This window comes from Bradyrhizobium sp. AUGA SZCCT0177 (genome assembly GCF_018130125.1).
Classification (GTDB): domain Bacteria; phylum Pseudomonadota; class Alphaproteobacteria; order Rhizobiales; family Xanthobacteraceae; genus Bradyrhizobium.
Map to the genome: position 1 here is coordinate 57498 of NZ_JAFCMA010000011.1, position 115343 is coordinate 172840.

The window sequence follows — 115343 nt, forward strand, 5'->3', positions numbered from 1 at the left end:
CGCGTCTTCAAACAGTTCATTCTCGCCAGTCCGACGAATTTTGCAGGGCGCAGGCTGCTGCATCCGCTTTCGGAGATCGAATACGCAGCTTTGCTGGGAAAGGATATGCCGCCGCGCGAGCAGCCCTATTCTGAAAGCGAAGTTGCCGACGCGATTTTGTCGCTTCACCCCGGGCTCGAGCTTGCCGAATGCCGTTTCGTGCACGACGCGTCGTTCCCGCCCCTGACGGCCATTCTGGCCGATGGCAGCGGATCAGGCTTCATCATCTACGGGGAGCCAATCGCAGATTGGCGCAGCAAGGACATCGCCGGGCAGGAAGCCGTGCTGTGGGTGAACGGCGTCGTGAAACGCCGTGGGCGCGCGGCGGACGCCATCGACCATCCGCTGGTGCCACTCACATGGCTCGCCAACGAACTCTCGCGTACCGGTATCGGCCTCAAAGCCGGAGCGATGGTCAGCACCGGCACGTTGACCGGCATGGCACTGGCGCGGCCAGGCGATGAGCATGTGGCCGATTATGGTCCTCTCGGCGAGGTTCGCATTAAATTTTCCGCCTAGGGCAGTTTGAGATGCACCGGGCGAACCAGGGCAGGAATGCTTTGCGCGGAGACGATCTGCGTCGCCATTTTGGTGAGTGGTCACAAGCCCGGCGCTGAAATTTTCAACCACCCGGGACGCCGGCGTGCAGCTCCTCGACCAGCACGCGCATGTTCTCGCTGTAGTCGACGGGCACCACGACGAGATGCACGCCGCCTGCACTGAAAGCGGCCTCCAGCATCGTCGAGAGTTCCGAGACCTTGCCGACGCGCGCGCCCTTGGCGCCATATGATTTGGCATAAGCGACGAAATCAGGGTTGCCGAACTCCAGGCCGAAGTCGGGAAACTCGTCGACTTCCTGTTTCCAGCGGATCATGCCGTAGGCGCGATCCTCCAGTATCAGCACGACGAGATTCAGCTTGAGCCGCACCGCCGTTTCCAGCTCCTGCGAATTCATCATGAAGCCGCCGTCGCCGCAGACCGCGAGCACGCGCCGCTTGGGATGGAGCAGCGCCGCTGCGATCGCCGAAGGCAGCCCCGCCCCCATGGTCGCCAGCGCGTTGTCGAGCAGCAGCGTGTTGGCGACGCTGGTGCGATAGTTGCGGGCGAACCAGATCTTGTACATGCCGTTGTCGAGGGCCACGATGCCGTCAGGCGGGATGACGGCGCGGACGTCGTGCACGATGCGCTGCGGCGTCAGCGGAAACCGGTCCTCGGTCGAGCGCTCGGCGAGATGGGCGAGAATGCCTTCGCGCAGGCCCAGCAATGCCTGACCGTTGGGGAGCTTGCCTTCGAGGCGATCGGCGAGCGCGGCAAGGCCCGCGCCGACGTCGCCGACGATCTCGGCCTGCGGGAAGTAGACCTGCTCCACCGTCGCCGGCGTGACGCCGACATGGATCACCTGCGGGCCGTCATGGCCCATCAGGAACGGCGGCTTCTCGACGGTGTCATGGCCGATCGAAATGATCAGGTCGGCCTGGTCGATGGCCTCGTGCACCCAATCCCGTTCCGACAACGCGGCGGTGCCCATATAGAGATTGGAGCCGGCATTGACGGCGCCCTTGCCCATCTGGGTGTTGAAGAACGGAATCTTGCATCGCCGCACGAATGCCGACAGCGGCTCGGCGAGTTGCGGGCGGCTCGCCGCGGCGCCCAGCATCACGAGTGGCTTTTTGGCGGCCATGATCATGGCAGCGGCGCGATCGATCGCCGCCGATGGCGCCACCGGCAGCTCGACGGTGTGCGGCGGAATCATATCGGCGGTGGCTTCATCGGCCGCGATGTCCTCGGGAAGTTCGAGATGCACCGGACCCGGCCGCTCCTGCTGCGCCACGCGGAAGGCGTCGCGAACCAGGGTCGGAATACTCTGCGCCGACACGATCTGCGTCGCCATCTTGGTCAGCGGCCGCATGGTCGCGACGATGTCGACGATCTGGAAGCGCGCCTGACGGCTGCTCCGGATCGCCTTCTGTCCTGTGATCATCACCATCGGCATCGCGCCGAGATGCGCGTAGGCCGCTGATGTCGTCAGGTTGAGCGCGCCGGGACCGAGCGTCGTCAGACAGACGCCCGCCCGTCCGGTGAGCCGGCCATAGGTGGCCGCCATGAAACCGGCAGCCTGCTCGTGCCGCGTCAGCACCAGCTTGATCTTCGAGCGCCGCAGCGAGTCCAGCACGTCGAGATTCTCCTCGCCGGGAATGGCGAAGATGTATTCGACGCCCTCGTTTTCGAGGGCGGCCACCAGCAGATCGGAGGCCTTGGTCACGCGGCTCCCCTCACCCCCGGCTCCGCTTTCTCCGCCCGGTGCGGCAGCGTCCAGTCCGGCCGGATGAAGTGGCAGGTGTACCCATCAGGATATTTCTCCAGATAATCCTGATGCTCGGGCTCCGCCTCCCAGAACGGCCCGACGGGCGCCACCTCGGTAACGACCTTGCCGGGCCACAATCCGGATGCATCGACATCGGCGATGGTGTCTTCCGCGACCCGCTTCTGCTCGTCATTGGTATAGAAGATGGCCGACCGGTAGCTCGGGCCCAGATCGTTGCCCTGGCGATTCATGGTCGAGGGATCGTGGATCTGGAAAAAGAACTCCAGCAGCTTGCGATAGCTGATCACTTTCGGATCGAAGATGATCTCGATGCCTTCCGCGTGATTGCCGTGGTTGCGGTAGGTCGCATTCGGCACCTCGCCGCCGGTATAGCCCACCCGCGTTGAAATCACCCCGGGATAGCGGCGCAGCAAATCCTGCACACCCCAGAAGCAGCCACCGGCAAGGACTGCGCGTTCCGTCGAAACCGTCATGTCGGTCCTCCCTTCGCTTCGCTGCGGGCGTCATTCCCCGCAAGCCATCAAGCGCGCATAATGCGGCCGAACGATGCCAAATTGCAAACAGCAACAAGCAGCTGCCTTGCGCCGGAAACGGCCGTTCGCTCGAGTTGCATTAGCGATCCGGCAGCCCACGCTCGGCTGACGAAGCAGCAGCGGGCACGCCTATTGCCCACGACCCTGCTGGCTCCGTCATGTCGGCGGCAGCGCAGATCCCAGAATTTGGCATTCAAGCCTCGCCGATCTCACGGCCCGAATCGATCCCTACTCCGTAGTAATCAGCACGGCCCGCCGATCTGAATTTCAGAGTAAGCTCGCCTGCCCGCTGGAAGGCCTTTGCCGTATCACTCGCCGTGAGCGCCACGGTAGTGGTTATGTCTGAAAGGCTTCCACCCGCCGCGGCTGCAAGCACCGCTGAAATCATCGTGGGTTCATCCGGCGCTTCCGCTATGATTAGCCAATCGTAGGGTCCCAAAGTCAGATACCAACTGATCAGTCGAGCACCGGCGGCGGCGAACAACTCCGCGACCGCCTCGGAACGGTCCTCCGGCTTCGCCGTCATCCCCTTGATGGCCGCTGCGGTGTAACGACCTTGAGAAATGTAAATCGTCATGCTGGCCTCCTCTGCATTCGCTAGTGGTCCATTCTCCGAAGTAACGTCGTGTCGCGGTAATGTTCGCATTAGCATTGCAATCGAATGTCCGAAATGGGGGGTGGGCTCAATTGGTCAGCGCAACACTCTAATCTTTTAGCAAAGATGGAGTGTGGACATGAAGCAGCGACGTCGCATTTACTACTCGGCGGCCCAGCGATCCGAGATCTGGGATCGCTGGCAGGCCGGCGGCATTCGTCCTCCGGATCGGCACCGTGCCAAACAGGCGCTCAGCCTTTCTGAACGAGAGGAGATCTCTCGATGGCTCAGCATGCGCTGCTCGTTGCGGTCGCTTGCGCGTCAAAAAACCGGACGTTCCCTGAAAATCAGGTATCGGACCCAATCCCGATGCCTGGCCGCATTCTGACCCCGATTGGCTGATTCCCCCTCGCCTCTTCGCCGCAAAGTGCTAGAATTTAGATATGTCCTGAATGACCGAATGACACTGCGCGAGCTCATCGCTTTCGTCGGCGCCTCGGCTTCAGTTCGCCGGAACGAGAAAAGAGCGCAGCTCTGCCATCGGCACAAGGGAGGACATCATGCTCGACAAGGCCCCGGACGGTAAAATGTCTGATCTGCTCAACGCGCTCGACAAAGCGCTGTCCGCTGGCGAGGTGGAACGCGCCGTCGATCTCTTTCAGGCTGACTGCTACTGGCGCGACCTCGTTACCTTCACCTGGAACATCAAGACAATGGAGGGCAAGGAACAGGTTCACGACATGCTCAAGGCGCGGCTCGCCGATACGAAGCCGTCGAACTGGAAAATTGCGGACGGAGAGGACGCTTCCGAAACAGACGGAATAATAGAGAGCTGGATACAATTCGAAACGGAGGTCGCGCGTGGCTTTGGCCACATCCGCCTGAAAGACGGCCGGATCTGGACGTTGCTGACGACCATGAGCGAACTCAAGGGACACGAAGAGGCCGTGGGCTTCGACCGTCCGATGGGGGCAAAACACGGCGCCGAACGCAATCGAAAAACGTGGAAGGAAGAACGCGAGGCGGAAGCGGCCGAACTCGGCTACACGCGCCAACCCTATTGTGTCATTGTTGGTGGCGGTCAGGGCGGCATCGCACTCGGAGCCCGGCTGCGCCAGCTCAATGTGCCGACAATCATCATCGAAAAGAACGAACGCCCCGGCGACAGCTGGCGCAAACGCTACAAGTCACTCTGCCTGCATGATCCTGTTTGGTATGATCATCTGCCCTATCTGCCGTTTCCCCGGAACTGGCCGGTCTTCTCACCGAAGGACAAGATCGGGGACTGGCTCGAAATGTATACAAAGGTGATGGAGCTCAATTACTGGGGCTCAACCGAATGCAAGAAGGCATCCTACGACGAGAAGAGCCGCGAGTGGACCGTCATCGTGCAGCGCGACGGCAAGGAAATCGTCCTCAAGCCAAAACAGCTCGTACTAGCGACGGGAATGTCAGCCAAGCCCAACACGCCGAAATTCGAAGGCATGGAGATTTTCAAGGGCGATCACCACCATTCGTCGCAGCATCCGGGGCCGGACAAATACAAGAACAAGAAAGCCGTGGTGATCGGCTCGAACAATTCCGCCCACGATATTTGTGCCGCGCTTTGGGAAGCCGGAGCGGACGTTACCATGATTCAGCGCTCGACGACCCACGTTGTGAAGTCGGACTCGCTGATGGAGCTCGGATTGGCCTCGCTTTACTCCGAACAGGCGGTCCAGTCTGGAATGACAACGGCCAAGGCCGACCTGATCTTTGCGTCACTGCCTTACAAGATTCTGCACGAGTTCCAGATCCCGGTTTATAACGCGATCAGGGAACGCGATGCCGATTACTACAAACGCCTCGAGAAGGCAGGCTTCCTGCTCGATTATGGTGACGACGATTCCGGTTTGTTCATGAAATACCTGCGGCGTGGATCCGGATACTACATCGACGTCGGCGCTTCGGAATTGGTAGCCAATGGCAGCATCAAGCTGAAGAGCGGCGTCGATGTCAAAAAGCTCACGGAACATTTCGTCATCTTGACCGACGGGACCGAGCTGCCGGCTGATCTCGTCGTTTACGCCACCGGCTACGGTTCGATGAACGGCTTCGCCGCGGACCTGATCTCCAGGGAAGTTGCCGACAAGGTCGGTAAGGTCTGGGGACTGGGCTCGAATACGACCAAAGACCCCGGCCCATGGGAAGGCGAACAGCGAAATATGTGGAAGCCGACGCAGCAGGAGGGGCTTTGGTTCCATGGCGGTAACCTGCACCAGTCACGTCACTACTCCCAGTTTCTGTCCCTCCAGTTGAAGGCACGAATGGAAGGCATTCCAACATCGGTTTACGGCCTCCAGAAGGCCCACCATCTGAGCTGATTGCCTGTTCGATTGGGCCGGCCCGGCTGGTCTGCTGATGTCCGACCAGCATAGGAGCATTCTCTCCATCATGCGGCCATTCTTTGAACAAGACTGAACGCAGTGTCGACGGCTGGTCGACCCGACGAATAGTCGACCTCAACCTTGGGATGACGTTGGACGGAAAAGGGAAGCGCCAATGAACTCCACACCCACTTCGAAGGCAAATGCCTCCCCCGATGCCCCGGTCCCGCGCACCGATGAACGACTCGCGCACGCCTACGGACAGATCACACGCGCGAGTGAAGAGCTTGCGCGCGTGAGTGAACAGGTTGCAAAAATGGAGCACGATGCCGAGCGCCCACCTTCGGCCGGACCTCCTTCGGCCGGACCTCGCCCGCAATCACCGCCTGGAAAGCCGGCGCGCCGGGCGCTCGTCGGCCTGGTGCTGGCGGCGTGCATCGTTGTCGCTGCCCTGGTTTTGCAGTCCTCCTATGGAGCCGGGGCCAAGCTGGTTGTCGCCCGTTGGGCCCCCCAGCTGGTTTCAACATTGCCGTCGGAAAATCCGCCGGTACCCGCCCTGCAGGCGCCATCTACCGTTCAAGTGGCCGCGGCGGAGCCAACACCACCGCAAGCATCGCCCTTGCCTCAGACCGCACCGCAAGACGCCGCGCCGACAACCACTGCAGCGCTTCCTGATCACACAGAGTTGCTGCAAACGATGGCGCGCGATCTGGCGTCTCTCGAGCGAAACATCGAACAGCTCAAGGCGAACCAGCAACAAATAGTCCGCGACAGTTCGAAGGCCATTGAGGAGCTCAAGGCGAACCAGGAAGAGATGAAACGCGTACTGGCGAGAGTTTCCGAGCAGAACCCGCCCAAGACGTCACCGCCTCCGGCGCAGCCGACTCCGACCTTGCGCAAACCCGAGCGCACGCTTCCGTCGCCGCACGTAAGGGCGCGGCCTCGAATCCAAAGAGAGTGGATCTATGACGAGGACTGGTAACCTTCGATGCAACGTCCATCAAAGTCTTGTGCTGAAACAGCGCTTTGATCCGATACAGCGCGCTATGCGTCGCGCGATGTCGTCGTCGTTTGTAGCCACCGATCGATTCGCGTTTGATGTAAGGCACTGACATCCGCATTTGGCCGAATGACCGCTTCGCGCCAGAAGCGGCCGTTTGCGCCCGATGGTCCGTTGCACTTTGCTATCAGGCTACCAACTCCATTTCGCGCGACAAACATTCGTGCCGAGCCGCCAAAGTTCCACTGATCGTTCATTTTGCATGCTCTTGTGATCTCGTTCACACGAGCGTCTTCAGGGCTCTGCTAATCGTTCCAAGCCACTAGCCGCTGGATGCCGGACCTGCTGCATTTGGGGATCTTTATGGACGACGCGTTTTATAAAGACCGAGCCCGGCATATCAGGCAACTTGCCAACGAAGCCGACCCCTTCATCAAGAAACGACTGTTGCGTCTTGCGAGTAACTACGACGCCATGACGACGCCCTTCGCGAGGGGGCCTGCTCCGTCCAACGTGACCGAAGGCCCCGAAGATAACCTAGCAGAAACCGGAAGAGGTCACGAGGAGTGAAGTCCACCACCTCATAGTGCTTCAATCCCTTTCCGCCCCTTACAGCACCAGATCCCGGATCAGACAGTCGCGCCTGATGCTCATTGGAGCCAATCGGCAATATTTGAAGTACGCCATCGCGCGATTTCGTCAAATCTTGAGAGAGGCGTTTCAAACCCTGCGCATCGATGCATCGGCATGCACAACATTGGTCCTGTTCATTCGCAATCAGTCACGAGCTCAAATGCATTTGTTTGCGCATTAACGTCTCCTTTGCGGCCAGTAGCGGCCGTTCGAAAGAGGGCGGCGGCTATTTCCGGTAAGTAACGGTGAGTTGCCCGCCATGGCCGCACGCGCTCGAACAAGACGACAGAATGCACATGGGCATGGACGAGCCTTTCATCTTCGCCTTGCGCAATCGCGCGAGCGGCCTCATTCTCGTCGCAGGCTATGCTGGCCATACCCGGGGGGCGATCCACGCCGTGACGACAATATGCGCCGCGCCGCCTCCCCCTACGCGCTTTGGATGGAGTACGAGATGTTTCGGCGTTGCCTTTTCCTCACCCTTTTCCTTGCTCCGGCGCTCCTGCCCCTGCTCGCGTCGCCGGCCCGCGCGGCGGACAAAGCGTGGGAGGATTGCGGTCAAATCGCCGATCAGGAACGCAAGATCGCCGGATGCACGGAGGTGTTGGGACGCGGCGCGGCCGAGAGCGAGACAAGCCGCGCCAACGCCTACGTCAATCGCGGCTATGCCTACGGCACCGTCGATAACGACCGCGCCATCAAGGACTACGACGAGGCGATCCGCCTCGATCCGAAAGTTGAACGTGCCTATAACGCCCGCGGTCGAGCCTACTTCTTGAAAGGCGATTACGACCGCGCCATCAAGGATTACGACGAGGCGATCCGCCTCAATCCGAAATATGCGCTTGCTTATACCGGTCGCGGCAAGGCCTACCACAGCAAGGGCGATAACGACCGTGCCATCAGGGATCACGACGAGGCGATCCGCCTGGATCCGAAATTGGCGGATGCCTATAGCAATCGCGGCAATGCCTACTCCGGCAAGGGCGACAACGACCGCGCCATCAGGGATCACGACGAGGCGATCCGCCTAGATCCGAATTTTGCGGAGGCCTATTTCAATCGCGGGCTTGCCTACACCAGCAAGCGCGATCACGACCGCGCCATCAAGGATTACAGCGAGGCGATCCGCCTCAATCCGAAAGATGCGAGCGCCTATTTGCATCGTGGCGGCGCCTACTTCTTCAAAGGCGATTATATCAGCGCCATCAAGGAGTACGACGAGGCGATCCGCCTCGATCCGAAATATGCGCTTGCCTATGAGATCCGCGGGCGGGCCCATGAAAACAAGGGAGACGCCGCCCGGGCCAGGAAGGATTTCGACGAGGCGGCGCGGCTGCGGCCGAGAGCGGGACAAACGGCGTTGGTCCCAAAGAATGCCGACGACTATAATGATCGCGGACACGCCTACTCCGAAAAGGGCGATCACGACCGCGCCATCAAGGATTTCGCCGAGGCGATCCGCCTCGATCCGAAAAATGCGACGTCCTACAGCAATCGGGGCGGCGCCTACTCCAACAAGGGCGACAACGAACGTGCCATCAAGGATCTCAACGAGGCGATCCGCCTCGATCCGAAATTTGTGGTTGCCTATTTCAATCGCGGCAGCGCCTACAGGGACAAGGGCGATCACGACCTCGCCATCAAGGACTACAACGAGGCGATCCGCCTCGACCCGAAATATGCGGCGGCCTATTTCAATCGCGGGGTGGTTTACGTCACCAAGGGCGATTACGACAGCGCCATCAAGGAATATGACGAGGCGATCAGTCTCGATCCGAAAGATGCGAAGGCCTATTACAATCGCGGCGTCGTCTACACCAACAAGCGCGATAACGATCGCGCCATCAAGGATTTCGACGAGGCCATCCGCCTCGATCCGAAATATGTGATTGCCTATTACAATCGCGGCAATCTCCACAGGGAGAAAGGCGATAACGACCGCGCCATCGCTGACTACAGCGAGGCGATCCGCCTCGACCCGACATATGTGTCCGCCTATTTCAATCGCGCGGCTGTTTTCGTCGCCAAGGGCGATTCTGACCGCGCCATCAAGGAGTACGACGAGGCGATCCGCCTCAGGCCGAAAGATACGGCGGCCTATGCCAATCGCGGCAGCGTCTACGCCAGCAAGAGCGACAACGACCGCGCCATCAAGGATTTCAGCGAGGCGATCCGCCTCGATCCGAAAAATCTGCGGGCATATAGCGGTCGCGGCGATGCCTGGCGCGGCAAGAGCGATTTCGATCGCGCCGCCAGGGATTACGGCAAGGTGATCGAACTGGCCGGCAAGCCGGAGAAGGCGCACTGGACCTACTGGCTTTACCGCGGCGTGAGCTTTGAGCGGCTCGGCAAATGGCCGCAGGCCGAAGCGGATTTTCTCAAGGCGATGGAGCTCGACCCCGATCAACCCGACGTGCTCAATCAACTCGGCTATAACTGGGTCGAGCGGAAGCTCAAGCTCAGGGAAGGCCTGGCGCTGCTCGAGAAGGCCGTCAAGCTCAGGCCGGACGACGGCAATATGCTCGACAGCCTCGGCTGGGCGCACTACCGCCTCGGCGACTACCCGGAGGCGATCAAGGTCCTGGAGCGCGCGGCCGCTCTCGAACCAACGTATAGCGAAATAAGAGACCATCTCGGCGATGTGCACTGGCGGGCGGGACGCCAGGACGAGGCACGCAAATCCTGGGAACAGGCGTTGTCGCTCAAGCCCGATCCAGCCGAAGCGAAGAAGATCAAGGGCAAGATCGCCCGAGGGCTGGAAAAATGAGGCGCCCGGCGGCGCAAGCGGCGACACGACCGTCCGTGTCCGCGCCTGCACTGCTTTGAAGCAGTGCCTTCGGGAACCTAAAAAGAAAGATAAAACGGAGCGAAATCCAAAACGGTTCGCAACCTATTTAAATTGAGTGTTCCTCAACTTCGCGGGCTGATGCTGGGTGCAATCGATGGGGCGCATCAGGAGCCGATCATGCCGACCAAAGCTCGAGCAACCGCATCCGCCGGCCCCGCGCAAACGCGCGAAGATATCATCAGCGCGCAAGCCCTCAGTACTCTGAGCGCGGGTGCGGTAAGTGCGATGAGCGCCGTTGGGGCCGCAGTCCTCAAGAGGCATAAGCATGCGATGGCTAAAAAGCCGGAATGGTTTTGGCACATATTCGCGAAGTGCGAGGCGAAGGCCGCTCGCATCGCCGAGCAGGCCGCCCGCGCCCCTCAAGCGTGCGGCGATGCGGCATTCATTGAGTCCTATGCCAGGAGCCTGCCGAAGCTGATGGCTGCCGCGCTAAAAGCTCACGAGAAAGCTCTAAGAGACTGAGCCCGAGGGCATCAGAGACTGAGCCCGAGGCATCAGAGACTGAGCCCGAGGCATCAGAGACTGAGCCTGAGGGCATCGCTTGGAGCGGCCTACGCAGGCCGACCTCTCGTTGTGGGTTCGACCAGCACGCTGCGAAGTTCGTCGATCCGTTGCGCAAGATCTATCGCATTTGCCTTCAACACGTTCATCGCATGACCGCGGTGGCCTTCATCTTCCAATTCTGCGATCCGGTCGTTGAAGGCATTCAGTTCTCCTTCCAATTTCTGAATTTCATGTTGGATCGGAAATTGCCGGGCAGGATATTTATCGACGGTCGCTCGCTTCGCTGGACCCGCACCCTGCAAGCCTCGCCGGCGCTGTGTTGACATGGCTCCTCCGAATCGCGAGCACGTGGCTGCTTCAATCTAGCGAGTTTTTTCGTCGGAAGCAGCACCATGTTGTTTGCTGCGGTGCATGGTTTGCTTGGGCATCATGGATTACCTCGCCCGGATGGCAGATCGTCTCAGGCAGGTTGTCATGCCTTGAACCGCTCGGACGGGACCCGCATACTCTATCCTGGGGTGCCGTTTTCCAGAGCACCCGCTCTTGGGAGGAATTGGGATGAAAGCATTCACTTTGGGTGCGGCGATCACGCTTGCGTTTTCCGCCGCCGCCTATGCGCAAGCGCCAAGCTGGACCGTTCCGGCGGAAAGCCAGCGCTGCCCCTCGAAATGGGGCGCCGCCGACGAGCGCGGTTCGGCCAATCACCAGAAACCAGCGGCCGTGATGAACGCCGCGAAGCTGATCAAGAGCGGCGAGGTCATCGAGCTCGCATACGTGCTCGGTCCCAGCATGCCGTTTTTCGGGACACGGCGCTTCGACGTACACACCAAGCGCACCTTCATGAACCAGTTCTCCAACATGCGCGGTTCGAACGAAGAGCTCGTCGTCACCGAACTCGGCCAGGTCGGCACGCAGTTCGACGGCTTTGCACACCAGACCCATCTCAACAGCTGGTACAATTGCCAGAAGGTCGACGAGAACGCCGAGCGCAACGGCTTCAAGAAGTTCGGCATCCACAATGTCGGCACGCTGTTCACGCGCGGCGTCCTGATCGACGTCGCGGGCTTCAAGGGCGTCGAGATGCTGGGCGACAATTACGAAATCACCGTGGAGGATCTCGAAGGCGCGCTGAAGAAGCAAAACCTGACGCTGCAGCCCGGCGACGCGGTGCTCATCCACACCGGCTGGGGCAAGATCTACGGCAAGGACAATCCGCGCTACGTGAAATCCTGCCCGGGCATCGGCGTGCCGGCCGCGCTCTGGCTCGCCACGAAAGACCCGATGCTGCTCGGCGCCGACAACTGGCCAGTCGAAGTCTCGCCCAACCCCGACAAGCAATTGTCGCTGCCGGTGCACCAGATCGCGCTGGTGGTGAACGGCATCCACCTGCTGGAGAACCTCAAGCTTGACGAACTCGCGCAAAAGGGCGTCGGAGAATTCGCCTTCGTGATGCAGCCGCTCAAGATTCAGGGCGGCTCCGGCTCGACCGTGTCACCGATCGCGGTGAGGTAGCGGCGGTTCTCGATATCCGAGAGCCTCGGTGCTTCGACGATCGTAAACCATGATCACGTCCAAGTGCCGTGCGATGTCTGCTCTGGAAGTGGAGCGGACGTCGCACGACCGGACCTCAAGGATTCCACCCGCCGCTGCCATACGGGCGGGTGATAAGTTCAAGCAGGTGGCCGTTCGGGTCCTGGAAATAGACACCGCGTCCGCCGTCGTGACGATTGATCTCCCCTGATTGGCTCCGCCCGGGATCGGCCCAGTAGGACAGCTTTCGATCCGTAATCCGGCCGAGAATCTCGTCGAATTCGGCTTCGCTAACCAGGAAGGCGTAGTGCTGCGGCGTGATTTCGCCGTCGGTGTCCATGTAATCGAGATTGGCTCCGTTTTCGGTGGCGACCATCTGAAATGGCCCCCACCGCGTCGGGGCCGGAAGATTCAGCATCTCGGCCAGGAAATTAGCCGAGGCCTTGCTGTCGCGGGTCGACAAGATCGTGTGGTTGAAATGGATGGCCATCTCGCTCCTCCTGAAAGCAGCCGGGGCTTTTTGCCGCTCCGTTGCAAGCATCGGGTGCCAATCGCCGACCGTGCTGCATCTCCAAGATGCTCGTGATCTCATAAACAGCTGATATGGCCGATCGTTCCCGCAACGCCGACCGCTATCCCAACTCAAAGGTCGTAACGCCGAATACCCGCTCCAGCCGCAACGGCGGAATTGCCAGCATCGCGGCGTCAGGACCACACGACTTCCCGGTCCGCTTCAGCCACGCTCGTCAGTCGCAACATCAGCGGCCACCGCATCCCACCGCACGTGCGATTGCCAAAGTATTGCCCGCGCTAGCCCGCATTTGCGTTGTTGGTCTGCACACGTCAGTTGCGGCCACCCGTAAACGGAACTGCTCAATCTGGAGCAATTCTAGTAACCACCCATCGCGCTGCGAAGGTGCCTGCGTTAGAGCGAGGCCTCAAAAAATCGTACCGGCCAAGCCGGCAGGCTTCAGGATACACGCAGCGTGAGACCAAAAGAGTTCCACTCGCCTTCCGCCACTCGACTTCAGCTGACACGGATGATCTGCCTCGGGGCAGTCAGCGGATTTGCCCTCGTCCTGCCGACGGGCGCCGCGCTGGCGCAGTCGTCACTCCCGCCAATCACAGTGGAATCGCCGCAGCAGCGGGCGCGCCCGGCCACGGCCCAACCATCCCGCCGCGCGGCAACCACGCGCGGCGCACGCGCCAATCGCACCGCCCGCGCGCCGCAAGCGGCGCCGGCTGCGATCCCATCGGGTCCCGGCGCCGGCGAGCGCGCCAATGGTCCGGTGCAGGGCTTCGTCGCGACCCGCTCCGGCACCGCGACCAAGACCGACACGGCGCTCATCGAAACGCCACAGTCGATTTCCGTCGTCACCACCGACCAGGTCAGAAACCAGGGTGCGGTGTCGATCGGTGAGGCGTTGCGCTACACCGCCGGCGTCAGCGGCGATGTCAACGGCGGTTCAGACACGCGCTTCGGTGGCCTGCAGATCCGCGGCTTCGACATGACCATGCCGGGACTCTACATCGACGGCCTGCGGGTGCCATCCAGCAACTACGTACATTTCAACGGTCTCGATCCATACGGTGCCGAGCGCCTGGAGGTCCTCAAGGGGCCGTCGTCGGCGATGTATGGCGGTAGCGGCACCGGCGGCATCCTCAATTACGTTACCAAGCTGCCGACCGCGCAACAGTTCGGTGAAGTCTCGATCTCGGGCGGCAGCTTCAACCGCTATCAGGGCCAGTTCGACATGGGCGGTCCGGCCAACAAGGAAGGCACCGTGCTGTGGCGGCTGACCGGCGTCGTTCGCGATGGCGAGACCCAGGTCGACTTCACCAAGGATAACCGCGTCTTCATCGCGCCGGCCGTCACCTTCAAGCCGAACGAGGATACGACCATCACCTTCCTGGCCAACTATCAGAGGGACAGGGCAGGATGGGGGCTGCAGTTCCTGCCGGCTTCGGGCACGGTGTGGCCCAATAACGGCCGCACCATCCCGGTCTCGTTTTTCGCGGGCGTGCCCAGTTTCGACGCTTTCAACACCGAGATCGCGACCGCCGGCTACCAGCTCTCGCACGACTTCAGCGACGCCGTCACCTTCCGGCAGAATCTGCGCTACGCCTACCAGCACAACGTAGAAAAAGTGTTCTATGGCGGCGGCTACACCAACGAGGCTGCGGGTCTGCTTGCGCGCTACGGCAGCACCAGCAACTCGTACATCAATTCCTTCGCGGTCGACAATCAGCTGCAGGGCAAGTTCACCACCGGCTTCCTCAGCCACACGACGCTGGTGGGCATAGACTACCGCAACACCTCATTCCGCGACACCGCGTATAGCGTGACGACCTCGGCCCCCGAGATCAACGTGTTCACCCCGGTCTACAGCTACGACTGGACCATTGGGGCCATGAGCGACAACACCGGCATCAAGCAATCGCAGGTCGGGCTCTACGCGCAGGACCAGATCAAGCTCGGCCGACTCTCGTTCCAGCTCGGCGGCCGCCAGGATTTCGTCACCACGAAGGTCGACAGCGGTCTCTTCAACACCTCGGCCACGACCGACGCCTCGGCGTTCACCGGCCGCGCAGCGGTCATGTACAATTTCGACAATGGAATCGCGCCATATTTCAGCTATTCCGAATCTTTCCTGCCGGTGCTGGCGACCAACGCGGCGGGCCAGTTGCTCAACCCGGAGACCGGCGTTCAGTATGAGGTAGGCGTCAAGTACCAGCCGGTCGGCCTGAACGCCCTGTTCACGTTCGCGGCGTTCGACCTGACGCGCTCCAACGTCGTTACATACCCGCCACCGCTCTATACCGCTGAACAGACCGGCCAGGTGAAGTCCCGCGGCATCGAGCTCGAAGGCACGGTGTCGCTGGCCGACGGCTGGAACCTGCGCGCGGCCTACGCCTATGTCGACGCCGTGATCACGCAGGACCCGGTAAATGTCGGCAAGGCGCCCCCCACGGTGCCGCTCAACCGCACCTCGCTGTGGAGCGACTACACGCTGCGGAGCGGGCCGCTTGCCGGGGTCCAGTTCGGCGGCGGCATCCGCTATGTCGGCGCGACCTGGGGCGATAACGAAAACACCTTCAAGGTCGAAGCGGCCACCGTGCTGGATGCGCTGCTCGCCTACAACAAGGACAATTGGCGCCTGTCGCTGAACGTCACCAATCTCGCCGACACGCGCTATGTCGCTGCCTGCTACAGCCTCTCGGGATGCTTCTACGCGGAGGGGCGCAAGGCGATCGGCAAGGTAACCTATCGATGGTGAGGCAACCCCAACAGAACGGGCGAACGCCATGAGATCGATCTTCGGGCGACTACATCGCTGGGCCGGCCTTCTCACGGCCGGCTTTCTGTTTTTTTCGGGCATTACCGGCGCGATCATCTCGTGGGATCACGAGATCGACGACGCGCTCAACAAGCAGCTGTTCGACGTGACCAGCAGCGGTCCGGCGATTCCCTCCATCGATCTCGTCAACCTGATCGAGCAGCGCGATCCCCGCGCGCGCGTCATCCACATGTTCATGACGCCGGAAAAGGACCACTCGCTGTGGTTCTTTGTGCTGCCGCGGATCGATCCCGCCACCGGCAAGCGATTCAGCCTCGATTACAACCAGATATTCCTCGATCCCAACACCGGCGCAGAGCTCGGCCGGCGCTACTGGGGCGCGGTGTGGCCGGTGACGCGCGAGAACTTCGTCTCGTTCCTCTACAAGCTGCACTACACCATGCACATTCCGGAGTTCTGGGGCAGTGACCGCTGGGGCATGCGCGTGCTCGGCGTCATTGCCATCATATGGACCATCGATTGCTTCGTCGGTTTCTATCTGACGCTGCCGTCGCGTCGCCGCGCCCGGGCGGGCCGCGCACCTGCCGTCGAGCGCGAGCTCGGCCGTGGCTTTTGGGTGCGCTGGGCGCCGGCCTGGAAGATCAAAACCTCGGGCAGCACCTACCGGATCAATTTCGACATCCACCGCGCCTTCAGCCTGTGGACCTGGGCGCTGCTGTTCGTGATCGCCTTCACGGCGTTCTCGCTCAATTTGTATTTCGAGGTGTTCTCGCCGTTGATGAAGACGGTGTCGGATTATACCCCGACGCCCTATGAGCAGCGTCCGTACCGGCATCTCGACGATCCGATCGAACCCAAGGTCAGCTTTGCCGACATCGCCGCACGTGCGGCGGCCGACGGCAAGAGCCGCGGCTGGACCACGCCGGTCGGCTCGATCAATTACGGTCCGGCGCACGGCGTGTATGCCGCGGGCTTCTTCCACCCCGGCGACGATCACGGCAGCGGCGGCGTCGGACCGGCGCAGCTTTACTACGACAGCGAGGACGGGCGTCCGATAGGCGCGCGGCTGCCGTGGGTCGGCACCGCCGCCGACATCTTCGTGCAGGCGCAGTTCCCCCTGCATTCCGGCCGTATCGTCGGGCTGCCCGGCCGCATCCTGATCTCGATCATGGGGCTGGTGGTTGCGGCGCTGTCGGTGACCGGCGTCGTGATCTGGTGGCGCAAGCGCCGTGCCCGGGTCCGGGTGCGCGAGACCGCGGCGACACGACCTGGCGGACAGCTCGCGCCCGCAGAATAGCGCCGCTACCCGAGCTCAAACGTCGTAACGCCGAACACCCGTTCCAGCCGCAACGGCGGGATCGTGCCGGTATACATCCGCGCCGTTTCGAACACCGGCGTGAGCCCCAGATCCTGCGCCAACGCGACGGCGTCGCGGTTGATGCCGGGAACGTCGAGGAATATCTCGCCGCCGCCCACGCTGGCCAGCAAAGCCGATAGAACGACCTCGGCCGTGGCGCGATCGTCGGCCACCAGCGGGCCGATCTTGTGGCCCTTCCGGCATGCGCGGATCACGCCCCATCCGGCAAGCGCGCCATCGCGCACGAGGGCGCGACCGCTATGCCCGGGCGCGTTGATCCAGGCGCGCAGGAACGCGGTGCGCGGCGCCGGAAACACGGTCGCGTCGTAGGCCGCCACGGCCGCCAATGGAAGTTCGGTCAGCGCGACGACGCCAGATGGCACGGCCGGGGCCGCGACGGTGCCGCCATAACGGATGTTGGCATAAGCCAGTTCGAATCCGGACCGCCGATAGTTTTGCTGCTGCGCGACCACGCCGTCGAGCCCGATCACGCGCGGGCCCGCATGCGCGATGGCCGCGTTCCATATCCCCAACCCGTAGCCGCGGCCGCGCAGATCCGCGCGCACGATATAGAAACCGAGGAAGGAAAAATGATCGCTGTAATTGACGCAGGAGACCGTCGCCGCCGGAGCGCCATCGAGCTCGCCGATGAAAAAGCCCTGGGGATCAACGGTTGCGAAACAGGCGGCGTCGGCGAAGCCCGGGTTCCAGCCTTCGGCCGCCGCCCAGTCGACGGCTATCGAGATGTCGTCCGGCCGCATCGGCCGGATGCGCAAATCATTCATGGCGGCGATCGCACAGTTGGAATTATCAACCGATATCACAAATTATCATGAGAAAACGCGATGTCCGCAATAACCGGCAGATGGTCTGAACAACTCCTCGCCTCGTGATCGGTCCACGCCTTCACAATCGTCCCGCTCGGGGTGGCGTAGACGCGGTCGAGGCGCAGGACGGGGAATCGCGACGGGAACGTCCGCAGGCGCGTTCGAACCGGACATCGCGCTGCCAGGGCCCGGCGCACGGACTTGAACCAGAACCAGTCGTTGAAGTCACCGAGGACGATGGTCCATGGCGCATTCACCAGCGCGGCGAGCGCCTGCGCCTGCGCGTAACGTTCGTGCATGCTCAGACCAAGATGGGTCGCCACCACATTCACCTCGCCGATCGGCGCGAGGATGCGCGCGGAAATCGCCCGGCGCGGTTCCCTCTCCTGATAGGAGACGTCGGTCACTGTGGGTTCGCAGGCGAAGGGCCATCGGCTCAGCAGGACCTGGCCATAGTGACCATCCTGCGTGACGATCGAGTGGGCTTCCACGCGGTGCTCGCCTACGGCGTCCGCCAGCCGTCCGAACACATCGTCGAGGCGTCCGCGCGAGTCGACTTCCTGCAGGGCCACGACGTCAGGCGACCATTTCTCAATGACCGAACAGACACCTTCAAGGTCGAAGTCGGGATTGAGATTGAACGTGCCGTGCACGTTCCATGTCATCACGCGCAGCGTACCCGTCACGTTCGCCGACCGCTCAGCCAGGTCACCAGGAACTGGACCGCGAGACAAACGGCGATCCACAGCACGATGGTCAGGCCGAGCGGCACGATGTTCGACCATGAGGCATTCCTGGCGAAGTCCGCGATCTGCGCGCCCAGCGCGGCCATCGTGATGATGCCCGGCGCCATTCCAAGCAGGGTTCCGATCAGAAAGTCGCTCAGTCGGAGCTGGCTCGCGCCAGCCAGAAGGTTGACCAGCGTAAAGGGAGCGATCGGGACCATCCGGATCATCGCCACCGCGACAACGCCGCGGCCGGTGATGCGGTTCTGAACGCGCAAGGCGCGGGCGCCGAGTACCGCCTGAAGGCGTTTGTGACCCATGAGACGGCCGATCATGAACAGCAGCAGCGAGCTCAAGAGGACCCCAACCGTGGCGCTCAGGGCGCCGATCCAGGGCCCCAGCGCCGCCGCCGTCGCGGCAATCAGGACGATCACCGGAAATACCACCAGCCCGCCCAGCACGAACAGCGCAACCGCATACAGCGGCGCGAATGCCGATTGCGCGTGCTGCGAAATCAGCGAGGCTACGTATCCGAGATCGGTGTAGTTGCTCAGCGGCGTATAGCGCCAGGCAAGGGCCAGTCCCGCCAGCGCGGCCGCGGTGCCGGCCGCCGCCATCACGGTACGCCCGTTCCACATCCGCCGCGCGGCGCGCTGGAGGTTGAGCGGATGCCTTGGATCCGCGAGCGGCTGGACGATGCCGATCAGCGCCGGCGCATGTTCGAAATCGATCGGCACCAGCGCCCTGCCCGCGCCACTCGCCGCATGGCGGTCGATAAATCCAAACAAATCGTCCTCATTGTCCGCGATGACAGCTTCGTCAAGCCCGCAAAAATGCCCGATCAAGCGGCGCCGCTGGCTGCGGATGAAATCACGGTGACGTTCGGACGTCGCCTCGAACGCCAGGTCGCATTCGGTATCCGCCCCCATGGAGCGGTTGTTGATATTGGCGGAGCCGACGCGGAGAAAGCCGTCGTCGACGATCATGACTTTGCTGTGCACCATCACCGCTGCGGATGATTTCTCATCGGCGACCGACGGATAAAGGATACGAAGGCGATCGGTAACCCCGGCGGCAACGAACGGATCGAGGAAGCCTTCCCGGCCGCCCTGCATCGCCTGGGATTCGAACCATGACGAATGCCCCTTCGGGGTCACGATGAGAACACGCAGCGCGGGAACGTCCAGCATCCGCCGCGCCAGCGAGCGCGCGATCTCGTTGGCGCTGGTGAACTGGTTCTCGATATAGATGAAGCGGTTCGCCGCGTTGATCGAGGCCTCGAACAACCGGGCGACCTCATCTATTTCCTCGCAGGTCTCGGTTTTCGGTTCGGTTCTCGCGATGCCGGCCGTAATCGCTTGCGCCTGCGCCGGTACGGATGCCGGCCAATGATCGCCTGCGACGGGCAGCAAAGGTTCGCTGGTGCAGCCGGCCGCCGTCCACCTCGCCATTGCGATTTCGCCGAGCGCGGCTGCCGCCGGGCCCTCGACCATGCACTGGACATCATGGAATGGCGGGTAAGGCTTGCCGTCGGGATCGCGGCGCAACGGATGGTCGAGACGGTGCTCGCTGGTGTCCCACCTGCGGATCGTGAGGTCGAGGCCACCGACGAAGGCGATCGCATTGTCGGCCACGACGATCTTCTGATGCTGGGCGGAGCCCAGGGGCAGACAGGCATCCAGGCAGAAGCAAAGTCGTCCGTCACAGCCCGCGGTGAATTTTGCAGCGGAATTCCATTCGCGCTCCGCGGCATACAGCGCCGCGAAATCCCAGGTCAGGATGTTGATGCGCAGCGCCGGCTTGCTCTGCAGCAAGGCCTTCAGGAAGGCGCCGAGCTTGACCGGCAATCCATCTTCGGCACGGCCTGACGGCCCCACCAGGTCGGTCTCGCTGTGAATATCCCAGCCGACGATATAGACCTGCCGCTCCGCGCGGAGCAGCACGTCCCGCAGGGCCGCGAAATATTCGGCCGCGTCGTTCAGCACAGCCACCCGGCTTGCTTCGCCCTTTTTCCAGATGGTCTGGCCAGGGACGAGAATGGATGCACGTTGAAGCAGTTATCACCTCTGCTGAATGAGAACGCATATCCCATTCAAACGCCCTGGAACTTGCTGAGTTCCCTGCCCGGCAGTGGCGCGGGATCATTGCGAACAAAGCGAGAATCAGTGACCGTTGATTCGCTCCTGGGGACGAACCATTCGTGTCAATTGCCGCTGCCTATCTCGACAATCTCAATCCGGAACAGCGCCGCGCGGTCGAGCATGGCGCGATCGGACCGGGCCCTGTTGCGCCGCTCCTGGTGATTGCCGGAGCTGGATCCGGCAAGACCAACACGCTTGCGCATCGCGTGGCCCACCTGATCGTCAGCGGTGCCGACCCCCGCCGCATTCTTCTCATGACGTTTTCACGCCGTGCTGCATCCGAAATGACCAGGCGCGTTGAGCGGATCGCGCGGAAGGTGATGGGTGACAATGCCGGCGTGATGACCGATGCGCTGGCCTGGGCAGGCACCTTCCACGGTATCGGCGCGCGTCTGCTTCGCGAATACTCCGACCAGATCGGCCTCAACCCCGCCTTCACGATCCACGACCGCGAGGACTCAGCCGACCTCATGAATCTGGTCCGGCATGATCTCGGCTACTCCAAAACCGAAAACCGTTTCCCGACCAAGGGTACGTGTCTTTCGATCTACTCGCGATGCGTCAACGCCGAGGCGCCGATCGAGCAGGTTTTGGGGGCTTCATTCCCCTGGTGCGCCGGATGGGCAGCCGAATTGAAAGAATTGTTCGCCGGCTATGTCGAGGCCAAGCAGCGCCAGAACGTGCTCGATTATGACGACCTGCTGCTCTACTGGGCGCAGACCATGAAAGATGCTGAAATCGCCGACGATATCGGCGGCCGCTTCGACCATGTCCTGGTCGATGAATACCAGGACACCAACCGCCTGCAGTCGTCCATTCTGCTGGCACTCAAGCCCGGCGGCCACGGCCTCACCGTCGTCGGCGACGATGCGCAGGCGATCTATTCATTCCGCGCTGCGACGGTGCGCAACATCCTCGACTTCCCGACACAATTCTCGCCACCGGCCAGCATCATCACGCTTGATCGAAACTATCGGTCGACACAGGCCATTCTGGCCGCGGCCAATGGCGTGATCGATCTGGCCCGCGAGCGCTTCACCAAGAATCTCTGGACCGACCGGAATTCGGGGACAAAACCCCAGCTTGTCACGGTGCGCGACGAAGCCGACCAGGCGCGCTGCATCGTGGAACGCGTTCTGGAGAACCGGGAGTCCGGCGCGCGGCTGAAGGAGCAGGCCGTTCTGTTCCGGACATCCAGCCATAGCGGTTCGCTGGAAGTCGAGTTGACCCGGCGCAACATCCCCTTCGTCAAGTTTGGCGGCCTCAAGTTTCTCGACGCTGCCCACGTCAAGGACATGCTGGCGTTGCTGCGCTTCGTCGAGAACCCGCGAGATCGTGTGGCCGGCTTTCGGCTGATGCACCTGATCCCGGGCGTCGGCCCCGCCTCGGCGCAGCGCGTGCTTGATCACATGGCCAACGATCCCGATCCGATTGCAGCGCTTGCCCGGGCGCCAATCCCGCCGCGCGCCGGCGAGGACTGGAAAACATTCACCGCCGTCATTGCGGACCTGCGCCGTTCAACCTGGCCTGCCGATCTCGAACGCGCGCGTTTGTGGTACGAACCGCATCTGGATCGAATTCACGAGGATGCCGAAACCCGCCGGGCCGATCTTGTCCAGCTTGAACAGATCGCGAGCGGATATGCTTCCCGTGAACGCTTCCTCACCGAACTGACGCTCGATCCGCCCGACGCCACCAGCGACCAGGCCGGGGTTCCCCTGCTCGACGAGGACTATTTGATCCTGTCGACGATTCACTCTGCCAAGGGCCAGGAGTGGAAGTCGGTGTTCGTGCTCAATGTGGTCGACGGCTGCATGCCCTCGGACCTCGGTACCGGAACGACGGCCGAGATCGAAGAAGAACGACGGCTGCTCTACGTCGCCATGACCAGGGCCAAGGATGATCTGCATCTTCTCGTCCCACAGCGTTTCTTCACGCACGGGCAGCACGCGAAGGGCGACCGCCACGTCTATGCGTCGAGAACCCGTTTCATTCCCGATCGCCTGCTCGCCTTGTTCGACAAGACGACCTGGCCGCTCGCGGTGACGGGAGCCGCTTCCCGGCCCGCAAGCAACGGTCCGCGCATTGACGTCGGTGCTCGCATGCGCGGGATGTGGCGGTAGAGCGTTTTCCAGCCAAGTGGACACCGGGTCGCGTCAAGAAAACGCGTCAAAGCAGAATCTAGAGCCCCGTTCCGATTCCATCGGAACGGAAAAGGCTCTAGTCCGCTGAACAACACTCAGGCATCTGCCAATGAGATGGGCAGTTCGCAGAGCTGTGCTGGTTCCAATTGTCTTATGTTTGCAACAGGTGCGGCGAAAATTTCCGGCGACACAATCGCGCCGCACGAAAATCCAAATTGAAAACGCAACTGGTCTCCGATCGACGCAAATCAGGGGACACTGAATGCGACAACAACGAAATCAGATGAATGGCGATGGGGAACCGGGTGGCTACAGTTTCTTCTTCCAGATCGCGAATGACGGTGAACGTCGGGCCTGCTGCGTCAAGGTCGACGCGCCAAGCATGCAGGAGGCATCGGTTCTGTTCCGCGAGAAATGGCCTGTCATCGAAGAGATGGCGCGCGACGGCATCAAGGGCGGCACCGTCGACGACGGTGTCATTACGCTCGTGATGCCGTAATCACAGACATCGTAGGGTGGGCAAAGGCGCCCTTGCGCCGTGCCCACCATCACCTGCACGAAGCGAAATGGTGGGCACGCTTGCGCTTTGCCCACCCTACGAAGCAACGCTACAGCACCTTCCGCTTGGCCAGGTTCCGCATCAGTTCGCCGATGCCGAACGTCCAGGGCTCGCATTCGTCGCTGGTGCGCATGCGGTTGACAAGCTTGCCAAGCTGCGGCGCCGAGATCGTGACGATGTCGTCGCGCTTGTGGGTAAAGCCCTCGCCCGGCGCATCGCGGTCTTTCACGGGCGCGAACATGGTGCCGAGGAACAGCGCAAAGCCGTCGGGATATTGATGCACCGGCCCGATGGTCTGGGCGACGAGGTCGGTGGGATCGCGGCTGATCTTGCTGATCGAGGAATGGCCGTCGAGGACAAAACCGTCCTGTCCCTTCACGGTCAGCCCGACATCCATTTTGCGCACGTCATCGAGCGAAAAACCATTGTCGAACAGCCGCAGCAGCGGGCCGACGGCGCAGGAGGCGTTGTTGTCCTTGGCTTTCGACAACAGCAGCGCCGAGCGCCCCTCGAAGTCGCGAAGATTGACGTCGTTGCCGAGCATCGCGCCGACGATCGCGCCGCGGCTCGACACGACCAGCACGACTTCCGGCTCCGGATTGTTCCAGGTCGATTTCGGATGCAGGCCGGCATCCATGCCCGTGCCGACGGAAGACATCGTCGGCGCCTTGGTGAACACTTCGGCGTCCGGACCGATGCCGACTTCCAGGTACTGGCTCCAGGCGTTCTGCTCGATCAGCACCGCCTTCAGCTTCATCGCTTCGCCCGAGCCAGGCTTGAGCTTTGAAAGGTCGTCGCCGACCAGCCGCACCACTTCCTTGCGGATCGCTTCCGCCGAGGCCGGATTGCCGCGCGCCCGCTCCTCGATCACGCGCTCCAGCATCGAGATCGCAAAGGTGACGCCGGCGGCTTTGAGGACCTGCAGGTCGAGCGGCGCCAGCAGCCAGGGCTTTGCCCTGTCGCGGCGATCGGGCGGCGTGTTGGCGACGATGCTTTCGAGATCGCCGACCCGCATCCCCGCGGTGTCGCGCAGCGCGTTCGCGGGGTTGGCCTCCTCGCACAGCGCACTGACCGTCGAAAAGCTCGTGCTGACGTCGAACACGCCGTCATTGCGAACTGCAACGACCGCGGGGCCCGCCACGTCGGGCAAAAACACCCGCCCAACCAGCGTGCCATTGGCGCCGTCTTGCGGTAGGACGTCCCTGGCGGTCAGCGTGATCATCGAAAGTCTCCCCTACCCTTGTTCTTGACCGGTGCGACAATACGCAATCGGGCAGACCTGACAACCCGGCTATGTGGCGCGGTCTCTCGCCAATCGTCGCATCAACCAGTCCGCGAAGGTGGACAGCGCCGGCTCGTCAACAAGGCGCGCTTCGTACTGCAGCACGAAGGAACGGCGGGTGGGACGCACGACCGGATGAGCGATTACGAGTTTGCGCCGCATGGGATCGTGCGGCAGCAGCGCCTCGATCGCGATCGCCGCACCCATTCCAGCAGCCGCCGCCTCGATCGCGAGCCCGATGCTCTCAAAGCTGCTGCCGCCCTGCGCCGGCACCGAACCGAAGCCGACATGGTCGAGCCAGCGGCGCCAGTCGTCTGGCCGCGGACGCGCATGCAATAGGGGCACCGCGGCAAAATCGAGCGGCCCGCGCTTGAGCCAGCGCGGCGCACAGACCGGAACGGTCGATATCGGGACCAGGGGATGGGTGATCAAGCCGGCGCGCGGCGCGGCGTCGGACACCGCGATGACGGCGTCATAGCGGCCGGGCAGCAGGTCGAGAGGATTCGGACTGGTGTGAAGATCGATCGCGAGTTCGGGATGCGCGGAGCGGAGTTCGGTCCACAGCGGCAGCAGCATGCGCGAGACGAAAAAGCCGTAGACGCCGATCGACAGACGCCGCAGCCGCTGCAGCCGGACGCCGCTGGCGCCGTCGGCGATGCGATCGAGGCCGTCGCGCGTCGCCAGCGCCAGCGCCTCGCCCGCCGACGTCGGCGTCAGGCCGGTGGCCCCGCGCAAGAACAGCGCCTTCTGCAGATGTTCTTCCAGCGCGCGCACGTGCCGGCTCACCGCCCCCGGCGTGACACCGAGTTCTTCAGCCGCGCGCGTCATCGAGCGATGGCGCGCGGCAGCTTCGAACGCGCGGATCGCATGCAGCGGGGGCAGACGGCGCCAAGACATCGAGCGACTATGGCATCTGTTGAGTTTAACTCAATACTACTGGCAAAATAATCGTTTGCTAGGAGCAAAACACAATCCTAAAGGCGGGTCACAGCGCCCCGGAATGCGGGGCCTCCTTCCTCGAGGTGATCCGATGGATGACGCCCGCCAGCATGAACTCGCCCGCCTTCTCGCCGCGCTTCGCCGCGACGGCCGCCAGCAGAGCGGATTGGCCACGAATCTCGTGCCGCCCGACAAGGCGACGGCCTATGCCGTGGCGCGGCTTGTCGAGCACTATATGGAACGGGAGGTCACGGGTTGGAAGATCGCCGCGCAGAAGCCGGCCTTGCAACGCGCGTTGCGCACGGACTCCCCGATCTACGGCCGCGTCTACGCACCGATCCTGACATCGCCGGCCAGCGTCGAGCATGCCAAATGCTGCAGCCCGATCCCCGAGGTCGAATATCAGGCTCGGCTCGGCGCCGACCTGCCGCCACGGGAAAAGCCCTACAGCGTCGAGGAAGTGACCGAGGCGGTGGCCTCGCTGCACACCGGGATTGAACTCGCCGAATGCCGCTTCGTCCATGACGCAGCGTTTCCGCCGCTGCCTGCAATCCTCGCTGACGGCTCCGGCGCCGGCACGATCATGTGCGGACCTGCGATACCAGACTGGAAAACGCGCGACGTCGCAGGTCAGTTGGTGACGCTGACCTGCAACGGCACGCTGCGGCGGCAGGGCATGGCGGCCGAAGCACTCGATCACCCGATGATCCCGCTGGCCTGGCTCGCCAACGAATTGTCGCGAACCGGCATCGGGATGAAGGCCGGACAGACCGTCAGCACCGGGACGCTGACTGGCATGCTGCGGCCAAAACCCGGCGAGACTTTTGTCGCGGATTTCGGTCCGTTCGGGACCGTGCAGGCGACCTACCGGTGAGGGTGGCACCTCACTCCTTTCGCAGCGCCGCCGCCAAAACCTGTTCCAGTTCCTGCCTGACATCATCGAGCGACTGTGCGTTGCGCGCCGCACGGCACATCGCCACCGTGCCCTCGACGGAGGCGACGATCAGCGTTGCCAACCGCCGCGCCCGCGCCGGGGTCACGCCCTCGCGCCGCAGGCCGGAGTCCATGATCTCCTGCCAGTCGGCAAAGATGCCGTTCGCCAGATCGAGCAACACCCGCTGCGACGCAGGATCCGGCGCGCCTTCGGCATCGTTGACATATTGCTCGACCGCGACCGCCAACACCGGGCATCCCGCCTGGAATTTGGTCTTCTCCAGCGTCTGCCGCCACAGCGCGATGAAAGCGCGCAGGCCGTCTTGCACGCCGCGGTTCTCGGTCAGATGCCGTAACGGTCCGCTGACCTGGCTGCCGGCAAAGGCGATGGCGTCCTCGACGAGTTGCAGCTTGCCGCGCGGAAAATGATGGCTGATCGAGCCGCGCGGCGTGCCGGTGTGGCGGACCACCTCGCGCATGCTGGTGGCGTTGACGCCGCGGCGGCTGATCAAGTCGGCGGCGCCAGCCACCATGTTGGCGCGGGTATTGGACGTCATGAGCCCTCTCCTGTTGCCGATCTTGTACACTATGACGCTTGACATAGCCAACGGCTTCGAACTATGTCATATGACATAGTCGATATTTAGGAGGAAGCGGATGACCTTCATTCATGTAATGGCCCCGCAAGGACGGCTGAATGTCGAGCAGCGTCGCAAGCTCGCCATAACGCTGACCGACGCGGTGCTGGTGCCGGAGGTCGGCAAGCTCTCGCCCGAGGCGCGCCGCGGCTACCAGGTCTGTTTCAGCGAGCGGCCGCTCGACATGATGGCACATGGCGGCGAATTGCTGTGCGACAAGGCCAGCGACGCCATGCTGATCGACGTCGCGGCCATGGATTGCTGCTGGACACGCGAGGACCGCGCCAGGGTGATCCGCAATTTGTTCGCGGCGCTAGCCGAGGCCTGCGGGCTGGAAAAGCCGTCGCCGGCCTGGTGGATCAATTTCCGCGTCATCGATGAAGGCAACTGGGGCTCGCGCGGCGGCGTGCTGTCGTTCCTCGACCTTCTGGATCAGGGGCCGTCCGCCTTCGCGCCGGAGCGCGCGGCCGAGTCAGAACCGCCCTCGCCGTCCGCTACGAACGATAATCGTCGCATCCGGCATTGATCGTATTGCGCAAGAGGAACATCGCCATGACAACCGAAGGCACGATCCGCACCGAAACGCACGGCCGCATCTTCCGAATCATCATCGACAATCCCGCCAAGAAGAACGCTTTCTCCCCCGCGATGATGGAGCAGCTGTCGGACGCGCTGACCGAACTGCACAACAACGACGCGCTGTGGGTCGGCGTCATCTCCGCCGAAGGTAACGACTTCACCGCGGGCCTGGACATGCCGAAATTCTTTGGGCCCAACGCCGAGAAGCGCAACCTCAAGGAAGGTAACGTCGACGTGTTCGGGCTGCAGAAGCGCTGTCGCAAACCGATCGTCACCGCCGTGCAAGGTATCGTGTTCACGATCGGCATCGAGCTGATGCTGGCGGGCGACGTTGTCGTTGCCGCAGACGACAGCCGGTTCTGCCAGATGGAATCCAAACGCGGGATTGCACCGTTTGGAGGTGCACATTTCCGTTTCCTGTCACGCATGGGCTGGGGCAACGCGATGTATCATTTAATGCTGTGCGACGAGTTCAGTGCGGCGCGGGCGCGCGAGATCGGCCTGGTGCAGGAGGTGGTGCCCGCCGGCCGGCAGATCGAGCGCGCACTTGAACTCGCAGCAATCATCGCCAAAAACGCGCCTCTCGGCATCCAGGTCACCAAGGAAGCAGCCGCCAAATATATCGAACACGGCGAAGCAGCCGCGATCGGTTACATTCCCGCGATCCGCGACCGGGTCCTGCACAGCGCTGACGCCCGCGAAGGCATCCAGTCCTTCATCGAGCGCCGCGCCGCCGTGTTCCAGGGGAAATGAATTAGCGTATCAGCGCAACGGGTCCAACATGGTCTTGGTTTGCCGTTCCGGATTGGCCAATCCGCAAACGCCTGCGCGACGCCGTCGATGCCGACGCTTGCGGCGACCAGCGAGGCCGCATCGACCTCGCCTTTCGTAATCAGGCGCAGGGAATAGGCGAATTCGTCCGGCATATAGCGCGGCGGCCACGACGCTAACGCGCCGATCGAAGCGCGGTCAGCGTTGCCAGCATTTTCGCCCGATCGGCCGAGTCCTGATATGCGCTGACCAGTGCGATGGCGTCATCCAGTTCGGCCGCCGCAGTGCAGCCATGGCGCGCCAGCCACATCAGATTGGGCAGCTGCTCGCTGGTCCCGAGCCGTTGCAGCAGTTCGGAATAGGGCCGCGGCTCGTCGGCCGGCGCCGGGCGGTAGATTTTTGCAAACTGGGCGTGCAGCTCGCTCAGCGCGTTCATGCACAGAGGCTGCGTCGCCTCGAGGTCGAGCCTGACGAGGAAGCGCTGCAGTTTCCAGCGGCTTTCCTCGTCGTATTTGTCGCGCAGGATTTCGACGGCGTCGGCGGTGCGGCTGCCCACCTGGCGGGCGCCGGCCAGCGCCTGCGCCTGCAGGCCCGCCTCATCGACAAACCTGAGCCATCCCCGCAAATGCGACTGCGCGTTCAACATCGAGAAGCGCTCCGGACGCTCCCGCGCAGTTCGTCCCAATTGTTTGGGGTGACGAAGCTCGGCCAGGCGATGAACGTCGTAGCTGGGGTCGGTATACGCCTTCGCCATGGTTTCCCACGCCGTCGATTCCGCATCGCAGGAACAGCCATATCCGACCAGCCAGCCCATCGCGGCGAGCGCAGCGGATACCTGGTCGGCGATCGCGGCATAGGGTTGGGGCTTGGCGCTATCAAGCATCAGCGATTCAGCGCGCTTGCCGAGCAACGCGCGGGCTTTCGCACACAGCGCCGGCGTCGGATCGAGATCGAAGAAGGCGAGGTAGCGAAGCGGAAAGTCACCACGCTTAAGCATCGCTTCGGCCTGGACCTGACGCTGATCGAGCTTGCGAATATCGTCGAGCACCTTCTGTTGCTTGGTCCCGTCACGCGTGTCGAGGAACGGCGTCCATTCCCATAGCGGCGCATTGGCCGCCACGCGCGCGAGATCGGTATCGTATTGCTGCAGCCGGGCGGCCTCCTGATCGTCCACCGCCTTGCGCATGTGCGACAGCGGCCAGATCGAGAGGCAAACCGCAACGGCCATCGCCAGCAGGGCGCCGCCCACAATCCGGATGGTGCCTGTGCGCAACCGCGCAGCCGACAGCGCGAACAGACACCACATAACGATCAGCGGCGGAACCAGCGCCGGAACAACGATTGGCCACAAAAACGGCGAGACGAAAGGCCGCGAAAGCAAACCGGCGGCCGCGGACGTAACGAGACCCGAAGCCGGAACGATGACAAGCGCGGCAATTTTAGCGGCCCGGGGTGCTACACCTCTGGCGCCGGCGAGAATCGTCAGGACCATCAGCAGCAGCCACAGCACGATCATCTGGATCGCGGCATAGGCCTGCGCCAGGCCGTTGCCCGCCGGATCGCTCTGGCCGAGGCTGGCCACGGTCACCAGCTGCAGGGCCCATAGCAGGAGAATGACGACGCTGAGGACGATACCGGCGGCGATCGCACCGACGGGAGGTTTTGGCAGGGCTGGTGTGCTGTTCATCGGCCCTGCCTAACACACGGATCACGTCGTCGTCCCGGCGAACGCCGGGACCCATAATCCCGGTCATCTGTTCTTGAAAGAAACCGTCGAGCATTGTGCTCAACAACTACTGCCGCGGCGTATGGGTCCCGGATCGCGCTTCGCTTGTCCGGGACGACGGAATCACCGCCACGGCTCCACGATGATCTTGGTATGCCGCTCCGGATTGGCCAGATCCGCAAAGGCCTGCGCGACGCCGTCGATGCCGACGCTTGCGGTCACCAGCGAGGCCGCATCGACCTCGCCTTCCGCGATCAGGCGCAGGGAATAGGCGAATTCATCCGGCGTGTAGCCGAGCACATATTGGACGTTGAGCTCTTTGAGGATGCCGAGCATCGGCTCGGAGCGGTCGGTCTCCATGCAGACGCCGACCACGACGATGCGCGCATCGCGCGGCGCGCCTTCGAACACCTGCTGGATCACGCCGGGGATGCCGACGCATTCGAAGATCAGCGCGGGTTTCAGCGCCGGCAACAGGGCCTGCAGCGGCGGCCGCGCGGCTTTTTCCTCCGGCGACATCGCGGCGTGCTCGGCCCAGGTCGTGTAAGGTTGGGTGCGCGCAGGGTCCACGACGATGTCAGCGCCGAGCTTTTCGGCCAGCGCCCGGCGCGCCGGCGAATAATCCGCGGCCACGATCGGGTGCAATCCCCTGATCTTGAGTGCGGCGATCACGGCGAGCCCGACCGGGCCGCAGCCGATCACCAGCGGCACTTCGCCTCCTTTGATATTGGCTTTCGCAACCGCGTGAACGCCGACCGCCAGCGGCTCGGTCAGCGCCGCATGCTCGGCCGCCAATCCGTTCGGAACTTCCAGCAGCAGCGCTTCGCTGAGCAGCATGCGCTCGGCATAGGCGCCGACATTGTCGTTGGAATAGCCGATGCCCTGCGGGCCTTCCGCGGTCAGCAGCGCCGGCAGCGAACATACCCTGGTGCCGGCCTTGAGTTTTCGCGTGCTGCCTGGGCCGTAGTCGAGAATTTCGCAGCAGAATTCGTGGCCGAACACGACGTCGCGGGAAAGGTCCATCGGCTTGCGGCCGGGAAAATGTTTTGCAAGTTCAACCATGCGGTGGGCGTGCTTGCGCGCATGCAGGTCAGACCCGCAGATGCCGCAGGCCAACGATTTGACCAGCACCATGCCGGGGCCCGGCTTGGGCTCCGGCATCTGGTCGACGACGATCTCACCGTTCCGGAAGATTGCAGCCCGCATTGGCGTTCTCTCCTGTTATTCGTTATCTTTTCCTCTCCCACAGCTGGCTGCGGAAGGAAAGAACGAAAACAGGCGGCGGTTTACCCCGAAAGACGACGTCACCAAGTGTAGCGGATGACGCCCTTGCCGGCATAGGAGCGGGTGATGTCGGAGAACTCGCCCTCGAAGGTAGCGGCGGCGGACCAGCCGTTCAGCCATTTCATTTCGGCGGAGGCCGTGGTCAGCGCGGTGTTCGGTGCCTGCGCTGCGCCGCTGACGAGGAAGGTGGCGCCGGGTACCGACTGGAACAGCGCCGTGATGCTGCGGTCGGTGTTGAAATTATGCGCCCAGGCGGCGCGGCCGCGCAGCGTGAGGACCGCGCTCTGCATCGCAAAGGAGCGGTCGAGCCGGACGCCAAGTTCACTGCGCCCCGTGGTGACATCCTTGGCCGCATAGTTCAGCGCAAAGGCATTCGAACCCGACAGCACCTGTTCGGCATAGGCCGGCAATTGATAGGTGGTGAACTGGCCGGCGGCATAGGGCGTGATGCCCATCCAGGGTGTGACGTAGCGGTAGCCGCCCTCGACGCGTCCGGACCAGGCGTTGGCGTTGAACTCGGCGCGCAAGCGGTCGACGCCGGCCACGGTGACGGTGCGATCCGTCGTCACATCCTGCCAGCCATAAACCGCCGCGGCGGTGACATAGGCCGCCCCCACATTGTGGCGCACGAAGGCGCCGGCCTGGAACAGGTCCGAACGCCCGTAGCCCGAGCCATTGACGTTGAAATTGGTGCCGCCTCCGGACAGCGCGAAGCCGACCAGCGTCGACGGTGAGATCCGGTAGTCCGCGCCGGCGGCGAGACCGAACGCGCGCACCGAAGCGTTGTTCGATCCCACATTGGCGTTGCCGTCGCTGTTGCTGCCGCCGCCAAAGGCCGAGCCCCACACGCTCCAGCGCTGATCGAACAAATCGTTGCGCGCGACATCGGCCCTGGTCGGGAATTTGGCGAAGGCGTCGCGCGCGGCACCCCTGTTCTTCGCGGCATAGGCGTACGAACCGCTCTCCGCAGCGAACGGCACAGCACTGCCGCTACCGACGCTCGCGCCACCATTGCGGCCGGCGATGAAGGGATCGGTCAACAGGCCGAGGAAGATGTTCATCGCATCGAAAGTCGACTGCTGCGACCCAGTCGCCAGTTCACCCGAAATCTGCGTCAGGCCGGCGGACGTCAGGGAGCCGACCGCTACCGGAACGCCGCTACCCGCATTGAAAGCATTTGCCAGCGCGTTGCCGACGTTCTGCTGGTTTGGGGTGAGACCATTGCCGAAATTCAGCGCAAGATTGAGATAAACATTGTTGAGGTCGTAGCTCAGGGTGGGTTTGAAATTCGGCGCATTGGTGCCGACGATCGGATTGAACGTGCCGCCGACGCCGCCTGCGGCGTTGAGGATGGTGTATTGCTTGACCACGTTGCCGGGTCCGAAGCTGGCATTGACGGTGGCGCCGCCGAGCGTCGCGGCACCCGTCACATTGGTGCGGTCGGCGGTGGCACCCGAGACCTCGACCAGGTAGGTCGATGCGGCGGTGAACACGAGGCTGCCCTGCACCGTGAGCAGGTCGACCGAATTGCCCGGTGCCAGCGTGCCACCGTTGATGGTGGTGCTGCTGACGATGCCGTTGCCGCCGAGCGTGCCGCCGGCGTTGACGGTGACGCCGCTCGACGCGACGATCGAACCGTTGACGGTGAGTATGCCGCCGTTCACCGTCGTGCTGCCGGTGTAGGTGTTGATGCCGGACAGGGTCAGGTTTCCGGTACCGACCTTCTCCAGCGAACCGGGACCCGGGAAGCAACCGCAGTCATCCGCAATCACGCCGGTCACCTCGGTGGAGAGGTTGTTTCCACCGACGACCAGGGTATTGCCGCCACCGATATAGTAAGTGCCGGAACCGGCAAGCGAGCCTACCGTGATGCGTCCATCACTACCCGGACCAATGCTGCCGCCGAAGTTGACCTCGCCGGTGCCATTGGTGATGAACTGCGCGGTTCCGCCGTTGGCATTGTCCAGGAATCTGGTTATGCCGCCGTCGTTGGTCACGATTTTGGCGTTGCCGGCGGTGCTGTTGTCCCAGAAATTGGTGACGCCGCCGTTGTTGGTCGTGATGGTCGCATTGCCGGCGGTGGAGAATGCGTTGAACTCCGTAAACCCGAAATTATTGTTGGTGATCGTGGCGCTGCCGGCGGTCGAAGTATCCGTTCCTACGGCCAGACCAAACGACGTCCTGCCGCCGAGTTCGTTGACGATGCTCGCGTTGCCGGCACTGGTGCTGGCAAAGAAAGTGGTCTCGCCACCGAGATTGTTCTGGATCGTTGCGTTGCCGGCTGTGCTGGTTTCGATGCCGCCGGCCTGACCGAACACCGTGGTGCCAGCCGTGGTATTGATGATGGTGGCGCTGCCGGCGCTGCTGGTCTCGAGGAACACCGTGGAGCCAAAGGCCTGGTTGGTGATCGCAACGGTGCCGGCGGTATTGCTGCCCATGAACGTCGTGACGCCGAACCCGAACGAGGCGTCGTTGGTGATCGACGTAACGCCCGCCATGTTGGCGTTGACGATGAACAGCCGGCCCTCGTTGAAGACGGTTCCGACGATCGACGCCGTGTGGGTGGCGTCGCCGAGTTGCAGCGTCGCGCAATCGCAGATGGTCGTGCCGCCGGTGTAGGTGTTGGTACCGAGCAGAACGACGGTACCGTTGCCGAGGCCCGCACTGTCCAGCACCGTCAGCTGGCCGGCGCCGACACCGTCGGAGATGTTGCCGGCGATGGTCAGCGTGACGTTGTTGGCGTCGATCGCACCGCCGCCGGCGGAGTTGTTGATCCTGAAATTATTGGTGAAGGTGATGTCGCCGAAACCATCGGCCTGGAACTGGCCGCCATCGAGCGTCACCGTTCCGGTGCCGACCGAGCTGCTGTTGGTGACCTGCAGCGTGGTGCCGATCACGGTGGTACCACCGGTATAGGTATTGGTGCCGGCCAGACTGACGACGCCGGAGCTGCCGCCGGTGGTGTCGACGATCTGCAGCGCGCCCGCGCCGTTGCCGTTGCTGATGGTGCCCGCCATGAACAGCGTGTTGCCGTTGGCATCGATGATGCCGCCGCCGGTGTTGATCTTGACGTCGTTGAAGAAGGTCAGGGCGGCGGCACCGGCCTGGAACGCACCATTGTCGAGCGTCACCGTCGCATTGCCGATCGAATTGGCGTTGGTCGCCTGCACCCTGGCGCCGATCACATTCAGGGCGCCGGCAAAGGTATTGTTGCCGGAAAGCACTGCGGTGCCGAAACTGAAGCTGGAATCGGTGATGTTCAACACAGCGCCCGCGCCAATGTCGTTGATGACACCCGAGAGCGTCAGGACCGTGCTGTTGACGTCGACGGTGCCACCGCCGCTGGCGACGGAAAAGTCGTTGGTGAAGGTCAGGTTGCCGGCACCGTTGCTCTGGAACGTGCCACCGTTCATAAACACAGGGCCAGTGCCGACCGAATTGGCGTTGGTGACCTGCACCGTGCCGCCGAAGATCATCGTGCCGCCGCTATAGGTGTTGACACCGGAGAGGATCAGCGTGCTCGCTCCCAGCTGCCACACCCCGACGCCCGCAACCGATTCCCCGATATTGTTGGAAATGCCGATGAACTGGCCGGCATTGGCGTTGTTCATGATGCCGCCGCCTGGTCCCGCCGAGCTGAAGTTGACGTCTCCGCCGCTGATCGAGAATGATTGCGAGTTGGCATTGAACGTCCAGGAATCGGGCGCAATGGCTCCTGTCACGATAATGGCGTCCGACCCCGTCGCCTCGAAAACAGCCGGCTGCCCCGCAGCGACCGGCGCGGTAGCCGGAATCCAGTTGGTGCCGAGGTTGTAGTCGGACGTGGTCGTGGTGCCGCCCCAGGTGGATTGGGCATGAGCCGCCGGCACCGCCGCGACCGCCAGGCCACAGCCAAACAACAGCCCAGCCGCGCGTTGCCGCAGCCGCTTTTCCACGCCCGATGCCGATCGAAAAAGCACGCCCAAACCCCATTACCCCCAGCGCTCTCTGGCGCTGTCCGGGCACAACCTAGCATGGGGTTCCCTCGTACAATGACGGTTTGGCGGGAATCCCTTGTTCTGGCATCGGAAAATGGATGTTTTCCGGACACACTGTGGTACCCGGGCAACGCTTAGAGCGCGATCCTTCTCATCCAGCGCAAGGTCGCCGGCCGGGACCGCTCAGGCGTTCGGAGACGACTCGGCCGCTACCGTCAGAAGCTGCGAGCGGCGCACCCGTTCGCGATGGGCGGTGTAGAGGCCGCTGGCGACGATGAAGCCGGCACCGGTCACGGTGTAGACGTCAGGCACCTCGCCGAAGATCAGGAAGCCGAGGATGCTGACCCAGAGCAATTGCGTGTAGGAGAACGGCGCCAGCACCGAGGCGTCGGCGTAACGGAACGCCAGCACCACGATCCACTGTCCCGCGGTCGAGGCGACGCCGATGAAGACGCCGAAAGCGATGTCGTGCCAGCTCGGCGTCACCCAGACGAACGGCACCAATGCAGAGAGGATGCAGACGCCCGCGATCGACGAATAGGTCATCACGGTGATGGCGCGCTCGGTGCCGCTCATCATCCGCGTCATGATCAGCGTGCAGGCCCAGGCCAGCGCCGAGACCAGCGGAAAGAACGCGGCGGGGTGAAACGCACCGGTGCCCGGCCGCAGGATGATAATGACGCCGATCAGGCCGACGCCGGTCGCGATCCAGCGCCGCATGCCGACCTTCTCGTTGAGGAAAACGATCGACAACGCGGTGACGAGCAGCGGCGCGACGAAGCCGGTGGCGGAGGCTTCCGCAATGGGGAGAAACCGTAGGCCGGAGATGAAGAACAGCGAAGAGGCCAGCACGGTCAGGCCACGCATCAACTGCAGGCCGGGCCGTTTGGTTTGCAGCGCGAACAGCGGCGAGCCCGGCAGCATCGCCGGCGTCATGATCATGGCGAACACCACGAACCGGATCCACGCGATCTCGATCGAAGGCAGCGTCGCGGACAGATATTTCGCCGTCACGTCCGAGATGCCGAGGAAGACCGTCGACGCCAGGATCAGCGCGATGCCCTTGAACGGACGATCGGCACGAGCGGGCGCTTTGGGGGTCGAGTACTTCTTCTCGGGCAACGGCAATGGCGCGCTGTCCAGCCTGGCGGCTGCGGCGGGGGGCGGTGTCACGGCAATCTCGAAAGCAATAATGATCGAATCGGGCGAGGCTCTAAAAAACGCCATTTGAGGGGGAACAACAAGGTCCGATAACGGGATGCGGATATGCGCTGAGGGCGCGATTGCAACACTTTGTTAAGAACCGTGCCCCGCTACAAGATGCCTGTCATGGCCGGGCATGACGCAAGGTGAGATGTGTTCACTACAGCATAGGCAGACCGCGCGGCTTCGGGCCACGCGGAAAAGCGTTGTCGAGGGCTTCGATCTCGCTGGCGCTCAGCGTCAACTTTCCCGCCGCCGCATTATCCGCGGCATGCTCCGCGCTCGCGGCTTTCGGAATTGCAAACACCGCTGGAATGCGCGTCAGAAATGCGAGCGCGATCTGCCGCGCGGTGACGCGGCGCGCATCGGCAATCGCCTGCAACACCTCGCCTTCCCTGCTGTGCGGCGAGGGAAAATCATTGTGACCGAACGGTGAATAGGCGACGACGGCAACGCCGTGCCGTTCGCACCACGGGATGACAGCATGCTCGATCGCGCGCTCCTGCAAATGATAGAGCACCTGGTTGCAGGCGATCCTGCCCTCACCGGCGACCGCCAGCAGTTCGTGGAGATCGTCGGTGTCGAAATTGCTGACACCCCATGAGCGGATTTTTCCGGCTGATATCAACTGATCGAAACCAGCCACGGTATCTTCAAGCTCATGGGATCCGCGCCAGTGCAGCAGATAGCAATCGAGGTGATCGGTCTTCAGCCGCTTCAGCGATCGCTCGCAGGCGGCAATGGTGCCGCGACGCGACGCGTTGCTCGGCAGCACCTTGGAGACGAGATAGAGATCCTCGCGCTTGCCTGCCGTAATCGCCTCGGCGATCACCAGCTCCGCGTCACCGTACATTTCGGCGGTGTCGACATGGGTCATGCCGAGCTCGATGCCGCGGCATAGTGCTGCGACCGCGCTCTTGCGGTCGCCGCGATCGATGTACCACGTGCCCTGCCCGATGACGGACACTTCCGGGCCTTTGACGCCGAATTTTTTCTGCTTCACGATCGCCTCAACTTCTGATGTTGCCGACCAGACGAGGGCGGCGATGGACTTCGAGCGGGTTCTCGACCGACAGAGCGCGCAGCCAATCGCGGAAGCTGACGATTTCGGGACAATCCGCGGTGCCTTCAGGCGCAATCAGCCAATCGCCCAAACCGGATCCCTCATTGACGCGGTCGCAGCGATAGCCCGGATGGTGGCCAAGACCGCGGGCTATCAGCAGGTCGACTTTGCCCTCGACCAGTTCGTGCAGGCCAGCGGGCTGCAGCACCCGCAAGCCGATTTCCGCATACGCGCTGCGAAACGCCGCCAACTCCAGCCGGCGCAGGTCGAAACTGCCGTGGACCCCCAACTGCAGCAGCACCGCGCCCGCCGGTTTCAATTGCGAGGTCGCGTCCGCAATGCGACGAAAGCCATCGGATATCTCGGGCAGATAGGCCTGGCCGGCCACGGTCAGGATGAGCTGCTTATGCAGCCGCTCGAACAGGCGTACGCCGAGGCGCGCCTCCAGCGCTTTCACCTGCTGCCCGACGGCGGCAGGTGTCACATGCAGCTCGTGCGCAGCCAGTTTGAAGCTGAGATGTCGCGCGGCGGCTTCGAACGCGCGGAGCGCGTTGAGTGGCGGAAGGGTGTAGGTCATCGCGTCGTAGTTTGACACCGATAGGTGACAGCCTTGCAATAGATTTTCTAGGGCTTGAGCGAAGGAACTATGCTTTGCGCTGACTTGATCTCCCCGGTCACGGTCGCCGCAACATCCGGAGATCCCATGCCCCGCCGACTAGATCCAGCGGCTCCTGCATGGGGCTGGAACCAGAGAGGATGTCCAATGGCTGAGATCATCCATCCCTTTTACGAACAGCATCGCGGTGCAATGGAGGCCGCCATGCGCCATCGCCTCGACCTTGCCGAAGCGATGTTGTGCGAGAGCGCGCATCTATCCAATATTGATGGGATCAGGCAGGAGGTGATGGACGAATTCGAAATCGTGCTCACCCAAATGCCCTATGTCGGAGGCGCGGAAAGCCGCATGAGCGATTTCTTCATGCGTCTCATGGGCTTTATGGCCATCAGCCGGGTGCTCCGGCGACACGGCGTGTCGCTGCCCGTGATCGGCGAAATCGAGCGCGAAACCTACAAGGCGCAATTGCTGACCGTGCCCGAAGCGGAACGTCTCGCCTCGGGGCGTCAATTCATGTCGTCAGAGAATCAGGCTTTACTGCGCGAGCAGGCTGCAAAAAGCCATCGACAAGAATTTACGGAAGATTTCGTCTACGATTTCGTCGAGCCGGATACGGGTGACAAGTTTGAATTCGGCATCAACTACAAGGCTTGCGGCTTCTGCAAATTCCCGGCTCGCCATGGAGATAAGGAAATCTTGCCGAACATTTGCGGGCTTGATTTCGACGCCTATGCAACACGCGGCATCTACCTCGAAAGGACACAAACGTTGGCTGGCGGCGCGAACCACTGCGATTTCCGATTCTCGCCGCTCCCGTCGGAGTAGGATGACGTACGTGTGTGCTTGGACCGTTCGCGTCGCCTCCTCCGTCATTGCGAGCGAAGCGAAGCAATCCATCGGGCGGAAAAAAAGAAGAAAGAATGGATTGCTTCGCTACGCTCGCAATGACGTTGAGAGACTGGTTTTAGTTCGCCACGGCCAATTGCTGCGGCACGGCGTTCGGCGCGGTCTGCGCGATCAGCCGCTTCAACTCCGGAATGCAGGAGCCGCAATTGGTGCCGGCCTTCAGCTTGGCGCCGATGTCGGCAGCGGAACGCGCGCCGGCTGCGATTGTCTCGCAGATGGTGGTGCGGCCGACGCCAAAACAGGCGCAGACGATCGGGCCGGCATTGGCCAGGCCATCGATCGATTTGCCCGACAGCAGCATGCGGCGCTGGTCGTTGCTGAGCGTGTCGGCGGCAAACAGCCCCTTGACCACATTCCAGTCGCCGGCGTCCCGTGCCGGCCCGATGAACAGGCAGGTCTCGATACGGTCGGCGGCAAAGGACGCCGCGCGATAGACGCCGCCGCCAAAGTCCTTGTATTCGGCGAGGTCATCGCCGGCGATGGCGCCGAGCCAGGACTGCCAGCCCCTGAGATCGGCATTGTCGGCGAGCAGATAGCCATAGCCGCCATTGACGGCGACGCGCGCCCACCAGGCATGATCGGGCAGTTCGAGCGGCGTGCGCGACAATGCAAAGCCGCGGAACACATATTCGTAAGGGGTGATCGAGGCCGGCGTCGCCTTGTTCTCGGGCTGGCCGGAAAACGGATCGGTGAGCGGTGCGACAAGCGATCCCACGCGTGCGCCGGTCGCCGTGACCGCGCTCCAGTGGATCGGCGCGAACAGCATGCCGCGCTGCTGGCGCTCGCTGACGACAACCCGCAGCGTGCATTGCCCGTAATCGGTCGTGACCCGCGCAAAGTCACCATCGGCGACACCGTGCCGTGCGGCATCGTCCGGGTGCACCTCGACGAACGGCTCCGGCAGATGCTGGCCGAGCCGCGGGCTCATCCCGGTGCGGGTCATGGTGTGCCATTGGTCGCGGACACGGCCGGTGTTCAGCCGCAGCGGGCGCGCGGCCGTGGTCTCGGTCCGCAGCGCGGGAGTCTCGGGTGCGATGAAACGGGCCTTCTGTTCGCCAGCGAAGAAGCCGCCTTCGGCAAAGAACCGCGCCTGCGGCTGCGCATCGAGCCGGATCGGCCATTGCACCGGCGCCATCGCGTCGAACGCTTCGTCCGACAGCGCCTGCAAGCCGCCGATGTCGAAATCGCGGCCACCATCGTTCTCGAACGCCGACAGTGCGGCGTGCTCGCGAAAAATGTCGGCGGCTGTTGCAAAATTGAATGCCGCGCCAAAGCCGAGCCGTTTTGCGATCTCGCCGATGATCCACCAATCCGGTCGCGCCTCGCCCGGCGCGGACAGGAATGCGCGCTGCCGCGAGATGCGCCGTTCCGAATTGGTCACGGTGCCGGATTTCTCGCCCCACGCCTGCGCCGGAAACAGCACCTGCGCCCCCGCATCGACGGTGTCGTTAGAGATCACGTTTTCGGAGACGACGAACAATTCGAGCTTCTTCAGCGCCGCGCTGATGGCATCCGCGTTGGGCAGCGACACCGCCGGATTGGTGCCGATCACCCACAGCGCCTTGATCTCGCCGCGTGCGATGGCCTCGAACATCTGGACTGCTTTCAGCCCTTCATGGGTGGCGATCCGCGGCGCCTTCCAGAACCGGCGCACGCGGTCGATATCCGCAGGCGTAAAACCCATATGGGCCGCCAGCTGGTTGGCGAGCCCGCCGACCTCGCGGCCGCCCATCGCATTGGGCTGTCCGGTCAGCGAGAACGGCGACGCGCCCGGCTTGCCGATCCGACCCGTCGCAAGATGGCAGTTGAGGATCGCATTGACCTTGTCGGTGCCTTGCGCAGACTGGTTGACGCCTTGCGAATACATCGTGACCACGCGCGGCGTGCTGGCAAACATCTGGAAGAACGCCGCGACATCAGGCTCGGACAGGCCGGTTGCCAGCGCGGTGGCGGCGACGCTGCCGGCCATGCTGCGCGCCCGCGCCATCGCGTCGTCGAAGCCTGACGTGTGGCGTTCGATGTAATCGCGGTCGAGCGCGCCATTGTCGGCGAGGTGCACCAGCAAGCCGCTGAACAGCGCGGTGTCGGTGCCCGGCTTCAACCCCAGAAACAGATCGTCATCGCCGACCGTATCGGTCCGGCGCGGATCGATCACCACGATGCGGGCGCCGCGGCTCTGCTTGTTGACCAGCATGCGCTGGTACAGCACCGGATGGCACCAGGCCGCATTGGAGCCGACCAGCACCAGCAAATCGGCCTCGTCGAGATCTTCGTAACAGCCGGGCACCGTGTCCGCCCCGAACGCGCGGCGATGGCCGGCGACCGATGACGCCATGCACAGCCGTGAATTGGTGTCGACATTGGCGCTGCCGACGAATCCCTTCATCAGCTTGTTGGCGACGTAATAGTCTTCGGTCAGCAACTGCCCCGAGAGATAGAACGCGACGGCGCCGGGGCCGTCGCGTGCGATGATGTGCTGGAACCGGTGCGCGACATGGTCGAGCGCGTCGCTCCAGGCCACGCGCTCCATGGTCCCATTGTCGCAGCGGATCATTGGATGCAGCAGGCGATTTTCCAGGCCCAGCGTCTCGCCGAGCGCCGAGCCCTTCGAGCACAGCCGGCCGAAATTCGCCGGGTGCTCGGGATCGCCCGAGATCGCCGCCCCGCCCCGGCCGTCGGGCGTCGCCAGCACGCCGCAACCGACGCCGCAATAGGCGCAGGTGGTCTTGGTGGCGCGCAGATGGGGATCGACGGCGGTCATGCGAGCAACCGGCTCATGCTGCCTCTGAACGGATCGCGAGCGAACGGCCGAACATCATGTCGGCGCGAATGCGCGCGGTGGACTGACGGGTGCGGATCAGTTCGAGATACCAGAGCGCGTCGCTGACATCGCCGATCAGCACCGCGCCGGTCAGCCGTCCGTCCGCGACCACGAGCTTCTTGTAGGTGCCGCAGTTGAGATCGCTGAGCACGATGGTCTCGGAGCCCTCAGTGCCCACGAAATCACCCGCAGAGAACACGCTGACGCCAGAGACCTTCAGATTGGTCGCCACGATGCTGCCGCCATAAGAGGCGTCGCTGCCGGCGAGATGCCGCGCCAGTACGCGCGCCTGCTCATAGGCCGGCTCGACCAGGCCGTAGCAGATGCCGCGGTGTTCGGCGCATTCGCCGATCGCAAAGATGTCAGGCGAGGCGGTTTGCAGATGGTCATCGACGACGACGCCCCGGTTGACGGCGATGCCGGCTTCTTTTGCCAACGCGATGTTCGGCCTGATGCCCGCCGCGAAGATCACGGCATCGGCATCGATACGGCGGCCGTCCGTCAGTTCGACGCCCTCGACCCGGGTTTCGCCATGGATGCGCGCAGTATTGGCGTTGAGCAGTATCTCGATGCCCTTGCGCTCGACCAGCGATTTCAACAGTTCCGCGGCGGGCGCATCGAGCTGGCGCTCCATCAGCCGATCCATCAAATGAACCAGCGTCACCGGCGCGCCGGCCTTGGCGAGCCCGTAAGCCGCTTCCAGTCCGAGCAAACCGCCACCCACCACCACGACGCGCTTCTTCTGCGCGGCCAGCGTCAGCAGGAGATCGACGTCGCGGCTGTCGCGAAACGTGTGCACGCCGGCAAGATCGGCGCCGGGCACGTTGAGCCGCAACGGCGACGAGCCCGTGGTCAGGATCAGTTTTGAAAACGGGATGCTTTCCTCGTTCGCGATCTTGACTTCGCGCCGACCGACATCGACCTCGGTGGCCCGGCAGCCATATTTCAGGGTGACGCCGCGATCGCGCCACCATGAAGCGGGCCTGAGCTCGATGTCGTGCGAGGCGGTCTCGCCGGCGAGAACCGACGACAGCAGCACGCGATTATACGCAAGCCGCGGTTCGTCCCCGATGACGGCAATGGCGTAGCGCCCGAGCGCAACCTTGGCCAGTTCGTCGACCAGACGCGCGGCAGCCATTCCGTTGCCCACAATGACCAGCGGCTCGCTCATGGCGTATCCTCACTCGGCGGCTTGAGCGCTGCCGTAGGCTTCCGAAATCATGTAACCGGACAGCGTGCCGTAGGCGGCGGTCCAGGCGGATGCCGTTTCCGGCGTCCAGGCGTCGCCGAGCCCCTTTTCCAGGGTCCACAGCAGGGCGCCGCCAACGACGGGATAGTGCTCGGCCTTTGCGCCGTAATTGACATGGCGCTTGGCGAGCGCGCTCGCGGCGGGGAGCACGGCTTCGAGGTTGGTCAGTCCGCCCACGACGACGGCGAGCGTCGCCATCAATTTCTTGCGCTGTTCGGTCATGTCGTCCGGAAACATCGCCCGGACGCCGGGGGCCACTTCAAACAGGCGGCCGTAGAACAAAACCGCCGCCTGCTCGGAAATCGGCGCGACCTTGGCGAAGCTTTGTTGCACGAGTTTGACTTGCTCTGGCGTCATGTCGTTCTCCTGCCTCTTCCAAAGCTTTGCCCCGTTCGGGAGCGAAATCCTTCGCCCCGGCGGGAGCGAAATCCTTCGCCCCGGCGGGAGCGAAATCCTTCGCCCCGGCGGGAGCGAAGTCCTTCGCCCCGGCGGGAGCGAAGTCCTTCGCCCCGGGGAGCAAAGCAAGAACTACGCCGCTTCGACGAAGCGATGCCGCTCGTAAAGGAATTCGAGCACGCGCTGCCGGCACTTGAGGTAACCGGGGTTGGTTGCGAGCTCGAGCCGCTTGCGCGGACGCGCCAGCGGCACTTCCAGCACTTCGCCGATCCGCGCGCTCGGCCCGTTGGTCATCATCACGATGCGGTCCGACAGCAGCACGGCCTCGTCGACGTCATGGGTGATCATCAGGATGGTGTTGCCGAGCTTCTGATGCAGCGCCATCACCGAGTCCTGCAGATGCGCGCGGGTCAGCGCGTCGAGCGCGCCAAAGGGCTCGTCGAGCAGCAAAACCTTCGGCTCCATCGCCAGCGCCCGCGCGATACCGACGCGTTGCTTCATGCCGCCGGAGATTTCCGACGGGCGCTTGTCCTTGGCGTGGGCCATCTGCACGAGGTTGAGATTGTGCATCACCCAGGCATCGCGCTCGCTGCGGGTCTTGCTCGAAGCGAACACCTTGTCGACGCCGAGGCGGACGTTTTCATAGACGGTCAGCCAGGGCAGCAGGCTGTGGTTCTGGAACACCACTGCGCGATCCGGTCCCGGCGAATTGACTTCGCGGTTTTCCAGCAGCACGCAGCCATTGGTGCAGTCGGTAAGGCCGGCCACGATATTGAGCAGCGTGGACTTGCCGCATCCGGAATGGCCGATGATCGAGACGTATTCGCCCTTGTCGATCGTCAGGTTGATTTCCTTCAGCACCTCGGTCGTGGCATTGCCGCGGGTGAAGGTCTTGTCGATGTGGTCGAGCTTCAGATAAGCGTGCATGATTATGTTTCCTTCAGCCTGCGGAAGTGCCGCGGGTCACGATCTTGCCCAGTCCTGCGATCAAGCGATCGAGCACGAAGCCGATGATGCCGACATAGAACAGCGCCAGGATGATTTCGCTGATGTGCGAGGAGTTCCAGGCGTCCCAGATGAAGAAGCCGATGCCGACGCCGCCGATCAGCATCTCGGCCGCGACGATCGCGAGCCAGGACAGGCCGATGCCGATGCGCAGGCCCGTGAAGATGTAGGGCGCCGCGGCCGGGATCATGATCTTGCCGAAGAACTCCAGCGGATTGAGCTGCACCACGGCGGCGACGTTGCGGTAGTCCTGCGGGATGTTGCGGATGCCGACCGCGGTGTTGATGATGATCGGCCACACCGAGGTGATGAAGATGACGAAGATCGCCGAGGGCTGGCCGTCGCGGAACGCGGCGAGCGACAGCGGCAGCCACGCCAGCGGCGGGATGGTGCGCAGCACCTGGAACAAGGGATCGAGCCCGCGCATCGCCCAGACCGATTGGCCGACCAGCGTGCCGAGCGCGACGCCGACGATCGCAGCGATCGAATAGCCGAGCGCGACGCGCTGCAGACTTGCGGAAAGATGCCAGAACAGGCCCTTGTCGATGCCGCCACGATCGAAGAACGGATCGAAGATCAGCTCCTTGGTGTCCTTGAACACGCGCGAGGGCGGCGGCAGGGTCGAACCGGTGCGGCGGCAGACCAGCTCCCAGAACAGCATCAGGAGCGCGATCACGATCAGCGGCGGCACGACGCGTACCGCGGTGTCCTTTGCCATCTTGGCGTATTTTTCGGCGCGCGGCGGACGCTTCGGCGTCATCGACACGACCGGGGTGACAGCCGAGGCAGCCGCAGGCGCAACAATCGCGGTGGCGGGCTCGGTCTTGATCGCTGGCATATTCATGGGAAATGCGTCTCCGTATTTAAATGGCCGGCCGCACGCCAAGGCGTGCGGCCTCACCTGGATCAGACATCAGCACGCTTGATGGACAGGGACTTCAGGTACGCAGCCGGATCTTCCGGATCGAACACTTTGCCGTCGAAGAAGGTCTCCTTGCCGCGCGACTTCGAGGTCGGAATATCCGCAGCCGCCACGCCGAGCGCCTTCGCGGCATCGCGCCAGATGTCTTCGCGGTTGACCTTGGCGATCAGCGCCTTGGAATCGTACCCGGGCTCGAACTTGCCCCAGCGGATGTCCTCGGTCATGAACCACAGATCGTGGCTCTGGAACGGATAGGAGGCGTGGTCGCGCCAGTACTTCATGATGTGCGGTGAGTTCTCGACCACCTTGCCGGTGCCGTAGTCGAACTTGCCCTTGGCGCGATCGAGAATGTCCTCGACCGGGCAGTTGATCCACTGCCGCTTGCCCATGATGGTGGCGAGTTCTTCCTTGTTCTCCATCTTGTCGCACCATTGCTGCGCCTCCAGCACCGCCATGGTGATGGCTTTCGCGGCGTTCGGGTTCTTGTCGACCCAGGCCGAGCGCATCGCGAACGACTTCTCGGGGTGCTTGTTCCAGATCTCGCCGGTGTTGACCGCGGTGTAGCCGATCTTCTGATGCACGAGCTGGCCGGGCCAGGGCTCGCCGACGCAGAAGCAGTCCATGGTGCCGACCTTCATGTTGGCGACCATTTGCGGCGGCGGCACCGTAATGGTTTCGATGTCCTTGTCGGGGTCGATGCCGCCGGCGGCGAGCCAATAACGAAGCCAGAGATCGTGGGTGCCGCCCGGGAACGTCATCGCCGCCTTGATCGGCTTGCCGGCAGCCTTCTTCTTTTCCAACGCTTCCTTGAACGACTTAACGTCGATCCCGACCTTGAGATCGGCATATTCGGCGGCGACCGAGATGCACTGCGCGTCGAGATTGAGCCGCGCTAGGATGTACATCGGCGTCGGCTGGTTGTTCTGCGTCACCTTGCCGGCCGAGATCAGGTACGGCATCGGCGTCAGGATGTGTGCGCCATCGATGCCGTTGCCTTCCGATCCCAGTACGAGGTTGTCGCGCGTGGTGCCCCAGGAGGCCTGCTTCTGCACGTCGACATCGGGCATGCCGTGTTTGGCGAACAGGCCCTTGTCCTTGGCCACGAACAGCGCGCCGGCATCGCTGAGCGCGATGAAGCCGAGCTTGGCTCCCTTCACTTCGGGCCCCGCCCCTTGCGCAAAGGCGCCGGCCGGGAAGTTCAGCTTGGCCGCGGCCAGCAACGCCGCCGTGCCGGCGGTCGCTTTCAGAAGCCGGCGGCGGCTGAGGCCGCGTGAGGTCGGATGGGTGGGCTTCGTCATGGGTATAGCGCTCCTTTGCGTCTGAACGGGCCGTCCGATTGGTGCCGCCGCGCGAGGCGCAAAAAGGCGCGTTCCGGGGAGGCCCCGGAATGGCGGCGATACAATTCGGATGAGTGGTCTCAAGGGACGGCATCAATGGCGTCAGCACTAACTATTCAAGCTTCGTGCCAAGCCCTTTTCAGCGAAAAAAGCCTAATTATTTCAATTAATTGATGATTTGGCGAGGTGACGCCGAAGGCTAGCTAGTCGCATTCTAAATTTGCGATTCGCTCAATTCTTGTGCGGCGCACAAGAATTGAGCAGATGCAAAAACAGTGGTTTCAGGCGTGCTCGGTGGCCTTATCAGTTGTCTTGTCAGTCGTCTTCGCCATCATCGGTTTTGGGGCGGCGCCATCGCCCGCTTTCATCCTGAACTCGTAGGTCATCAGGTGCCACGGTGCGGCCGCGGGCTTGCCGTCCGGCATGACCGCGTCGGTGCGCTTTTCGATCTTCGCGACCAGCTCGTCCTTGACGCCGAACACCACGTCGGAATCGAGATATTTGTCGCCTTCCATGAACACATGGGTGATCAGCGGCTGATAGCCGGGCGCATCGACCAGGAAGTGCACATGCGCCGGCCGCATCGCGTGCCGCCGGGTCTGGATGATCATTTCGCCGACCGGACCGTCGGTCGGGATCGGATAGCTGCACGGCAAAATGGTGCGGAAGAAGAACCGGCCATCGGCATCGGTGACGAAGCGCGCCCGCGACGAGGGGCCCTCCGTCGCATAAGACGCCTTCTGTGAATCGTAATAGCCCTCGTCGTCGGCGTGCCAGATATCGACGGGAACATTCGCCAGCGGCTTGCCGGCGAGGTCGGTGACACGGCTTTGCACGAACATCCGCTCGCCCGGCAAATTGGCCGAGACATCGGTGCCGTGCGGCATCACCTTGTGTTCGCCGACATAGAACGGCCCGAGCACGGTGGTCTCGGTGGCGCCTTCGCGTTCGCGATGATTGACGGCGTCGACCAGCATCGAGACCCCGAGCACGTCGGAGAGCAGGATGAACTCCTGGCGGATCGGGGTGCACTTCTGACCGGTCCGGGTCAGGAAATCGATCGCGTATTCCCATTCCTCGAAGGTGAGATCGGTCCGGCTGACATAATCGTGCAGCGATTTCACCAGTTCCTGCAGCAGGAATTTCGCCCGCGGATCCGGCGTGTCTTCGAAGCTGCGGATCACGGCGGCGGTCAGTTCGGTCTCGTTGAATTGGGGCATTTGGCTGTCCTGCGGGGTGCATGGTGGCTGGGTCAAGCCTACACCACCGTACCGCACGGGGTAAGCGTAGGCGGTTGGAACGGGGCACACTTTTCGGCTATCAAGGCTCCCTCGCCAGCCGGAGATCAGCCCTGATGTTAGCCCCTACCCCCGCCACGCCCGAGTCTGCCGGAATGTCGAAGCCGGCGCTTGACCGTCTCGAGAACCATCTGAAGCAGCGCTACATCGACGCCGGCCGCTTCCCGGGAACGCAAGTCCTGATCTACCGCCGCGGCAAGGTCGTGCACTCGACCGTGCAGGGCTTTGCCGATATCGAGCGCAAGGTCCCGGTCAAGGACGACACCATCTTCCGCATCTATTCGATGACCAAGCCGATCACGAGCGTGGCGTTCATGATGCTGCTCGAAGAGGGCCGCGTCGCGCTCGACGAGCCCGTCCATAAATACATTCCGGAATGGAAGAACCTCGGCGTGTTCCAGGCCGGCACCTTCCCGGCCTTCCTGACCCGGCCACCGTCGCGGCCGATGCTGATCGTGGACCTGTTGCGCCACACCTCGGGTCTTACTTATGGCTTCCAGCAGCGCTCCAATGTCGACGCCGCCTATCGCGAAAACAAGATCGGCGAGGTCATCAAGGCCGGCACGCTGCAAAGCATGATCGAGGACCTCGCCAAGATCCCGCTGGAATTTTCGCCGGGCGAAGGCTGGAACTATTCGGTTGCCACCGACGTGGTCGGCTATCTGATCGGCAAAATCAGCGGCATGCCGTTCGAGCAGTTCCTGAAGGAACGCATCTTCAATCCGCTCGGCATGAACGACACCGACTTCTTCGTGCCGGCGGACAAGGCGCACCGGTTCGCAGCGTGCTATTCCGCCGGCGTACAGATCGGCATGACGGCCGGCGAGGCCACATTGAAGCTGCAGGATGACCCGGCTACGAGTTCGTTCCTTACCCCCCCCTCCCTCGTCTCCGGCGGAGGCGGCCTGTGCTCGACGGCGGCCGACTATCTCACCTTCTGCCGGGCGCTCCTCAATGGCGGCGAGCTTGGCGGCGTCAGGCTCATCGGGCCTAAGACGCTCCACTTGATGACGTCGAACCATCTGCCCGGCGGGTTGGATCTACCCGGCATGTCGCGTTCGCTGTTCAGCGAAGCCGCCTATAACGGAATCGGGTTCGGTCTCGGCTTTGCCGTCACCATGCACCCGGCGCAGACGCTGATTCCCGGCAGCCCCGGCGAATACAACTGGGGCGGTGCGGCAACGACGTCGTTCTTCATCGATCCTGCGGAAGAACTGATCACGATCTTCATGACGCAGGTGCTGCCGTCGAGCGCCTATCCGCTGCGTCGCGAGTTGCGCACCCTGGTGTATTCGGCGATCACCGACAGCAATCTTTGAAGCACAGCGTTCCGTCCCGCGGCGCGCACGATCGCCGCGGGGATTTCCGATTACTTCAGCATCTCCGGCACGATCAGGCGCGGCAAGAACAGCGATACGCTGGGCCAGATGATCAGCGCCGCCAGCACCAGCAGCATCGGTATCAGCATGATGACCGTGTCCTTGAGCGCATAGCGCAGCCGCACCCCCGCAATCGAGCACGCGATCATGAGGCACAGGCCGTAAGGCGGTGTCACCAGCCCGAACGCCAGCGAGACGATCGAAATGATCGCGAACTGCACCGGGTGCAGATCGACCGATCGCGCCAGCGGCTCCAGCACGGTACCGACGATCACGATCGCCGGAATGGCGTCGAGGAAGCAGCCGACGACCAGGAAGCAGAAGGCGATGAAGAAGCCCGCCGCGATCGGTCCCATACCCCAGGTCGAGACGTTGGCGAGCAACCCCTCCGGAATCTTGTAATAGGCCAGCAGCCAGCCGAATGCGCTCGCCGTGCCAATGCAGAACAGCGCGACCCCGGCCAGCCGTCCGGTGTCGAGCAAAGCCTTGTAGAGCTCCTTGGCGCCGGTTTCCCGGTAAAAGAAGGTCGACAGCGCCACCGAATACAGCACCGCGACGCAGGCGGATTCGGTCGCCGTGAACCAGCCGAGGAGAATACCGCCGACGATGATGAACGGCGTTACCAGCGCTGGAATCGAACGCCAGAGCGAGCAGCGCATCTCCACCCAGCTGGACTTTGGATAGGTCGGATAACCACGCCGGACTGCATAAATATGCACGGTTGCCATCTGCGCGCCCGCGATCAGCAATCCCGGCACGATGCCGGCCAGGTACATCGCCGCGATCGATGTCGAGATCAGCCCGCCCCACACGATCATCAGGATCGACGGCGGGATGATGACCGCGAGCACCGCCGACACCGCGGTGATGGCGATCGAGAACGAGAGGTCGTAACCCTCCTTGGTCTGGGCATCGATGAAGATCTTCGACTGGCTCGCCGCATCCGCGGTCGAGGAGCCGGAGATGCCAGCGAAGAACACCGACAGCACCACGTTGATCTGCGCCAGCGAGCCCGGCCAGTGCCCGACCATCGCGCGCGACAGCGCCACCAGCCGGTCGGTAATGCCGCCGATGCTCATCAGGTTCGCCGTCAGCAGGAAGAACGGCACCGACAGCAGGATGAAAGAATTGTAGGCGTTGAAGGTTTCCTGCGCGAGCATCATCATCGACAGCCGCGGCTCGATCAGCAGGATCGGCAGGCAGGCGAGCCCGAGCGCGAAGGCGACCGGTACGCGGATGATCAGCAGCCCGATGAAGGTGCCAAACAATACCAGCGCGGCCTCGCCGGAGGAGAGAACACTGCCGCTCATCGCTGAGCCCCCATCAGGATTCGCATTTCATCGACGATCTGTTCGCCCGCGAACGCGATCCATGTGAAGCCTGCCACCGGCCATGCGACGTGAATTAGCCAGAGCGGCAGATCGGCCAGCTCCGAAGTCCTGTTCCAGGCAAAGCGCGTGAACTCGATGCCCGCCCACACGAACACCAGCGCCAACGCCAGGATGCCGAGGCGCGCCAATATCCGCACCGCGGCCTCGGAGCGCCGCGACAAATCGGGCCACACATCGACTTCGAAATGCTGCGCCTCCCTGACGCCGACCATGGCCCCGATCATGATGGTCCATATGAACAGGAACCGCGCCATTTCCTCGGTCCAGATGTAGGACGGGATGAAGGGCGTATAGCGCGAGATGATCTGCAGCGTGACGGGAATGACCAGGATGCCGACGCAAGCCGCCAGCAGGATTTCCAGCAATTTGCCATAGGCGCGCGTCAGTCGCCGCCACAGAGACGGGTTGAAATCGATCGGCAGTTCGGTCATTGGCGCCCCCGCGCGGTAATACTCATCGAACGGGGCAAGCGGTGAAGCTTGCCCCGAAACTCCGGTCTGCGACGCGCAGCCGTCTTATTTGGGCATGATCTTTTCGGAAAACCGGTACCCACTTTTCCGGATCATGCCCTAGGCGATGTTGATTTTTTCGAAGATGCCCTCGGCGCCGATTTCCTTGGCGTAGGTGGCCATCACAGGATCGGCGAGCTTCTTCATGGCGTCGCGCTCCTGGAACGGAACGCGCTTGAGCTTGCCCGCCTTCTCCAGCGCGTCGAGCTTGATGACTTCCTCGCTGGACTCGAGCTTGCGGCCGAAATCACCGGCCTCCTTGCCCGCTTTCATGATGGCGTCCTGCAGATCCTTGGGCAGGGTCTTGAGCGTCTTCACCGAGAAGCAGATCGGCCGGATCGAGACCGCGTGCTCGGTCAGATTGAGGTGCGGCGCCACTTCGTAGAACTTCATCGCCTCGACGCCGGCGGCTTCGTTCTCGCCCGCGGCGATCACGCCATTCTGGATGGCGTTGTAGACTTCGTTATAGGCGATCACCGTCGGGCTCATGCCGACGGCTGCGAACGTCTTCGACCAGATCGGCGCACCCTGCACGCGCACCTTGAGGCCCTTGAGGTCGGCCAGATTCTTGCACGGCTTGTTGGCGAAGATGTTGCGGATGCCGCCGCCGGAATAGCCGACCAGCACCACCTCGGCCTTCGCGGCGACTTCGTCGGCGATCGGCGCCAGGATATTCGCTTCAACGACCTTGTTCATGTGGTCGATGCCCTTGAACACAAAGGGCGCATCGATGAACGGCGCCGCCTTGGCGAAGGTCGACATGTGGGCCGGCGAGACGATGCCGTAATCGACCGCTTTGCCCTGCGACATGTACTCGAAATACTGCTTCTCGAGACCGAGGGACGAGTTCTTGTGCAGCGTGAAATTGACGGGCTTGCCGTAATACTTCTTCACCAGCTCTTCGAACCGAACCAGCGCCTTGGTAAACGCGTGGTCGTCGTTGAACTGCACGGCGCCGTTCAGCGTGACAGGCGCCTGCGCCTTCAGGATGGATGGCATTCCAAGAACGCCCGCGGCCGCTGTCGCACCGAGCCCAGCCAATACTGTTCTGCGATTCATGTTGTCCCCTCCCTGAGCCCCGCCCTTGTACCGGGTCGTGGGCTTTGCCGACGTTGCGGCTTGCAATTTTCGGAGCGTATTCAAAAGAACGCTGCGATGGAAGCTAATTCCAATGCGCGGATTGAACAGCATAATGCTGCAGCGTACGGAATGATGCGGCGCACCACGCAGGCCACCGCTCCGCCGGTCACGAACGCGAAATCGGACTAAAATCCTTGGCGGATGCCGGCTGCTTCTCCTATGCTCGCGGCGGTTGGGGGCCGATCCGGGACGAGCATTGCCAAAGCTTTCACTGCCGATGCGTCTCGTCCTTCTGGTGGCGGGAACCACGCTGCCGCTGATCATTTTCGCGGCCGGCATCGTTTTCAATAATTACGGCCAGGACCGCAAGGACGCCACGCAGCGCGTGCTCGAAACCGTACGCGGCATCCGCCTCGTGCTCGATGCCGAAATGCAGCGCATGACCGGCGGGCTCCAGGTGCTGTCGCTGACCAACGCGCTGCGGGACCGCGACTTCGACGGTTTCCGTCGCATCGCTACCGGTTTCCTCGAACAATACGGCAGGGACGGCGTGGTGCTGGTGGCGGACCGCGAAGGTCGCCAGCTGTTCTCCTCGGTCACGCCTGACACCGCCACCCTTCCGCTGCGCAACAACCTTGACCTTGTCGAGAAGGTGTTCGCGACCAAGCGTCCATACTACTCGAACCTGTTCACCGGCGTGGTCAAGAAGGGGCTGATCGTGACGGTCGAAGTGCCGGTCATTCGCGACGGCGAGGTGATCTACGACATCTCGTTCAGCCCGCCGATCGAGATTTTCCAAGAGATGATCGAAAAGCAGCTTCCGGGCAAGGACTGGACGATTTCGATCTTCGACGGCGAAGGCACCAATTTCGCGCGTGTACCGAACCCGCAGAACACCATCGGCCAGCGGGCATCGCCGTCGCTCTATGCGGAGCTGTTCCGCAAACCCGAGGGGACCTTTGCGACCGTGTCGCTCGAAGGCGTGCCGCTGATCACCGGCGTTGCGCGCTCCTCGCTCACAGGCTGGACGGTCGCCGGCGGGATTGCGGAAAGCTCGCTGGTCGCGCCCCTGTGGCGCAGTCTCGCGATCACCAGCGTGATCGGGGGCGTGCTGCTGCTGGTCGGCCTTGCCTTTGCGGTGCGGATGGCGACGGCGATTGCCCGCGGCGAGATGCTGCACGATCTCCTGATCGACGAGCTCAACCACCGCGTCAAGAATACGCTCGCGATCCTGCAGTCGATCACCACCCAGACCTTCCGCAGCGCCAGCCGGGCAGAGCGCGAGAAATTCGAGGGCCGGCTGGGTGCGCTCGCCGAAGCGCATAATCTGTTGAGCCAGGAGAAATGGCAGGGCTCCGAGTTGCAGGACGTCATCGCACGGGTTCTCAAGCCCTATCTGCTCAACAATCCGGATCGGGTGCGGATGTTCGGACCGATGGTGCCGCTATCGCCGCGGCTCGCCGTGGTGCTGTCGATGATCGTGCACGAGATAGCGACCAATGCCGCAAAATACGGTGCGCTGTCGAACGACAGTGGAACCGTTGCGCTGGATTGGGAGATCATCGCGCAAAGCGATGGCCGCAAACTTCGGATGATCTGGACCGAATCCGGCGGGCCGCACGTTTCTGCGCCGGTGCAGCGCGGTTTCGGCTCGCGCCTGATCGAGCGCAGCGCGCGCGACCAGCTCGGCGGCGAAGCCACCGTCGACTTTCTGCCGCGCGGCGTCGTCTGCACGGTGACCGCAGCGCTCGAGCAGGAGACTTGAGCGGACGGCGATTTCGACCGCGACGAGCCGCGGCGCGTGTTCGAAGGGCGGAACCGGTGGATGTCACCGCAGGTGGAGCCGGGATGGGGTTGCCCGCAACCAAAGAGCGACAACGAGTCGCACCGGCAAAGGCGCCGTGCAGGTCGACCGGTCGAGGAGTTTTTGCGCAGGCCTATCGGGCCGAAGGCAGCGCTTATTTGATGAGCTTCAAATAAGGCGGCAACCGCGGGCCCGGTGCGGCCTTGGTGGTCTGCGCAGCCTGAGCATCCGTCACCATCAGGTCGCACAATGCCTTGAGTTCGGAATCCGTCACCCGATGCAGTTCCATCCGAAGCTCGAGAATGGCCAGTGACAGCAATCTCGCGGTCTCCGGGCTGGCCTTATCCATCAGAAACGCCCGGCATTCCTCCAGCGTTGCGAGGAGCGACAGCAATCGTTCTTCTGAATGGGCCGCCGGCATTTTGTCAGTTCCCGAGCTTGCAAGGTAGATTGGAGGCGGTCCGGATCGTCGCTTCATGAGCCTCTCCACGAAAAGGCACCAAAATAATTCGGCCGCTGTCACGCAATGGATCGTGTGAGAGCCTGACCTGATGATCCCGAAGTTTTACTCAATTGTCCAGCGCGCTATCGATTTGAAAATCGTATCGACCGTGCTGTATTTTTCTAAATATCACGGTTGAGGCATGCGCGCGATACAAGCCACGGGAAGTCTTCGCATACACCTAAAGCGGTATTTCATCAGCCCACAACCCGCCACAAATATCCGTAGAAGTACCGGGTACACAGGCGCTACACGGTAAGTATGCTCCCAAAATCTGTGGCAAGTGAACTCGCGGTGGTTGTAGTTTGTCGAATAGTTTGCCAAATGTACGGGTGCGGGGTTTTGCTAAATTATGCCCCGGGCGCCAATGGCTGGAGGCAGTCGACGGCGCCGGTATCAGGGTGTTTCCAATGCGCAAATGCGTTTGGCTACCATCCCGCAATCACTCGATATCCCGTGGTTCTAACGACGAACTCACGATCCTGACGAACTTAACGCGGTAAATGCGGATGAACCCCTGGCTTGATCGCTCAGGGTTTCCCGATCGAAGGACGGTAAAACCAGAATGAAAACATCAGCAGCAAAGAAGATGAAGCAGCGCAGTGCCGGCAAACCCGACATTGAATTGGGCAAGCGGATTCGCCTGCGGCGTGTTGAGCAGAAAATCTCGCAAGCAGAGCTTGGCGACAAGCTCGGCGTCAGCTTCCAGCAGGTCCAGAAGTACGAGAAGGGCGTCAACCGTGTCGGCGCAGCTCGTCTTCAGCAGATCGCTACCGCGCTCGATGTGCCCGTCACCTTCTTCTACGACGGCGACGGCAAGGCGCGTGAGGTCGAGAGCCTGCTGTTCCTCGACAGCGCTTTCAGCCTGCGGTTGTTGCGAGCCTACAGCAAGATCAAGGACCAGACCGTACAACGTCAGCTGGTGTCCTTGATGGAATCGATCGCAGCGAACGAAGGCTGATCGGTCGCCTGGTGTTTTCGCGCGGACCGGGGGCCGGTTCGCGCGAAGAACACGCGTGAAAAAAAGTATGCGTCAAAAAAATACGCCGCGAACAACCACGCCTCCAACAAATCGACGTCTTCGACAAATAGACCCCGCTGCAACAAATAGAGCCCGGTTGTGACCCTGTCAGAACGGCTCTAGCTTCCGGCGCCGCGCACGCGATCGATCAACCCAAGCGGATCGTCCGGCACCCGAACGCCCCGCCTGGCCACGTGCTGGTCCGGCCGCGACAACACCAGACCCGACAGCACCAGACCGTTGCCATCATCGGTGGCAATGTCCGCTCCCTCGACATCGAGCACCCCAAGCGGCACACCCCTTAAGCGCGTCGCCGCTTCGAGCGCCGCGACGTCTGCGGCTGAATCGAACCTCAACAGCGTAAACCCCTCGCCCATGGCGTCGTAAATCGAACTGCCGTCGGCGCGCCGGAAATACGGCGTACGGCAGCCCGGGACCGTCGAGGGCGTATGGCGTATAGAGGCTCGTCGTGTAGGCCGGATGGAGTCATTCTTCTTGTCTGTTGCGAGCCACCATGGCACGCCACAGCGAAAACGCATGGCAGGATTGGTCTTGATTCCGGACCTTGCCCGGGGTCGCTGAACCATGGCACGACAGCCGGAAGCTTCCTGAACCCGGACTGGAGTCCGAGCGATGCTAGATGTTCCCAGCAACACCGAAAATTCCTACGCCGACGGCAAGATCCTGCAGAGCGTCAGCGACGGCGTCGGGGTCATCACCTTCAACAATCCCGAGAAGCGCAACGCCATGTCGCTCGAGATGTGGGAAGGGCTCGGCAGCGCGCTGATCGAATTGCGCGACAATCCCGACATCCGCGTCGTGATCATGGCCGGCGCCGGCGACAAGGCGTTTGTCTCGGGCGCCGATATCAGCCAGTTCGAAAAGACCCGCCACAACGCCGAAGCCTCCGAAGAGTATTCCAGGCGCAGTGCCGCGCAGCGTGCGTTGCTGGCGGACTACCCCAAGCCGACGATTGCCTGCATCCGGGGCTTCTGCCTCGGCGGCGGCATGCAGGTCGCGATGCTGGCGGACATCCGTCTTGCGGCCGACAACAGCCAGTTCGGCATTCCCGCCGCCAAACTCGGCATCGCCTATGGCTATGACGGCCTCAAGCATCTGGTCTCGCTGGTCGGGCCGTCCTGGGCGCGGCTCATCATGTATACGGGCATGCGGATCGACTCCACCGAAGCGCTGCGGATCGGCCTCGTCGATCGCGTCTTGCCCGGGCCTGATTTGTGGGACGCGACCATGGAGATCGCACGCACGATTTCCGGCAACGCGCCGCTCGCGATCAAGGCCGCCAAGATCACCATCGCCGAGGTGCTGAAAGACGAAAGCCATCGTGACATGGAATCGATCAAGCAGATCGGCACCGCCTGCATGGACTCTGAGGATTTTCGCGAGGGGCGCACCGCGTTCATGGAAAAGCGCAAGCCGAAGTTCAAGGGTAAGTAACGGGAGCGCAGCGCCCTGTTCCGTCATTGCGAGCGAAGCGAAGCAATCCATGTCGCAGCAAAAGGAAGAATGGATTGCTTCGTCGCGGAGCCTGTCATCGGGCGCGCATTCGCGCGACCCGTTGGCTCCTCACAAATTGGCTCCTCGCAAAGACGAAATCCCCTACAACGCCGCCAATACCGCCTTGGTAATATCCGCGGTGCCGTTGCCGCCGCCGAATTCCATCGGCTTGATTCCGTCCGCATAGGCCTTGTCGACCGCGCGCTCGATGCGCTCGCCGGCTTCGGCGACGTTTTCGAGACCGTGCTTGTCGGCGAGCCAGTCCAGCATCATCGCCGCCGAAAGGATCATGGCCGTTGGATTGGCCTTGCCCTGCCCCATGATATCGGGCGCCGTGCCATGGCAGGGCTGGAACACCGCATGGCGGTCGCCGATATCCGCCGATGGCGCCATGCCGAGGCCACCGATCAGGCCGGCGGCGAGGTCGGAAAGAATATCGCCGAACATGTTCTCCGTCACCATGACGTCGAAATCCCAGGGGCGCTTGACCATCATGAGTGAACAGGCATCGACGTAAACCCGTTCGGCCCTGACATCGGGGTGGCGCTTGGCGGCCTCGTCGAACATCGCGCGGAAGAACGCGAACGCCCTGAACACATTTGCCTTGTCGACACAGGTTAGCCCGCCATTCGCCCGCCCGCGCGCCTTGCGGCGTTCGGCGAGACGGAACGAAAACTCGAACAGCCGCTCCGAGGTCTTGCGGGTGATGACGAGCGTCTCGCGCGCTTCGGTGTCGGTCACGACGCCCTTGCCCATCGACGCGAACAGGCCTTCAGTGGATTCCCTGATCAGAACAAGATCGATGCCCTTCTGATCGGCGCCGACGATCGGGCTCGGCACGCCTGGAATCAGCCGTGCTGGGCGCACGCCGGCATAGAGATCGAAATGCATGCGCAGTTCGATCTGCGGCGCGATCTCGGTATTGTCGGGGTAGCGTACCGACGGCAGACCGCAGGCGCCGAGCAGGATGGCGTCGGCTTCTTCGCACAGCCGCACCGTACTGTCCGGCATCGATTTTCCCGTCGCCAGATAATTATTGGCGCCAGCCGGCGCGTCGGTGAAGCGAAATTTCAGATCCGTTGTCGCCTCGATCTTTCGCAAGACTTCGAGCGCCGGGGCCATCACTTCAGGGCCGATGCCATCGCCGCCGAGTACGGCGATGTGGAGTGCGTTATTGGCGGACATGGGAATTCCCGAATGGTTGAGGGAGTCGTTCCGGGGCGATGCAAAGCATCGAACCCGGAATCTCGAGATTCCGGGTCTGGTGCTTACGCACCACCCTGGAATGACGGAAGCCTACGGCGTCAGCACCGCGCGCCCGACCAGCTTGCCTTTTTGCAAATCGGTCAGCGCCTCGTTGGCTTTCGCGAGCGGCATTGTCGTTACCGGGATCGGCGCGATCTTCTTGGTGCGGACCAGATCGAGCAATTCCTGGGTTTCGCGCAAATTGCCGACATAGCTGCCCTGGATCGTGATGGCCTTGATCGGAATCAGCGGCAGCGCCCAGGTCGCCCCGCCGCCGAACAGGCCGACGATCACGAGCTTGCCGCCCTTGGTCAGGCAGTCGAATCCGAGCTGCGTGGTCTGGGCGTTGCCGACGAGGTCGATCACCGCGCGGATCGGCCCGCCCGCTTTTTTCTGCAGCTGCTCCAGAGCATCAGCGGCCTTGCCGTCGACGGTCGCAAGCGCGCCTGCCGCTTCGGCGGCTTCGCGTTTGCGCGCGTCGATATCGACCATGATCGCGCCCTTGCCGCCCATCGCCTTCAGCAGCGACAGCGCCATCAGGCCGAGGCCGCCGGCGCCGAAGATCACGATCGGCGTATGCAGGACGTTCTCGACCTTTTTCAGCGCGCTGTAGGTGGTGACACCGGAGCAGGCATAGGGCGCGGCGGTGACGGGATCGAGCCCGTTCAGGTTCAACAGATATTTCGGGTGCGGCACCGTCATGTGATCGGCGTAACCGCCGTCGCAATAGACGCCGAGCGAGTTCGGCTTGACGACGCACATGTTCTCGTCGCCGCCGACACAGGTCTCGCATTTACCGCAACCGAGCCAGGGATAGACCAGCGTGACGTCGCCGACCTTGAGGCCACCGGTCGCGGCCTTGGCGTCGGGACCGAACGCCAGGATCTCGCCGACGGTCTCGTGGCCCATCGTGCGCGGCAGCGAGACGCCGCGGTCTTTCAGCGACAGTGGCTTGCGCCCGTGGCCGAGATCGTAGCCGCCCTCCCAGATGTGGAGATCGCTGTGGCAGACGCCGGCTGCCTTCACCTTGATCAACACCTGCGATCCCGAGGGCTCCGGCGTCGGATGATCGACCTCTTTCAGGGGGGCATTGAACTCGGCGACCTGGAAACTCTTCATCGTTTCTCTCCGGATTCTTGTTCTTGAGCAGGCATTTTCTGGGGCGGACATTGCCACGTCTGCCCCAACGAGACAAACGTGCCAAAGCCGTCGATATTCAGATCAGCGGATGATGGCAAGCCACGAACTGCCCCGATGCCACGGCGCGTAGTTCCGGCACCTCGTCGCTGCATCGTTGATCCGCGCGAGGACAGCGGGTCCGGAAACGGCAGCCGGACGGCGGCGAAATCGGCGACGGCGGCTCGCCGATCGGCACGGTCTCGGCGGGGCGCACGTCCGGATCGGGCACCGGGATCGCCTCGATCAACAGCGCGGTATAGGGGTGCGCCGGTTTTGCGAACAGCTGCTCGGAAGGACCGACCTCGCACAACCGCCCGAGATACATCACCGCGACGCGGTCGCTCACCGCCTTCACCACGGCCAGATCATGCGCGATGAACAGCAGCGTCAAGCCATAGCGCGCCTTCATCTCCTCCAGCAGATTGAGGATCTGCGCCCGGATCGAAACGTCGAGCGCGGAGACCGGCTCGTCGCAGACGATGAATTCCGGATTGAGCACCAGCGCGCGCGCAATGCAGATGCGCTGGCATTGCCCGCCGGAGAATTCATGCGGCAGCCGTCCGACCACGAGCGCCGGATCAAGACCAACGGCGCTGAGCGCTTCGTCGACGAGCTGTTGGCGTTTGGCCGCATCCTTGACGCCCGAAATGATCAGCGGCTCGGCGATGATATCGCCGATCCGCCGCCGTGGGTTCAGCGATGCGATCGGGTCCTGGAAGATCAGCTGCACGCGCTGGCGCATCAGGCGCAGCGTATCGCCCTGCATCGCCGTGAGGTCCTGGCCGTCGAACAGCACCCGGCCCGAAACCGGCCGGCGCAGCTGCAGCACCGCGCGGCCGAGCGTCGACTTGCCGCAACCGGATTCGCCGACCAGCCCGAGCGTTTCACCGCGGGCGATCTGCAGGGACACGCCGGACACGGCATGCACGATCTTGTTGCCGACCGGATACTCAACGACGAGGTTATCGACGTCGAGCAGCGGGTCGTTTGAAACGGCCGATAAGGCTTGCTGCATCATGCGCCGGCACTCGCGCTGGCGTCGATCGGACGGAAGCAGGCAAATTGGTGACCGGGCGAGTCCGCTTCCTCAAGCCGCGGCTTCTCGACATGGCATTGGGCCCACGCATAGCGGCAGCGCGGCGAGAACGAACAGCCTTTCAGCGGCCGGGTCGGATCGGGTGGACGGCCCAGGATCGCCGGCAGCGGCGTGTGGGGCGCAGCGTCGATCTTTGGAAGTGCGGCAAGTAGCGCCTCGGTGTAGGGCATCCGCATTTTTTTGAACAAGGCTGGCGTCGGCGCACGCTCCACCACGCGGCCGGCATACATCACAGCGACTTCGTCGGTGCGACCCGCGACGACGCCGAGGTCGTGGGTGATCAGGATCATCGCCATGTGGCGGCGGCGCTGTTCGCGCGCCAGGAGATCGAGGATCTGCGCCTGGATCGTGACATCGAGCGCGGTGGTCGGCTCGTCCGCGATCAGCAGCTTCGGTTCGCACGACAGCGCGATCGCGATCGCTACCCGCTGCCGCATGCCGCCCGACAGCTGGTGCGGATATTGCGTCAGCCGCTGCTCCGGCGCGGGAATGCCGACCGCGGCGAGCAACTCGACGCTGCGTTTGATCGCCGCCCGGATATCGAGCTCGAGATGCTCCTGCAGCGTCTCGATCAACTGGGTGCCGATGGTCAGCACCGGATTGAGCGAGGTCATCGGGTCCTGGAACACGACCGCCAGCGAGCGCCCACGCAGCTTGCGCAGTTTCTCCGGTGACAACTGCAGCAGGTCCTGTCCGTCGAACATCACACGGCCGGAGAGTTTTGCTTTTTTCGGCAGCAATTGCAGGATCGCGCGGGACAGCATGGTCTTGCCGCAACCGGACTCGCCGACCACGCCGAGCGTCCGACCGGCGCCGACGGTGAGGTCGACATGGTCCACCGCGCGCAGATTGCCGCGCGGCGTCGGCAAATCGACGATGACATCCTCGACGGAAAGCAGCGTACTCTCTGTCACAGCGCGCCCTGACGAGGGTCGGTGAGCGCCCGCAGAGTGTCGCCGACCAGGTTAAAGGACAAAACGGTCAGGAACATCGCGATTGCGGGAATGAAGGCCAGCCGTGGCGCCATCTCGAGACTTTCGCGGCCCTCCCCGATCATACTGCCCCAGCTCGATATCGGCGGTGGCACGCCGAGGCCCAGGAACGACAATGAACCTTCGGCCACAATGGTGATGGCGACGGCGAGCAGGAAGAACGCAAACAACGGCAGCATGACGTTGGGCAGCAGCTCGCGCAGCAGGATGCGCGTATGCGTCGCGCCAAGCGCCTGTGCCGCGATCACGAATTCGCGGCGCGCCAGTGTCAGCGTTGCCGCCCGCGCCACCCGCATGAAGGCGGGAACGCCGAGCAGGCCGAGAATGAAGGTCAAATGCAGGATCGACTGCCCGAGATAGGCGGTCACGGCCAGCGCCAGGATCAGCGGCGGAAACGCCAGCAGCACATCCATGCTGCCGACCACCACCGACTCGAACCGGCCGCGGAAATACCCCGCCAGCATGCCGAGCGCGCCGCCGAAGGTGAGCCCGATGATCGGCGCAAACAGTCCCACAATCAGCGATATCCGCGCACCGTAGATCACGCGGGCGAGTTCGTCGCGGCCGAGGCCGTCGGTGCCAAGCCAGTGCTCTGCCGAGAACGGCGCGCGCTTTTCCAGCATGTCCATGTCGGTCGGGCTCGGCAGCGGCAGCACGTCGGCGAAGATCGCTACCGTAAACACGAACATCATCCAGACGATCGCCATCCAGAACAGCGGTCCGAGCCGGCGGCCACGCCGCGCCGGGACTTCCGCAACTGACGCGTCGATGCCGAGTTCAAGCGTGGCCATGGCGGATCCTCGGATCGAGCATGGCGTAGAGCATATCGACGATGAAGTTGATCAGCACGAACCCTGCCCCGACCAGCAGCACCACGCCCTGCAGAATGATGAGGTCGCGCGTGGTGATGGCGCCGACCAGGAGCCGGCCAATTCCCGGCAGCGCAAAAACCGTCTCGACGATGACGGCGCCGCCGATCAATCGCCCGATATTGATTCCGGTGATCGTGACCAGCGTCAGCGACGAAGGCTTCAGCGCGTGCACGAACAGGATGCGCGACGCCTTCAGGCCCTTGGCCTTGGCCAGCGCGATATAATCTTCCTGTAGCGTCGCGATCATGTCGGAGCGAAGCACGCGCATGATGCCGGGCCATTCGGCGAGCGCCAGCGTCAACGCGGGCAGCACCATGAACCGCAGGTTTTTGGCCGGATCTTCGCCGAACGGCACGTAGCCCGTTGCCGGCAGCCAGCGCAGCTCCACCGCAAACAGATAGATCAGCAGGATCGCCGACAGGAAAGTCGGCACCGACAGCATGCCGAAAGCGGTGCCGGTCATGAAGCGATCGAACGAACCGCCGCTGCGCGCCGCGCAAATGATCGCCAGGGGAACGCCGATCGCAAGCGCGATGACCTGGGCCAGGACCATGAGTTCCAGCGAAATCGGAAGCCGCTCGGTAACCGCCTGCAATACGGTTTGTCCGGTGCGGAACGATCGGCCCAGATCGCCTTGGAGGATGTTACCGAGCCAGCCGAAGTAACGGACCCAGATCGGCTGGTCCAATCCCATTTCCTGACGAAGGGCTGCGACCTTCTCCGGCGTCGCCTGATCGCCGAGGATCGTGTAGGCGAGATCGCCTGGCAGCAGCGACGCGATCAGAAACGTCAGCAGCGATACCGCGATCAGCACCGGCACGAGATACAGGAGCCTTCGCGCGACGAAACCCAGCATGCGCTGTTATTCCAGCCAGACGCGGGATATGTCGACGATTCCGCTGTACATCTTCGGCAAGCCTTTAACCTTCGCGCTCGACATTGCGTAATAGGTGTTCTGGAAAGTCCAGTACCAGATCGCTTCCTTGTTGATGAGCCGGCTGATGGCGCAGTAATCCTCGGCGCGTTTGGCCTGGTCGGCGGTGACCCGCGCGCGGTCCAGCAATTGATCGAGTTCCGGGTTCGAGTAATTGGCCAGCGCAACCGGGCTGCCGGTGCGGAAATTGGCATACATCTGGACGTCGGGATCGGCGAGATCGACGATCCGCCATGGCGTGACCTGGAACTGGCGCATGAAGGCACGTGGCGGGATCGTGGCCTGGTCAACCTGCTCGATTTCCATGTTGGCGCCGACCCGTTTCCAGAACTGCTGCAGCACCTGGCCGGTGGCGCGCCCGCGCGGCGTCGCCGTGACGAGCATCTTGAACTCGACCGGCTTGCCGTATTCCTTGATCAGCGCCTTCGCCTTCTCGGCGTCTTCGGGAAGCGCGCCGTCATCCTTGCACTTCACCCAGGAGCCGTCGCCATAGGGGTTGGTCGCCGGCCTTGCGAGACCATTGGTCAGCGCCTGCGACATCTTCTTGCGGTCGAGCGCCATCACCAGCGCCTGGCGCACGCGCACGTCGTCGAACGGTGCGACTTTTGTGTTGAAGGCGGCGACCGCCGCGCCGGAGCCGGCATAGGTATGCACCGTCAGCTTCGGATCCTTCTGCGCCTTCTGGATATTGTCGGCGTCAGCCTCGTCGTCCCAGACGACATCGGCTTCGCCGGATTGCAGGCTGGCGAAACGCGACTGCGCGTCCGGCAGCGGCTTCAGGACGATGCGATCGAGATAAACGCGGTCCTTGTCCCAGTAGTCCGGGTTCTTCTCAAGCACCAAGCGGTCGCCCGCGGTCCAGGATTTCAATATGAACGGTCCGGTGCCGACCGGATTGCGGTTGTAGTCGTCTCCCTTGGCTTTCCACGCCGTCGGTGAATGCACGGAATTGTTCCCGCTTGCGAAGCTCACCAGCGCCGGCATGTTCACCGAAGGGTCCTTCAGATTATAGACCACCGTCAGTTCGTCGAGCGCCTCCACGGAATTGACGAACGAAATGTAAAACGCGCAACGGCACTTGTTGGCGGGATCCTTCTGCCGGTCGACATTGTCCTTGAAGGCTTGTGCATTGAACGGTGTGCCGTCGTGGAATTTGACTCCGGGCCGCAGCTTGAAGGTCCAGGTCTTGAAATCTTCGGAGGACGACCAGGACAGTGCAAGCTTTGGTTGCACGACGCCCTTGTCATCGAGATAGGTGAGGGTGTCGAAGATCGCCGCAGCCGCCGTCAAGGCGGCCGTATCGTACACGCCGACCTTCAGCGGGTCGAAGCCTGCAATATCGAGTTCCAGCCCCATCGTGATGCTGCCGCCCTTCTTCTGGGCGTTGGCGGGAACAGCACAGAGCGAGACCGCAAATCCCGCCACAAGAAATACTCGCGCGAGTGCGCTCGAACGGACCGCAGCTGTCATGGATGCTCCCTCTCAAAGTGTCGTCCGTCCGGTGTTCCGGATCGTCGATGGCTGACGGTAAGATTGTCTGGAATCGCAGCCCCGGGCAAGACCGTTCCCAAAGCGGGATGAAAAGCCGCAGGCTCAAGCCTCGTCGCCGAAGCGCGATTTCCCTCAACCGCGCGCCGACTTCGGCGGTTTGCCGGCAAAGGCCGCGATTTCGTCTTCCGACAGCCCGGTCTCTTTCAGATAGGCACGCGTGTGCTCGCCAAGCGTCGACATGCGTTTCGCGGCAGAAACCCTGGCGCCCGACATGCGGAACGGCAGGTTGAGGACCTTGAAGCTGCCGCCGCCATCCTGGACCTCCGCCAACGCGCCGCGATGGGCGATCTGCGGATCCTTCAGCGCCTCGGCCACCGTGCGATAGGCCGATGACGGCACGCCGCGCTCATTGAGCGCGACGAGACACTGCTCGGTCGTCACCGCGCGCGACCACGCCTCGACGCCCTCCATCAGGCTGCCCCAGTTTTCACGGCGATCGGAATATTTCGCAAAGCGCGGGTCGCTGACCCACTCGGGATGACCGATCACCTTCATCAGGCTCTGGAAGGTTTTTTCGCTGGCGATCGCGACCATGACATAACCGTCCGACGTTTCGATCGGGCCGAACATCGGCCGCTGCGTCGCCTTGACCTCGAATTGCGACCACTGCAATTCGTTCAGTGTCAGACTCAGCATCGATTCCAGCATCGAAACGTCGATGTGCTGGCCCTTTTCGCTGTGGGCAAGCTGATACAGCGCCGCCGAGATCGCGCCGAACGCGTAGACGCCTGTCAGCACGTCGGCATGATAGATGCCGCAATAGTCCGGCCGGGTGCGCCCGGGCTGATAGGCCAGATGCGCCATTTCATATCCAGAGGCAGCATGGATCACCGGCGCATAGGCCGGCAGTTCGGCCGAGGGCCCGGTCTGGCCGTAGCCGGAGATCGAGCAGTAAATCAGTTTCGGATTGAGGGCGTGCAGTGAAGCGTAATCGAGCTTCAATCGCCGCATCACACCGGGCCGAAAATTCTCGACCAGCACGTCCGCGCCCGCGACCAGCCGGCGAACGGCTTCCACGCCTGCCGGCGATTTCAGGTCGAGCACGAGGCTGTTCTTGCCAACATTGAGCTGCCCGAACGCGGTGCTGCAGTTGTTCCGCACCGGCGGGCGGGTCCGCATCGTCTCGCCTTCGACGGTTTCGATCTTGATGACTTCGGCGCCCATGTCGGCGAGCATCCGCGTGCAGTGGGGTCCGGCGATCGTGGTTGAAAAATCTATAACGCGCAGGCCGGCGAAGCTCCCTGTCAAATTCCCCTCATCTGGATTATCTATAGTCATACTCAAAGCTCCTTCGGCCTTGCGGCTTCTCGTTCGCCTTTGGTTTTCCTGGCGCGGCATGACCCTAAATTGCGCGGCCACGGCATGGAAGCGCTTCTCCAGGAACCACCGTCTATCTGGCGCATTGCCGTAGATGAAAGTTGGACCTTTTCTTGCATAAGTCATAGTCAGGGTTGGTGCGAGGGCGTTCCTTGAAGGTCTTATTCGTAACCACGGAAATGGATGACTTCGTCCGGGTGGGCGGTCTTGCCGCCGTTTCCGCCGCCCTGCCCCGGGCGCTGCGCCCGTGGAGCGACGTCCGGATCATGTTGCCCGGCTACCGGGACATCCTCGAACAGTTCACCCACATTGAAATCGTTGGGCAATGCGCGCCTTTGGCCGAGATGCCGGCCTGCTCGCTCGGCCGGGCGTCGACGCGAGACGGCCTGCCAGTTTATGTACTGTTGTGTCCACAACTTTACGACCGGCCGGGTAACCCCTACGGCGACGAATCCGGGCGCGACTGGCCGGATAACGACATCCGCTTCGGACGATTTGCATCTGCCGCGGCCGAGCTCGCCGCAGGCAGTCTGGACAAGAATTGGGCAGCGGATCTGGTCCACGCCAATGACTGGCAGGCCGCACTCGTACCAGCCTACCTCGCCTGGAAAGGCGTCAAGATCCCCTCGATCCTGACCATTCACAACCTGGCCTATCAGGGGCTGTTCCCGCGGGAGTCGCTGCGGCGGATCGGGGCGCCCGAAGCCTCCTTCCACATCGACGGTCTCGAGTTCTACGATCAGATGTCGTTCTTGAAGGGCGGCATCGTTTACGCCTCGCATCTCACCACGGTCAGCGCGACCTACGCGAAAGAGATCACGACGCCCGAGCTTGGCTGCGGGCTCGAGGGCTTGCTGCGGCAACGCTCGGACGCTTCGGAATTGACCGGCATCCTGAACGGCATCGACGAAAGCTGGGATCCGCGCGCCTGCGCGCAACTGGCGCAGCAGTTCGGCGCCGGCGATTGGCAAGGCAAGCAAGCCAACGCCGACTACGTCCGCAAGCAGTTTGGTCTTGCGGTATCGCGCGGTCCGATCTTCGGTCTGGTCGCCCGCCTCGTGCATCAAAAGGGCATCGACCTCGTTCTGTCCGCCGCCGACGCGATCGTCGAGGCCGGCGGACAAATCGTCGTCACCGGCAGCGGTGAGCCGTATATCGAACAGGCGCTGGTCGATGCGCATCGCCGCAGGCCGGACGCGATCGGCGTCGTCATCGGTTTCAACGATGGACAGGCGAGGCGAATTTTCGCCGGCAGCGATTTCACGCTGATGCCTTCGCGGTTCGAACCGTGCGGACTGAGCCAGATGTATGCGCAGCGGTTCGGATCGCTGCCGATCGGTCACCAGACCGGCGGGCTGGCGGAGACCATCAAGGACGGCGAGACCGGCTTCCTGTTCTCGCAGCCTTCGGCGGAGTCCTTCCTCGGCGGTGTGCGCCGCGCGTTCGATGCCTTCACGGCGAAAGACCGCCTCGACCTGATGCGTCGCAGCGCCATGGCGCGGTCCTTTAGCTGGGATCTTTCGGCGTCACTCTACAGCGCGTTGTACCGCAGGACGGTGGGATCGCACGCGGCGTGATGCTGGCCCACACAAAACTGTCATGCCCCGCGGAGGCGAGGTATCCAGTACGCCGCGGCCTCTCCGCTCTATCATCAACGTCTCTGGAATACTGGATCGGCCGCTTTCGCGGGCGATGACGACGGGCGGTGCTCAACTCACCGCTGTCCGCTTCGGCTCGACGATCTCGAACATGCGAGGGAATTCGTCCATCAGCATCATCAATTCGCCAAGCCGCATCGGATTGCCGGTGACCTTGATCGCGCCGCTGCCGACCGCTTCTGGAAACGTCGTCAGCTTGGCGATGACTTCGTCGAGCACGCTGCGCGCCAGCGTGAACGTCGCATCGGCGTCCGCCGCCTGTGCGCCCGCCACGTAAGTCAGCGCGCTGTTCTCCAGATTGAGCACGAAGCTTTCGTTGGTGTCCGTAAAATGCCAATTCAGCACGATACGCTTGCCTTCGGCCTTGGGGCCGTTGAGGCGCACGCCGAGCACGTCCCATAGCTGCTCGGTGCGCAACGCGGCCAGCGTTTCGCGCGGCATCGCCGCGCGTGCCGGCACCTTCGGCATGCCCAGCCGCAATTCCTGCGCACCGAACAGATAGGCGTTGCGCCAGGTCGAACTCTCCGAAGCATAGCCAAGCTGCTCGAGCGTATCGGCCAGCATCGCGCGCGCGGCCTGATTGTCGGGATCGGCGAACACCAGATGGCCGACGGCCTGCGCCACAAAGCGAAACTCGCCCTTGGCGAAGTCTTTTCGGGCGCGATCGAGGATCGCCTCCGCACCGCCCATATACTCGACATATTTCCGGCCGGATTCGACCGGCGGCAGCGGATCGAGATTGACCGGATTGGCGTCATACCAGCCGAGATATTTCTGGTAGATCGCCTTCACATTGTGCCGGATATGGCCGTAGTAACCGCGTCCGTGCCAGGCGCCGTCGAGGCTCGCCGGCAGTTTGATCGCCTCGGCGATTTCGGCCGCGGTGAGGCCGTGGTTCATCAGGCGAATGGTCTGGTCATGCGCGAACTTATAGAGATCGCGCTGCTGTCGGATCATGGTGTCGATCCGATCATGGCCCCACACCGGCCAATGGTGCTGGCCGCACATCGCATCGGCCTTGCCGCCCCACATCTGCAGCGCCTCGCCGAGATACTTCGACCACGCCAGCGCATCGCGCACATCGGCACCACGGAACGGCAGCAGATTGTGGAAATTATGCGTGCAGTTCTCCGCCAGATTGAGCAGCTTATAGCGCGGTATGAAGAAATGCATCTCCGCCGGCGCCTCGGAGTTCGGCGCCATCTGGAATTCAAGCTCAAGCCCGTCGATGGTGCGCTTGTCGCCGGTTGCAATGATCAAATCGGTCGGACGCAGCAGCGCGACCGATCCCGCCGCCATCGACTTGCCGAGACCGCAATCGACCTGCCCCTGCACGCCCTTGGCCAGCAGCGGCCCGAACTGATATTGCGCCCGGCGCAGCATCGCGGGCCCGGCGATGATGTTTTCGGAGACCGCATGCTCCATGAAGAAATTCGGCGCTAATATCGGCACCCGGCCGCTTGCCAGGGTTTCGTCGTCCAGCACGCCGCGCGCCCCGCCCCAATGGTCGGTGTGGGTATGGGTGAAGATCACGGCCACGACCGGGCGCTTGCCCCGGTGCTGGAAGTACAATTCCATCGCGGCGCGGGCGCCCTCGATCGAGGTCAGCGTGTCCACCACGATCACGCCGCTGTCGCCCTCGATCAGCGTCATGTTGGCGATGTCGAGCCCGCGCACCTGATAGACGCCGGGGACCACCTCGAACAGGCCGTGATGCATGTTGAGGCGCGATTGCCGCCACAGGCTCGGATCCACGGTCGCGGGGGCTTCCTCGGCCGAAAGAAAGCCATAGGGCTCGAGGCTCCAGACCACCCTGCCCTGCGGCGAGGTCACCTTCGCGTTTTCGATGGTGCCGAGGAAGCCCCGCGCCGCATCGTCGAAATCGCGCGTGTCCGAAAACGGCAGCGCCTTGAGGGTCGCCGCATGCTGCGCAATGACCGGCGCGGAAGCTTGCTTGGGAGTTTCCTTGCGCGCTTCCGCACTTGTTGTTTGGGTCATACTCGTTCACTCCCTCGCGTCGTGACAGAATCCGAAAACAGCTTCAGCGGAACTCCAACCCTTCGAACTCACCATTGCTGCGCCACGTGTCGATATATTTGAAATAGGCCAGCGGGCCTGCCGGATGGCCGACATTCAGCTTGGCCGCCGGACCGGGTTCGCGCCCCTCATTGTTGTAATAGCCGGGGGTGCAGTCCGGCGCGCCGATCATCCGCCCGGCGCCGGTCAACAGCAGTTCGACCCATTTGTCCTCGGCCTGCCTGGTGACTTCGATCTGCCTGAAGCCGTTTTGCTGTGCGTGCCTGACCATGACCGCGATAGTCTTTGCGGCCTCGGTCAGATTGTGCGGCACGTTGGAGATCAGGTTGGCGCCCTGCGTGGGCTGCACGAAAAACGCATTGGGAAAACTGTGGACGTGGATACCGTGCTTGGATCGCATCCCCTCGGCCCAGTGCTCCGACAGATTGACGCCGCCCCGGCCCGTCATGTCGAACCCGGATCGCCGCCTGTATTCGGTGCCGACCTCGAAACCCGAGGCGTAGATGATGCAGTCGAGCTGGTATTCCTTGCCCGCGACGACGACGCCCTTTTCGGTGATTTTCTCGACGCCCTTGCCGTCGGTATCGACCAGGTGCGTGCCCGGCGTGTTGAACGCCTGCAGATAGGAATCGTGGAAGCATGGCCGCTTGCAGAGCTGGCGGTACCAGGCCTTGAGCTTTGCCGCGGTCTCGCGGTCATCAACGGTGGTGTCGATCCTGGATCGAATCTCCTCCATCTTCTCGAAGTCGGAGTCCTCAAACGCGGCCAACATCTTGGCCGGAACCCGCTCCTCGCGCGGCAGCTGCATGATCTTGGCCCGGATGCGCCTCGACAGGTCGGTCCAGCCGTCCTGAACCAGATCTTCCTCGGCATTGCCACCGGCCTGGTTGGCCGTAAAATTTTCCAGCCAGCGCTGCTGCCAGCCGGGCGTGGCAATCCCCGAAAACCATTCCGGATCGATCGCCGCGTTGGCGCGGACGTCGACGGAGGACGGCGTGCGCTGGAAAACGTAGAGTTCTTTGGCCGCGCGCGCCAGATGCGGCACGCACTGCACGGACGTCGCCCCGGTGCCGATGATGCCGACGCGCCTGTCGGCAAGCTTGTCCATGCGCGCGCCCGTGGGATTGCCGCCGGTGTAATCGTAATCCCAGCGGCTGGTGTGAAACGAATGTCCCTTGAAGGCCTCGATGCCCGAAATGCCCGGGAGTTTCGGCACGTGCAGCGGGCCCGTGCCCATGCCAACGAACTGCGCCGTGAAGGCGTCGCCGCGGTTGGTGGTGATGATCCAGCGCGAATGCGCTTCATCCCATTTCAGATCGGTGACCTCTGTATGGAACAACGCGTTGTCATAGAGGCCGTATTGCTTTCCGATGCGCCGGCAATGCGCGAGGATTTCCGGCGCGTGCGCGTATTTCTCTGATGGCATGTGCCCGGTTTCTTCGAGCAAGGGCATATAGACCATCGAGGCCGTATCGCATTGCGCGCCGGGATAGCGGTTCCAGTACCAGGTGCCGCCGAAATCGCCGCCCTTCTCGATGATGCGGATATCCTTGATCCCGGCTTCCGTCAGCCGCGCGGCGGTGGCAAGGCCCGCAAATCCGCCGCCGATGAAGGCGAAGGTGACATGGTCGGTCTTGGGATCGCGCGGGGTGACGGGCGTATAGGGATCGTCCAGATAATGCGCGAGCTGTCCCTTGACCTCGATGTACTGGTCGTTGCCGTCGGCGCGGAGCCGCTTGTTGCGCTCCTCCATATACTTCGCCCGCAGCTGTTCCTTGTCGAAAGCGCGGCTGCGCAGGTTTTGCGGTTCGTCCGTGACCGTCATCCGAAATTGCCTCTGATCTGCTGCAGATTTACCCCGTAGCCGACACGCAGTAAGCGTCCGCACGGCGAAAAGATCAACCAGGAGATCAGTAAGGCGTCAGTGCTGCGCCCAGAGATAGGCTGCGGTCGCCGCGAAGCCGAGCGCGGTTCTCACGGCATGCAGCCCTCCCCAATGCACGATCAGGCGGCGCGATTCCGGGCCGGCATCGGCGGCGGCGATGGCATTCAGCCTGCGGTTCGTCGGCATGATTCCGAACAACGTGTAGGGCCAGTTGGCCAGCATGAGAATCGCGCCGACGGTCCAGCGCCAATCGCCGGTCTGCCACGCCGCGGTCAAGCCCAAAATTCCTGATATCACCGCGCAGCTCGCCTGCATCGCAAAGCCGCGCGCATAGCTGGGTTTCCATTGCGTCAGCAGGCTCCTGTCATCAAGCAGCAGACGCGCCGGCTGTTCGGCGAAATTGATGAAGAAGGCCGCGCCGGCGAAGGCCGCGGCGACGACGGTGGCCAGTTGTCCGATGAGCATCATTACGCACTCCGATATTGACAATATGTTGTCATTTCGTATACTCATTGCCAATGAGAAGCAAGCCACATACGCCCGCCGGACAGGCCCTGACCGGGCTGATCCTTGCCATATTCCGGCTCAACGGCCGGCTGTTGCTGGCCGGCGACCGGCTCGTCGCCGGCCTCGAACTCACCAGCGCGCGCTGGCAGGTGCTGGGGGCCATTGCGCTGGCCGAGCGGCCGCAGCCCGTGGCGTGGCTGGCGCGCAACATGGGACTCAACCGTCAGGGTGTTCAGCGCATCGTCAACGAAATGCGGGATGAGGGCCTGCTCGAGCTGCAGCCCAACCCGCATCACCGGCGGGCGCATCTGGTCGTGCTGACCAAGCGGGGAAAGGAAGCGTTTGAGGCTGCGACAAAACTTCAGGTCCCGTGGGTGAATGCGCTCGCCGAAGGCGTCAGCCTGAAGGATCTTGCGACCACGCAGAGGGTGGTTGCGGAGTTATGCGAGCGGCTGGAAGCAGGGCTGAACGATGACGCTAGTGAGAATACCTGAGAAGCCCAGCGCATCATTGCGAGAAGCCAACGGGTCGCGCGAATGCGCGCCCGATGACAGGCTCCGCGACAAAGCAATCCATGCATCAGCTTGCCGCGCCATGGATTGCTTCGCTTCGCTCGCAATGACGATTGGTAAGACCCGGGCGCCTGCCCGTCACTTCTTCACCTTGCTCGCATCCATCTTGATACTCGTGTCGAGCATCTTGGTCGAGAAGGCGGTGCCGACCTCGAACGGCTTCTCCATGCCAAGATAGGTCTGCACCAGTTCATAGTCCTTCTTCATCCGCTCGGCGTCGATCCAGCCCAGCGCCTTGGTAGTGGTGAAATCGTCGGTCATCAGGAACTTGATGCGCTCCCACTGGCGTTCCTGGTTCTCCTTGTCGAGCCCCGACGCGGCATCGAGCAGCGCCTTCAGGCAGGGCGCGACGTCGGCGACGCAGGCGGCAAACGCCTTCTGGCTGACCTTGACGAACGCATCTGCAATTTTCGGATTCTTTTCCAGATAGGCGCCGTTGACGATCAGCGAGTTGCCATACGGGTTGAGCCCGATGTCCTTCCAGTTGACGTAGCCGAGGTCGGCACCGAACTCGATCACCTTGAGATCGTGTTCGTTGTAAAAATCGCTGATGATATCGACCGTATGGCTCTTCAGTGCCGCGATCTTGGCGGTCGGCCCGACATTGACGAAACTGACCGCATCGGGCGCGATGCCGGCGGCCTTGGCGAACGCCGGCCACATCACCCGCGACGCGTCGCCGGGCGGATTGCCGATCTTGTGGCCCGGAAAGTCCTTGGCGCCGTTCACGCCATAGCTCTTCAGCCAGTAGAACGTCTGCCCGGTGTTGGCGTAGATGCTCATCAGCGCCACGACGTCGGCGCCCTTGCTGCGCGCCACCAGCATGGTCGCGAGATCGGCGATGCCGAACGGCGAACCGCCGGAGCCGACCTTCAGCGACGACACGCCGGAACCCTTGCCGGTCTCGATGGTGAGATCGATGCCGGCTTTCTCGTACCAGCCCTGCGCCTTGGCGTAGTAGAACGGCGAATGGTCCGCGGTCGGCGCCCAGTTCAGGATCAGGTTGACGGCCTCGCCGGCATGAGAGGGAGCCGCCTGGACAGCAAGCGCAAGCACCAGTGACGCAATCTTCAAGCCCTTCATGGCATCTCTCCTGGTTTGCAGACTGGTAATATCCCGGCCTTGTCGTTGCACGCCCGCGACGCTACCAATGCAACAAGGACGAGACGAATTGTCAACTGTTTGGTTGGAAATGCCTATAAGACGAGCTGATAGCACCGAGCCCAAGCGGCGCGATCCGGCGGCGACGCGGGAGAAGCTTCTGACGGCGGCACGCCGTGAATTTGCCGATAGCGGCCTCGCCGGTGCCCGGGTCGACGAGATCGCGGCGCGCGCCGGCGTCAACAAGCAGTTGGTCTATCATTACTTCGGCGACAAGGACGCGCTGTATCTGGCGGTGCTGGAGTGGGTCTATGAGGAAATCCGCGCCCAGGAACGCAAGCTCAACCTCGAAGGCCTGCCGCCGCAGCAGGCCATCAAGCGCCTGATCGAGGCCTCCTTCGACCACCTCGCCGCCCATCCCGACTTCATCGTGCTGCTGAACGACGAAAACCGTGGCGGCGCCCGCCATGTGCGCGGCTCCCGCAAGCTGGCGGCAATGCATTCGCCGCTGGTCAGTATGGTCTCGGCCATCCTGAGCGAGGGTGTCCGCGCCGGCGTGTTCCGCAAGGGGATCAATCCGGTGCATCTCTACATTTCGATCGCCGGGCTGAGCTATTTCTACTTTTCGAACACGCCGACCCTGTCGGCAATCTTCGGCAAGGACCTGTCGAGCCCGACGGCCCGGAAGGCCCGGCGCAAGCATGTGGTCGACCTGGTGATGCAGTCGCTGCGGCCGTAACGTTCGGCGTCATTCCGGGGCGCGTCGAAGACGCGAACCCGGAATCTCGAGATTTCGGGCTCGATGCTTCGCATCGCCCCGGAATGACACCCTCCTAATCAACCAGATGGTTGAAACCCAGGACGCCCCGCGATAGACTGCCACGGAGCGCCCGGGAACCGAACGCGCCTCAACAAGGAGTACGCAGTGTCTGGCGATGCAGGGCGATCGGCGAGGACGGTGGCGATCATCCTGATCGCGCATCTTGCCGTGATCGTGCTCTGGCAGGTGCTGGTCGACGCCTTCCAGGTGCCGAAATTCATCCTGCCCTCCCCACTTGCCGCGCTCTCGACCCTGACGTCGGCCAAGTATGCCTGGCTCTCCAACCTCTGGGTGACGGGGGCCGAAATCCTCGGCGGCTTCTGCCTCGGGGCGCTGGTCGGCGTCATGCTGGCTGTCATGTTCACCTGGTCGCCGCTGATCAGCCTGTTGCTGCTGCCGCTGTTCGTGACACTGAACATGATTCCGAAAGTGGCGCTTGGACCGCTGTTCATTGTCTGGTTCTCCTACGGCATCTTTCCGAACATCCTGATCGCGTTTTCGATCTGCTTCTTCCCGATCCTGCTGACGACCGCGCGGGGGCTGAGCGAGGTCGAGCCCGATCTGCTGGATCTGGTGAAATCGCTGCGCGGCTCGCGCTGGACGCTATTCCGGAAGATCCAGCTGCCGGGCGCGCTGCCTTACGTATTTTCAGGCATGAAGGTCGGCGCCATCCTGGCGGTCGCGGGCGCCATCGTCGGCGAGTTCATCGCCTCGGAGCGCGGGCTCGGCTATCTCATGATCCAGGTGCAGGCCTCACTCGATACACCGGCGATGGTGATGGCCGTCATTCTTCTGACCCTGCTCGGCGTGGCGCTGTACGGCCTGGTGCTCGGCCTCGAGCGCCTGTTCGTGGTCCGTGACGTCAGGCTGCAATAAGACAAGGGAACAGGCATGCTGCTGACACGCAACCACCTGCCGGAGACGATTCCGGATATCGCCGCCCTCGACGAACTGCTGTGCCGTCCGAGCCAGGCGCTGATCGACGACCTGTGCAAGATCGATGGCGACATCATGGTTTTGGGCGTTGCGGGCAAGATGGGGCCGACGCTGGCGGGGCTTGCCAAGGCAGCCGCACCTGACCGGCGGGTTATCGGCGTCGCACGCTTTAGCGATGGCAGCGTCAAGGACTGGCTGCAGGCCCGTGGCGTCGAAACGATTAATTGCGACCTGCTCGATGAGGCCGCCATCAAGGCGCTGCCAAAAATTCAAAACATCATCTTCATGGCAGGGCGCAAGTTCGGCGCCGAGGGCGATCTTTCGCTGACCTGGGCGATGAATGCGCACGTCCCAGCACTGGTGGCGCAGGCCTTTGCCGGCTCGCGGATCGTGGCGTTCTCGACCGGCTGCGTCTATCCCTTCGTACCTGTGAGCGGCAAAGGCGCCGACGAGGACCTTGCGCCAAATCCGCCCGGTGAATACGCGCAATCCTGCGTCGGCCGCGAGCGCATGTTCGAGTATTTCTCACGCAAGCATTCGACGCCGGGCCGGCTGTTCCGGCTCAACTACGCGATCGACATGCGCTACGGCGTGTTGCACGACATCGCGAGCAAGGTTTTGCAGGGCACGCCGATCGACGTCAGCCTCGGCCATGTCAATTTCATCTGGCAGGGCGATGCGTCGTCGCAGGCGCTGCGCTGCCTCGCGCATTGCGATACGCCGACCTCGCCGATCAATGTCAGCGGCCACGAAATTCTCGCCGTGCGCGACCTCGCCGCCAAATTCGGCCAACGGTTTGGAATTGCGCCCGTCATCACCGGCAAGGAAGAGCCGACGGCGTGGCTGACCAATACGTCGCAAGCCGTAAGTTTGTTCGACCTGCCTGTTGTCGATACCGATCAGTTGATCCGCTGGACCGCCGACTGGGTGTCGCGGTCAATGCCGAGCCTCGGCAAGCCCACCAAATATGAGGTGCGCGATGGCCGGTACTGAGCACATCGAGCTCATCGAACTCGGCGTCGGCGATGCACCGGCTGGACTGCTGTTGTCGACGGAGGCGCACTGGAACCAGAACGAGGCCGACTGGCGGTTTTTCCTGAGCAAGGGAATCGTGTTCGGGGTGCGCGATGGCAAGCAACTGGTCGCGACCGCGGCGCTATTGCCCTACTCCGCCGGCAATGCCTGGATCGGCATGGTGCTGGTGACCGCGAGCTGGCGCCGCCGCGGTGTCGCGACCCGGCTGGTCGACGCCTGCCTCAAGACAGCGACAAAGCGCGGCCTCACCACCTGGCTCGACGCGACGCCTGACGGAGCCAACGTCTATGGCCCGCTCGGCTTCACACCGACGCTGCAATTGCGGCGGCTGCGGCTGGAAGCCCCGAAAGGCGTCAGCGCCGCGCAATCGCTATCGACCTGCAGCGTCGCCGATTTCATCGCGCGCGATGTCAGCGCCATGGGGTTTGAACGCGGCGCTCTGCTGACCGAGTTCGGCGGCCGCGCCGGCTCCCGCGCGGTATCATCAGGCAACGCCGTTGCCCTGGTCCGTGACGGCCGCACCGCGCGCCATATCGGCCCTGTATTTGCCGGGGCCCACGACAGCGCGCTGACGCTGGTCGATACCATCGTACGGTCAGAGCAAGGCCCGTGGCTGCTTGACGCCGTGCATTCGCAGGAAGATTTCCTGCGCGGCCTCACCGACACCGGCTGGACCATCGAGCGGCCGTTCCAGCGCATGCGGTTCGGCCGCGCCACCATGCTGGCCGGGGAACTGCCGTTCGCGGTCGCCGGCCCGGAATTTGGATAGGGATTTTCATGCACCACAGCGAAATCAAATCCGAGGTACGAAAACTGATCGCCGACGGCACGGTGATCCCCGCGCATCCGCTGGCGCTCGATGCCAACCGCACGCTCGACACCCGGCACCAGCGCGCGCTGTCGCGCTACTATATCGATGCCGGCGCCGGCGGCCTTGCGGTCGGCGTGCATACCACGCAGTTCGCGATCCGCGATGTCGGACTCTACAAGCCCGTGCTGGAACTGGCGGCGCAGACCGCGGCCGACTGGACCAGGCGGCCGCTGGCGATGGTCGCCGGCCTCGCGGGCCCGACACAGCAGGCGACTGCGGAGGCGCAGATTGCGCGCGGCATCGGCTACCACGCCGGCCTGCTCAGCCTTGCCGCGATGAAATCAGCCTCCGAGGACGAGATCATCGCGCATTGCGAGGCGGTGGCATGCGAGATTCCGCTGGTCGGCTTCTACCTGCAGCCCGCGGTCGGCGGCGTCATTCTCAGCGCAAACTTCTGGCGGCGCTTTGCAGCGATCGACAACGTCATTGCGATCAAGATCGCGCCGTTCAACCGCTACCGCACCCTCGACGTGCTCCGCGGCGTGGCCGCCGCCGGTGCACTCGACCGCGTCGCGCTCTATACCGGCAATGACGACCATATCCTGCTCGATCTGATGCTGCCGTTCGACCTGCGCGACAAGGGCGTTACCACCCGCACTTACTTCAAGGGCGGCCTGCTCGGCCACTGGTCGGTGTGGACCGCCGCCGCGATCAAGCAGTTCGAAATGTGCAAGGCCGCGCGCGGCAAGGACGCCGTGCCCGCGGACCTGTTGGCACTCGACGCCCGCGTCACCGATTGCAACAGCGCGTTCTTTGACGTCGCCAATAATTTCCACGGCTGCATCGCCGGCTGCCACGAAATCCTGCGGCAGCAGGGACTGATGCAGGGGCTGTGGTGCCTCGATCCGGCCGAGGGCTTGAGCCCCGGCCAGATGCAGGAGATCGACCGCGTCTGCCGCGAGCACGCCGATCTCTCCGACGACGCCTTCGTCGCCGAGAACTTGCAGAAATGGCTGGCATGACGGCGGAAGAGCCCTTCATCAGCCTGCGCAACGTCCGCAAGGTCTACCGTTCGAAAGGTACGGAGTTTCTGGCCGTCTCCGACGTCACCATGGACGTCAGCGAGGGCGAACTGGTCTCGCTGGTCGGCCCGTCCGGCTGCGGCAAGACCACGGTGCTGAAGATTCTGGCCGGGCTGCACGAGGCCGACGGCGGTACCATCAAGATCGGCAATACCAAAACCCCGTTTGATCCCGCGCGCGACATCGGCATGGTGTTCCAGCAGGCCTTGCTGCTGAAATGGCGGACCATTCTCGACAACGTGCTGCTGCCCGCCGAAATCGTCGGCCTGCCGATGAAGGCCGCGCGCGCCAGGGCCCGCGACCTGCTCAATCTCGTGGGCCTTGCCGGTTACGAGGACAAGTATCCGCAGCAACTATCCGGCGGCATGCAGCAGCGCACCGCAATCGCGCGCGCCTTCATCCACGATCCCAAACTGATCCTGATGGACGAGCCATTCGGCGCGCTGGACGCCCTGACGCGCGAACAGATGAACCTGGAAATGCTGCGGATCTGGCGCGAGAGCGGCAAGACCATCATCTTCGTCACCCACAGCATCCAGGAAGCCGTGTTCCTCGCCTCGCATTGCGCGGTGCTCACCGCAGGCCCGGCACGAATGGCGGAGTATTTCCCGATCGAACTGCCGTTTCCGCGCGATCTGCCGCTCAAGACCACGGATGAGTTTGGCGCCTATGCGCGCCGGATTTACGGGAGTTTGGGGATGGGGCCCAACTGACAGAATCTATCCGCGTCATTGCGAGCGAAGCGAAGCAATCCACCTCTCAGCATGCCGCACTATGGATTGCTTCGCTTCGCTCGCAATGACGGCGGGTAGCACACTGGCTAACCGGCTTTATCAGCCCGTTACTCATACGACACCGGCCCGGTATCTCGATAGGCCCAGCAGCTTTCGCGCGGCAGCGACACCGGCGTCTCGGTGCCGACCTGATGCCGTGCGGCGGTGCCGAGTTCGACCACCTCCAGCCGGCGGCCGAACAATTCGATGCCGTAGGCGGTTTGCGTGCCCTGGTAGCGGCGATCGAGCACGCGGGCGGGGAAAGTATTGGCGCCGTTGTGCTGGCCGATCGTGATGTTCTCCGGCCGCAGCGCGATGCGTACCTTCTGATCCGGATCCAGCGAATGCAGCAAGGCCACCTCGCCGCGGCGTCCGTCGCCGAAATCGACCGTGCCAAATTCGCCGTTGCGCGACACCAGCGTGCCCGGAAGTTCGTTGGTGGCGCCGGTGAAATTGGCGACGAACAGATCCGCCGGCCGGTTATAGATCGCGTCAGGCGTATCCATCTGCAGCAATTTGCCGTCGCGCATCACGCCGATGCGATCGCCGAGCACCACGGCTTCGGCCTGGTCATGGGTCACGTACAGCGCGGTCATGCCGGTCTGCTTGAGGATGACGCGCAGATCGTCGCGCAAGCGTAGCCGCAGCTTGGCGTCGAGATTCGACAACGGCTCGTCGAGCAGCAGCAATTGCGGCCGGTAGACGATGCTGCGCGCCAAGGCGACGCGCTGCATCTGGCCGCCGGACAGCGCCACCACCGGGCGCTCGGCATATTCCGACAGGCCAACCAGCTCGAGGGCTTCATCGACCTTGCGGCGGGCATCGCTGCGCGAGATCTTGCGATGCTTGAGCGGATAGACCACGTTCTGCCGCACCGTCATATGCGGCCACACCGCATAGGACTGAAACACCATGCCGAGTTCGCGCAGGCGCGGCGGCACAAGAATGCCGTTGGCGGGCGCCGACACGATCCGGCCGGCGATACTGATTTCGCCGTCGGTTGGATGTTCCAGCCCCGCAACGCATCGCAACGTCGTGGTCTTGCCGCAACCCGACGGACCGAGCAGCACCACGATCTCGCCGGCCGGCACGGCGAAGCTGACACCGTCGATTGCCGGGCGGCCGACCGCAAACTGCTTGCGCAGGTCGGTTACCTCGAGAGTCGCCGTCATGAAGAAGCCTGCGTCATGCGTAGATCGCTCACTGCCGGTGACCGTAGGTCTTGTCCCATTCCGCTACCCATGGCTCGTGCAGCTTGACGTATTCGTCGAACTTGGGGAACCAGACCTTGACCACCTTGGGATCGAAACCCTCGGGGTAGACCGGCGCCACCTTGAGCGAGGTCAAATTGCCGAGCTCCTTGATCATGAAGGTTTGCCCCTCCTTCGACAGGCACCAGTTCAGGAACAGCTTTGCGGCATTGGGATTGGCGGCAGTCTTGGGAATTCCCGTGGCGTAGGGATTGACCGGGGCGCCTTCGGGCGGGAAGAAAATCTTGATCGGCGCGCCGTCCTTCTGCTTCGGATATATCGCATTGTAGAGCAGCGGCCCCATCGCCACTTCGCCGCGCACCAGCGAGTCCGACATTGGCGCGCCCGACGGATAAAGGATCGGACGGGTCGCCGCCTGCTTGGCCCAATAGTCCTCGCCCAGCACCTGGCGCTCGAACATCACGCGGGTCCAGGTGGTGCCGCCGGACCGGGCGAACACCTGCCCGGTCTGCTTGGCGTATTCCGGCTTGGTCAGGTCCATCCACGACTTCGGCGGATTCTTGACGAGTTCAGTGTTGTAGGCGATCGACCAGACCAGGGTCACGCGCGGCCACAGTTTTGGGGAAATCAGGGAATCGGGATTGTAATCCCCGGCATTCGGCGGCGCGTAGTCCTGGAACAGATCGGCCAAAGGCTGCATCAGCGCGCGATCCGAATGATCGACCACGTCGGCGATCAGCTTGCCAGCAGCGGCCTCGGTCTTGACGCGGGTAATGAGCTGGCCGCCCGGCGCGCGCACCATCTCGACCTTGATCTCGGGAAAACGTTTCTGAAACTCCTTGATCACCTGCTGCTCGACCTCGGCGAAATTCGCCGTGTAGAACACCAGTTTCCCCTCCTTTTTCGCTGCCGCGATCAGTTCGGGCGAACCGAACTCCTGCGCCTGCGATGGTGTGCTCCACAGGATGCCGAGACCGGCGACGCCAGCCAGCGCCATTTTGGTGAAGATCCGTCTGTTCATAGCAATCCTCCCTAAAGTTTTTATCCGGTGCGGGCGACGCCGCTCTGCGTCGCCTCTCGTGACAGCCAGTTGGCGCCGCCGATGAGAACGCCGAGCAGAACCGTCTGCACCAGGCTGAATGCGGCGGTCTTGCCGAGATTTCCGCCTTCGTAATAGTCGAGCAGCAGCACCGACATCACCATGGTGTTGCTGGTGTAGAGAAACAGCGACGAGCCGAGTTCGCGGATCGCCAGCACGAACAACAGCGTCATCGATGCGATCACGCCCGGCCGCGCCAGCGGCAGCACGATGGTCCGGATCGTGGCGAACATCCCCTTGCCGCAGACCCAGGCGGCTTCTTCCAGCTCGCGATGGATCTGCATGAACGAGGTCGACAACGCCTTGACGGTGTCGGGCATGAAGCGCGCGATGAACGCCAGCGCCAGGATCCAGATCGTGCCGTAGAGCCCGCCGGGAATCCCGATCCAGGCCCATAAATAAGCGACACCGACCACGAGGCCGGGAATTGCGACCGGCACGGTCGAGATCAGGTCGATCCAGCGCCGCCCAGTGACCTGCGTGCGGTGAATTGTGTAGCCGATCGCAAACGCCAGCGCGCCGCCGACAACCGCCGTGATCACGCCGACCTCGACCGCATTGTAGATCGACCGCAGCGTCAGCGGATTGTCGAAGATACTGTTGAAATGCACCATCGAGTATTGGCGCATGTCGAACAGGCTGGCGACGTCGCGGATGAACATGAACTTGCGGAACGCCGCCACGATCAACGCGAGCAGTGGCAGCACCACCACGATCAGGAGATAGACGATACCGATGGCGAACGTGAACCAGCGCCAGCGTCCGAGATCGAGGCTGCGCGGGCGGAACGCCTTGCCGGCCACCGTCGTGTAGCTGCGGCCGCTGAGCACCCTGTTCTGCAGGAACACCAGCGCGCCGGTCACCACCATCAGGATGATCGCAACCGCGGCAGCCGTGTTGTAGAGCGGCGGCGACCAATTGGTGAGCTTGAAGATATAAGTCGTCAATAGCGCCAGATTGGTCGACGACCCCAGCACCGCCGGAATGCCGTAGATGCCGAGCATCACGATGAACGACAGCAGCATGCCCGAGATGATCGCCGGCATGATCAGCGGGAACGTCACCGAGAACAATGTCGCGAACGCGCTGGCGCCGGAGATTTCGGCGGCCTCTTCCAGACTCGGGTCCATGTTGCGCAGCGCCGAGGAAGTGAACATGTAGACGTAGGGCGCGTAATAGATGCCGAACACGAACACCAGGCCCCACAGCGAATAGAAATCGACGCGCCAGTCGAGCCCGATCCATTTGAACATGGTGTTGATCAGGCCGGTCTTGGGCGAGCCGAGGATCGCCCATGCCACGCCCGCGACCAGCGGCGGCGCAAACAATGGCAGGATGCTGGCGGCGGCGATAAAGCCCTTGAACGGCGTATTGGTGCGTACCACGATCCAGGAGAACAGCAACCCGATCACGACCGCGATCGCGGTGCCGCCGCCGCAGGCGATCAACGTGTTGACCAGCGCCTCGCCGACATTGGGATTCGCCAGCACCACGAGAAAATTCGCGATCGAAAGATGGCGGAGGCTGATGCCCTCGACCACCGGGTTGGTGTCGGTGAGCGCCCCCAGCAGCAGCATCAGGATCGGATAGATGACGAGAAAGCCGAGAATAACCAGCAGGAGCACAACCCACAGGTTAGCCCACACGCGCCGACGCATCCCCTCACTGGCGCTACGCATGACCTCGCTGCGCCGGTTCGCCTGTCCGTCCAAAGCGCTTCCCCTTGGCCTGCGACCGTCCGTTTTCGGATCTTGCGCCCGCAATGCGAGCCTAGTCGATCAGGCGGCGGGCGGGAAGTAGCAGAAAGTCTGCGGCTCAAAATGCCGCGGAAGCCCGCCTTCGCATACGCATCATGCAACGGCGTGCCTGTGGAACATCTCGCGTCCGTAGTACACGCCCCTGTAAGGGCGTTACCCGCGCCGGCCGTGGAGAGCCCGATCTCGATGTCAGAAGTTGCGACCGCCAAGCCGCCTGCCACGCCCGGTATCGACGGCTTGCCGCCGGAACTCCGGCGCTGGGCGGTCGCGGCGATCTTTACCGCGCTGGCGCTGGCCTCGCTCGATACGGCGATTGCCAACATCGCGCTGCCCGCCATCGCCGCCGACCTCCATGTCAGCCCGGCCGATGTGGTCTGGGTCGTCAATGTCTATCAGATCGCGCTGGTGGCGACGCTGCTGCCGCTCGGCGCGCTCGGCGAAATCGTCGGCCATCAGCGCATCTATATCGGCGGCCTGTTGCTGTTCACAATTGCCTCGATCGGCTGCGCCCTTGCCTGGTCGCTGCCCAGTCTGGTGGCAGCGCGGGCGCTGCAGGGGCTCGGCGCCAGCGGCATCATGGCGGTGAATGCGGCGCTGGTCCGCTACGTCTACCCGACCCATATGCTGGGCCGCGGTTTTGGTCACAACGCGCTGGTGGTCGGCACCGCGTTCACGCTTGGACCGACGATCGCGTCCGGCATTCTGGCGCTGGGTCCCTGGCCGTGGCTGTTCGCGATCAACATTCCGTTCGGCCTGATCGCGGTGTGGATCGGCTTGAAGACGCTGCCGCCGACGCCACGCGCGACGCACGCATTCGATTCTGCGAGCGCGGCGCTGACTACGGGCTGCCTCGGCCTGTTCATCATCGGGATCGGCAGCGCCGCACACAGCGCACCACCGGTGCTGGTAACGGCCGAACTGGTCGGCGCCATCGTCCTCGGCTGGATCATGATGCGGCGGCAGGCGGATCACCCGGCGCCGATGCTGCCGATCGATCTGTTCCGGCGGCCGATGTTTGCGCTATCGGCGGCGACGTCGGTGTGCACCTTTGCGGTTCAGGGCATCGCTTTCGTCTCGCTGCCGTTCTATTTCGAAGACGTGCTGATGCGTACCCAGGTCGAGACCGGTTTCTTCATGACGCCGTGGCCGCTGGTGGTCGCGATCATGGCGCCGATCGGCGGCCGGCTGTCCGACCGCTATCCGGTCGGCATTCTCGGCGGCATTGGCCTCGCCTTGCTATGCGCGGGAATGGTGTTGCTGGCGACGCTGCCGGCGGACCCCGGCGTAGCCAACATCGTCTGGCGCATGGTGGTGTGCGGGATCGGCTTCGGCTTTTTTCAAACTCCCAATTTGCGCGCGCTGATGTCGAGCGCGCCGTCGCATCGAAGCGGCAGCGCCAGCAGCATCGTCGCGACCGCACGGCTGACCGGGCAAACGCTCGGCGCGGCGTTCGCCGCACTGTGCTTTGCGCTCGGCGGCCACGATGGCGCGACGCTTGCTTTGGCACTCGGCGCCGGATTTGCCGCGCTCGGATGCGTGATGAGTTTCCTGCGCCTGGCGGTGAGCGCGCAGCAAGATTGATTGGAGGGAATGTGCCTACCAGGCAGGCAATCCCTAGCCGACCACGGCGAACATGACGGCCATGTGGCGCCCCTGCCCCCACGAAACCCCGGTCCGTCAATTTTCTTCCGCGCTGCAAACGCATTTTCTTGATTTGAACTATTCCAGATTGCGGTCCAGTGTCCCCGCCGGGTTCAATTGATGAATTGAGCTAACAGGGGAAACGCGATGGCAAACCTCACTATCAACGGCAAATCAATCAATGTGGACGTCGAGGACGACACCCCGCTGCTATGGGCGATCCGGGAGAATGTCGGACTGACCGGCACCAAATACGGCTGCGGCATTGCACAATGCGGGGCCTGCACGATCCATATTGACGGCGTCGCAATGCGCTCCTGCGGCATCTCGGTCAGCGAAGCCGTCGGCAAGCAGATCACCACGATCGAAGGTCTGGCCGCCAGCGATGGCGCACTGCACAAGGTGCAGCAGGCCTGGATCAAGAACGACGTGCCGCAATGCGGCTATTGCCAAACCGGCATGATCATGGCGGTGGCGGCGTTGCTCAAGGACAAGCCGAAGCCGACCGACAAGGACATCGACGAAACCATCACCAATATTTGCCGCTGCGGCACCTTCCAACAGGTGCGCGAGGCAATCCACGCCGCCGCGAACGCTTGAGGGGGATGTCATGAACAAGCACATCACGCCCACGCTCAACCGCCGCGCCTTCGTCATTGGCACCGCCGCCGTCGCCGGCGCCGGGCTTTCGGTCGGCATGGATATCCCCTTCGGTGGACCGACCGTGGTTCGCGCCGCCGACGGATCGCCTGAGGTCAACGTCTGGGTGGTGATCCGCCCCGACGACACCGTCGTGATCCGCATCGCCCGCTCGGAGATGGGACAGGGCACACTCACAGGCCTCGCCCAACTCGTCGCCGAAGAGCTCGAATGCGACTGGTCGAAGGTCACCACGGAATATCCGACACCGGGTCAAAGTGTCGCACGCAAGCGGGCCTGGGGCGATTTCTCGACCGGCGGCAGCCGCGGCATCCGCACCTCGCAGGATTATGTCCGCAAGGGCGGCGCCACCGCGCGCATGATGCTGGTCCAGGCCGCGGCCAATGAGTGGAAGGTGCCGGTTTCGGAATGCACCGCCGCCAACAGCACCATCACGCACACACCGACCGGCAAGAAGACGACCTACGGCAAGGTCGTGGAAGCCGCGGCCAAGCTGTCGCCTCCCGCAGATGCCGACGTCAAGCTGAAGGATCCGAAGGACTGGAAAATCGCCGGCAAGGGCGTGTTGCGGCTCGATACCGCCGACAAGACCACCGGCAAGATGATGTATGGCATCGACGTCAAGCTGCCGGGGATGCTGAACGCCGCGCTGAAGGATTGCCCGGTCTTCGGCGGCAAGCTGAAGAGCTATGACGAAGCCAAGGTCATGGGCATGAAGGGCGTCAAGAAGGTGGTGCGGGTCAACGACTCGACCGTCGCCGTCGTCGCCGACACCTGGTGGCACGCCAAGACCGCGCTCGACGCGCTGCCGATCGTCTGGGATGAAGGCGAGAACGCCAAGGTGTCGAGCGAATCGATCGCCAAGTGGCTGGCCGAGGGCCTCGACAATTCGCAGCCCGCTTTTATCGGCAACCAGAACGGCGATGCCAAAGCCGCCATCGCCGGCGCCGCCAAAAAGATCGAGGCGGTGTACAACTATCCCTACCAGAACCACGCCGCGATGGAGCCGCTCAACGCCACCGCGCTTTACACACCCGACAAGTGCGAGGTCTGGACCGGAACGCAGAACGGCGAAGCGGCATTCGCCGCGGTGATGGAAACCTCCGGCCTGCCCGCCGACAAATGCGAGGTTCACAAGCTGATCCTCGGCGGCGGCTTCGGCCGTCGCGGCATGACCGACTATGTCCGACAGGCCGTCTCTATCGCCAAGCAGATGCCGGGCACGCCGATCAAGCTGTTGTGGTCACGCGAAGACGACATGCAGCACGGCACCTATCATCCGGTCACCCAGTGCAAGCTGACCGGCGCCTTCGACAAGGACAACAATCTGACGGCGCTGCATGTCCGGATCTCCGGCCAATCCATCCTCTTCACCGTGCGTCCGGCGGCTCTGGTCAACGGCATGGACACGGCCGCATTCCAGGGCCTCGCGCCCACCGGCGATTGGGCGATCGGATATAGTTTTCCGAACCTGCTGGTCGAACATTCGATGCGCAACCCCCACGTCCCGCCGGGCTTCTGGCGCGGCGTCAACGTCAATCAGAACGCGATCTATCTTGAGTGCTTCATAGACGAGCTGGCACATTCGGTCGGCGAAGACCCGGTCGCGTTCCGGCGCAAGTTGATGGCGAAGCATCCCAAACACCTCGCGGTGCTCAATGCGGTGGCCGAAAAAGTCGGCTGGGACAAGCCGCCGCCAAAGGGCGTGTACCGCGGCATCTGCCAGCACATGGGCTACGGCAGCTACGTCGCCGGTGCCGCCGAAATCTCAGTGACCGACGGCAACAAGATCAAGGTGCACCGTATCGTCGCTTCCACTGATCCTGGCCACGTCGTCAATCCGGCGCAGATCGAGCGCCAGATTGCAGGCTCGTTCGTCTATGGCCTGTCGGCTTTGTTCTACGGCAATTGCACCGTCAAGGACGGCCGCATCGAGCAGTCCAACTTCGACACCTACAATTCGATGCGGATCGCGGAGATGCCGAAGGTGGAGTCGGTCATCGTGCCGAGCGGCGGCTTCTGGGGCGGCGTCGGCGAACCGACGATCTGCGTCGCGGCGCCCGCCGTGCTCAATGCGTATTTCGCGGCTACGGGAAAACGCATCCGCTCGGTGCCACTGAAAGATCAGGATATCAGCTTCGCCTGACAACGCGGGCGGCGGCCTTCACCGGTCGCCGCCCCACCCACCTTTTCGGATGTCAACCGATGAAAGCGTTTTGCGTTGCCATTGGAATTGCAACCGCTGTGGCATGGAGTTCGCCGCTGCTGGCGGCGTCCATCCCTCCGCCTGGTGCGGCGGCCTGTTCCGGCTGCCATGCCGCTGGAACTGTGCCGGCCTCGCCGGTTTCGCGGCTGTACGGCCGTGACGCCGGCGATATCATGACCGCGATGACGGGATTTCGCGACGGTTCGCTTCCCGGCACGGTGATGAACCGCATCGCCAAAGGCTTCTCCGACGACGAGCTGCGCGCGATTGCGGCGTGGCTCGCGGCACAGAAGTAAGGGGGCCGCCATGGGCATCAACCATCGCATGAGCCGCCGGGAATTCGTTGGTGCCGGTGCTGCCGCAGTAACGGCGCTGGCGTTTCCGCTGCCCGCATTCGCACAAGCCGCGGCGCGCGTCATCGTGATCGGCGGCGGCTTCGGCGGCGCGAGCTGCGCCCGCGCATTGAAACAGATCGAGCCGAAGCTGCAGGTCACGCTGGTCGAGCCGAACCGAACCTTCACCGCCTGCCCGTTCAGCAACAACGTGATCGCCGGACTACGTTCGCTCGAGGAACAGCAATTCGGCTATGACAAGATCGCCGTCGGCGGCGTCACCGTGGTGGCGCAGGCGGCAACGGCGATCGATGCAAAGGCACGGACGGTCGGGCTCGCCGACGGCACGTCGCTCGCCTACGACCGGCTGGTGCTGTCTCCCGGCGTCGATCTGCGTTTCGAAGCGCTGCCCGGTTACGACGAAGCTGCCGCCGCAAAGATGCCGCATGCCTGGAAAGCCGGCGAGCAGACGCTGCTGCTGCGCAAGCAACTCGAAGCCATGGACGACGGCGGCCTTGTCGTGATCGCCGCGCCGGCCAATCCGTTCCGCTGCCCGCCGGGACCTTACGAACGCGCCTGTCTGATTGCGCATTACCTGAAGACCAAGAAGCCGCGCTCGAAGCTGATCATCCTCGACGCCAAGGACACCTTCTCCAAGCAGCGCCTGTTCCAGAACGCCTGGAAGGAGCTTTATCCGGGAATGATCGAATGGGTGTCGCTGTCACAGGGCGGCAAGGTGAACTCCGTCGACCCGGCGACCAACACGCTGATTACCGATTTCGGCAACCACACCGCGCAGGTGGCGAACGTCATTCCGCCGCAACGCGCCGGACGCATCGCCACCATCGCTGGCGCGACCGACAATACCGGCTGGTGCGCGATCGATCCCGTCACTTTCGAATCCAAATCGGCGCCGAACATCCACGTCATCGGCGATGCCTGTATTGCCGGCTCGATGCCGAAATCCGCGTTCTCCGCGAATTCCCAGGCCAAGGCTTGCGCGAGCGCGGTCGCCACGCTGATCGCGGGCCGGACGCCCGAGGCACCGAAGCTGATCAACACCTGCTACAGCCTGGCAGCCCCCGGCTACGGCTTCTCGGTCGCCGGCGTCTACCAGCCGAAGAACGGGCTGTTCGCCGACGTCGAAGGCGCCGGCGGCGTCAGCCCGGCGGATGTGCCGCGCGACTTCCGCGCGCGCGAGGCCGACTATGCGAATTCCTGGTTCGCGACCATCACGGCGGAAGTCTTTGGCTAAACTGCGCATGTCGGGTCCGATCCTTGCGGGCGCACTGCTCGCTTTGCCCGGCCTCGCTGCCGCGCAAGAGCTGCGCCGCTACGCCGTGACAGGCGACGCCATTGCGATGTCGCTGACCGGTGCGCCCGGCGATCCCGCGCGCGGGCGGACGACCCTCCTCAACCGCCAAAGCACCTGCATCCTCTGCCACAACGGACCGTTTCCGGAAGAGAAATTTCAGGGCGATCTGGCCCCCAACCTCGCCGGCTCCGGCAGCCGCTGGTCGGAAGGGCAGTTGCGGCTGCGGCTGGTGGACGCGAGCCGCCTCAATGAAGCGACGATCATGCCGTCCTATTATCGCGTGGACGGCCTGCATCGTGTTGGTCCGGTGTGGCGCGGCAAGCCGATCCTGTCGGCGGAACAGATCGAAGATATCGTGGCTTATCTGGTGACGCTGCGCGAATAGGAAGTGACGATGCAACACAAGGATTCCACACGCCGCCAGTTCCTCGGCCTCGCCGGCGGCGCGGCCGTGCTCGGCGCCGTTCCGATCGTGACGGTGCGGCCGAGCGAAGCGACGCCCGCCGAACTCGCATCCGCGATCCGCAGTGTCACCAATGGCGCGCAAGTGCGCACCGGCAAGGTCAAGCTCGACGTGCCGCCGCTGGTCGAGAACGGCAACACCGTGCCGCTGACCGTCAACGTCGCGAGCCCGATGGCGCCGGAGGATCACGTCCGCAGCATCCACATCTTCAACGAGAAGAACCCGCAGCCCAATATCGGCAACTTCCATCTCGGTCCGCATTCCGGCCGCGCGCAGGTGTCCACGCGGATTCGCCTCGCCGACAGCCAGAAGATCGTCGCCATCGCGCGGTTGTCCGACGGCTCGTTCTGGTCGGCCAGCGTCGACGTCGTGGTGACGCTGGCGGCCTGCACTGATGAGGTGATCTGATGGCCTCCGCACTGATCAACGTTCCCGCCAAAGCCAAACGCGGCGATATCATCGAGATCAAGACGCTGATGTCGCACATCATGGAAACCGGCTATCGGCATACCGCCACCGGCGAGGTGGTGCCGCGCGACATCATCACGAGTTTTGCATGCCGCTATAACGGCACCGAGATTTTTCGCGCCGATCTGTTTGCTGCGATCGCCGCCAACCCGTTCATCACCTTCTTCACCACCGCGACAGCGAGCGGCAAGTTCGAGTTCGAATGGATCGGCGATAACGGCTTTTCCGAAACCGCGTCGGCCTCGATCACCGTCGAATGAGATTGGCCGGCCTCATCGTTCTGTCTGCTCTGCTCGCGGTGGATGCCGCCGGCGCTGAAATTCCGCAAGCAGAACGCCGCTCCGGCGCCAGCTTCATGGCGCCGGCCACCAGGGCGATGCAGGACGACGACACGACAAATCCCGGCATGCTGTGGGTGCTCGACGGCGAGAAATTGTGGGCGGGCAAGACGGGCGTTGCAAACAAGGCCTGCGCCGATTGCCATCAGGACGCGCGCGCGAGCATGAGGGGCGTCGCGGCGCATTATCCCGCCTTCGACAAGGCGCTCGGCCGGCCCGTCGATCTCGAACAGCGCATCAATCTGTGCCGCGCCACTCATCAGCAGGCGACGCCGCTTCCTTACGAGAGCCGCGAATTGCTGGCGCTGACCGCCTTTGTGGCGCAGCAATCGCGCGGGGCTGCGATCGAGACCGGTAGCGATCCGCAGCTAGCGCCGTTCGTCGCCAAGGGCCGTGAGCTGTTCATGCAGCGGCAGGGCCAGATCAATCTCGGCTGCACCAATTGCCACGATGAGAATTGGGATAAGCGCCTGGCCGGATCGGCGATCACGCAAGGACACCCGACGGGTTACCCGCTTTATCGGCTGGAGTGGCAATCACTGGGATCGCTGCAGCGCCGGCTGCGCGCCTGCATGACGGGCATCCGCGCGCAGGCCTATGATTACGGCGCGCCTGAACTGGTCGAGCTGGAGCTGTATCTGATGTCGCGGGCCAAGGGCATGCCGCTGGAAGCCCCGGCCATTCGACCCTAGTCATGGGCCCCAAAGGGCCCAGACACAAAAATAGCGAAAACAACCCCATGCAAAGAAAGGATGGGCCCGGTCTCGCAGTCCTCGGTTACCGCTCCGCGAACGCTTTCTCGACCACGAACTGCGCCGCCTCGCCGTGATTGCCTTCGACAAAGCCCTTGCCGCCCAGCAGTGTGCGAGTGTCGGCGACCAGCGCCGGGCTGCCGCAGATCATGACGCGGTCATGCGCGGCTTCGAGCGGGGCAAGCCCGATATCCGCGAACAGCTTGCCGGAATTGATCAGGTCGGTGATGCGGCCGCGGTTGTGGAAGGGATCGCGGGTCACCGTCGGATAATAGATCAACTGGTTGCGCACGAGTTCGCCGATCAGTTCGTCGTTCGGCAGTTCCTTGGTGATCATCTCACCATAGGCGAGTTCGGCGACGCGGCGGCAGCCGTGCAGCAGCACCACCTTCTCGAAGCGCTCATAGGTTTCGGGATCCTTGATCACGCTGAGGAACGGGGCAAGCCCGGTGCCGGTGCCGATCAAATACAGGTTGCGGCCGTCCTGCAGATTGTCGATCACCAGCGTGCCGGTGGCCTTGCGGCTGACGATGATCTCGTCGCCTTCCTTGAGATGCTGGAGGCGCGAGGTCAGCGGCCCGTCCGGCACCTTGATCGAGAAGAATTCGAGCCGGTCCTCATAATTGGCGCTGGCGACGCTGTAGGCGCGCAGCAGCGGCTTCTCGCCGACCTTCAGCCCGATCATGGTGAACTCGCCGTTGCGAAAACGGAACGAGGGATCGCGCGTGGTGGTGAAGGAGAACAGCGTGTCGGTCCAGTGATGGACGCTGAGAACGCTTTCCTGATTGAAATTGCTCATCTTTCGATCCGATTGGAGGCAGATTGCGTCGGCAAAATCATTCGTGTACGATCATTCGTATACGAATGAATAATCCTTCTTGATCCCGCCGTCAAGCCGCGGGCAAGATGGCCGGCAACGCCCCGAAGGCATTGAACAACAAGGAAAATCCGATGGCGCACGACGCACCCCAGGCAAGCGGCCCGAGCAAGCTGGTGATCCGCAATATCGGGCTGCTGCTGTCGGGGATGCTGGAAAAGCCGATCCTGGATGCCGACGCCATCGTGGCCGAGAACGGCAAAATCACCGCGATCGGCCGCCTCAAGGACGTCGACACCGAGGGCGCCACGACCGTCGTCAATGCCAACGGCACCACGGTCGCCCCCGGGCTGATCGACAGCCACGTCCATCCCGTCGCCGGCGACTGGACGCCGCGGCAGAACCAGATGGGCTGGATCGACAGCTATCTGCATGGCGGCGTCACCACGATGATATCAGCCGGTGAAGTCCACATGCCCGGCCGTCCCCGCGACGTCGTCGGCGTCAAGGCGATGGCGATTTTCGCGCAGCGCGCGTTCTGGAATCTGCGGCCCGGCGGCGTGAAGATCCATGCCGGCGCGCCCGTGATCGAAAGCGAGATGGTCGAGGACGATTTCAAGGAGCTCGCCGCGGCCGGCGTCAAGCTGCTCGGCGAGGTCGGCCTCGGTGGCGTCAAGGACGGGCCGACCGCTCGCAAGATGGTGGGATGGGCGCGCAAATACGGCATCCAGAGCACGATCCACACCGGCGGGCCTTCGATCCCAGGTTCCGGCCTGATCGACAAGGACGTGGTGCTGGAAGCCGACACCGATGTGGTCGGCCACATCAATGGCGGCCACACCGCCCTGCCCGACGACCAGATCCGCTGCATCTGCGAGGGCTGCAAGCGCGGCTTGGAGCTGGTTCACAACGGCAACGAACGCTCGGCGCTGTTTACACTGCGCACCGCGCGCGAGATGGGCGACCTCCACCGCGTCATCCTCGGCACCGACGCCCCGGCCGGCTCCGGCGTGCAGCCGCTCGGCATTTTGCGCATGGTGTCGCTGCTGTCATCGCTCGGCGAACTGCCGGCCGAAATCGCCTTCTGCCTCGCCACCGGCAACACCGCCCGCATGCGCGCGCTCGACTGCGGCCTGATCGAGGTCGGCCGCTCCGCCGACTTCGTCATCATGGACATGGCGCAGCATTCACCGGGAAAGAACCTTCTGCACAGCGTGCAGCTCGGCGACCTGCCCGGCATCGGCATGACCATCATCGACGGCATCGTCCGTACCCAGCGCAGCCGCAACACGCCGCCGGCGACACGGCTGCCGGAGATCGTCGGGCATTAGACGCACGCGCCGCGGCAACGTAGAGTCCGTGTAGTGACCAAAGCGACGTTAGCGCCGCGGTCAGGCGCCTCGCGCCCTGGATAAGGTCGCGGACGGCAGCTCTGCGAATTGGCGCCGATAGATTTCCGCGGACCGCCCGAAATGCGTGAAGCCATAAAGCGCGGCCACAGCCGTGACGTTTGTCTGCTGTCCGGGACGCGATAAAGCGCGGCGCGCTGCATGGAGACGAAGTTCGGCGAGCAGCGCTGCTGGCGGACGGCCGAAAGCCTCCACGCAGCTTAAATGAAGCGTTCGTTCTTTTGCGGCAACTGCGATGCAAAGTTCGGTAATGCCTGGCGGATCGTCGAGCCGTCCATGCCGAAGATCAAGAACGGCCCTCGCAACACTTGCGCGGCGGTGCGAGGACTCAATGAGCTCTGCAGTGTCCAGGACAATGTCAAAAATGCCCGTCTCGATCTGCGACAAGCTTTGCCCGCCCAGATGATCATTCGGCTGCGTCCGGAGTCTTTGCAACAGAGACGTAGGGTGCCGGCTACTGTCGAGAAAAAGGAAGGACATTGATATTGACGTATTCAACGGCAGAAAGCGCGATGAGAAAGTGATACAAGCGATATCCCGGCGCAGCGTTTTCATCGGGGCATTTCTCATGATTAGCATTTCCTTCATTCCCGCTGCGAGCGCTCAGAACAGCGACACATGCACGCAAGTCGCCGATGCCTACGGCCGGATCGTCACGACCTGCCGGTAAGGTCTTCTAAACGACAGACAAGAACCGCGGCGCTCTGGAGCTCTGCGGCTTCCTAACCAGCACTCGGCTTAACGAAACGCATTCAGCGTTTCCGAACGGAGGAGGCAAAAATGAAGCTCTCGATTTCGCTGTCAGCGCTGCTGATCGCCGGGTCCATGGTCGCAAGCACTGAACAGGCCAGCGCCGTCGTGTACTGCCAGTACATCTCTTATCCGGCGGGCTGCGTCGTAAGGCCCGGCGTCCGATTGGTGGCGCGCCCGGTCGCACGGGCCGTGGTGACACCCGGTGTCGGTGCCCGAGGTGTCGGAGTGCGTCCGGGCACGCCTATGAACCGTGGTGGTCCGGTGAATCGCGTCGGCAGGCGCTGAGGTCTGCGGGTTGATCTTCCGGAAAGTAGAGATGCGCGCCCGCCGGATCCAGGCCGGTCTGATCCTCGCGATCGGGATCGCCGCATTTTCGCCCGCGGAGGTCAGCGCGGACGAGAACGGTTATTCGTTCTGGTTGCCCGGGCAGTTTGGCAGTCTTGCGGCCGCGCCCGGCGTGCCGGGCTGGGCGATGGCGGAGGTATAATTACCACACCTCGGTTGCGGCTCCCGGCGCCGTCACTGCCGCCCGGCAGATCCAGGTCGGCAGATTTCCCGCAAACGTGAATGTCAGCTTGAATGCAAGTCTGACCGGACATGCGGACGCCATCCTGCTCAACCCCAGCTATACGTTCGCAACGCCCCTGTTCGGCGGCACGGAGTGAGGGCGGAAGACAATCCGGACACTCTGGAAAATCGGCCCTTGATCGCTGGATCGCCATCGCGCCCGGCGGGTCGGGCCAAATTTTGTGATTTCGCCTCCAAAGCCATGAACGAATTGCCGGCCGGTCACGTCAAATGCGGACGGCCTGCGCCGCAGCCTGCTGCGCCGTCCGAGCATTCGAGGGACATTTGAAGAATTTACCGCAAATTGCCGGCGGGGTGGCGGGTGCGGCAGTTGGCTTTGCCGCCACCTTGCTGATCGTCGAACTCGTCGGTTCTGGAAACCGCGCCGACCCCATCGGTTCCGCGCTGCTGGCGGTGTTCGTCTTCGCGCCGGCCGGGGCGATCGCAGGCCTCGTACTCGGTACCAAGCTCGCGATGCGGATGCGCGGAGGCGAGAACACCGGCAGCCTGGCCGGCAACAGCTTGAGGGCATTCGGTGCGCTGATCCTGCTCTGCGCCGCCGCCGGCACGGCATACTACGTCTACGCGGTCACGACAGCCACGCCGTGGCTCAACCCGAACGCCGCCACCCCGCTTCTCCAATTCGAAGTCCGCCTTCCCGCGGGCGCGGCGTTGCCGGCTTCCGCGGCAGACGTCGCGATCGAGTTGCAGACCGATCAGAACAGCATGCCGGGCGCGCCAAGATTCAACCAGTTCCGCCGCGACGGCGAGCGGCCGGTGATCGCAGGCGACGTCGAGCTCGCCTTTCGTACCGCCCATCGCCAAGTAGAGGTCAAGATCAAGGGCCAGCCCGCCCGCGTGTACCGCATCGGACTGACCGCCAAGGCGCCGCACGCCGCTCAGCTCGGACCCTGGCAACCGAACGCCGACGGCAGCGAAATCCGCTATCGGGCCAAATGGCCCGGACGCGATTGACCGGCCGCCGCCCCACCTGCCCTCGTCAAATTGCACATCTGAGAATCCATACTCACTATCGTGATTAAGGATTCTCAGATGTGCGATGGCACACCCAATTACGCATCAGATTCTATATTCACCAAAACTTCCCCGGCGATGATTTCAGGGTCTCCAAGATTTAGATCATGCAGGCTTGCTTGAACAAACTCCAGTACCTTCTCGTTCGCCGCATTGGCGCTTTCGCGGTCCTCGAATATCATTACAGCGACACCGACGCCGTCGCCCCCATCCAGTACATAATAGGATCTGAATCCGTGCGATTCCCTTAGCATCTGACCGACGCCGCTTTTGGCGCGGCGAGCAGCATCCGCAACCGAGCGAACCTTGGTGTACTTTCGAATGACTATGTACATGAGGCCACCCATGCTTTTCGGTTCCAGCCCCACGCATCAAAGCATATCGGGCCGCTGCTGGACTAGAGCCTTATCGGTTCTGATTGAAGCAGAACCGAAGCTCCAGACTCTTGTTCTGACGCGTTTTCTTCACGCGAACCGGTATCCACTTCGCTCGAAACGCTAGAGCCTGCTTTCGAGATGGGTCAAACAGAGAAGCACTCACTGCGAGCAAATGGCTTCCGGGTTACCCCTGAAAGCGGACGTGGCTCGACGTCGCGGCAATGTCGGCTTTGTGCCACAAGCGGCCCTGAGCATCCGCAGCAAGGTGTGCGGATCGAAGCGCCGTTACTCGATCACGGCATAGCCCCGCGCTAAGATCAACGGCGGAACTTGTCAGCTTGAGTTTTTTCCGCCATCTGTCGCTCCTGACGCCCGAGGATTTGCGATGAGCGACATGCCCGATTTCCACAGTAACAAGGAACCCTTCGAGGTGGTCTTTTCCCCGTGGCGGGAGGATCTCGCAAAGAGGATCATCAAGCGACTGCACGAAAAAGGGGTTCAGGTTTCGTATAGCAAAATGAAGTACAACACGTTTGCCACAGGAGAAATCCTGCCAGACGTGCCACAATCCGTGAGAGGCAAGCATGTCTACTTCCTGCATGACCTACTGGCTGAGGATCCTAACATCGCGCTCATGAGGTATCTCCTCTCGGCCGACGCCCTCACACGTTCTGATGTCGCTTCGATCACCTGCGTCTTCCCGAACATCCCGTATTTGCGCCAGGATCGCCGAGAGCCGGACGACCGCGCGTCGATATCCGCAGCCGTCGTATTGCGACTCATCGAGGAAAGCTCTCCCAGGATCCGTACGATCATCACCTATCACATGCACGCTGCGCAGGAGACGGGATTTGTTCGGCTTCCGATCGCGAACCTGCCGGGCTATGTCGATCACATCCGACATCTCAAGCAGGAACGCGGCGAAGATCTTGGAGATGCGGTAATCGCGGCGCCGGATCTAGGCGCATCGAAATATGCTCGCCGGATCCGTAAAGCGATCGGTTCGCGCTACCAGATCGCGATCGTTGATAAGGAGCGTGATAACGGAGCGACGCGTCCGCTCGACGTCATTGGCGAACCGGTGAAGGGCCGCCGGGTCATCATGTTCGATGACATCATCGATACGGGCGGCTCGATCCTCGGCGCCGCGCAACGCCTTCAGGATGAAGGCGCACTCGACGTCGAAGTCCGGTGCACGCACGGTCTTTTCAATGGCGATGCTATACAGCGGTTCCGTGGCGCTGGGCTCCGCGTCGTCATGCTCGATACGGTTTCGCGCCCGCAGAGTTTCCACGAGAGCGAGCGATCGTGGCTTACGATCCTTCCCATTGACGACATGCTCGCTGCCGCGATGCACCAGACGATGCAGGTGGCAGGCTCGGTAAGCCAGCTGGTCCGCTAGGGCTTCCGCTGAGGCTTTTGGTTAGTCTCGGCAGCCGCGATCACGTCCTTGAGACTGAAATGTCCGTGCCGGGTTAAAAACGGAAGTCGCGGCCTTGCGGCGGGACGTCTGCTTTGCCCCGGTAAGCGGACACGGCTTTTCGCGCCGTTAAGCCGCGGGTGCCATCTGCTCGCGCAGCGCTCGCTCGCTGTGACGCTGTTCAAGGGCGGCAATGGTCACCTTGAGATTGTCGCGCCGCTCGATCAGCGTCCTCGCCAGTATCGGATATTTGACGTCGGATCGGTCGGAGACCCGGCTGCGCTCTTCTTGGGCTGCGATTTCAAGTTCGATCAGTTGAACGGTGCGAACAAGATCAGCCAACATCTTACCTATTGCTGCGACCTCTCGCACTGCACTTTCGCGCGCTGTCTCAAAACGAGCTTGTATGTTCATTTGCGTGCTCCCAATGGCCTGGTTCGGCACATCTTGTGCATGGATGCCGAACAGCTGACACACCCATCGCAAGCCGTTTGCCAATTACGGCCCGTAAGAACACGGTGACCGGAACCCATCGGCCCCCCCGGGGGCCTTCGGCCTCGCGCGGCCTACATCGGAAAGGAACCTGCACACATAGTTTTCCCCCAGCGGCCCCGATAAGAGATGGGGTTTTCACAGCGCAATATCCGTCGAGAAATAAGTTCTTGTGATCGGAGTGGATCTTACAACCATGAATATCCGAACCAACTGTTGGTGGAATGTTGTTCCAACCCTGGAGACCCCCGTGGGCGAAGTCATCCGTTTTGTTCCGAAATCCGAACTCGAGCGAGCCCGTTTAATCCGGGAAGCCCGCGCGATCTACGAAAGCATATTCCCATCGGATCATGCCGTCGGCAGCGCGCAGCATGACCGCAGGGAATGAGCGCGCCGGGATTGCGGCGACAGGTGCACTCAATCGACGGTTGGCCGGAAGACCATTGATCGGGCGCCAACGCCGAATTGGTGCACTGTCACCGTAATACAGCGCAATACGTTACTACGCAGCGCAATACCCAACAACAAACACGGGCCATGCGGGCGTTACACCACATGGCCTCTGTTGGGACTGTCCCCGACGGCGAGGGAATTCCATCCTCTATCCAATAAAACGCAGATAGCGTCCGGGCGTTCCGGGCCAGTTATGTTTGGTGGCGCCTTCGGAACTGCAACCTTTTTTGATTACGTGAATTTAGTTCATGGGTCTCGGGGCTTCGCAAGACTGCGAGGCACGCAATGCATGATTTATCGCCAGCCGACGCCTTTCTTGTCGTCGCAACCCTGGGGACCGCTACCCTGATCGAGATCGCTGCGTTCATCCTCATAGGGTTGATCTGAGAGCGTTCCGCGAGCTTACTCTGAAGTTGACATGACGAAGCCAACAAGAGGCCGCCGGCTATAGGCGTGCCCGGTGCGGCTTCGTCAGGCCGACCGTGGGCGCTAATGCAACTCGAAATGAATGTCCGTTCCCGCAAACCCTGTGCGGCGCTAACCCTCATGCGGAATCTGAACAGAAGGGGTAAAATCCCCTAGGGTCCACATCCGAGGAGCATCAACATGAAGCGACACATCCCGGAGGAATTTTTCACCAGGTTGATCGACTGGAGTCCCTTCGTGATCAAGGGCAACGAGGTGCCGCCCCGAGTTCCTGATGAAGATGAGGAAGACGAAGAAGACGAAGAGGACGAAGAAGGCAACGGCGACCAACCACCGGTCGTGCGCGAGCCCGACGAAGACTAGAATAGCCTGCAATTGGCAGTTGGCGTATAGTGCCTCGCATGAGTTGGGATGCGAAAGACATAGCGCTGCTCAAAGAACTCTGGGCCGTCGGACAGAGCGCCGCGCAGATCGCGCGCCGTTTCGGATGTAGCCGAAACGCGGTCTGCGGCAGGCTAACTCGTTTGGGCCTGAAACGCGGTCACAAGCCGCCAACAGCAAAACCCAATATAAGGGCGGTCCCGAAGCGAAGGTCGGTGTTGTTAGCCGACTGTGCCCGACCGGTGGCGAAGGATGTGGTGCGGAAGACAGTAGCGAGGCAGCCCAAGAAATTCAGCAAGCGCGAGCTTTACGCCATGCTAGCTGACGCGGTCAGGAATACGGGCTAGCCCGCCCACCGCGACATCGTTGCGGCGCTGCCTCTGCACCTCGTTCAGTTCGAACGGTTTCCTTGATGCCGGCAATCCCCGATGCACCTGAACGCGCCATGCGGTAATCCGATCTCGCGCCATCGCTCCAACAACCCCATCTGAGGCCACCCGCTGGCCCTCACAGTGTGCTAATCTGAGCGGGCACGATCCCCTGTCTTCGGCCCGGAGCCGTTGCACCGTGACCCATGATCATAACCCGGCATGGAACGAGGATAGCCGCTTCTCCGGTGCCCTCGACGATGTGATCATCATCCCGCTTGTTTCTGTCGCGCTCGCCGCCAACAAAATCCTGCGTTTCATTCTTTCGATCTTGATGCGCCTGCTCGACTACGCCTTCCCGTTGGCAATGCAGGTGGTCTGGCTTCCGCTCTTCGCTGTCAGGGTTCTCGGCAATGTCATCGTTACTGTCATAAACGGCGCATTGCGCTTCCTGCCCCTTTCCGAGACGAAACGTCGACAGTGGGGTACGTCGATCCGCCGGAACTGGTCGTGGCTCCGGCGCAAGATCAGTTATCGGGCGTTCGAACATGCTGTGTACCGCGCCTTTGAAAGCGGCATGGCATGGGTGTTCCGAAAATGCCGGCACCTGACGCCGAACACCGCATTGCTCGTGATCCTGGGCGCGGTGCTTTGGCTCCCGATCTCCTTCGGGGCTGCAACGGCGATGCACGCGGTATTGTTTGCCAAGGTCACGTCCTGGCCAGCCTGGATGCAACTCCTGCATCCGCTCGCAACGGTCATCGCCAAGAGCAAGCTGTTGGTGCTGCCGGTGTACCCGGCAGCCTGGCCACAGGCCCGGAAACATCCGTTCGTGCGGCGCGTATTCAAGAGCTATGAAACCATCAGGCGCCTGTATGTGATCAAAAAGGTCGGTTTTCGCTATCGGCAGGCAGAGACCGCCGGCGACGCGGCGGTCGAGAGGCTCGAACGCACCGCCGGCCTCACATCGGCGATAAGGTGGCTGCGCGGGGTGCATGTCGCCGAACGGTTCGGCGTGGAAAAGCCCACCCAGAAGTTGCGTTCGTTCTTCTCGCGATGGTCAATTCAGTTCTCGGCCGAATACTACGAAGCGAAGGAACGGCAGCCTCAGATATCCCATCATTAAACGGCAGCAAGCTACGAACGCAGAGATGGTCATCATCTCGCGGCGTCCACCGCCGTGGCTGGCGGCCTGGCCGGCGCCAGGTATCAAAAAGACACGCCGCCGGGATCAAAATGGATCGCCCGGCGGCGCTTATTCCTGAACTGGGACACTAAAATTCCCAGCACTGCATACACTGCACGCCTTGTGCCACAGAGCCATGACATCCGGCCGTGGCTATACCCGCCCTTCCTGAGAAGTCCGCTCATAGGGGCAGACCGGGCCTCTCCGGTCGACGGTCAGAACGATGTGATGGATCCAAAGCCGGCCAACCTCATCGGCGAATGCCGGTCCGGCGCTGGCCGCGCGACGCCACTCCCTAGATCAAGGGCGCGCCTCCCCATCCCGAAGAATTCACGATGCCAGCGCGGTCCGAAGCATCCGCGCGAGATCGGAGCTGAGGTAAGGCTTCGGCAGTAGCAGCACGCCGGCATCGAGCCGGCCATGGTGGACGATGGCGTTCTCGGTATAACCGGACGTGTAAAGCACCTTTAGTCCCGGACGGCGTTTCAGCGCCTCGGTCGCGAGCTGACGACCGTTCAATCCCCCGGGGATTATCACGTCGGTGAACAGCAGATCGATGCGTTCGGAACGATCAATGATTGCCAGCGCCTCGGCGGCATTGCCCGCGGCCTGTGTGTGGTACCCGAAACGGCTGATCTGCGCCACGACGTATTCGCGCACCAGCGCGTCGTCCTCGACAATCAGGATGGATTCGTCGCCGTGTTCGCCCCCCGAGATGCCGGTCTCGGCGGCCAGCGCGTCCGGGACACCCGCGGCCTGCGGAAGGTAAAGCTTCACGGTGGTGCCGTGGCCCTCTTCGCTGTAGATCTTGATGTGTCCGTTCGACTGTTTGACGAAGCCGTAGACCATGCTGAGACCGAGCCCCGATCCCTTCCCAACCTCCTTGGTGGTGAAGAACGGTTCAAACACCTTGTCGAGCAGGTTGCCGGGAATTCCCTCCCCTGTGTCGCTCACCGCGATCATGACGTAATTGCCCGGATTAACCTCGCTGTTCATGCTGGCGTAGTTCTCGTCGAGCACGACATTCTTGGTTTCGAGCGTCAGCTTGCCGCCGTTCGGCATGGCGTCACGCGCATTCAGTGCAAGGTTCAGAATCGCAGTCGAGAGCTGACTGGGATCAATCAGGGCCAGCGCGGAATCGTGCACCAGCATCGATTCGATTTCGATCTGCTCGCTGAGGGTCGGTCGTAGCAACCGTACTGCATCGATGACCAGGACGTTGACGTCAGTGTTGCGCGGCTGCAGCGGTTGTCGACGGGCGAAGGCCAGCAGATGCCGCGTCAGGTCGGCCCCCCTCGCTGCGGCGGCGCTAATCATATCGGTGATCTGACCGAGATGCGGACGATCCTTGACCGCCTCGCCGAGGATTTCGATGGTTCCGGTGATCACGGTCAGAATGTTGTTGAAGTCGTGCGCGACACCACCGGTGAGTTGGCCGACGGCTTCCATCTTCTGCGCTTGGCGGACCTGGGTCTCGTTGGCCTCTATCTCCTGAAAACGTTTGACCATGGCCTCGGCCTTGCGCCGTTGTCGGATTTCCTCCTCAAGTGCCGCATTGGCCTGCTGAAGTTGCATGCGTGTCGGCAGCACCAGAATCCGCGGCAGCATTAGCAGCAGCGCCGCCGTGATCACGACCGATATCAGCGCCAGGACGCCTTTGGTAAAGGCCTCGATGCCGTAGGCCGGCACCCACAGAGTGAGGATCGACAGCAGACGGGTCAACCCGCAGAACGCCGCGAAGATGGCGAATGTCCAGAATACGCCGCGGAACATAACATCGCGGCGCCGCCACACGAAGAACGCGAGGACGAACGCGGTAGCAAAGAAGGCGCCGGCGAGCATGGCGTCGGAAACGGCATTCAGCCAGATCAATTCCGGCTTCCACAGCAGGCACGCGCCATGCGGGGTGAGCGTCGACATGTCCACAATATCCTATTTGAGTTGAGACAATGTTAGAAAGCCCACTCGATAAACCTTTCCCAATCCCTGCCCACCCGCATCAGGGAAGCCGAGCGACCACGCGATGGTCGCGCCGCCGAGAACGTCGAGGAAGCGCGCCGGTTCATGGCAACTCCGTCCCGGGCTAAGGCCGATATTTTCGATACTCAGAACGATAGCACGCAGGGGCTCCGCGGCGTGGGAGATAATCCGTGGTGCACCGCCCCCGCGGTCCCACCTTCCCTGTCCTGACCTGCTGATGATGTCGAGTATTGGCGCTTTTTCGGACCTGAAAGGTCTGGCTGAAGTTGCCCCTTGCTGAGGGCAAAGCGGACTTCCAGTTGCACACTCAGACTTATCAGTTTGACCCAAACCGGACATCTCACCTGTCGGCACTTGGATGGCCGACGTGGCTATCGCCGAGTTGGTGGTCACATGCCGTTCGCCAGACAGCCTAAGCCTGCTATAGTTCGGCGATAGCGCGGAGAGCGACCAGCGAGGTCACATGCGGCGACGCCAGTTCATAACTCTTCTGGGCGGAGCGGTGATGTGGCCGTTTACGGCAAGAGCACAACAGCCGGCAAGAATGCCGCGCGTCATAAGTCTCGCCCCGGTCCACGTTGCGTCGCAGGCGGAAGGAACCCGCAGGATTTTGAGGGAGCTCGGCTACGTCGAAGGACGTAATATTCGTCTTGAGTTTCGGGACGCGGCGGGGAATGTTGATGCGCTCCCTCGGCTGGCGCAAGAGTTAGTACGAGAGGGCGGCATCGACGTCATTCTCGCGATAAGCACGCCAGCCGCGCTGGCTGCTTACAAGGCAACTCAAACAATTCCGATTGTCGCGCTCACCGCTGTTGACCCGGTCGGGTCGGGATTGGCGGATAGCCTCGCGCGTCCCGGCCGCAACGTAACCGGTATCGCGGTTTTTTCCGAGGAAACCACAGAAAAGCGCGTCGAACTGATGCGGGAGGTTGTCCCGCGCGCCCTCCGCCTCGGGACGGTGACGACAAAGCTAAGCAGCGGTGCACAGAGCCTGGCGCCTGTCCTGGAGACCGGCCGTAAGCTCGGTTTTACGGTCGAGTCCATCAACATCGATGACCCCGCTAATCTGGCGAAGGCGTTAGGCCCGGAAGTCCTGACCAGATTTGACGCCCTCGTGTTTGTCCCAGATGCCTTGATCAGTGCTCACATGGCAGAGGTCATCAAGCTGGTCGGCGCGAGCAACAAACCTGCGATCTTTCCTTCGCCCGATTGGGTCGCTAATGGCGGCTTTATGTCGTTCGGGCCGGACTTCTCCGACGCTAACCGTCACCTGATCTCGCAGCTTGATCGCGTTCTGAAAGGCGCGAAGCCAGGCGACCTGCCTTTCGAACGACCTACCAAGTTCTATCTCCGGATCAATCTCCGCGTCGCAAAAGAACTGGGCATCGAGCTGCCTCCGGCCGTCCTCACGCGCGCCGACGAGGTGATTGAGTGAGCGTGCCGACTTTCGATTGAGGCACCTTTGGGACATGGCGATCACATCGAAGCGGCGGAGCGCGCTCCTCGCCGTCAAAGGACCTACTCGAGACGACGTATTCGATCTCACCGCGCGTCATGCCGATATCCATTAGCGCCCGATCGCTCAGGCTGCACAATTCATCCTGCGAGCGTCCGCGTTGACGCCATTCTTGAAACGCACCCCAACAACTCCTGAGGGCGCTGAAGATGCGCGACGTAGAGTCGGCCGTATGTCCCAATCCGCCTGCACTATGGGTCATGCTCATTGTGGTTCTCCCGGGCAGGTACTGCCCCAGAAGAGGATGCCAAGGCGGGGCACGCCCCGCTTAACATTGGGCTTACATTTACCTCACCAGCGGCTTACTCTTTGCGCTCTAGCGGTGCCGGAGCTCCCGATTGACGATGGGAGCTGTCCCAAGGGAATGGCAGTTTGCGCTATCTTTTCGGGGAGTTCGCATTTGACACCGACCGGCGCGAGCTATGGCGCGGGGCGGACGTCGTCGCCATCGCGCCGCAGGTATTCGACCTGCTCGATTACCTGATCCGCAACAGGGAGCGCGTGGTCAGCAAGGATGACCTCATCAGCGCCATTTGGAACGGGCGTATCGTATCCGATGCAGCACTGACGACCCGCCTTAATATCGCCCGCGGCCTGATCGGCGATACCGGGCATGAACAACGCCTCATCAAGACCCTGCCGCGCAAGGGCTTCCGTTTTGTTGGTCCCGTGCTGGAAACGCAGCCGCCCGCAGGCGGGGCAATTGCCGACATCCCGGTAGAACCGTCGAAGGCCGCCCTTGCGCTTCCCGACAAACCGTCCATCGCGGTACTGCCGTTTCAGAACATGAGCGGCGACCCGGAGCAGGAATACTTCGCTGACGGCATGGCCGAGGACATATTGACGGGGCTTTCGCGGCACCGCTGGCTGTTCGTAATCGCTCGTAACTCAAGCTTCACGTACAAGGGTCGTGCTGTGGATGTCCGCCAGGTCGGGCGCGAGCTTGGCGTACGGTATGTATTGGAGGGGAGCGTCAGGCGAGTCAGTAGCCGAGTCCGGTTCACTGCGCAGCTCGTCGATACGGCCACCGGCAACTATGTGTGGGGCGAAAAGTACGATGGCGAAGCGGAAGACCTGTTCGATTTGCAGGACCGGATCACCGAGGCGGTGGTGGGCATTCTGGAACCCACAATCCAGCTTGCTGAAATCGAGCGCACGCGGCGAAAGCGGCCCGAGAATTTGGGCGCCTACGACTACTATCTGCGCGCCCTGGCGCTGACCGATGCATTCACGCGTGGCGCGGTTCAGGCCATGTTGAGCAACTGCCTCCAGGCGATCACACTTGATCCGACGTTTACTCCGGCCTACGCGCTGGCGGCACGCACTTACATACAGACGTATACGCAAGGTTGGACTGTTGACGAGGCCAGAGAACGTGCCGAGGTTCTCGATCTCGTCGAACGTGGTCTTCGCGCTGACCGCCTCGATCCGGTCATGCTCGGCACTGCCGGTCATTGCTTTGCCTGGTTCGCTCATGACCTTGCGAAAGGTATCGCCTATATCGACGAGGCGCTGTCCGTAAACCCAAACCACGCGCACGCCTACCTGCAAAGCGGCATTGTCAGAACACGGGCTGACGATACCGAACTTGCCATCAAGCACCTCAACCATGCGAGACGCCTCAGCCCGCGGGATTCCCGTGGTTACGCGATCTTTCAGGCGTTGGCGGTGGCAAACCATGTCGGTGGAAACCTCGAAGCGGCACATGACTGGGCCCATCGAGCCGTGCAGCACAATCCGAACTATGTGCCCGGTTGGGCCGCTCTTGCTTCGAGCGCAGCCTCGACTGGCAGAGACGCAGAAGCGAAGATGGCCGCGGAAACGCTGCTCGGGCTCGATCCGCAATTCTCAATAAGCCGGCACATTCGCCGCTATCCGATCAGCAGGCGCGAGAAGTTCGAGCATTATTACGAAGGGCTACGCCGCGCCGGTGTTCCCGATTGACGCAAGCGCAAGCGTGCCCACACTTGTGGCGATTGAACCGACGCCCCCCGTAGTTCTCCGGGTTAGTCACCTTAAGCGACATTGCCTATAAAACGTTCGCGAACAGCTGGGGGATGGACTTCGGTCATCACACCGATGTCCAAGGGGTTGTTTGATCGCGAGGCCCGGACTCCTAGGCACTCCGGGCCTCGTTTGATCTCCCGCTGGCAGAATACAGCGCTCACCGGCCCGTCGACGCATCCGGCATGATCTGGAGAAGCGGCTCGGGTCCGACCGAAATTTGACCGGTGAATGGCCGGTCGTGGGCGGCGATCAGCAACACCGAGGCGGCGACGCCGGTCGCGAACAGCGCCATCGCAATCCCCGATGCCAGCCGGTTACCGCAGTGAACGAGCGCGATCACGAACAGTTCGCAAATCGCCTGCAAATAAAGACTCCACCATTTAACCGGATTGACTTCCGCCTGGCTGATGATGATCCGCTGCCGGCGCGCATCCAGCGCGATTCCCAACGCGCTGATGATTTCGCGCTGCGCGGTCTGCTGGCCCGCCCCCTGCGGCGTCATCGAGACAACGAGTTGCAGCGCCTCGGTGAGAGCGGGAGGAGCTGGCCTCAGCGAGGCTGTCTGCCCCGCCATCATCGGCCATTCAACCTTGGCGGTTTGCTCGATATAGCCGCGAACGAGATCGCGCACCCGGCCCTCCTGTTCGGGCGGCAGTCCGGCGGCGAGCAGCACGGCGGCTCGCAGCGCGCTGGCTTCACGGCTCACCGCCGTACTGGCGCGATCATTGTCGCTCCAGACCTGGGCGGCGGTGAAGGCGACGAACAGGCCGAAGATGATGCCCAGCACGGGCAGCATGCCCGGCGAAATCGCCTGGAATGATTTTGCGCGGTCGCCCGTTGCGAGCACCGAAACCGTAGCAAAGATCATGATGGCAAGCAGATAGGTGAATGCGAAGATCGAAAGCGCCATCACTGGCACAGGCAGATTGTGCAACCAGTCGCTCATTGCGCTTCCCGCCCCGTGTCCGGATCCAACCCGACGCAATTATGTGAAATTCCTGGGCTATCCGCAATCACCGCATCTCGTTCAACAAATCCATCAGCATCTCGCGCTCCCTGGCGTTGAGCGACGCCAGCATTTGTCTCGGGATGGCGGGCGCGTGCGGTGCGGCCTTCCCGGCCGCCGCGGGATCAGAGCCCGGATCGTTTCTTTCACCTGATAGCATTGAGGTGTATGATCACCATCAGCGAACCCCGCCGGCGGCACAGTCAAGAGGACTCAACGAGCCGGGTTAATTCTGCTGCATGCCGCTGAGCCATGTTGGTACCCACCAAGGCAAACAGGGAGGCAGTACGATGACGATGAGACCAGACCCCACGTTTCACGCGTCGCCGAAGCTTGCGATGGAAGCTCCGCCAGAGAGCTTCGCCTACACCTTGCTGCTAAGCCCGGACTTTTCAAAACCCGACGCGCTTGCCGTGATCGACGTCAAGCCCGGCTCTCCGCGTTTCGGTCAGATCGTCCACACCGTAACGATGCCCAACAAGGGAGACGAGTTTCACCATTTCGGATGGAACGCCTGCTCATCGGCCTTGTCACCGCTCACCGGGCACGCCTTCCTCGAGCGCCGCTACCTCATCATCCCCGGTATGCGGTCCTCCCGGATCTACATCGTCGATACCAAGCCGGATCCCACCCAGGCGAAGATTCACAAAATCATCGAGCCCGAAGAGGTCTTCAAAAAGACCGGATACTCGCGGCCGCACACGATCCATTGCGGGCCGGATGGCATTTACGTTTCTACGCTCGGCGGCGGCGGCAAGGACGGCACCGATGGACCGCCCGGCATCTTCATCATGGATTGCGAGACATTCGAAGTGCTCGGACGCTGGGAAATCGATCGCGGTCCTCAAGAGAAGCACTATGATTTCTGGTGGAACCTGCCCCGCGACTACATGGTGAGCAGCGAGTGGGCGCTGCCGCCGCAGTTCGAGAACGGAATCGTGCCGGAGGATCTGCTCTCGAACAAATACGGCCATCGAATCCACTTCTGGGACCTGCGGGCTCGGCGAAACGTCCAGACCATCGATCTCGGCGCCAACCATCAAATGGCGCTGGAAGTGCGTCCCGCGCATGATCCCATCAAAGAGTACGGCTTCGTCGGCGTCGTGGTCGACACCACGAATCTGGAAGGTTCGATCTGGACCTGGTGGCGCGAGGGCGGCAAGTTTCACATCGAGAAAACGGCGACGATCCCGCCCGAGCCTGCATCGAAGGAGCAATTGCCGCCGCTGCTGCAGGGCTTTGGCGCCGTGCCGCCGCTGGTGACTGACATCGACCTGTCGATGGATGACAGATTTCTTTACGTCGCTTGCTGGGGCACTGGCGAGATGCGTCAATACGATGTCAGCGATCCCAGAAAGCCCAAGCTTGCCGGATCGGTCCACCTCGGCGGCATCGCACGCCGCACGCCTCATCCGAATGGCAAGGCGTATGCCGGCGGCCCCCAGATGGTCGAGATCAGCCGCGACGGCAAACGCGTCTACTGGACCAACTCGCTCTACTCGACCTGGGACGACCAATTTTATCCCAGCGGAATTCCGGGCGTCGAGGTGATGGCCAATGCAAGCCCGAAAGGCGGCCTCGAACTGGCAAAGGACTTTTGCGTGAGCTTCCCCGACGGATACCGCGCGCATCAGATCAGGCTCGATGGTGGAGACTGTTCGACCGATTCATTCTGCTACCCGTCGGCTTGAATGTGAGCACGGTGGATTGGACACCGGCTTGGCTCTGGCTGGCTGTCATCGCGAGCGGCCTCTACCACGGAGTAAATCCGGGAATGGGATGGCCGCTCGCCGTATCCGCCGGATTAATGGAAAGGACGACGCGTGCGCTCGGCGCCGCGCTGGTGCCGCTGACAGCCGGCCATCTGCTCGCGATGCTGCTGGTGCTCCTACCCTTCGCGCTGCTGGTCAACCTCGTCGAATGGCAGCGCCAGATCCAGATCGGCGCCAGCCTCCTTGTCATCGGGTTCGGTATCTTTCGCCTTGTCGATCGGCGCCATCCAAGAGCGTTGGCGCGGATACGGCCGACGCAACTGGGTCTGTGGTCCTTTGCCGTGGCAATCGCGCACGGCGCGGGGTTGATGCTGGTGCCGATCTATCTCGGGCTCTGCCGCGAGGCCGACCTCGACAAGGGCCACGAGGCAGCTTTGAGCCTCATCAACGCCAATCTCGGTATGGCCGGGCTGGTCGCCGTCGTCCACGCCATCGCGATGATTGCCGCCGGCGGATGCCTGGCGTGGCTGGTGTACCGTTATCTCGGCCTCAAATTCGTATCGCGGAGCTGGTTCAATCTGGATACGTCATGGGCCGTCAGCCTCATCCTGGTCGGAGCGGTTGCACTGGTGCTCAGCCTTGCGGCGTAGCGCGAACGCTGCGGCGTCACTGCGATTCTGACTAAGGCACGCCTCCGCGTCAGCGCAGCTTGTCCAGCAGCGCGATCAGCGTCTCGCGCTCCTTGGCGTCGAGCGGCGCCAGGGTTTCCCGGGTGATCGCGAGCGCATTGGGCGCGGCCTTTTCGGCGAGCTGTTGCCCCGCCCGCGTGAGACTCACCAGCAGGCGGCGGCCGTCCTCCGGATCCGGGCTGGTCTCGGTCAGGCCGCGCGCCGTAAGGCGGTCGATCACGCCCTTGATGGTGGCAACGTCCATCGCGGTCAGCCGGCCCAGGAGATTTTGCGAGCACGGACCGGTCTCGGCCAGCTTCGAAACAGCTGCCCATTGCGTCGGGGTCAGATTGATGCCGATCTCGCGGGCGAAAATCGTCGAATGGCGTTGCCAGACCTGGCGCAGGATGAAGCCGACCTGCTCGTCCAGAATGTAGGACGGCCGCGCAGGCTTGACGCTCCGTTTCGCCGAAACACTCCTGCCCATCTGCACTCTCTCTTCTTGTTTGCCGCCGCCGGTCACAGCGACAGATGCGCGTCGCGGATGTCCGGACGCGCGTCGAGTTCAGCCATCGTGCCGCCGTAGCAGATCTTGCCGCGCTCGATGATGTAGGCGCGGTCGCAGATCAGCCGGGCGAAATGCAAATTCTGTTCGGAGACGAGGATGCTGACGCCCTCCTTCTTCATGGCCAAGATGGCGTCGACCATCTGCTCCACGATCTTCGGCGACAGGCCTTCCGATGGTTCGTCGAGCAGCACGAGGGATGGATTGCCCATCAGCGTCCGCGCGATCGTCAGCATCTGCTGTTCGCCGCCGCTCATACGCCCGCCAGGACGCCCGCGCATCTCGCCAAGGTTCGGAAACAGCGTGAATAGCTTTTCGCGGGTCCAATGCGGCGCATTGGGACGCTTGGGCTGGCGGCCGACTTCGAGATTTTCCTCGACCGTCAGATCCGTGAAGATGCGCCGCTCTTCCGGCACGTAGCCGAGCCCACCGCGCACGATCGCATGCGTCGGTTCGGTGGAGACGTCCCTGCCTTCGAACAGGATACGGCCGGAGCGCTGCTGGACGAGACCGACGATGGAACGGAAGGTGGTGGACTTGCCGGCGCCGTTGCGGCCGAGCAGCGCGACGACCTCGCCTTCGCCAACCTCAAGCGCGATATCGAACAGGATATGCGCCGGGCCATAATAGCTGTTGAGGTCCTGAACCGAGAGCTTCATGCGCCGGCTCCCTCGCGGTGGCGCGAATCATAGACCAGGCCCTCGCCGAGATAGATCGCGCGAACCTGCGGGTTGCCGCGGACCTGCTCCGGCGTGCCCTCGGCAATCAGGCTGCCGCGGTTGAGCACGAGAATGCGGTCGGCATGCTCGAACACCACGTCCATGTCGTGTTCGGTGAAGAGCACGCCGATCGACTTTTCACGGGCGATCTGCGCGGTGAGCCGCATCAGTTCGATGCGCTCGCGCGGCGCCATGCCCGCGGTCGGCTCGTCCATCAACAGAAGCTTTGGCTGGTTGGCGAGCGCGATTGCGAGTTCGAGCCGCTTCAGGTCGCCATAGGCAAGCTCGCCGCAGGGACGCCCGGCATAGGCGCCCATGCCGACGAGGTCGAGCAACCGGCCGGCTTCCTCGCGGGCGTAACGCGCCGTCGAGCCCCAGAGATTGAATAATTGCCGCCCGTACGACACCAGCGCGACCTGCACGTTCTCGCGCACGGTCATGGTCGGGAACGTCGCGGTGATCTGGAAAGTGCGACCGACACCGAGCCGCCAGACCTGGCGCGGCTTTTTGCCGACGGTGTCTTCGCCGAGCAGATTGATCCGGCCGCTGTCGGGGATGTTCTGGCCGTTGAGCATGTCGAAACAGGTGCTCTTGCCTGCGCCATTGGGCCCGATCAACGCCAGGATTTCACCGGCGCGCAGCGCAAACGAAACGCTGCGCACGGCGTGAACCCCGCCATAGGATTTGCTCAGGTTCTCGACCGACAGCAATGTGGGGACCATGCTCATTCGGCGGTCTCGATCCGGGAAGTGGCCAAGGACGACTTAGACGATGATTCAGACGTTGAAGACTTGCGGCGATTGCGGATCGTCTCCAGCACCCCAACGATGCCTTTGGGGAAGGCCACCACGATCAGCACGACGAAGCCGCCGAGCACAAGCTTGGACAAATCGGTCTGGCTCACCAGCCAGATGTTGAGCGCCTTGAAAACGATGGCGCCGACCACGGCGCCGGAGACAGTCTCGACGCCGCCGAGCAGCACCATCACCAGCGCATCGACCGACAGCGAAATGCCGAGGCTGTCGGGGAACACGCTGCCTTTCAGGTACGCGAACAACGCGCCGGCAAATCCGGCGACCGTGCCTGCGATCACAAAGGCGGTCCATTGCACGCGTTTGCCGTTGATGCCGATGGCCTCACTGCGGAGCAGCGAATCCCGCGTCGCGCGCAGCGCGAAACCGAACGGCGAGAACACGATCACCCGCAATATGGCCACCGCGATCGCGGCGATGCCCAGCGACAGCCAGTAAAAACTCGCCGGACCCGCCGCCCATTTCTCCGGCCAGACGCCCAAAATGCCGTTGTCGCCGCCGGTCACCGTGACCCACTGGAACGCGATCGACCAGACGATCTGCGCGAACGCCAGCGTCAACATCGCGAAATAGACGCCGGACAATTGCACGGCGAAGAAGCCGAAGATGGCAGCACCGACCAGACCGAGCAGCGGGCCGACGAGCAGCGACACGATCATCGGTAGCCCCGCCATCTTGGCGAGGAACGCGACGCCATAGGCGCCGAGACCGAAATAGGCGGCATGGCCGAACGAGGCGAGGCCGCCGACCGACATCAGGAAATGCAGGCTGGCGGCAAAGATCACGAAGATCGCGATCTCCGAACCGACGGTGAGCGCGTAATTGCCGGCGAACAGCGGCAGCATCGCTGCGACCGCAAGCCCGGCCATCGCCAGCCAGCGCTCGTTTGCGGTCAGCGGTCGCCAAGGATTGACAGTCAGCCCCGGCGTGCGACGCGCGGCGGCCTCCGGTTTTCCGAACAGGCCCCACGGCCGGACGATCAGCACCACCGCCATAACCAGGAATACCAGGATGATGGAAATCTTCGGGAAGATCAGAATGCCGAAGGCGTTGAGCTCCGACACCAGCACCGCCGCCACGAACGCGCCGATGATGCTGCCGAGCCCGCCGATGACAACCACGACGAATACGTCGACGATGATGCGCAGATCGAGCGCGTGATGCACCGCATCGCGCGGGATCTGCAGCGCGCCGCCCAGCGCCGCGAGAAAGACGCCGAGCGCGAACACGCTCGTGAACAGCCATTTTTGGTTGACGCCCAGCGCTGCGACCATATCGCGGTCCTGCGTCGCCGCGCGTACCAGAACGCCCCATCGCGTGCGCTGGAACAGCAGCCAGAGCCCGCCGAGCACGATTGGACTGATCGCGATCAGGAACAAATCGTAGGTCGGAATATTCTGGCCGAAGAAATCGACCGCGCCCTTGAAACCCGGCGCGCGGCGGCCCAGGAGATCATCGGGCCCCCAGATCAGCACCACGAGGTCTTCGACCATCAGGGTCAAGCCGAAGGTCGCAAGCAGCTGGAACAGTTCCGGCGCGTGATAGATCCGCCGCAGCAGCACCATCTCGACGATCACGCCGACCACGGCCACGATCAGCGCCGCCACGACGATGCCGCCCCAGAACCCAAGCGCTCCGGAGAAGCGCTCGGTCAGCGTGAACGCGACATAGGCGCCGAGCATGTAGAACGCGCCATGGGCGAAATTCACGATCCGCGTCACGCCGAAGATGATCGACAGGCCCGACGCGACGAGAAACAGCGACGCCGCGCTGGCTAGACCCGTCAGGAACTGAACGAAGTAGAAGGCCATGGGCAGTCTGTTGCTCGCGCGTTGGTCGGTTTCTCGGCTTCATCCCTCGAGACGGCGCTTCGCGCCTCCTCAGGATGAGGTCTGTTTCTTACCTCGCCCCGCTTGCGGGGAGAGGTCGGATCGCCCTTGCGATCCGGGTGAGGGGTACAGGTCTAACAACGAGCACTGCACTCGCGGACAGAGCCCCTCACCCCTGCCGTCTCCCCGCGAAGAGCGGGGAGAGGGAGAAGATCACAGCCCTCAATCCTTCGGGCGAAGCTTTTCGACTTCGGCATCGCTCGGGAGATAGTCAGTCCCCTTGCGATAGACCGAGTTCACCATCACGCCCTTGCCGTCCTTCAGCGCGGTCTTGCCGACATAAGCACCGAGCGTCGACTGGTGATCGATCTTGCGGAAGGTGATCTCGCCGAACGGTGACGGCATCGACAGCCCTTCGGTCGCGGCGATCAGCTTCTCCGGATCGGTCGAGTTGGCTTTGGCAAGGATCGCTGCGGCCGCCTTGATGGTCTGGTAGCCGACGATCGAGCCGAGGCGCGGATAGTCGTTGAACTTGGCCTGATAGGCTTTCAGGAACTTGTCGTGATCAGGTGTCTTGATGTCGTACCAGGGGTAACCCGTGACGATCCATCCTTCAGGCGTTTCG

General features: G+C 62.7%; 105 protein-coding genes (2 of these 105 cut by a window edge). 49 read left to right on the top strand and 56 right to left on the bottom strand.

Annotation, left to right across the window (positions count from 1 at the left end; translation table 11 throughout):
• On the top strand, positions 1 to 558 hold the 3' portion of the coding sequence (locus JQ597_RS14865; protein WP_212265017.1) for a 2-keto-4-pentenoate hydratase. 219 nt of this gene lie to the left of the window's left edge; only the last 558 of its 777 coding nucleotides appear in the window; its start codon lies off the left edge, out of view; it ends in the stop codon at positions 556 to 558.
• A 103-nt stretch (positions 559 to 661) separates the two neighbouring features.
• Here JQ597_RS14865 and JQ597_RS14870 read toward each other — a convergent pair whose 3' ends face one another.
• The 3 genes from JQ597_RS14870 to JQ597_RS14880 all read right to left on the bottom strand — a co-directional run bounded on the left by JQ597_RS14870 (position 662) and on the right by JQ597_RS14880 (position 3475).
• Entirely contained in the window at positions 662 to 2302 is a 1641-nt protein-coding gene (locus tag JQ597_RS14870; protein ID WP_212265018.1) for an acetolactate synthase large subunit, read from the bottom strand.
• Positions 2299 to 2838 carry a peptide-methionine (S)-S-oxide reductase MsrA gene (gene msrA, locus JQ597_RS14875; protein WP_212265019.1) on the bottom strand — a complete coding sequence of 180 codons (540 nt, stop codon included), beginning with the start codon at positions 2836 to 2838 and terminating at the stop codon, positions 2299 to 2301. Before msrA ends, JQ597_RS14870 begins: the two co-directional genes overlap by 4 nt.
• A 253-nt stretch (positions 2839 to 3091) precedes the next feature.
• Positions 3092 to 3475: a GYD domain-containing protein gene (locus JQ597_RS14880; protein ID WP_212265020.1), complete on the bottom strand. Its 384-nt coding sequence runs from the start codon at positions 3473 to 3475 to the stop codon at positions 3092 to 3094.
• Between the two features lie 578 nt (positions 3476 to 4053).
• Between JQ597_RS14880 and JQ597_RS14885 the strand changes: the two genes are divergently transcribed.
• From JQ597_RS14885 to JQ597_RS14905, 5 genes are all read left to right on the top strand, one after another.
• Positions 4054 to 5856: an NAD(P)/FAD-dependent oxidoreductase gene (locus JQ597_RS14885; RefSeq protein WP_212265021.1), complete on the top strand. Its 1803-nt coding sequence runs from the start codon at positions 4054 to 4056 to the stop codon at positions 5854 to 5856.
• Positions 5857 to 6034: 178 nt separating this feature from the next.
• Complete coding sequence (locus JQ597_RS14890; protein ID WP_212265022.1) at positions 6035 to 6841, top strand: hypothetical protein; 807 nt, start codon at positions 6035 to 6037, stop codon at positions 6839 to 6841.
• 381 nt (positions 6842 to 7222) lie between these two features.
• Positions 7223 to 7429 (top strand): hypothetical protein, encoded by a 207-nt coding sequence (locus JQ597_RS14895; protein WP_212265023.1) that lies wholly within the window; start codon positions 7223 to 7225, stop codon positions 7427 to 7429.
• Between the two features lie 517 nt (positions 7430 to 7946).
• The gene (locus JQ597_RS14900; RefSeq protein WP_212265024.1) at positions 7947 to 10262 is read left to right on the top strand and encodes a tetratricopeptide repeat protein; all 2316 of its coding nucleotides are present in this window, start codon (positions 7947 to 7949) and stop codon (positions 10260 to 10262) included.
• A 198-nt stretch (positions 10263 to 10460) separates the two neighbouring features.
• Entirely contained in the window at positions 10461 to 10805 is a 345-nt protein-coding gene (locus JQ597_RS14905) for a hypothetical protein (RefSeq protein ID WP_212265025.1), read from the top strand.
• Between the two features lie 89 nt (positions 10806 to 10894).
• On the opposite strand, the gene JQ597_RS14910 is transcribed toward JQ597_RS14905, so the two are convergent.
• Complete coding sequence (locus JQ597_RS14910; protein WP_212265026.1) at positions 10895 to 11173, bottom strand: hypothetical protein; 279 nt, start codon at positions 11171 to 11173, stop codon at positions 10895 to 10897.
• Positions 11174 to 11405: 232 nt separating this feature from the next.
• Here JQ597_RS14910 and JQ597_RS14915 point away from each other — a divergent pair, with 232 nt between their 5' ends.
• Entirely contained in the window at positions 11406 to 12359 is a 954-nt protein-coding gene (locus tag JQ597_RS14915) for a cyclase family protein (RefSeq protein ID WP_192734797.1), read from the top strand.
• Positions 12360 to 12474: 115 nt separating this feature from the next.
• On the opposite strand, the gene JQ597_RS14920 is transcribed toward JQ597_RS14915, so the two are convergent.
• On the bottom strand, positions 12475 to 12867 hold the full coding sequence (locus tag JQ597_RS14920; protein ID WP_212265027.1) for a VOC family protein: 393 nt from the start codon (positions 12865 to 12867) through the stop codon (positions 12475 to 12477).
• A 799-nt stretch (positions 12868 to 13666) separates the two neighbouring features.
• On the opposite strand from JQ597_RS14920, the gene JQ597_RS14925 reads away from it, so the two are divergent.
• Both JQ597_RS14925 and fsrB read left to right on the top strand, forming a co-directional pair.
• The gene (locus JQ597_RS14925; protein WP_212265154.1) at positions 13667 to 15655 is read left to right on the top strand and encodes a TonB-dependent siderophore receptor; all 1989 of its coding nucleotides are present in this window, start codon (positions 13667 to 13669) and stop codon (positions 15653 to 15655) included.
• Between the two features lie 28 nt (positions 15656 to 15683).
• Positions 15684 to 16973: a siderophore utilization protein FsrB gene (gene fsrB, locus JQ597_RS14930; RefSeq protein WP_212265028.1), complete on the top strand. Its 1290-nt coding sequence runs from the start codon at positions 15684 to 15686 to the stop codon at positions 16971 to 16973.
• A 5-nt stretch (positions 16974 to 16978) separates the two neighbouring features.
• Here the strand turns inward: fsrB and JQ597_RS14935 are convergent, their stop codons facing one another.
• From JQ597_RS14935 to JQ597_RS14945, 3 genes are read right to left on the bottom strand one after another with little or no spacing between them, the layout of a single operon-like run.
• Positions 16979 to 17818, bottom strand: coding sequence for a GNAT family N-acetyltransferase (locus JQ597_RS14935; RefSeq protein ID WP_212265029.1), 840 nt, complete (start codon positions 17816 to 17818; stop codon positions 16979 to 16981).
• 35 nt (positions 17819 to 17853) lie between these two features.
• Positions 17854 to 18546 carry an endonuclease/exonuclease/phosphatase family protein gene (locus tag JQ597_RS14940; RefSeq protein ID WP_312010979.1) on the bottom strand — a complete coding sequence of 231 codons (693 nt, stop codon included), beginning with the start codon at positions 18544 to 18546 and terminating at the stop codon, positions 17854 to 17856.
• Positions 18543 to 20576 (bottom strand): VTT domain-containing protein, encoded by a 2034-nt coding sequence (locus JQ597_RS14945; protein WP_212265031.1) that lies wholly within the window; start codon positions 20574 to 20576, stop codon positions 18543 to 18545. The genes JQ597_RS14940 and JQ597_RS14945 overlap by 4 nt, the downstream gene beginning before the upstream one ends.
• A 209-nt stretch (positions 20577 to 20785) precedes the next feature.
• Between JQ597_RS14945 and JQ597_RS14950 the strand changes: the two genes are divergently transcribed.
• Both JQ597_RS14950 and JQ597_RS14955 read left to right on the top strand, forming a co-directional pair.
• Positions 20786 to 22849, top strand: a complete 2064-nt coding sequence (locus JQ597_RS14950; RefSeq protein WP_212265032.1) for an ATP-dependent helicase — start codon at positions 20786 to 20788, stop codon at positions 22847 to 22849.
• 283 nt (positions 22850 to 23132) lie between these two features.
• On the top strand, positions 23133 to 23369 hold the full coding sequence (locus JQ597_RS14955) for a hypothetical protein (RefSeq protein WP_212265033.1): 237 nt from the start codon (positions 23133 to 23135) through the stop codon (positions 23367 to 23369).
• Between the two features lie 109 nt (positions 23370 to 23478).
• Here JQ597_RS14955 and JQ597_RS14960 read toward each other — a convergent pair whose 3' ends face one another.
• Complete coding sequence (locus JQ597_RS14960; RefSeq protein ID WP_212265034.1) at positions 23479 to 24651, bottom strand: fumarylacetoacetate hydrolase family protein; 1173 nt, start codon at positions 24649 to 24651, stop codon at positions 23479 to 23481.
• 69 nt (positions 24652 to 24720) lie between these two features.
• On the bottom strand, positions 24721 to 25608 hold the full coding sequence (locus JQ597_RS14965) for a LysR substrate-binding domain-containing protein (protein ID WP_212265035.1): 888 nt from the start codon (positions 25606 to 25608) through the stop codon (positions 24721 to 24723).
• Positions 25609 to 25741: 133 nt separating this feature from the next.
• Between JQ597_RS14965 and JQ597_RS14970 the strand changes: the two genes are divergently transcribed.
• On the top strand, positions 25742 to 26524 hold the full coding sequence (locus JQ597_RS14970) for a 2-keto-4-pentenoate hydratase (protein ID WP_212265036.1): 783 nt from the start codon (positions 25742 to 25744) through the stop codon (positions 26522 to 26524).
• Between the two features lie 10 nt (positions 26525 to 26534).
• Here the strand turns inward: JQ597_RS14970 and JQ597_RS14975 are convergent, their stop codons facing one another.
• Positions 26535 to 27140: a TetR/AcrR family transcriptional regulator gene (locus tag JQ597_RS14975; RefSeq protein ID WP_212265037.1), complete on the bottom strand. Its 606-nt coding sequence runs from the start codon at positions 27138 to 27140 to the stop codon at positions 26535 to 26537.
• A gap of 100 nt (positions 27141 to 27240) precedes the next feature.
• On the opposite strand from JQ597_RS14975, the gene JQ597_RS14980 reads away from it, so the two are divergent.
• Complete coding sequence (locus JQ597_RS14980) at positions 27241 to 27747, top strand: tautomerase family protein (protein ID WP_212265038.1); 507 nt, start codon at positions 27241 to 27243, stop codon at positions 27745 to 27747.
• Positions 27748 to 27773: 26 nt separating this feature from the next.
• The gene (locus tag JQ597_RS14985) at positions 27774 to 28553 is read left to right on the top strand and encodes a crotonase/enoyl-CoA hydratase family protein (RefSeq protein WP_212265039.1); all 780 of its coding nucleotides are present in this window, start codon (positions 27774 to 27776) and stop codon (positions 28551 to 28553) included.
• Between the two features lie 193 nt (positions 28554 to 28746).
• Here JQ597_RS14985 and JQ597_RS14990 read toward each other — a convergent pair whose 3' ends face one another.
• From JQ597_RS14990 to JQ597_RS15015, 6 genes are all read right to left on the bottom strand, one after another.
• Positions 28747 to 30258, bottom strand: coding sequence for a threonine/serine exporter family protein (locus JQ597_RS14990; RefSeq protein ID WP_212265040.1), 1512 nt, complete (start codon positions 30256 to 30258; stop codon positions 28747 to 28749).
• Positions 30259 to 30420: 162 nt separating this feature from the next.
• Positions 30421 to 31503, bottom strand: coding sequence for a zinc-binding dehydrogenase (locus JQ597_RS14995; protein WP_212265041.1), 1083 nt, complete (start codon positions 31501 to 31503; stop codon positions 30421 to 30423).
• Between the two features lie 98 nt (positions 31504 to 31601).
• Positions 31602 to 35540 (bottom strand): autotransporter domain-containing protein, encoded by a 3939-nt coding sequence (locus tag JQ597_RS15000; RefSeq protein WP_349628834.1) that lies wholly within the window; start codon positions 35538 to 35540, stop codon positions 31602 to 31604.
• 201 nt (positions 35541 to 35741) lie between these two features.
• Entirely contained in the window at positions 35742 to 36686 is a 945-nt protein-coding gene (locus JQ597_RS15005; RefSeq protein WP_249133223.1) for a DMT family transporter, read from the bottom strand.
• A 235-nt stretch (positions 36687 to 36921) separates the two neighbouring features.
• Complete coding sequence (locus JQ597_RS15010; RefSeq protein WP_212265043.1) at positions 36922 to 37764, bottom strand: aldo/keto reductase; 843 nt, start codon at positions 37762 to 37764, stop codon at positions 36922 to 36924.
• A gap of 7 nt (positions 37765 to 37771) precedes the next feature.
• Positions 37772 to 38401: a LysR family transcriptional regulator gene (locus JQ597_RS15015; RefSeq protein ID WP_212265156.1), complete on the bottom strand. Its 630-nt coding sequence runs from the start codon at positions 38399 to 38401 to the stop codon at positions 37772 to 37774.
• A 186-nt stretch (positions 38402 to 38587) separates the two neighbouring features.
• Between JQ597_RS15015 and JQ597_RS15020 the strand changes: the two genes are divergently transcribed.
• Positions 38588 to 39265, top strand: coding sequence for an L-2-amino-thiazoline-4-carboxylic acid hydrolase (locus JQ597_RS15020; RefSeq protein ID WP_212265044.1), 678 nt, complete (start codon positions 38588 to 38590; stop codon positions 39263 to 39265).
• A gap of 139 nt (positions 39266 to 39404) precedes the next feature.
• Here the strand turns inward: JQ597_RS15020 and JQ597_RS15025 are convergent, their stop codons facing one another.
• The 7 genes from JQ597_RS15025 to JQ597_RS15055 all read right to left on the bottom strand — a co-directional run bounded on the left by JQ597_RS15025 (position 39405) and on the right by JQ597_RS15055 (position 48296).
• Positions 39405 to 42107, bottom strand: coding sequence for a nitrate reductase (locus tag JQ597_RS15025; RefSeq protein WP_212265045.1), 2703 nt, complete (start codon positions 42105 to 42107; stop codon positions 39405 to 39407).
• Between the two features lie 13 nt (positions 42108 to 42120).
• Positions 42121 to 43338 carry an NAD(P)/FAD-dependent oxidoreductase gene (locus JQ597_RS15030; protein WP_212265046.1) on the bottom strand — a complete coding sequence of 406 codons (1218 nt, stop codon included), beginning with the start codon at positions 43336 to 43338 and terminating at the stop codon, positions 42121 to 42123.
• A gap of 9 nt (positions 43339 to 43347) precedes the next feature.
• Complete coding sequence (locus JQ597_RS15035) at positions 43348 to 43773, bottom strand: globin family protein (RefSeq protein ID WP_212265047.1); 426 nt, start codon at positions 43771 to 43773, stop codon at positions 43348 to 43350.
• 171 nt (positions 43774 to 43944) lie between these two features.
• A complete protein-coding gene (locus tag JQ597_RS15040; protein ID WP_212265048.1) occupies positions 43945 to 44739 on the bottom strand; it encodes an ABC transporter ATP-binding protein in 795 nt (264 codons plus the stop codon).
• Positions 44740 to 44752: 13 nt separating this feature from the next.
• Complete coding sequence (ntrB, locus tag JQ597_RS15045; RefSeq protein WP_212265049.1) at positions 44753 to 45661, bottom strand: nitrate ABC transporter permease; 909 nt, start codon at positions 45659 to 45661, stop codon at positions 44753 to 44755.
• Between the two features lie 62 nt (positions 45662 to 45723).
• The gene (locus JQ597_RS15050) at positions 45724 to 47037 is read right to left on the bottom strand and encodes a CmpA/NrtA family ABC transporter substrate-binding protein (RefSeq protein ID WP_212265050.1); all 1314 of its coding nucleotides are present in this window, start codon (positions 47035 to 47037) and stop codon (positions 45724 to 45726) included.
• A 320-nt stretch (positions 47038 to 47357) separates the two neighbouring features.
• Positions 47358 to 48296 (bottom strand): dioxygenase family protein, encoded by a 939-nt coding sequence (locus JQ597_RS15055; protein ID WP_212265051.1) that lies wholly within the window; start codon positions 48294 to 48296, stop codon positions 47358 to 47360.
• Between the two features lie 134 nt (positions 48297 to 48430).
• Here JQ597_RS15055 and JQ597_RS15060 point away from each other — a divergent pair, with 134 nt between their 5' ends.
• Positions 48431 to 49693 carry a serine hydrolase domain-containing protein gene (locus JQ597_RS15060; protein WP_212265052.1) on the top strand — a complete coding sequence of 421 codons (1263 nt, stop codon included), beginning with the start codon at positions 48431 to 48433 and terminating at the stop codon, positions 49691 to 49693.
• 50 nt (positions 49694 to 49743) lie between these two features.
• On the opposite strand, the gene JQ597_RS15065 is transcribed toward JQ597_RS15060, so the two are convergent.
• The 3 genes from JQ597_RS15065 to JQ597_RS15075 form a co-directional block, all read right to left on the bottom strand.
• Positions 49744 to 51063, bottom strand: a complete 1320-nt coding sequence (locus tag JQ597_RS15065; protein WP_212265053.1) for a TRAP transporter large permease — start codon at positions 51061 to 51063, stop codon at positions 49744 to 49746.
• Positions 51060 to 51575, bottom strand: coding sequence for a TRAP transporter small permease (locus tag JQ597_RS15070; protein ID WP_212265054.1), 516 nt, complete (start codon positions 51573 to 51575; stop codon positions 51060 to 51062). Before JQ597_RS15070 ends, JQ597_RS15065 begins: the two co-directional genes overlap by 4 nt.
• A 138-nt stretch (positions 51576 to 51713) precedes the next feature.
• Positions 51714 to 52712, bottom strand: a complete 999-nt coding sequence (locus JQ597_RS15075; protein ID WP_212265055.1) for a TRAP transporter substrate-binding protein — start codon at positions 52710 to 52712, stop codon at positions 51714 to 51716.
• A gap of 277 nt (positions 52713 to 52989) precedes the next feature.
• Here JQ597_RS15075 and JQ597_RS15080 point away from each other — a divergent pair, with 277 nt between their 5' ends.
• Complete coding sequence (locus JQ597_RS15080) at positions 52990 to 54498, top strand: sensor histidine kinase (RefSeq protein WP_212265056.1); 1509 nt, start codon at positions 52990 to 52992, stop codon at positions 54496 to 54498.
• Positions 54499 to 54691: 193 nt separating this feature from the next.
• On the opposite strand, the gene JQ597_RS15085 is transcribed toward JQ597_RS15080, so the two are convergent.
• Positions 54692 to 54958, bottom strand: coding sequence for a hypothetical protein (locus JQ597_RS15085; protein WP_212265057.1), 267 nt, complete (start codon positions 54956 to 54958; stop codon positions 54692 to 54694).
• A 646-nt stretch (positions 54959 to 55604) separates the two neighbouring features.
• Between JQ597_RS15085 and JQ597_RS15090 the strand changes: the two genes are divergently transcribed.
• Positions 55605 to 56000, top strand: coding sequence for a helix-turn-helix domain-containing protein (locus tag JQ597_RS15090; protein ID WP_212265058.1), 396 nt, complete (start codon positions 55605 to 55607; stop codon positions 55998 to 56000).
• Between the two features lie 179 nt (positions 56001 to 56179).
• On the opposite strand, the gene JQ597_RS15095 is transcribed toward JQ597_RS15090, so the two are convergent.
• Positions 56180 to 56599 (bottom strand): FAD-dependent monooxygenase, encoded by a 420-nt coding sequence (locus tag JQ597_RS15095; RefSeq protein ID WP_212265059.1) that lies wholly within the window; start codon positions 56597 to 56599, stop codon positions 56180 to 56182.
• A 94-nt stretch (positions 56600 to 56693) separates the two neighbouring features.
• Between JQ597_RS15095 and JQ597_RS15100 the strand changes: the two genes are divergently transcribed.
• On the top strand, positions 56694 to 57515 hold the full coding sequence (locus JQ597_RS15100) for an enoyl-CoA hydratase (protein WP_212265060.1): 822 nt from the start codon (positions 56694 to 56696) through the stop codon (positions 57513 to 57515).
• A 162-nt stretch (positions 57516 to 57677) separates the two neighbouring features.
• Here JQ597_RS15100 and JQ597_RS15105 read toward each other — a convergent pair whose 3' ends face one another.
• The 8 genes from JQ597_RS15105 to JQ597_RS15140 all read right to left on the bottom strand — a co-directional run bounded on the left by JQ597_RS15105 (position 57678) and on the right by JQ597_RS15140 (position 66722).
• On the bottom strand, positions 57678 to 58760 hold the full coding sequence (locus tag JQ597_RS15105; RefSeq protein ID WP_212265061.1) for an isocitrate/isopropylmalate dehydrogenase family protein: 1083 nt from the start codon (positions 58758 to 58760) through the stop codon (positions 57678 to 57680).
• 111 nt (positions 58761 to 58871) lie between these two features.
• The gene (locus tag JQ597_RS15110; protein ID WP_212265062.1) at positions 58872 to 59939 is read right to left on the bottom strand and encodes an alcohol dehydrogenase; all 1068 of its coding nucleotides are present in this window, start codon (positions 59937 to 59939) and stop codon (positions 58872 to 58874) included.
• Positions 59940 to 60036: 97 nt separating this feature from the next.
• Positions 60037 to 61017 (bottom strand): ABC transporter ATP-binding protein, encoded by a 981-nt coding sequence (locus tag JQ597_RS15115; RefSeq protein WP_212265063.1) that lies wholly within the window; start codon positions 61015 to 61017, stop codon positions 60037 to 60039.
• Complete coding sequence (locus tag JQ597_RS15120; protein WP_212265064.1) at positions 61014 to 62009, bottom strand: ABC transporter ATP-binding protein; 996 nt, start codon at positions 62007 to 62009, stop codon at positions 61014 to 61016. The genes JQ597_RS15115 and JQ597_RS15120 overlap by 4 nt, the downstream gene beginning before the upstream one ends.
• The gene (locus JQ597_RS15125; protein WP_212265065.1) at positions 62006 to 62878 is read right to left on the bottom strand and encodes an ABC transporter permease; all 873 of its coding nucleotides are present in this window, start codon (positions 62876 to 62878) and stop codon (positions 62006 to 62008) included. Before JQ597_RS15125 ends, JQ597_RS15120 begins: the two co-directional genes overlap by 4 nt.
• The gene (locus JQ597_RS15130) at positions 62865 to 63815 is read right to left on the bottom strand and encodes an ABC transporter permease (protein ID WP_212265066.1); all 951 of its coding nucleotides are present in this window, start codon (positions 63813 to 63815) and stop codon (positions 62865 to 62867) included. Before JQ597_RS15130 ends, JQ597_RS15125 begins: the two co-directional genes overlap by 14 nt.
• Before the next feature lie 6 nt (positions 63816 to 63821).
• Entirely contained in the window at positions 63822 to 65363 is a 1542-nt protein-coding gene (locus JQ597_RS15135) for an ABC transporter substrate-binding protein (RefSeq protein ID WP_212265067.1), read from the bottom strand.
• 153 nt (positions 65364 to 65516) lie between these two features.
• Positions 65517 to 66722 carry a CaiB/BaiF CoA transferase family protein gene (locus JQ597_RS15140; RefSeq protein WP_212265068.1) on the bottom strand — a complete coding sequence of 402 codons (1206 nt, stop codon included), beginning with the start codon at positions 66720 to 66722 and terminating at the stop codon, positions 65517 to 65519.
• Positions 66723 to 66913: 191 nt separating this feature from the next.
• Between JQ597_RS15140 and glgA the strand changes: the two genes are divergently transcribed.
• Positions 66914 to 68338: a glycogen synthase GlgA gene (gene glgA / locus JQ597_RS15145; RefSeq protein ID WP_212265069.1), complete on the top strand. Its 1425-nt coding sequence runs from the start codon at positions 66914 to 66916 to the stop codon at positions 68336 to 68338.
• A gap of 132 nt (positions 68339 to 68470) precedes the next feature.
• On the opposite strand, the gene JQ597_RS15150 is transcribed toward glgA, so the two are convergent.
• From JQ597_RS15150 to JQ597_RS15160, 3 genes are all read right to left on the bottom strand, one after another.
• Entirely contained in the window at positions 68471 to 70417 is a 1947-nt protein-coding gene (locus JQ597_RS15150) for an alkyl/aryl-sulfatase (RefSeq protein WP_212265070.1), read from the bottom strand.
• A 43-nt stretch (positions 70418 to 70460) separates the two neighbouring features.
• Complete coding sequence (locus tag JQ597_RS15155; RefSeq protein WP_212265071.1) at positions 70461 to 72281, bottom strand: flavin-containing monooxygenase; 1821 nt, start codon at positions 72279 to 72281, stop codon at positions 70461 to 70463.
• Between the two features lie 96 nt (positions 72282 to 72377).
• Positions 72378 to 72806, bottom strand: coding sequence for an anthrone oxygenase family protein (locus JQ597_RS15160; protein ID WP_212265157.1), 429 nt, complete (start codon positions 72804 to 72806; stop codon positions 72378 to 72380).
• 53 nt (positions 72807 to 72859) lie between these two features.
• Here JQ597_RS15160 and JQ597_RS15165 point away from each other — a divergent pair, with 53 nt between their 5' ends.
• Entirely contained in the window at positions 72860 to 73342 is a 483-nt protein-coding gene (locus JQ597_RS15165) for a MarR family winged helix-turn-helix transcriptional regulator (protein WP_212265072.1), read from the top strand.
• Between the two features lie 156 nt (positions 73343 to 73498).
• Here JQ597_RS15165 and JQ597_RS15170 read toward each other — a convergent pair whose 3' ends face one another.
• Positions 73499 to 74503, bottom strand: coding sequence for an ABC transporter substrate-binding protein (locus tag JQ597_RS15170; RefSeq protein ID WP_212265073.1), 1005 nt, complete (start codon positions 74501 to 74503; stop codon positions 73499 to 73501).
• 109 nt (positions 74504 to 74612) lie between these two features.
• On the opposite strand from JQ597_RS15170, the gene JQ597_RS15175 reads away from it, so the two are divergent.
• The 6 genes from JQ597_RS15175 (at position 74613) to JQ597_RS15200 (ending at position 79918) form a co-directional block, all read left to right on the top strand.
• Positions 74613 to 75260 carry a TetR/AcrR family transcriptional regulator gene (locus JQ597_RS15175; protein WP_212265074.1) on the top strand — a complete coding sequence of 216 codons (648 nt, stop codon included), beginning with the start codon at positions 74613 to 74615 and terminating at the stop codon, positions 75258 to 75260.
• 186 nt (positions 75261 to 75446) lie between these two features.
• Entirely contained in the window at positions 75447 to 76217 is a 771-nt protein-coding gene (locus tag JQ597_RS15180) for an ABC transporter permease (RefSeq protein WP_212208475.1), read from the top strand.
• 15 nt (positions 76218 to 76232) lie between these two features.
• A complete protein-coding gene (locus JQ597_RS15185) occupies positions 76233 to 77270 on the top strand; it encodes an NAD-dependent epimerase/dehydratase family protein (RefSeq protein ID WP_212265075.1) in 1038 nt (345 codons plus the stop codon).
• Complete coding sequence (locus tag JQ597_RS15190) at positions 77257 to 78081, top strand: GNAT family N-acetyltransferase (RefSeq protein ID WP_212265076.1); 825 nt, start codon at positions 77257 to 77259, stop codon at positions 78079 to 78081. The genes JQ597_RS15185 and JQ597_RS15190 overlap by 14 nt, the downstream gene beginning before the upstream one ends.
• Positions 78082 to 78089: 8 nt before the next feature.
• The gene (locus tag JQ597_RS15195; RefSeq protein WP_212265077.1) at positions 78090 to 79145 is read left to right on the top strand and encodes a dihydrodipicolinate synthase family protein; all 1056 of its coding nucleotides are present in this window, start codon (positions 78090 to 78092) and stop codon (positions 79143 to 79145) included.
• The gene (locus JQ597_RS15200) at positions 79133 to 79918 is read left to right on the top strand and encodes an ABC transporter ATP-binding protein (protein WP_212265078.1); all 786 of its coding nucleotides are present in this window, start codon (positions 79133 to 79135) and stop codon (positions 79916 to 79918) included. The genes JQ597_RS15195 and JQ597_RS15200 overlap by 13 nt, the downstream gene beginning before the upstream one ends.
• A 128-nt stretch (positions 79919 to 80046) precedes the next feature.
• Here the strand turns inward: JQ597_RS15200 and JQ597_RS15205 are convergent, their stop codons facing one another.
• The 3 genes from JQ597_RS15205 to JQ597_RS15215 are packed head-to-tail and all read right to left on the bottom strand — an operon-like array spanning position 80047 to position 83967.
• Positions 80047 to 81150 carry an ABC transporter ATP-binding protein gene (locus JQ597_RS15205; protein WP_212265079.1) on the bottom strand — a complete coding sequence of 368 codons (1104 nt, stop codon included), beginning with the start codon at positions 81148 to 81150 and terminating at the stop codon, positions 80047 to 80049.
• A 28-nt stretch (positions 81151 to 81178) separates the two neighbouring features.
• Entirely contained in the window at positions 81179 to 82210 is a 1032-nt protein-coding gene (locus JQ597_RS15210) for an ABC transporter substrate-binding protein (RefSeq protein ID WP_249133212.1), read from the bottom strand.
• 20 nt (positions 82211 to 82230) lie between these two features.
• Positions 82231 to 83967 carry an ABC transporter permease gene (locus JQ597_RS15215; RefSeq protein ID WP_192734851.1) on the bottom strand — a complete coding sequence of 579 codons (1737 nt, stop codon included), beginning with the start codon at positions 83965 to 83967 and terminating at the stop codon, positions 82231 to 82233.
• Between the two features lie 264 nt (positions 83968 to 84231).
• On the opposite strand from JQ597_RS15215, the gene JQ597_RS15220 reads away from it, so the two are divergent.
• The 9 genes from JQ597_RS15220 (at position 84232) to soxA (ending at position 92160) form a co-directional block, all read left to right on the top strand.
• Positions 84232 to 85626 carry an MFS transporter gene (locus tag JQ597_RS15220; protein ID WP_212265080.1) on the top strand — a complete coding sequence of 465 codons (1395 nt, stop codon included), beginning with the start codon at positions 84232 to 84234 and terminating at the stop codon, positions 85624 to 85626.
• A gap of 207 nt (positions 85627 to 85833) precedes the next feature.
• Complete coding sequence (locus JQ597_RS15225) at positions 85834 to 86286, top strand: (2Fe-2S)-binding protein (protein WP_192734853.1); 453 nt, start codon at positions 85834 to 85836, stop codon at positions 86284 to 86286.
• Positions 86287 to 86296: 10 nt separating this feature from the next.
• Positions 86297 to 88492, top strand: a complete 2196-nt coding sequence (locus tag JQ597_RS15230) for a xanthine dehydrogenase family protein molybdopterin-binding subunit (protein WP_212265081.1) — start codon at positions 86297 to 86299, stop codon at positions 88490 to 88492.
• A 59-nt stretch (positions 88493 to 88551) separates the two neighbouring features.
• Positions 88552 to 88848 (top strand): c-type cytochrome, encoded by a 297-nt coding sequence (locus tag JQ597_RS15235; RefSeq protein ID WP_212265082.1) that lies wholly within the window; start codon positions 88552 to 88554, stop codon positions 88846 to 88848.
• 16 nt (positions 88849 to 88864) lie between these two features.
• A complete protein-coding gene (locus JQ597_RS15240; protein ID WP_409411278.1) occupies positions 88865 to 90139 on the top strand; it encodes an FCSD flavin-binding domain-containing protein in 1275 nt (424 codons plus the stop codon).
• Between the two features lie 7 nt (positions 90140 to 90146).
• Positions 90147 to 90584: a sulfur oxidation c-type cytochrome SoxX gene (soxX, locus tag JQ597_RS15245; protein WP_212265084.1), complete on the top strand. Its 438-nt coding sequence runs from the start codon at positions 90147 to 90149 to the stop codon at positions 90582 to 90584.
• A gap of 9 nt (positions 90585 to 90593) precedes the next feature.
• Positions 90594 to 91070, top strand: coding sequence for a SoxY-related AACIE arm protein (locus JQ597_RS15250; protein WP_192734858.1), 477 nt, complete (start codon positions 90594 to 90596; stop codon positions 91068 to 91070).
• Complete coding sequence (gene soxZ / locus JQ597_RS15255; RefSeq protein WP_212265085.1) at positions 91070 to 91390, top strand: thiosulfate oxidation carrier complex protein SoxZ; 321 nt, start codon at positions 91070 to 91072, stop codon at positions 91388 to 91390. Before JQ597_RS15250 ends, soxZ begins: the two co-directional genes overlap by 1 nt.
• Positions 91387 to 92160 (top strand): sulfur oxidation c-type cytochrome SoxA, encoded by a 774-nt coding sequence (gene soxA / locus JQ597_RS15260; protein WP_212265086.1) that lies wholly within the window; start codon positions 91387 to 91389, stop codon positions 92158 to 92160. The genes soxZ and soxA overlap by 4 nt, the downstream gene beginning before the upstream one ends.
• An 85-nt stretch (positions 92161 to 92245) precedes the next feature.
• Here soxA and JQ597_RS15265 read toward each other — a convergent pair whose 3' ends face one another.
• Entirely contained in the window at positions 92246 to 93019 is a 774-nt protein-coding gene (locus tag JQ597_RS15265) for a ferredoxin--NADP reductase (RefSeq protein ID WP_192734861.1), read from the bottom strand.
• 152 nt (positions 93020 to 93171) lie between these two features.
• Here JQ597_RS15265 and JQ597_RS15270 point away from each other — a divergent pair, with 152 nt between their 5' ends.
• Positions 93172 to 94368: an amidohydrolase family protein gene (locus tag JQ597_RS15270; protein WP_212265159.1), complete on the top strand. Its 1197-nt coding sequence runs from the start codon at positions 93172 to 93174 to the stop codon at positions 94366 to 94368.
• A 60-nt stretch (positions 94369 to 94428) separates the two neighbouring features.
• Here JQ597_RS15270 and JQ597_RS15275 read toward each other — a convergent pair whose 3' ends face one another.
• Positions 94429 to 95001, bottom strand: a complete 573-nt coding sequence (locus JQ597_RS15275) for a helix-turn-helix domain-containing protein (protein WP_212265087.1) — start codon at positions 94999 to 95001, stop codon at positions 94429 to 94431.
• A gap of 225 nt (positions 95002 to 95226) precedes the next feature.
• On the opposite strand from JQ597_RS15275, the gene JQ597_RS15280 reads away from it, so the two are divergent.
• The 3 genes from JQ597_RS15280 to JQ597_RS15290 all read left to right on the top strand — a co-directional run bounded on the left by JQ597_RS15280 (position 95227) and on the right by JQ597_RS15290 (position 96741).
• Positions 95227 to 95484 carry a hypothetical protein gene (locus JQ597_RS15280; protein ID WP_212265088.1) on the top strand — a complete coding sequence of 86 codons (258 nt, stop codon included), beginning with the start codon at positions 95227 to 95229 and terminating at the stop codon, positions 95482 to 95484.
• 31 nt (positions 95485 to 95515) lie between these two features.
• Complete coding sequence (locus JQ597_RS15285; protein WP_212265089.1) at positions 95516 to 95686, top strand: hypothetical protein; 171 nt, start codon at positions 95516 to 95518, stop codon at positions 95684 to 95686.
• Positions 95687 to 96114: 428 nt separating this feature from the next.
• Complete coding sequence (locus JQ597_RS15290; RefSeq protein ID WP_249147872.1) at positions 96115 to 96741, top strand: hypothetical protein; 627 nt, start codon at positions 96115 to 96117, stop codon at positions 96739 to 96741.
• A gap of 98 nt (positions 96742 to 96839) precedes the next feature.
• Here the strand turns inward: JQ597_RS15290 and JQ597_RS15295 are convergent, their stop codons facing one another.
• A complete protein-coding gene (locus JQ597_RS15295; protein ID WP_212265160.1) occupies positions 96840 to 97136 on the bottom strand; it encodes a hypothetical protein in 297 nt (98 codons plus the stop codon).
• 427 nt (positions 97137 to 97563) lie between these two features.
• Between JQ597_RS15295 and JQ597_RS15300 the strand changes: the two genes are divergently transcribed.
• Positions 97564 to 98580 carry a ribose-phosphate diphosphokinase gene (locus JQ597_RS15300; RefSeq protein WP_212265091.1) on the top strand — a complete coding sequence of 339 codons (1017 nt, stop codon included), beginning with the start codon at positions 97564 to 97566 and terminating at the stop codon, positions 98578 to 98580.
• A gap of 147 nt (positions 98581 to 98727) precedes the next feature.
• Here JQ597_RS15300 and JQ597_RS15305 read toward each other — a convergent pair whose 3' ends face one another.
• Positions 98728 to 99096, bottom strand: a complete 369-nt coding sequence (locus tag JQ597_RS15305) for a hypothetical protein (RefSeq protein WP_249133213.1) — start codon at positions 99094 to 99096, stop codon at positions 98728 to 98730.
• A gap of 244 nt (positions 99097 to 99340) precedes the next feature.
• Between JQ597_RS15305 and JQ597_RS15310 the strand changes: the two genes are divergently transcribed.
• The 4 genes from JQ597_RS15310 to JQ597_RS15325 all read left to right on the top strand — a co-directional run bounded on the left by JQ597_RS15310 (position 99341) and on the right by JQ597_RS15325 (position 101844).
• Complete coding sequence (locus JQ597_RS15310) at positions 99341 to 99478, top strand: hypothetical protein (RefSeq protein WP_212265092.1); 138 nt, start codon at positions 99341 to 99343, stop codon at positions 99476 to 99478.
• 671 nt (positions 99479 to 100149) lie between these two features.
• Positions 100150 to 100332 carry a hypothetical protein gene (locus JQ597_RS15315; protein WP_212265093.1) on the top strand — a complete coding sequence of 61 codons (183 nt, stop codon included), beginning with the start codon at positions 100150 to 100152 and terminating at the stop codon, positions 100330 to 100332.
• Positions 100333 to 100370: 38 nt separating this feature from the next.
• On the top strand, positions 100371 to 100697 hold the full coding sequence (locus JQ597_RS15320) for a GcrA family cell cycle regulator (RefSeq protein WP_212265094.1): 327 nt from the start codon (positions 100371 to 100373) through the stop codon (positions 100695 to 100697).
• Between the two features lie 220 nt (positions 100698 to 100917).
• Positions 100918 to 101844, top strand: coding sequence for a hypothetical protein (locus JQ597_RS15325; protein ID WP_249147876.1), 927 nt, complete (start codon positions 100918 to 100920; stop codon positions 101842 to 101844).
• Between the two features lie 390 nt (positions 101845 to 102234).
• On the opposite strand, the gene JQ597_RS15330 is transcribed toward JQ597_RS15325, so the two are convergent.
• A complete protein-coding gene (locus tag JQ597_RS15330; RefSeq protein ID WP_212265095.1) occupies positions 102235 to 103824 on the bottom strand; it encodes an ATP-binding protein in 1590 nt (529 codons plus the stop codon).
• Between the two features lie 565 nt (positions 103825 to 104389).
• On the opposite strand from JQ597_RS15330, the gene JQ597_RS15335 reads away from it, so the two are divergent.
• Positions 104390 to 105319: an ABC transporter substrate-binding protein gene (locus JQ597_RS15335; protein WP_212265096.1), complete on the top strand. Its 930-nt coding sequence runs from the start codon at positions 104390 to 104392 to the stop codon at positions 105317 to 105319.
• On the opposite strand, the gene JQ597_RS15340 is transcribed toward JQ597_RS15335, so the two are convergent.
• Positions 105291 to 105608 carry a DUF1127 domain-containing protein gene (locus tag JQ597_RS15340; RefSeq protein ID WP_312012011.1) on the bottom strand — a complete coding sequence of 106 codons (318 nt, stop codon included), beginning with the start codon at positions 105606 to 105608 and terminating at the stop codon, positions 105291 to 105293. The genes JQ597_RS15335 and JQ597_RS15340 overlap by 29 nt on opposite strands.
• A 164-nt stretch (positions 105609 to 105772) precedes the next feature.
• On the opposite strand from JQ597_RS15340, the gene JQ597_RS15345 reads away from it, so the two are divergent.
• A complete protein-coding gene (locus JQ597_RS15345) occupies positions 105773 to 107344 on the top strand; it encodes a winged helix-turn-helix domain-containing tetratricopeptide repeat protein (protein ID WP_212265097.1) in 1572 nt (523 codons plus the stop codon).
• A 220-nt stretch (positions 107345 to 107564) separates the two neighbouring features.
• On the opposite strand, the gene JQ597_RS15350 is transcribed toward JQ597_RS15345, so the two are convergent.
• Entirely contained in the window at positions 107565 to 108353 is a 789-nt protein-coding gene (locus tag JQ597_RS15350; RefSeq protein ID WP_212265098.1) for a bestrophin-like domain, read from the bottom strand.
• A gap of 350 nt (positions 108354 to 108703) precedes the next feature.
• On the opposite strand from JQ597_RS15350, the gene JQ597_RS15355 reads away from it, so the two are divergent.
• Both JQ597_RS15355 and JQ597_RS15360 read left to right on the top strand, forming a co-directional pair.
• Positions 108704 to 110104: a selenium-binding protein SBP56-related protein gene (locus JQ597_RS15355; protein WP_212265099.1), complete on the top strand. Its 1401-nt coding sequence runs from the start codon at positions 108704 to 108706 to the stop codon at positions 110102 to 110104.
• Between the two features lie 83 nt (positions 110105 to 110187).
• Positions 110188 to 110775 carry a hypothetical protein gene (locus tag JQ597_RS15360; RefSeq protein ID WP_249133215.1) on the top strand — a complete coding sequence of 196 codons (588 nt, stop codon included), beginning with the start codon at positions 110188 to 110190 and terminating at the stop codon, positions 110773 to 110775.
• Positions 110776 to 110824: 49 nt separating this feature from the next.
• Here the strand turns inward: JQ597_RS15360 and JQ597_RS15365 are convergent, their stop codons facing one another.
• The 5 genes from JQ597_RS15365 to JQ597_RS15385 all read right to left on the bottom strand — a co-directional run.
• On the bottom strand, positions 110825 to 111280 hold the full coding sequence (locus JQ597_RS15365; RefSeq protein ID WP_212265101.1) for a MarR family winged helix-turn-helix transcriptional regulator: 456 nt from the start codon (positions 111278 to 111280) through the stop codon (positions 110825 to 110827).
• 32 nt (positions 111281 to 111312) lie between these two features.
• On the bottom strand, positions 111313 to 112017 hold the full coding sequence (locus tag JQ597_RS15370; RefSeq protein ID WP_192734877.1) for an ABC transporter ATP-binding protein: 705 nt from the start codon (positions 112015 to 112017) through the stop codon (positions 111313 to 111315).
• Positions 112014 to 112805 (bottom strand): ABC transporter ATP-binding protein, encoded by a 792-nt coding sequence (locus JQ597_RS15375; protein ID WP_212265102.1) that lies wholly within the window; start codon positions 112803 to 112805, stop codon positions 112014 to 112016. Before JQ597_RS15375 ends, JQ597_RS15370 begins: the two co-directional genes overlap by 4 nt.
• A complete protein-coding gene (locus tag JQ597_RS15380) occupies positions 112802 to 114700 on the bottom strand; it encodes an ABC transporter permease (protein ID WP_212265103.1) in 1899 nt (632 codons plus the stop codon). The genes JQ597_RS15375 and JQ597_RS15380 overlap by 4 nt, the downstream gene beginning before the upstream one ends.
• A gap of 240 nt (positions 114701 to 114940) precedes the next feature.
• A protein-coding gene (locus JQ597_RS15385; protein ID WP_212265104.1) for an ABC transporter substrate-binding protein crosses the window boundary here: on the bottom strand, positions 114941 to 115343 show its 3' portion. Its footprint extends 803 nt past the window's final position; 403 of the gene's 1206 nt are visible here — the last part of the coding sequence; the start codon falls outside the window, past its right edge; the stop codon is at positions 114941 to 114943.

Bases quoted from the DNA above. Each gene is read 5' to 3' on its own strand.
- msrA (WP_212265019.1), bottom strand. From the start codon at position 2,838: ATGACGGTTTCGACGGAACGCGCAGTCCTTGCCGGTGGCTGCTTCTGG.
- JQ597_RS14880 (WP_212265020.1), bottom strand. From the start codon at position 3,475: ATGACGATTTACATTTCTCAAGGTCGTTACACCGCAGCGGCCATCAAG.
- JQ597_RS14885 (WP_212265021.1), top strand. From the start codon at position 4,054: ATGCTCGACAAGGCCCCGGACGGTAAAATGTCTGATCTGCTCAACGCG.
- JQ597_RS14890 (WP_212265022.1), top strand. From the start codon at position 6,035: ATGAACTCCACACCCACTTCGAAGGCAAATGCCTCCCCCGATGCCCCG.
- JQ597_RS14895 (WP_212265023.1), top strand. From the start codon at position 7,223: ATGGACGACGCGTTTTATAAAGACCGAGCCCGGCATATCAGGCAACTT.
- JQ597_RS14900 (WP_212265024.1), top strand. From the start codon at position 7,947: ATGTTTCGGCGTTGCCTTTTCCTCACCCTTTTCCTTGCTCCGGCGCTC.
- JQ597_RS14905 (WP_212265025.1), top strand. From the start codon at position 10,461: ATGCCGACCAAAGCTCGAGCAACCGCATCCGCCGGCCCCGCGCAAACG.
- JQ597_RS14910 (WP_212265026.1), bottom strand. From the start codon at position 11,173: ATGTCAACACAGCGCCGGCGAGGCTTGCAGGGTGCGGGTCCAGCGAAG.
- JQ597_RS14915 (WP_192734797.1), top strand. From the start codon at position 11,406: ATGAAAGCATTCACTTTGGGTGCGGCGATCACGCTTGCGTTTTCCGCC.
- JQ597_RS14920 (WP_212265027.1), bottom strand. From the start codon at position 12,867: ATGGCCATCCATTTCAACCACACGATCTTGTCGACCCGCGACAGCAAG.
- fsrB (WP_212265028.1), top strand. From the start codon at position 15,684: ATGAGATCGATCTTCGGGCGACTACATCGCTGGGCCGGCCTTCTCACG.
- JQ597_RS14935 (WP_212265029.1), bottom strand. From the start codon at position 17,818: ATGAATGATTTGCGCATCCGGCCGATGCGGCCGGACGACATCTCGATA.
- JQ597_RS14955 (WP_212265033.1), top strand. From the start codon at position 23,133: ATGCGACAACAACGAAATCAGATGAATGGCGATGGGGAACCGGGTGGC.
- JQ597_RS14960 (WP_212265034.1), bottom strand. From the start codon at position 24,651: ATGATCACGCTGACCGCCAGGGACGTCCTACCGCAAGACGGCGCCAAT.
- JQ597_RS14965 (WP_212265035.1), bottom strand. From the start codon at position 25,608: ATGTCTTGGCGCCGTCTGCCCCCGCTGCATGCGATCCGCGCGTTCGAA.
- JQ597_RS14970 (WP_212265036.1), top strand. From the start codon at position 25,742: ATGGATGACGCCCGCCAGCATGAACTCGCCCGCCTTCTCGCCGCGCTT.
- JQ597_RS14975 (WP_212265037.1), bottom strand. From the start codon at position 27,140: ATGACGTCCAATACCCGCGCCAACATGGTGGCTGGCGCCGCCGACTTG.
- JQ597_RS14980 (WP_212265038.1), top strand. From the start codon at position 27,241: ATGACCTTCATTCATGTAATGGCCCCGCAAGGACGGCTGAATGTCGAG.
- JQ597_RS14985 (WP_212265039.1), top strand. From the start codon at position 27,774: ATGACAACCGAAGGCACGATCCGCACCGAAACGCACGGCCGCATCTTC.
- JQ597_RS14990 (WP_212265040.1), bottom strand. From the start codon at position 30,258: ATGAACAGCACACCAGCCCTGCCAAAACCTCCCGTCGGTGCGATCGCC.
- JQ597_RS14995 (WP_212265041.1), bottom strand. From the start codon at position 31,503: ATGCGGGCTGCAATCTTCCGGAACGGTGAGATCGTCGTCGACCAGATG.
- JQ597_RS15015 (WP_212265156.1), bottom strand. From the start codon at position 38,401: ATGACCTACACCCTTCCGCCACTCAACGCGCTCCGCGCGTTCGAAGCC.
- JQ597_RS15020 (WP_212265044.1), top strand. From the start codon at position 38,588: ATGGCTGAGATCATCCATCCCTTTTACGAACAGCATCGCGGTGCAATG.
- JQ597_RS15025 (WP_212265045.1), bottom strand. From the start codon at position 42,107: ATGACCGCCGTCGATCCCCATCTGCGCGCCACCAAGACCACCTGCGCC.
- JQ597_RS15030 (WP_212265046.1), bottom strand. From the start codon at position 43,338: ATGAGCGAGCCGCTGGTCATTGTGGGCAACGGAATGGCTGCCGCGCGT.
- JQ597_RS15035 (WP_212265047.1), bottom strand. From the start codon at position 43,773: ATGACGCCAGAGCAAGTCAAACTCGTGCAACAAAGCTTCGCCAAGGTC.
- JQ597_RS15040 (WP_212265048.1), bottom strand. From the start codon at position 44,739: ATGCACGCTTATCTGAAGCTCGACCACATCGACAAGACCTTCACCCGC.
- ntrB (WP_212265049.1), bottom strand. From the start codon at position 45,661: ATGAATATGCCAGCGATCAAGACCGAGCCCGCCACCGCGATTGTTGCG.
- JQ597_RS15050 (WP_212265050.1), bottom strand. From the start codon at position 47,037: ATGACGAAGCCCACCCATCCGACCTCACGCGGCCTCAGCCGCCGCCGG.
- JQ597_RS15055 (WP_212265051.1), bottom strand. From the start codon at position 48,296: ATGCCCCAATTCAACGAGACCGAACTGACCGCCGCCGTGATCCGCAGC.
- JQ597_RS15060 (WP_212265052.1), top strand. From the start codon at position 48,431: ATGTTAGCCCCTACCCCCGCCACGCCCGAGTCTGCCGGAATGTCGAAG.
- JQ597_RS15065 (WP_212265053.1), bottom strand. From the start codon at position 51,063: ATGAGCGGCAGTGTTCTCTCCTCCGGCGAGGCCGCGCTGGTATTGTTT.
- JQ597_RS15070 (WP_212265054.1), bottom strand. From the start codon at position 51,575: ATGACCGAACTGCCGATCGATTTCAACCCGTCTCTGTGGCGGCGACTG.
- JQ597_RS15075 (WP_212265055.1), bottom strand. From the start codon at position 52,712: ATGAATCGCAGAACAGTATTGGCTGGGCTCGGTGCGACAGCGGCCGCG.
- JQ597_RS15085 (WP_212265057.1), bottom strand. From the start codon at position 54,958: ATGCCGGCGGCCCATTCAGAAGAACGATTGCTGTCGCTCCTCGCAACG.
- JQ597_RS15090 (WP_212265058.1), top strand. From the start codon at position 55,605: ATGAAAACATCAGCAGCAAAGAAGATGAAGCAGCGCAGTGCCGGCAAA.
- JQ597_RS15095 (WP_212265059.1), bottom strand. From the start codon at position 56,599: ATGCGTTTTCGCTGTGGCGTGCCATGGTGGCTCGCAACAGACAAGAAG.
- JQ597_RS15100 (WP_212265060.1), top strand. From the start codon at position 56,694: ATGCTAGATGTTCCCAGCAACACCGAAAATTCCTACGCCGACGGCAAG.
- JQ597_RS15105 (WP_212265061.1), bottom strand. From the start codon at position 58,760: ATGTCCGCCAATAACGCACTCCACATCGCCGTACTCGGCGGCGATGGC.
- JQ597_RS15110 (WP_212265062.1), bottom strand. From the start codon at position 59,939: ATGAAGAGTTTCCAGGTCGCCGAGTTCAATGCCCCCCTGAAAGAGGTC.
- JQ597_RS15115 (WP_212265063.1), bottom strand. From the start codon at position 61,017: ATGATGCAGCAAGCCTTATCGGCCGTTTCAAACGACCCGCTGCTCGAC.
- JQ597_RS15125 (WP_212265065.1), bottom strand. From the start codon at position 62,878: ATGGCCACGCTTGAACTCGGCATCGACGCGTCAGTTGCGGAAGTCCCG.
- JQ597_RS15130 (WP_212265066.1), bottom strand. From the start codon at position 63,815: ATGCTGGGTTTCGTCGCGCGAAGGCTCCTGTATCTCGTGCCGGTGCTG.
- JQ597_RS15135 (WP_212265067.1), bottom strand. From the start codon at position 65,363: ATGACAGCTGCGGTCCGTTCGAGCGCACTCGCGCGAGTATTTCTTGTG.
- JQ597_RS15140 (WP_212265068.1), bottom strand. From the start codon at position 66,722: ATGACTATAGATAATCCAGATGAGGGGAATTTGACAGGGAGCTTCGCC.
- JQ597_RS15150 (WP_212265070.1), bottom strand. From the start codon at position 70,417: ATGACCCAAACAACAAGTGCGGAAGCGCGCAAGGAAACTCCCAAGCAA.
- JQ597_RS15155 (WP_212265071.1), bottom strand. From the start codon at position 72,281: ATGACGGTCACGGACGAACCGCAAAACCTGCGCAGCCGCGCTTTCGAC.
- JQ597_RS15160 (WP_212265157.1), bottom strand. From the start codon at position 72,806: ATGCTCATCGGACAACTGGCCACCGTCGTCGCCGCGGCCTTCGCCGGC.
- JQ597_RS15165 (WP_212265072.1), top strand. From the start codon at position 72,860: ATGAGAAGCAAGCCACATACGCCCGCCGGACAGGCCCTGACCGGGCTG.
- JQ597_RS15170 (WP_212265073.1), bottom strand. From the start codon at position 74,503: ATGAAGGGCTTGAAGATTGCGTCACTGGTGCTTGCGCTTGCTGTCCAG.
- JQ597_RS15175 (WP_212265074.1), top strand. From the start codon at position 74,613: ATGCCTATAAGACGAGCTGATAGCACCGAGCCCAAGCGGCGCGATCCG.
- JQ597_RS15185 (WP_212265075.1), top strand. From the start codon at position 76,233: ATGCTGCTGACACGCAACCACCTGCCGGAGACGATTCCGGATATCGCC.
- JQ597_RS15190 (WP_212265076.1), top strand. From the start codon at position 77,257: ATGGCCGGTACTGAGCACATCGAGCTCATCGAACTCGGCGTCGGCGAT.
- JQ597_RS15195 (WP_212265077.1), top strand. From the start codon at position 78,090: ATGCACCACAGCGAAATCAAATCCGAGGTACGAAAACTGATCGCCGAC.
- JQ597_RS15200 (WP_212265078.1), top strand. From the start codon at position 79,133: ATGGCTGGCATGACGGCGGAAGAGCCCTTCATCAGCCTGCGCAACGTC.
- JQ597_RS15205 (WP_212265079.1), bottom strand. From the start codon at position 81,150: ATGACGGCGACTCTCGAGGTAACCGACCTGCGCAAGCAGTTTGCGGTC.
- JQ597_RS15210 (WP_249133212.1), bottom strand. From the start codon at position 82,210: ATGAACAGACGGATCTTCACCAAAATGGCGCTGGCTGGCGTCGCCGGT.
- JQ597_RS15215 (WP_192734851.1), bottom strand. From the start codon at position 83,967: ATGCGTAGCGCCAGTGAGGGGATGCGTCGGCGCGTGTGGGCTAACCTG.
- JQ597_RS15220 (WP_212265080.1), top strand. From the start codon at position 84,232: ATGTCAGAAGTTGCGACCGCCAAGCCGCCTGCCACGCCCGGTATCGAC.
- JQ597_RS15225 (WP_192734853.1), top strand. From the start codon at position 85,834: ATGGCAAACCTCACTATCAACGGCAAATCAATCAATGTGGACGTCGAG.
- JQ597_RS15230 (WP_212265081.1), top strand. From the start codon at position 86,297: ATGAACAAGCACATCACGCCCACGCTCAACCGCCGCGCCTTCGTCATT.
- JQ597_RS15235 (WP_212265082.1), top strand. From the start codon at position 88,552: ATGAAAGCGTTTTGCGTTGCCATTGGAATTGCAACCGCTGTGGCATGG.
- soxX (WP_212265084.1), top strand. From the start codon at position 90,147: ATGTCGGGTCCGATCCTTGCGGGCGCACTGCTCGCTTTGCCCGGCCTC.
- JQ597_RS15250 (WP_192734858.1), top strand. From the start codon at position 90,594: ATGCAACACAAGGATTCCACACGCCGCCAGTTCCTCGGCCTCGCCGGC.
- soxZ (WP_212265085.1), top strand. From the start codon at position 91,070: ATGGCCTCCGCACTGATCAACGTTCCCGCCAAAGCCAAACGCGGCGAT.
- soxA (WP_212265086.1), top strand. From the start codon at position 91,387: ATGAGATTGGCCGGCCTCATCGTTCTGTCTGCTCTGCTCGCGGTGGAT.
- JQ597_RS15265 (WP_192734861.1), bottom strand. From the start codon at position 93,019: ATGAGCAATTTCAATCAGGAAAGCGTTCTCAGCGTCCATCACTGGACC.
- JQ597_RS15270 (WP_212265159.1), top strand. From the start codon at position 93,172: ATGGCGCACGACGCACCCCAGGCAAGCGGCCCGAGCAAGCTGGTGATC.
- JQ597_RS15275 (WP_212265087.1), bottom strand. From the start codon at position 95,001: ATGAAAACGCTGCGCCGGGATATCGCTTGTATCACTTTCTCATCGCGC.
- JQ597_RS15280 (WP_212265088.1), top strand. From the start codon at position 95,227: ATGAAGCTCTCGATTTCGCTGTCAGCGCTGCTGATCGCCGGGTCCATG.
- JQ597_RS15285 (WP_212265089.1), top strand. From the start codon at position 95,516: ATGCGCGCCCGCCGGATCCAGGCCGGTCTGATCCTCGCGATCGGGATC.
- JQ597_RS15295 (WP_212265160.1), bottom strand. From the start codon at position 97,136: ATGTACATAGTCATTCGAAAGTACACCAAGGTTCGCTCGGTTGCGGAT.
- JQ597_RS15300 (WP_212265091.1), top strand. From the start codon at position 97,564: ATGAGCGACATGCCCGATTTCCACAGTAACAAGGAACCCTTCGAGGTG.
- JQ597_RS15315 (WP_212265093.1), top strand. From the start codon at position 100,150: ATGAAGCGACACATCCCGGAGGAATTTTTCACCAGGTTGATCGACTGG.
- JQ597_RS15320 (WP_212265094.1), top strand. From the start codon at position 100,371: ATGAGTTGGGATGCGAAAGACATAGCGCTGCTCAAAGAACTCTGGGCC.
- JQ597_RS15330 (WP_212265095.1), bottom strand. From the start codon at position 103,824: ATGTCGACGCTCACCCCGCATGGCGCGTGCCTGCTGTGGAAGCCGGAA.
- JQ597_RS15335 (WP_212265096.1), top strand. From the start codon at position 104,390: ATGTGGCCGTTTACGGCAAGAGCACAACAGCCGGCAAGAATGCCGCGC.
- JQ597_RS15340 (WP_312012011.1), bottom strand. From the start codon at position 105,608: ATGAGCATGACCCATAGTGCAGGCGGATTGGGACATACGGCCGACTCT.
- JQ597_RS15350 (WP_212265098.1), bottom strand. From the start codon at position 108,353: ATGAGCGACTGGTTGCACAATCTGCCTGTGCCAGTGATGGCGCTTTCG.
- JQ597_RS15355 (WP_212265099.1), top strand. From the start codon at position 108,704: ATGACGATGAGACCAGACCCCACGTTTCACGCGTCGCCGAAGCTTGCG.
- JQ597_RS15360 (WP_249133215.1), top strand. From the start codon at position 110,188: ATGGGATGGCCGCTCGCCGTATCCGCCGGATTAATGGAAAGGACGACG.
- JQ597_RS15365 (WP_212265101.1), bottom strand. From the start codon at position 111,280: ATGGGCAGGAGTGTTTCGGCGAAACGGAGCGTCAAGCCTGCGCGGCCG.
- JQ597_RS15370 (WP_192734877.1), bottom strand. From the start codon at position 112,017: ATGAAGCTCTCGGTTCAGGACCTCAACAGCTATTATGGCCCGGCGCAT.
- JQ597_RS15375 (WP_212265102.1), bottom strand. From the start codon at position 112,805: ATGAGCATGGTCCCCACATTGCTGTCGGTCGAGAACCTGAGCAAATCC.
- JQ597_RS15380 (WP_212265103.1), bottom strand. From the start codon at position 114,700: ATGGCCTTCTACTTCGTTCAGTTCCTGACGGGTCTAGCCAGCGCGGCG.